Genomic DNA, 115,343 nt, shown 5'->3' on the forward strand with positions numbered 1-115,343 from the left:
CTGGTTGGTCATCTGGAAGCAGCCGTCACCGTCGATCGCCCAGACGACGCGGTCGGGCTGCGCGACCTTTGCACCCATCGCGGCCGGGACCGAGTAGCCCATCGTGCCGGCACCGCCGGAGTTGAGCCAGGCGTTCGGGCGCTCGTACTGGATGAACTGCGCCGACCACATCTGGTGCTGGCCGACACCCGAGGCGAAGACGCCCTCGGGTCCGGTCATCTCGCCGATGCGCTTGATGATCGCCTGCGGGGCGAGCAGCCCGTCGGTCGGCTCGGTGTACCCGAGTGGGAAGTCCTCGAGCAGCTGGTTGAGGTGCGCCCACCAGTCGGCCGTGGAGGCCCGCTGGTCGACCGGCACGTCGGCCCACGCCGCCACCAGGTCGACGAGCACCTCTTTGGCGTCGCCGACGATCGGCACGTCGGCGTAGCGGATCTTCGAGATCTCGGCCGGGTCGATGTCGACGTGCACGACCTTGGCGTCCGGGGCGAAGTCGTCGACCTTGCCGGTCACGCGGTCGTCGAAGCGGGCGCCGAGCGCGATGATGAGGTCGCTCTCCTGCAGCCCGAGGACCGCGGGCACCGTGCCGTGCATGCCGGGCATGCCGAGGTGCTGCGCGTGCGAGTCGGGGAAGGCCCCGCGGGCCATCAGCGTCGTGACGACCGGGGCGCCGGTGGCCTCGGCGAACGCCAGGAGCTCGGCGGAGGCACCGGAGCGGATCACGCCGCCGCCGACGTAGAGCACCGGGCGCGACGACTCGGCCAGGAGCTGCGCCGCCGCGGTGATCTGCTTGCCGTGCGCCTTCGTCACCGGGCGGTAGCCCGGCAGGTCGAGCTTCGGCGGCCAGATGTAGGGCGCCGACTTCTGCTGTGCGTCCTTCGTGATGTCCACCAGCACCGGGCCGGGTCGTCCGGTCGTCGCGATGAGGTGCGCCGCCGCGAGGGTCGCCGGGACGTCCTCGGGCTTCGTGACCAGGAAGGAGTGCTTCGTGATCGGCATCGTGATGCCGACGATGTCGGCTTCCTGGAACGCGTCGGTGCCCATCAGCGTCGAGAACACCTGGCCGGTGATCGCGATGAACGGCACCGAGTCCATGTAGGCGTCGGCGATGGCGGTGACGAGGTTCGTCGCACCGGGACCGGACGTGGCGATCGCGACACCGACCTTGCCGGACGAGGACGCGTAGCCCTCGGCGGCGTGACCGGCGCCCTGCTCGTGACGGACCAGGATGTGGCGGATCGTCGTCGACGCCATGAGCTCGTCGTAGAACGGGATGATCGCGCCGCCGGGCAGACCGAAGACGTCGGTGATCCCGAGGTGCTCGAGCGTGCGGAGCACGGCGCCCGAGCCGGTCAGGACCTCGGGCGATCGACGGGCTCCGGCAGCGGAGCGCGGTGTGGCTTCCGTGGGCATGAAGGGTTCCTTGCCTGGAGGGATGGCGATGGTGCGGGTGTCGACGTCAGCCCGTGACCGCGCCGAGGGCAGCGGACTGGACGAGCTTGGCGTACTTCGCGAGGACTCCGCGGGTGTAGCGCGGGGGCAGCGGGGCCCAGCCGTCACGGCGGGCTTCCAACTCGGCGGGGTCGACCAGTAGGTCGAGCGAGCGAGCGGGGATGTCGACACGGATGCGGTCGCCATCGCGCACGAACGCCACTGGACCTGCGTCCACGGCTTCCGGTGCGATGTGGCCGATGCAGAGGCCGGTTGTGCCGCCTGAGAATCGACCGTCGGTCAAGAGTAGTACATCCTTGCCGAGGCCCGCGCCCTTGATGGCTGCGGTGATGGCGAGCATCTCGCGCATGCCCGGGCCGCCCTTGGGGCCCTCGTAGCGGATGACGATGACGTCGCCCTTCTGGATGCGTCCCTCGGTGAGGGCGTCCATCGCGGCGCGTTCGCGGTCGAACACCCGGGCCGGGCCCTCGAACACGTCGGCGTCGAAGCCGGCGGTCTTCACGACGGCGCCCTCGGGAGCGAACGAGCCCTGCAGGATCGTCAGGCCACCGGTCGCGTGGATCGGGTTGTCGATCTTCCGGAAGACCTCGCCGTCGAGCTCCGGCGGGTCGATCTCGGCCAGGTTCTCGGCGACGGTCTTGCCGGTGACGGTCATGCACTCGCCGTGCAGCAGGCCCGCGTCGAGCAGCGCCTTCATGACCACCGGGATGCCACCCTGCTGGTCGATGTCCTTCATCACGAAGCGTCCGAAGGGCTTCATGTCGGCCAGGTGCGGGACCTTCGAGCCGATGCGGTTGAAGTCGTCGAGGGACAGTTCGACCTCGGCCTCGTGCGCGATCGCGAGCAGGTGCAGCACCGCGTTCGTCGAGCCACCGAGCGCCATGAGCACGGTGATCGCGTTCTCGAACGCCTCGCGGGTCAGGACGTCGCGGGCGGTCAGGCCCAGGCGGAGCATGTTCACGACGGCTTCGCCGGACCGGTGCGCGTAGTAATCGCGCCGACGGTCGGCGCTGGGCGGCGCGGCGGACCCGGGCAGCGACATGCCCAGCGCCTCGGCCAGGCTCGCCATGGTGTTCGCGGTGTACATCCCGCCACAGGCGCCTTCGCCGGGGACGATCGCACACTCGATCTTCTTGAGCTCGGCCTCGCTCATGGTGCCGGCCTTGCAGGCGCCGACGCCCTCGAAGGAGTCGATGATCGTGACTTCCTTCATCGAGCCGTCGGCCTGCTTCACGTAGCCCGGCATGACCGAGCCCGCGTACAGGAAGACGCTCGCCAGGTCGAGGCGCGCGGCGGCCATCAGCATGCCGGGGAGCGACTTGTCGCAGCCGGCGAGCAGGACAGTGCCGTCGAGGCGCTCGGCGTTGACGACCGTCTCGACGCTGTCCGCGATGACCTCGCGCGAGACGAGGGAGAAGTGCATGCCCTCGTGGCCCATCGAGATGCCGTCGGACACCGAGATGGTGCCGAACTGCAGCGGGTAGCCGCCGCCGCCGTGCACGCCTTCCTTGGCGCCCTGGGCGAGCCGGTCGAGGGACAGGTTGCAGGGGGTGATCTCGTTCCAGGACGAGGCGATGCCGATCTGCGGCTTCTCCCAGTCCTCGTCGCCCATCCCGACGGCCCGCAGCATGCCACGCGAAGTGGTTGCTTCGATCCCGTCGGTGACGACCCTGCTGCGCGGCTTCACGTCGATGTCAGGCATGTCCAGAGTCTAGGACCGTTTGGGATACCAATGGCGCAACACCATGCGTCCGCATGCTGTTCTGCCTGATGGTCCTCCAAGACACCGGTGTTCGTCGATCACACCGCGCGATCACGCGGCGCATCCGACGAACACCGGTTTCTTGCGGGTCAGGCCGAGCGGAGGGCCCGCGGACGGGCCCGACGGGAGGCCCGTGGCCGGGTCAGCGGGTCGCCCGCGCCCGCGCCAGCTGCTTCAGGACGTCGGTCAGGGCCGCCGGGTCGGCGACCCGGTGGGCGGCCAGGGTCTCGCCCTCCCCCACCTTCACGCCGACGTCGCCGTCGTGGAGCACCCGGAAGGCGTCCTCGTCCGTGACGTCGTCACCCGCGAAGAACACCGCGTCCGCACCGCGGAGGGCACGCAGTCGCTCGATCGCGTCGCCCTTCGTGACGTGGCGCACGGCGAACTCGAGGATGTCCTTGCCACCGCGCTCGAGCACGTCGGCGTCGGCGTCGTGCGCCGCCCGGCTGGCCTCGGCGTTCGTGGCCGCCGCCTCGTCGGCACTGACCCGTCGGGTGTGCACGCCGTGGCCGGCGGGCTTGTGCTCGATGACGACACCCGGGTGCCGGGCACCGACCTCGTCGAGCGCCGCACCGATGCGGGCCACCCGGGCCGTCTCCTCCGGCGTGAGGGCGTCCTCGTCGTGGCCGTCGACCCGCCACTCGACGCCGTGCGAGCCGATCAGCGCCATGCCCTCGGGCGCGTGCGACACCGCGGCCAGACTGCCGAGCGGTCGCCCGGAGACGAGCACGACCTCGGTGTCGCGGGCCCGCTGCAGGGTCAGGACCGCCGCCCAACTGCCGGGCAGCGCGCCGACCTGGGACGGGTCGTCGGCGAAGGGCGCGAGCGTGCCGTCGAAGTCGAGCGCCACGAGCAGTCGCGGCGCAGCCGCGAGCGTCTCGAGAGCCGGCACGAGACCGCTGTCCGTCGTCTGGTCAGGCATCACGGTCCTCCCGGGTGTCCTCGGCGGCGCGCGCCTTCTGCGCGTCCTGGTCGAAGATCGACGTGCCGTCGGTCTGGGCCTCGCGGTGCGGCTCGCCCTGTTCGACCGATTCCGGGTCGATCTGGGCGCCCTTCGGGGCGTGCCGGTCCAGGGCTTCGAGGAACGAGCGCGACCACCGGGCCACGTCGTTGTCCTTCACGCGCTTGCGGAGCGCACGCATCCGGGTCGAGCGCTCGCGGCGCGGCATCTCGATGGCGCGCTGGATCGAGTCCTTGAGCGCCCCGATGTCGTGCGGGTTGACGATCACGGCCTGCTTGAGCTCGTCGGCGGCACCGGCGAACTCGGACAGGATCAGGACGCCGTCGTTGTCGTGGCGGGAGGCGACGTACTCCTTCGCGACGAGGTTCATGCCGTCGCGGAGGGCGGTGACGAGCATGATGTCGGCCGCCAGGTACAGCGCGACCATCTCTTCTCTCGGGTACCCGTGGTGCAGGTACGAGATCGGCTGGTGGCCGATCACGCCGAGGTCGCCGTTGATGCGACCGACGCTGAGCTCGATCTCGTCGCGGAGCATCCGGTACGTGTCGACCCGTTCGCGGCTCGGGCTGGCGACCTGGATGAGCGCGGCATCCTCCACCGCAAGGCGGCCGTCCTCCACCAGTTCACCGAACGCCTTGATGCGGTGCCGGATCCCCTTGGTGTAGTCGAGTCGGTCGACACCGAGCAGGACGGTCTTCGGGTTGCCCAGACCGTCACGGATCTCCTTGGCGCGCTGCTGCACCTCGGGCCGGCGGGCGATCTCCTCGAAGCTCTCGGCGTCGATCGAGATCGGGAAATGGCGGGCCTCGACGTGGCGGACCGTGATGCCCTTGCGGCTGCGCGGCGCCTTCGGGTCGTCGACGGGCACGTCCACCGTGGAGCCCTTGGTCGTGTAGCCCTTGATGTGCCGGACCGCGCGGAGGAAGTCGCTGGCGTCGTCCTGGCGCTGGAACCCGATCACGTCGGCGCCGAGCAGGCCGTCGAGGATCTGGGCGCGCCACGGCAGCTGCGCGTAGATGCCGACCGGCGGGAACGGGATGTGGTTGAAGAAGCCGATGGTCAGGTCGGGACGGAGCGCACGGAGCAGCGCCGGCACGAGCTGCAGCTGGTAGTCCTGCACCCAGACGATGCCGTCCTGCTCGACGATCTCGGCGATCTGCTCCGCGAAGCGCTGGTTCACGCGCTTGTAGGCGTTCCACCAGTCACGGTGGTAGCTCGGGTGCTCGATGACGTCGTGGTACAGCGGCCAGAGCGTGTCGTTGCTGAAGCCCTCGTAGTACTCCTGCACGTCGTCGGCGCTGAGCGGCACCGGGACGATGTGGATGCCCTCGTTGTCGAACGGCTCGACGGTGACGTCCGGCTGCCCGACCCATCCGACCCAGGCTCCGTCGTTCGCCCGCATCACCGGCTCGAGTGCGGTGACGAGGCCGCCCGGCGAGTGCCGCCAGCCCTCGGTTCCGTCGTCCTCGACGACGCGGTCCACGGGGAGGCGGTTGGAGGCGACGACGAAGGCGTAGCGCGTGCTGTCGGTGCGGTCTGCGGGCATGGGTGGCGGGTGCTCCGTTCCTGCCCGGCGGCCTGCCGGGGCGTCGGCACCGAAACTACCAGCGCGCGGGTGGCCGGGCTGAGGGGACGTTCACCCGTGCCCGACCGGGAGGCCCGGGGCCGGGTCCGGCACGCAGCGCACCGTCACTAGGCTCGCCCCATGGTGAGCACGCGCTGCTGGCAGGACGGTTCGTCGGCGGAGCGGGACTTCCCCGTGGAGCAGGTCTCGGACCTCGTCGCCCGCGACGGTGCCTTCGTCTGGATCGACTTCACCGATCCGCAGGCCTCGGACCTCGAACAGGTCCAGGAAGAACTCGGCATCCACGTCCTCGCAGTGGAGGACGCGGTGGAGAGCGGGCAGCGGCCGAAGCTCGACCGGTACCGGGACAGCCTGTTCCTGGTGGTCTACGACGCCCACGGTCCGGGGGAGGACGGCGCGATCGTCACCCACGAGGTGAAGGCCTTCGTCACGAAGCACGCCCTCGTCACGATCCACGGCGCCGACTTCGACACCGCGGCCGTCCAGCGCCGGTGGGACGCGAACAGCGACCTGGCCGACCACGGCGTGCCCTGGTTGCTCTGGGGACTGCTCGACGCGGTGGTCGACCACGCCACGAGCGTCCTCGAGACCATCGAGCGGGACATCGACGCGCTCGAGGACGACCTGTTCGAGACCGGCGACCCGCGCGAGCAGCAGATCCAGCGCCGCTCGTTCCGCCTGCGCAAGGCGCTCGGGGTGCTCCGCCGGCTGGTCGTGCCGACCCGGGACAGCGTCGGTTCACTGCTGCACGGCGACGCCGAGACGATCATCGACGGTGTCCGTCCGTACTTCCGGGACGTCGAGGACCACCTGGTGTCGATCGCCGACTCGGTCGACCAGCAGCGGGACGCGGTGTCGAGCGTCCTCGACACGAACCTCAACCTGGCGTCGAACCGGCAGAACACCGTGATGAAGAAGGTGACGAGCTGGGCGGCGATCATCGCGATCCCGACCGGCATCACGAGCTTCTTCGGGCAGAACGTGGAGTTCCCCGGTGAGGGGGCCTGGAGCGGGCTGTGGGCGTCGATCGCGCTCACCGTGGCGTCGTCGCTGCTGCTCTACCGGTCGTTCAAGCACCGCGACTGGCTGTGAGCACCAGCCCGGCCCGGGGGCTGTGAGGCCCGGCCCGGCCGGGATCAGATCGCGAGCGCGAACACGCCGGCGACGACGGTGAGCGGCGCCACGATGCAGCCGAGCGCGATGTAGCGACCCCACGACAGGTGGATGCCCTCGGCCGTCAGTCGCGCGTGCCACAGCAGCGTCGCGAGCGAGGCCCACGGAGTGATCAGGCAGCCCGCGTTGACGCCGACGAGCAGCGCCGCGTACCGCAGGGCCTCGTGCCCCGCCGCCGGCTCGAGCACCAGGTAGGCGGGCAGGTTGTCGATCGCGTTCGCGGCGACCGCGCCCGCACCGCCGAGGAGCAGCAGGGAGCCGCTGCCCGTGCCGCCACCGAGGGCGTGCACGATCGGGTCGGTGACGCCGGTGGCGTGCAGGGTCTCGACGACGACGAAGAGCCCGGCGGCGAAGACGAGCGTCGACCACGGCACCCGGGACGGCTTGAGCTCGGACGGCGCCCGGAACGCGGCGACGACGACGAGCAGGACCGCGGCGGCGACCGCGGCCACCCAGACCTCGACCCCGGCGGTCAGCGCGACGACGAGGGCCACGAGCACCGCGGACGCCGCCCAGAAGAACACCGGGTCGGACGCCTTCCGCAGCCCGACCGGCGTGTACCGGCCGAAGAGCGACCGGCGGAACACGACGAGCAGCACCGCGCACGGCACGACGACCCCGGCGAGGGCGGCCCACACCATCAGGCCGGCGAACGGCAGCGGCCCGTCGAGCCCGATCTTGTCGACGGCGAGCAGGTTCGTGAGGTTCGACACCGGCAGCAGCAGGGACGCGGTGTTCGCGAGCCACACGGTGGTCAGCGCGAACGGCATCGGTGGCAACCCCACCCGGCGCGCGAGCGTGATGACGATCGGGGTGAGCAGCACCGCGGTGGTGTCGATCGACAGGAAGACCGTGCACACCACGGCGAGGACGACGACCGCGCCCCACAGCCCGATGGTCCGGCCGCCACCGACCCGGGCGGCGACGTCGGCCAGCCGGTCGAAGACGCCGGCGTCCGCGGCGAGTTCGGAGACGATGGTCAGGCCGAGGACGAAGCCCAGGACCGGCAGCACGCGGGCGGCGAGGGCCCCGAGTTCCGGCAGCGGCAACAGGCCGAGGGCGACGCACACCGCCCCGACGGCGAGCAGGACGGCTCCGATGACTGCTTGGCGCACGATGTGGCTCCTCGTTCGTTGCCGGAGGTCCCTGTGCGCCCGGCGGCGCTCCAATGTAGCGCCCGGTAACGTGGCGAGGACGACCAAGAGGAGGAACCCGTGCGGAAGTTCATGTTCAGTGGTGCGGTGTGGGGCTCGCTCATCAGCGGCTACAGCGTGCTGCAGACGTCCAGGCGCGGACCGCGCGACTGGCGGCTCGCCCTGACCTGGGTGGCCTGGCTCGCGACGACGATCGTGGCGGTCGGGACGGTCGTCGAGGACGACCGTGCGGTGAAGTCGAAGCAGCGCTAGTCCCCCACCGTGGTCGCGACGCGACCACGGACGGGGACGGGAGGCCCGGTACCAGCTGGTACCGGGCCTCCCGTCCGTCTGCGGCACGGGTCGGCGTGCCTACCGGGCTCGGGGATCGGGCGGGACCTCGTCGGCGTGGATGCCGGACGTCTGGATCGGCCCGGTGAAGAGGGCGGAGCGTTCGTCGCCCTCGCCGAAGAGCTGCGAGTCCGACTCGTTCCGAGCACTGCGCTTGGTCGGCGGCGTGCGGGTCGGCTCCGTGAGCTGCACGCGCTGCAGCGGGAGCGCGTCGGGGTGGTGGCGCTGCACCCACTCGACCATCTCCTCGCGGACGTAGCAGCGCAGGTCGAAGAGCCCGCCGGCGTCGGGGGCGGTGACGAGGATGCGCACCCGGACGAACCCACCGACCGCGTCTGTGACCTGCAGGACCTTGGTGCGGCCGTCCCAGATCGTGCTCGTCGCGAGGATCCGGTCGAGTTCCTCGCGCATGTCGGACGGGCTGACCCGCCAGTCCAGGTCGAACTCGACGGCACCGAGGAGCTCACTGCTCGTCCGCGTCCAGTTCTCGAACGGCGTGCTCGTGAAGTACGTCGACGGCAGCACGAACCGTCGGTCGTCCCACAGGTGCACCACGACGTACGTGAGGGTGATCTCCTCGATCCGTCCCCACTGCGCCTCGACCACCACCACGTCGTCGACGCGGATCGACCCGGAGAAGGCGAGCTGCATGCCCGCGAAGACGTTGCCGAGCATCGACTGCGCGGCGAGACCGGCGATCACCGACAGCAGACCGGCGCTGGCGAGGACGCTGGCGCCCGCGGCCTCCACCCCGGGGAAGGTGAGCAGGATCGCGCCGACGGCGATGATGACGAGGACGGCCACCGTCAGCCGGCGGATGATGAGCACCTGCGTGCGCACCCGACGGGCGACACGGTTGTCCGGGACGTCGACCCGGTACCGGTGCAGGCCGAGGCTCTCGAGGAAGATCGCCAGCTCGCACGCCAGCCAGCAACCGACGCCGATCATCACGATGAGGAAGACGTGCGAGACGTCGTCGCGCCACGGGAACCGGTCGAGGTCGTTCGGCACGCTCGTCGTGAACGCCGTCCAGAGCAGGGCGACGAGCAGGGTGCTGCGGGTCGGGTGTTTCGTCCGCCGGGAGAGCGCGAGCGCCCAGCGTTCACGCCGACCGAGGGCGCGGAACACCAGGTGCAGGACCAGGGCCGCCACCGCCGTGAGGAGCAGCGCGAACCCGATCGCGACGAGCAGTCTGAGGAGGATGTCCATCCCCCCATGGTGTCGCAGCGTGCCCCCGACGTGCGTCCAGCGGTAGCGTTCTCGCCATGACAGCGAAGAACGACACGGGCGTGGACCGCGCTCCGGCGAACGACTTCTCGCACGAGCAAGAGGGCTACCAGCACGGGTTGAAGCCCCGCCAGCTGCAGATGATCGCCATCGGTGGCGCCATCGGCACGGGGCTCTTCCTCGGCGCCGGGGAACGGTTGCACAACGCCGGACCAGCACTCGCGATCACCTACCTGATCGCGGGCGTGTTCGCCTTCTTCATCCTCCGGGCACTCGGCGAACTCGTGCTGCACCGGCCGTCCTCGGGCTCGTTCATCTCGTACGCGCGGGAGTTCTACGGCGAGAAGTTCGCCTACGCCGCCGGCTGGATGTACTTCCTCAACTGGGCGATGACGTCGATCGTGGACACCACGGCCGTCGCGGTCTACCTGAAGTACTGGTCGGCGTTCACCGCCGCACCGCAGTGGCTGCTCGCACTCATCGCCCTGGTCGTCGTCCTGGCGGCGAACATGGTCGCGGTGAAGGTGTTCGGCGAGCTCGAGTTCTGGTTCGCACTCATCAAGGTCGCCGCCCTGGTCGCGTTCCTCGTGGTCGCGATCATCTGGCTGGTCTTCGCGTTCCCGGTGGAGACCGGCGGCGAAGCGGTCCGCACCGGCTTCTCGATCTGGGGCGACAACGGCGGCATCCTGCCGAACGGCGTCCTGCCGGCCGTCCTCGTCATCCAGGGCGTCGTGTTCGCCTACGCCGCGATCGAGCTCGTCGGCACCGCGTCCGGTGAGACGCAGGACACCGAGAAGGTCATCCCCCGCGCCATCAACTCCGTCGTCTTCCGCATCGCGGTGTTCTACGTCGGCTCGATCGTGCTGCTCTCGATCCTGCTGCCCTACACGGCGTACAAGAAGGGCGAGAGCCCGTTCGTGACGTTCTTCTCGTCGCTCGGCAACCCGCACGTCGGCGTCATCGTCGGGTCGATCATGAACTTCGTCGTGCTCACCGCCGCACTGTCCTCGCTGAACGCCGGGCTCTACTCGACCGGGCGTGCGCTGCACTCGATGGGCATGAACGGCTCCGCGCCGAAGTGGACCACGAAGATGTCGAAGGGCGGGGTGCCGTACGCCGGCATCCTGCTGACCGCCGCGTTCACCGTCGCCGGCGTCGCGCTGAACTACTTCGTCCCCGGGCAGGCGTTCGAGATCGCCCTGAACATCGCGAGCCTCGGCATCATCACCGCGTGGGGCACGATCATCCTCTGTCAGATGAAACTGCGGCAGTGGGCAAAGCAGGGGCTCGCGAAGGAACCGACGTTCCGGCTGCCGGGCGCTCCGGTCACGGCCTGGCTGACGCTGGCCTTCCTCGCCGCGGTGATCGTGCTCATGGCGATCGACTACCCGATCGGGACCTACACGATCGCGTCGCTCGTGATCGTCATCCCGCTGCTCATCGTCGGCTGGTTCCTGCAGCGTGACCGCATCCTGCGCATCGCCTCGCTGCGGCAGGGCGTCACCGGGCCCTACCCGGTGAACGGCCGCGACCCGGCTGCCCAGGTCCGCCGACGCGACGGGGACGACGGCACCGCCTGACCCCTGTCCACTCAGGAACCGCCCGGCCCCGACGGGGTCGACCGAGTCCGGCACCCGCGGGTACGATCAGCGGGTGCCGGACTCTCCTGTTCTCCCGACGCTCGACCTGCAGCACACCTGGCGTGGTGCGCTCTGCCGGGTCCGCGTGTTCCGCGACCGCGTGACGGCCGAGACCAGCTACGAGCGCGAGACGCTGCTGCCCGTGCCGATGGAGGCCGTCCTGGGCTGGCGGATCGAGGAGTGCGACTTCGACGCGGTGTGCGTCGAGTTCGTCACGCTGGCGGACGTCTGGCGTGTCCTGCTCTCCCCCGCGGACGAGTCGCTCGCGGACATGGCGCTGCGCTCGGCGCTCGGCGCGCCGATGCCGGCGGCGTCGTAGCGCGGCTGTCCTCGTGCCGGCGGCCTCGTGCCGGCGGCCTCGGAGCGCGGCTGGCCTCGTGCCCCGGCGGCACGGGTCCACCGGTGCGGTTGACGGACGGGAGGCCCGTGGCGGTGCCGCCACGGGCCTCCCGTCCGTCAGATCTGGGTGCGGTGCCGTCGTCAGACGAGCAGCAGCACCGCGGCCACGACCGAGGCGGCGGCGATCGCGAGCCCGATGAGCATCAGGATGAAGTGCACGCGCCAGAACGTCGTCGGACGGCCGGCGGCGTCGCGGGCACGGGTGTCCTTCGCGACGCGCTGGAAGAAGCGCGGCCAGGCGATCACGTTGAAGACGGCACCGATGAACAGGACCACTGCGGCGAAGACGAGCACCCGACGATTGTACGTCCGGGCCTCGGCCGCCCCCCACGACCGGCCGAGACCCGCGACCACACCAGGTGTAGCACGTGCTACAGAGCCTACACGAGGGGCGTGCCGGCCCCGACGGGCCGCGACGGATCCGCCCCGGATGTCCACCGGGACGGGTCCGGGACGGGTTCCGGGCCGGGTTCAGTGCCCGGTTCCGGGCCCGGTCCCGAGCCGTGCACGCGCTCGCGCGCGGGCTCCGTTCAGGCGGTCGCGAGGACCGCTTCAGCCTCGGCGAGGGCCGCTCGGTCCGCGGCGTCGAGCGGTCGGCGGCTGCGACGTGCGCCGTCGTTCACCTCGACGATCAAGCGGCTCAACCGGGTCGCCGGGTCGTCCGAGTCGGGGTACTCGTTGTCGGTGCCGAGCCGCGCGTGGACGGGTTCGAGGCGCCGAAGGGCCCGCGACAGGGCGGCGCTCCGCCGGCCCTGCCCGACCCGGTGACCGACGACGAGCAGGAGCATGCCGGAGGCGACGAGCAGGACGGCTCCGGGGGTCGTGACGTCGTACGGCAGGCTCAGTGCGTGCGTGACGTCGATCCGGCCGGCGACGTGCGCCAGGTCCATCACGGCGACGACGACCATCCGGACGGCACCGAACACCCCGCCGGCCACGAGCACCCAGAGTCCGACGCGGTCGAGGCCGGTGCGGGCCTCCCGGACGCGCAGGACGCAGATGACGCCCGTCGCACCGAGCGCCAGGCCGAGGTAGGTCGTCTGCGCGATCGAGTACACGGCCGCCGTCGGCTGGTGTCCGACCGCGAGCATGAAGGTGGTGGTCGTCGGGACCGGGTCGAGCGTGGCGAAGGCCAGGACGATCAGCACGAGGACGACCGAGCACGAGCCGACGACGACGTTCCGCATCCAGGTGCGCGCTGCCCCGACGGCCTTCGCGACACCCCAGAGCAGCGTGCTGGTCCCCAGGACCATGAGCACGTCACAGACGAGCGTCAGGACGTTCCGACCACCGAGCAACGGGTCCACGGCGCGGTACAGCGGACCGACGCCGGCCACGATCGTCGCCGAGAACAGCAGGAACGTCATGGTCAGCGTCCGGTCCTGGCCGCGCTGCAGGAACGCCAGCACGACCGTGCCGACGACCAGCAGGACCGCCTGGACCAGCGCGAGGATCACCCGAAGACCCCGCGGAACGCGCTGGGACGCTCGCGGTGACCCCGGATGAGCTGCGCGAGACGGTCCGCGAAGAGCTCCGCCTGCCGTTCGTACTCGTTCTCGAACAGGCCCCGGGCCAGTGCCCGCTCGACCTTGTACTGCGGCAGGTCCGGGATCAGCGCGCGGATCGCCGCAGCCTGGGGAGCGGACTCCTGGTGCCCGTGCAGGACGTGGCCGAGTTCGTGCCCGATCACGAACGCGCGGAACGTCGGGGACGGCGTCGGCGAGATCATCACCAGGTGCTGGTGCTCGAGGGTCGCCACGAAGCCGCACACCGGCTCGTCGGCGAGGAACGACTCTTCACGGACCCGGATCGGCTTGCCGACGAGCTGCTCGGCAGCGGCGACGGCGTCCTCGATCCCCGTCCAGCCCGCGTCGGCACCCATCTCCCAGAAGCGTTCGAGGACGCGGGGGTCGCTCATGCGGCACCGCCGCGACGTGACTCCTGCTCGATGACCTCGGCGATGCGCCGGAGGGCGTCCGGGGAGAGTTCCCCAGGGAACGTCCGCGCCGCGAAGCCACTGACCCGTGCCGACCGGATCGACCGGACGAGGGCGAGCTGCGCGCCGATGCGTTCGGGCAGGTCGCTGTCCTCGAGCAGGAAGGCGTCGTCGACCTCGAAGAAGCCGGCCAGCAGTCGGAGCAGCTGGGTGTCGCTGTTGCGTCGGCCGTCCCCGGACACCATGTAGGTCCACTTCGCCCGGGAGAGCGACCCGCCGCGCGCGTCGACGTACTGCTCGATCTCGGCGAAGGACACGGGGGCACCGCGCTGCGACTCCTCGAAGTCGAGCAGCAGGTTGAGCCGACGCGCGAGTTCACCCGCGTCGAGCACGCCGCCCTTCGGCAGTGATGCCGTCATCGTCGTCCCCCTTCGATCCCCGTGCTCCGCCATGCTACCGCCCGACTACCCTCGGAAGGGTGTCGCGCCGGTACCCCTCGACCATCGCCGGCCCGGTCGAGCACGAGTTCGTCGTCTCCCGCTCCCGGTTCGTCACGACCGCACACCCCGCGCAGGACCCGGCAGCCGCCGAGGCAGTGATCGCCGACGTCCGCCGATGGTCCTGGGACGCGCGGCACCACTGCAGCGCGATGGTGACGGGCATCCTGGGTGACCAGGCGCGCTCCTCCGACGACGGCGAACCCTCCGGCACCGCCGGGGTGCCGATGCTCGAGGTGCTCCGACGCCGCGACCTGACCGACGTGGTGGTGGTCGTCAGCCGGTGGTTCGGTGGGGTGAAGCTCGGCGCCGGCGGCCTCGTCCGCGCCTACTCGACCTCCGTGTCCGAGGCGCTGGACCGGGCGACAGTGGTCCGACGCGCCGCCCGCACCAGGGTGCGCGTCGTGGTGCCGCATGCCGACGCCGGGCGGGTCGACAACGCCCTGCGGGCCTGGGTGGCACGTCACGACGCCACCTCGGGAGACACCGCGTACGGCGAACAGGCGGTGTTCGAGCTCTGGGTGCCGGCGGACGGGATCGCGGCCCTCGAAGCGGAGCTGGCGAGCGTGTCGGCAGGCGCGCTCGTGCCGGTGCTCGGGGAGGAGCGGGTCGTCGATCTCGAGTGACCCACGAGTCCGAGACCGGGTCAGTATTTCGTGTTCATGTGGGGCGTATCACCTGATCATGTCGGCATATCATCGCCGGAGTCATCGACCTGCGATGCCTGAACCGACCAACAGACGGAGTCCTCATGCAACCACGCGCCATGACGCGTGCTGCTCTCGCGCTGGGTGTCACGCTCGCCGTGACCCTTCCGACCGCAGCCGCAGCCGCAGCGGCCACTTCGACCGCCCCACCGTCGATCGCCGCCACCGGGGCGGTCATCGGGTTGGCCCTCGAGATCGCGAAGGACGGCAACGGCCCCTTCACTCCGGAGGACGGTCCGGGTGCCGACACGGGTGCCACCAACGGCGTCGTCCGCACCCTCGATGCCGTCACCTACCGCGTCACCATGAACTCGACGGGGGGCACGAGCACGAACGAACGGTTCACTCTCACGGCGCCTGGGGGCACCTCGTGGGCCGGCGTCCCCGGCCCCTGCCGCGGAGTGGGGTCCTCGATCACGGGTGCCGATCTCGTCTGCAACCTCGGCGACGTCGCCGAGGGACAGGCGGTCGCTGTCCCCGCCGTCCTCGACCTCTCCGGCGACCTCCGGAACGGCGACCGGCTCGACGTCGTGGCGACCGGAACGGCGGATGATGCCGAGAACGGCGTGATCACTGCAGCCGCACCGCCGGTGACGGTCTCAGCCGCGGCGCGGTACAACCTCAGCAAGAACATCGCCGCCTCACGCCTGAACACGGAGGTCCTCGGTCCGGACGGCACGACCCGCGGCATCCAGCTGGTCTACCCCATCACCGTCGACTGGGAGCCGGTCGTCCCGGGACAGGGCCTGTTGGGCTTCGAGCGGAGCGCCGGACCGATGACCTTCACCGACGACCTCTCGGAGATCCTCGGCGATCTCCCCTCAGGAGCCGTGCTCTGGAACGGTGGGCACCCCGTCTGCGGTGTGAACGAGGTCACCGACTGGCGCTTCGGCAACCTCCCCGGTGGTCGCGGTGGCACGGGGAACAGCGTCACAGACTCCGGCAGGATCGCCTGCGTGCAGGACGGTGCCGGTCAGCCCGTGTCGGTGACGATCACCGGCACCGACACCGACCCGACCCACCTCCCCACGGCAGGACTGACCGGGTCGCTGACGCAGCCGAACCGCGCCTACTTCGTCTCCGGCTACCTGTCCGTCTGGATGCCCATGCCGCCGACCGGCACGAGCGTGGACTCGGTGAACACCTACTCGCCGCTGCAGACCACCTCGATCAGCGGAGCCACGAACTTCCCGGGAGCATCCGAGCCGGCCGCCGACAACCGCGCAACTCGCAACATCGTCGAGTTCGGGGCCGGCAACGGGTACAAGCACCTCTACCGAGTGGACGAGGGCGCCAAGATATCGTTCGGCTCGGCGCGGCAGGGTGATCCGTGGGTGACGCCCGGCACGAGGCTCCGCAGCGACGTCGGCGCGTCGAACCCCGGCCTCCGGCCCTACCAGGGCGTGGTGCTCTGCGACACCTACGACCGTGCGACCCAGCGACTCACACGGCTCGGTGCCCAACGGATCGCGGCGTGGAGCACGGGACTCACCGGCGGGACCGTCCAGTACGCCGCCTACGACATGGCCAGCCCAGTCGAAGGCCAGCGGCAGGCGACGTGCGACGACAGCGCCGGCCCCTGGTACGACCAGCCCGAGGACGTCCCGGGCGGCATCGACGCGGTGGGAGCGATCCGTGCCACCGGCGACCTCGCGGGCGGGAGGACCGCAGCCCTGTACTCCTTCGTCGAGACGAAGGACGTCGCCGACGGCACCCGGGCTCGTGACTTCGGCCACCTGCGGTTCGGCACGGACGAGCCCTGGTTCCACGACGTCACCTCCGACCCTGGACTCGCTGCCGGCGGGCTCTCGGACAGCGTCCTCGTCACCGAGAACCTCGCACGGGTCACGAAGAAGGTCGTCGATGCCGGGTACGACGCCGCAGACACCCCGGACACGACCAGTTTCACCGTCGCGGGCAACACCCTCGACTACGCCCTCTACCCGTCCCTGACGAACGGCAACACGACCGGCAAGCCGTCCGACCTCACCGTCCGGGACGTCCTGCCGCCGCACGTCAGCTACGTCGCCGGCAGTGGATCGCTCGCTCCGGAGACGGACACGATCACGGACGCCGACGGCCAGCAGCGTCAGCGTCTGAGCTGGACCCTCCACGACGTCACCCCCAACACCGAGGTGGCCCCGATCACCTACACCGCCGAAGTGTCGAAGACCGCGCCCGCGGCAGCCGTCGTCAACGAGGTCGTCGTCGCCTCGCCGAGCGACCGTTCGGACGAGCGGTACCGCGGGGCTGAGCGCGCCGTGCAGATCGTCGCCACCGGCGGAGTGGGGGTCCAGGAGACCGCCGTCGAACCGGTCATCGTCACGGGCGACCACCTCGAGTGGCAGCTCGACTACACGAACACGGACGCCAGTCCGATCCAGGACGCCGACCTGATCGACGTCCTGCCGTTCGACCGGGACGCCCTGAACTCGTCCTTCAACGGCTCCGTCCGCCTCGCCGCAGCGGTCGTACCCGAGGCAGCGGCCGACGAGTCCGTCATGTACACCGCGGCACCGGCGGGCGACGTGGACCTCGACGGGACGCACCCGTCGAACCAGCCCGGCGGGTCGACCACCTGGTGCGCCGAGGTGGACTTCGGTACCGCAGGGTGTCCGGACTCCCTCGCCGACGTGACGGCCTTCCGCCTCCTCCGCGGTGCCCCCGTCGCCGTCGGCCAGACAGTCACCCACCGGATCACCGTGCAGACCGAGGGGCAGCACGACGGCGACCGGTACACGAACCGGTTCGGCCTGCGCGCCTCGAACCTGTCGCTGGGCGTGCTGTCGAACCCGGCGAGCATCCGCATCGTCGCCGGCGCCCTGGGCGACCACGTGTGGAGTGACGAGGACGGCAACGGCATCCAGGACCCTGGCGAGCCGGGCATCGCGGGTGTCGACGTCCGCCTGACCGGGACGGACGACCACGGCGGAACCGTGGATCGTGCCACCGTGACCGACGGCGCCGGCGACTACCGCTTCGGAGCGCTCCGGCCCGGCGAGTACAAGGTCGTCTTCCGCGCCCCCGAGGGCCGCTCGTTCACCCGTGCGCTGGTGGGGACGGACCGGACGGTGGACTCCGACGCGGGTCCGGACGGCCGGACTGCGGAGACCACGGTCGCACGGGTCACGGACGCTGACGACGAGTTGGTCGGCGTGCAGCGGATCGACACGATCGACGCCGGGATCCTGCCCGGGAACGACGTCGTCGATCCGCCCGGCACCGTCGATCCGGGCTTCGGCGTCGTCCCGGTCGAACCAGACCTCCCCGGCGACTCCGGGGAGTCCGGCGACGCCACCGCCTCCCCCACGCCAGCCCCGGCGTCCGGGGACAGCAGCGCCGGCGCGACGAGAACGGCGGGCGCGCTCGCGTTCACCGGGAGCACGGGCCTGCTGGCCGCCAGCACGGCGGCACTGCTCCTGACGGCCGCGGGCGGGGTCCTCGTCGGGCTCCGACGGGTGCGGCGGCACTGACCCCCGGCAGGCGGGTGCTCCGGTCCGGAGCACCCGCCTGCCGTGTTGCACAGGTACGCCGGCCAGCACGTTGGGGGCCGTCCGCGCCTCGGGCGTGGCGCGGACCAGTCGGTGCTCCAGCGGCGATCGACCTGCAACGCAGAAGACCCCGACCGGATCGGTCGGGGTCTTCGTGTGGTGCACCCCCTCGGACTTGAACCGAGAACCCACTGATTAAGAGTCAGTTGCTCTGCCAATTGAGCTAGAGGTGCGAGTGTTGAGTTGTCTGGCCGCTTGGGCGTGCGCCCCGCGACGGGAATCAACAATAGCATGACTTCTGCGCGCCCCTGACCACTCGGGGCGCCCAACGAACAGGAGCCCCCTTGAGCGACCGTCTCGCCGCCGGCGACACCGCACCCGACTTCACCCTCCCCGACCAGGACGGCACCGAGCACGCGCTCGCCGACCTCCGGGGGCGGAAGGTCATCGTGTACTTCTACCCCGCCGCGTCCACCCCGGGGTGCACGACCGAGGCGTGTGACTTCCGCGACAACATGTCGTCCCTGCAGGCCGCCGGGTACGAGGTCCTCGGCGTCTCCAAGGACGACCTGCCGGCCCTGCAGCGGTTCCACCACGAGCAGGCCCTGAGCTTCCCGCTGCTCAGCGACCCGGACCTCGCCGTGCACCGGGCGTACGGCGCCTGGGGAGAGAAGAACAACTACGGCAAGATCGTCACCGGCACGATCCGGTCGACGGTCGTCGTGGACGAGGACGGCTCGGTCCAGCTGCCGCTCTACAACGTGAAGGCCACCGGCCACGTCGCGAGCCTGCGGAAGAAGCTCGGGCTGGTCTGACGGCCTCCCGCCGCCGTCCTCGTGCGGCGCTGCTGCGGCAGTTCCCTCAGTCGCGTCGTGCGAGGACCGCGGTCACCGACTTCGAGAGCACCAGGGTGATCGCGAGCAGCGCGGGGATGAGCAGCGCCCAGCCGACGGCCGGGACGCGGAACACGCCCTGGAACGCACCGATCGCGAGCGCCCCCTGCAGGACCTGCCAGACGACGACCCCACTCCGCACCCACGCCCGACCGCGACGCAGGCCGACGACCATGGCGCCGAGCCAGAGGGTCGCGAGGACGGCCAGCACGAGCAGTGCGACCGCTGAGGCCACGCTCGCCGCGGGGGCCGTGAGGAGCTCGACGAGCAGGAAGACGGTCACCGCTGCCATCGCCAGGAACTCGAGTCCGACGACGACGACGAGCACGAGGAGCGCAGCAGGCCGCCCCCGGGGGACGACCTGGTCGTCCGGGATGGTGTCAGGCACAGCGATCCTCCAGCAGTGAAACCCTTGATTTGGCCATACCAGTATGGAACGATGTTCGAGGTCGTTTGGACGGCACGATGTGGTGTGCGTCTCCCGTGGTTCGACGCTCCTCCCCCGAGCGTTCTGCGGGCGTCGAACTCTCCCCGAGCGGGCTCCTCCCCACAGGAAGCCTCCCGTACATCACATGAGCATGTGCAGAGTCCCGATCCCCCGAGTCACGGCCCCGGCCTGCCGTTCGAGCATCTAACGCAAGGAGCACCACCACATGGATTGGCGTGACCAGGCAGCCTGCCTCACCGCGGACCCCGAGCTCTTCTTCCCCGTCGGGAACACCGGCCCGGCCGTCGACCAGATCGAGAAGGCCAAGTCGGTCTGTGCTCGATGCACCGTGACCGAGATGTGCCTCCAGTACGCACTCGAGAACAACCAGGACTCCGGCGTCTGGGGTGGCCTCAGCGAGGACGAGCGTCGCGCGCTCAAGCGCCGCGCTGCCCGCGCCCGCCGCGCCTCCTGACACCGCAGGGCCACAAGACCGTCTGACGCCCGCCGTGCCCCTCAAGGCCGGCGGGCGTCGTCGCGCCCGGCGCCGAGGTGCCATCAGGGTCGCTACGCAGCCGTCCCGGCGGTGAGCCAGCGGAACGGGATCGAGATCGTGACCTCGGTACCGCTGCCCGTGAGCGTGTGCCAGTCGATGGTGCCGCCCAGCTCGCCCTGGATGAGGGTGCGGACGATCTGGGTACCGAGACCCGAGCCGACCTTGCCCTCGGGCAGGCCCACACCGTTGTCGCGCACCTGGATCTCGAGGTGGTCGTCGTGACGGTTCGCGACGATCTCAACCTCGCCGTCGCGTCCGTCGAGCCCGTGCTCCACGGCGTTCGTGACGAGTTCGGTGAGCCCGAGGGCGAGCGGGGTGGCCGCCTCGGACGGCAGGACGCCGAACTCCCCCGTCTTCTTCGGGTGGACCGTCGTGTTGTGCGACGCGGCGACCTCGGTCACGAGCTTGAGGACGGAGTCGAACACCTCGTCGAAGTCGACCGTCTGGCTGAGGCCCGTGGACAGGGTGTCGTGCACGACGGCGATCGCGGCGACACGGCGCATCGCGTTCTGCAGGGACGTCCGAGCCTCGTCCGAGTGCGTCCGGCGGGCCTGGATGCGGAGCAGGGACGCGACGGTCTGCAGGTTGTTCTTGACGCGGTGGTGGATCTCACGGATCGTCGCGTCCTTCGTGATCAGCTCGCGCTCCTGGTGACGCATCTCGGTGACGTCGCGGCAGAGCACGACCGCCCCGATCCGCTCACCGTGGTCACGCAGCGGGATCGACCGGAGCGTCACGGTGACGCCCTTCGCCTCGATGTCGGCACGCCAGGGAGCGCGCCCGGTCACGACGAGCGGCAGGGACTCGTCGACGTCCAGCTGCGCACCGAGGAGCTCGGTCGTCACCTCGGCCAGGGACTTGCGCTCGAGTTCGCCGTCGAAGCCCATCCGGTTGAAGGCGCTGAGGCCGTTCGGGCTGGCGAACGTGACGACGCCGTCGGTGTCCAGTCGGAGCAGACCGTCGCTGGCCCGCGGCGCCCCACGACGGGGACCGGCCGGGGCGCCGAGGTCCGGGAAGTCGCCGGTCGCGATCATCCCGAACAGGTCGTTCGCGCTGGCGGTGAAGTTGAGTTCCTGACGGCTCGGCGTGCGCGACTCGTCCTGGTTGGAGTGCCGCGTCACGACGGCGATCGGCCGGTCGGTGGTCTGTGCGCTCTTGGCGGTGAGCCGGCGGAGGACCGGGATCGCGCGGACCCGCGTCGGGGTGTCCTCGTACCAGTCCGGCTCGGCCGAGTCCACGACCCGGCTGCCCGTGAAGCTCTGGGTGACCTGGTCACGCCACTCCTCGCGGATCTCCTGTCCGACGATGTCGCGGTAGAACAGCGTCGCCGCGGACGACGGACGAGCGTGGGCGACGGCGACGAAGGTCGAGTCGTCGCGGGTCGGCACCCACAGCACCATGTCGGCGAAGGACAGGTCGGCGAGCAACTGCCAGTCACCGACGAGCAGGTGCAGCCACTCGACGTCGGCTTCGGAGGAACGGCCTTGTGCGAGGACGAGGTCACTGAGGGTCGACACCCGACCAGTCTAGGTGTGGCTCCCGAAGCCGACCACGCGCCGCTGTGGACGAGAACGGTCTGTCCACAGGTCGGTCCGATCGACCGTATGTGATGTTCCACGAACCCTACGCTCGGCCTGATGAAAGGGGCCGGAGTGGCGGAGAACGCACGACGGATCGAAGACGAGCCGGACACGCACGGAACGGACGCGGGGCTGGAAGGCCGCCACGACGACCACGTGGAGCACGAGGGACACGATGAACAGCACGAGAAGGGACCGCCGGCACCGGCGGCGGAACTGCCCGACCCCGGCGAGACAGCACGGTCGCTGGCGCTCTGCGTGGCGGAGATCCTGACCGGGGCGCGCGAGGTCGAGACGATCTCGCGCTGGATCACCGAGGAGGTCCAACGACACCTGCAACACCGCGCCGCACTGGCGGCCCGCGCACGCTCCGCCGCCCGTCGGCGCCGACACCGCCCGGTGATCCGGGTCGGTAGCGTCGTCGTCAGCGTGCCGCGTGACGGTGTCGCCGAGGCCGCCGTCGTGGTGCACACGCGCAGCCACGCCCGCGCGGTCGCCATCCGGCTCGAGGAACGTAAGGGACGGTGGCGGGCCACGGCGGTCGGCGTGCTCTGACGGTCACGGCGACCGGTGGTCGGGTACCACCGACGGACGGGAGGCCCGGTACCAGCTGGTACCGGGCCTCCCGTCACGATGGGGCTGTGTGTCAGCCCTTCTTGGCTGCCGCGCGGCGCTCGGCGCGGTTGCTCGCGTCGGCCTGCCCGGAAGCGGTCGCCGCCGAACCGAAGGCGGAACCCTTCTCGGCGCCAGCGGCCTCTTCCTGCTCGGCCTGCGCACGCTGTGCACGGGCGGTCGCGGCCTGCTCGAGGCGCCCGGCCTCGTCGCGGACCTCGACCTCGCCGTCGATCGACGGCGCGGAGTACTCGAGTCCGGCGTTCTCGCCTTCCTCGTTGAGCCCCTTCGCCTCGATGACCGCGCTCTCGCCGTCTGACTGCACCTGGACCTCGAGGTTGAAGAGGAAGCCGACCGACTCTTCGCGGATCTGCCCCATCATCGTCTGGAACAGGGCGTAGCCCTCGCGCTGGTACTCGACCAGCGGGTCGCGCTGCGCCATCGCCCGGAGCCCGATGCCGTCCTTGAGGTAGTCCATCTCGTAGAGGTGGTCGCGCCAGCGGCGGTCGATCACCGAGAGGACGACGCGACGCTCGAGCTCACGCATGGCCTCGTCGCCGAGGGCCTCTTCGCGGTTCTTGTAGGCGAGCTGCGCGTCGGACAGGATCTCGCGAGCCAGGAACTCCCGCGTCGCCTTGCCCTTCGAGCCGGCCTCAGTGATGACCTCGTCGATGGTGATCGAGATCGGGTACAGCGTCCCGAGCTCGGTCCACATGGCGTCGAGGTCCCAGTCGTCCGGGGACCCTTCGCCGGTGTGGGTGTCGATGACGTCGTCGATGACGCTCTTGAGGAACGACTGCGCGCGCTCGTGCAGGTCGTCGCCCTCGAGGATGTGCCGGCGGTCGCTGTAGATCGCTTCGCGCTGGCGGTTCAGGACGTCGTCGTACTTCAGGACGTTCTTGCGGATCTCGGCGTTGCGGCCCTCGACCTGCGACTGGGCGGAACGGATCGCGCGGCCGACGAGCTTGTTCTCGATCGCCAGGTCATCCGGCACGTTGCCGCGGCCCATCAGGCTCTCGGCGGCACCGGAGTTGAACAGACGCATCAGGTCGTCGGTGAGCGACAGGTAGAACCGGCTCTCGCCCGGGTCACCCTGACGACCGGAGCGTCCACGGAGCTGGTTGTCGATGCGACGGGACTCGTGGCGCTCGGTGCCGAGGACGTAGAGGCCGCCGGCGTCGCGGACCTTCTCGCTCTCCTGCTCGACCGCGGCCTTCATCGCGGTGAAGACCTTGTCCCACTCGGCTTCGTACTCGTCCGGGGTCTCGGTCGGCGACAGGCCCTTGGCGTGCATCTCCTGCACGGCGAGGAACTCCGCGTTGCCGCCGAGCATGATGTCGGTACCACGACCGGCCATGTTCGTGGCGACCGTCACGGCACCGGCACGACCGGCCTGGGCGACGATCGCGGCTTCCCGCGCGTGGTTCTTCGCGTTGAGGACCTCGTGCTTGACGCCCTTCTTGGCGAGCAGCTTCGACAGGTACTCGGACTTCTCGACGCTCGTGGTGCCGACGAGGACCGGCTGGCCCTTGTGGTGGCGCTCTTCGATGTCGTTCGCGACCTGCTCGAACTTGGCCTGCTCGTTCTTGTAGACGAGGTCGGTCTGGTCGATGCGCTGCATCGGCCGGTTCGTCGGGATCGGGACCACGCCGAGCTTGTAGGTCGACATGAACTCGGCCGCTTCGGTCTCCGCGGTACCGGTCATGCCCGAGAGCTTCTGGTACAGGCGGAAGTAGTTCTGCAGCGTGACGGTGGCGAGGGTCTGGTTCTCGGCCTTGACCTCGACGCCTTCCTTCGCCTCGATCGCCTGGTGGATGCCCTCGTTGTAGCGACGGCCCATCAGGATGCGGCCGGTGTGCTCGTCGACGATGAGCACCTCGCCGTTCATCACGACGTAGTCCTTGTCGCGCTTGAACAGGGCGGACGCCTTGATCGAGTTGTTGAGGAACGAGATCAGCGGGGTGTTCGCGGACTCGTAGAGGTTGTCGATGCCGAGGTAGTCCTCGACCTTCTCGATGCCGGGCTCGAGGACACCGACGGTGCGCTTCTTCTCGTCGACCTCGTAGTCTTCGCCCGGGGTGAGCCGGGTCGCGATGGACGCGAACTCGGTGAACCAGCGGTTCGCCTCACCCGAGGAGGGGCCGGAGATGATGAGCGGCGTGCGGGCCTCGTCGATGAGGATCGAGTCGACCTCGTCCACCACGGCGAAGAAGTGGCCGCGCTGGACCATGTCGGAGGCCTGCCACGCCATGTTGTCGCGCAGGTAGTCGAAGCCGAACTCGTTGTTCGTGCCGTACGTGATGTCGGCGGCGTACTGCTCGCGGCGCTCGATCGGCGACTGCCCGGCGATGATGCAGCCGGTGGTCATGCCGAGGGCACGGAACACGCGGCCCATGAGCTCGGACTGGTACGACGCGAGGAAGTCGTTGACCGTGATGACGTGCACGCCGCGCGACGGGATCGCGTTGAGGTAGGCGGCGGTCGTCGCCACGAGGGTCTTGCCCTCACCGGTCTTCATCTCGGCGATGTTGCCGAGGTGCAGCGCCGCGCCACCCATGAGCTGCACGTCGAAGTGCCGCATGCCCAGGGTTCGCTTCGAGGCTTCACGGACGGCGGCGAACGCCTCCGGCAGGAGGTCGTCGAGGGTCTCGCCGTTGGCGTACCGCTCGCGGAGCTCCGTCGTCTCCTCCTGGAGTTCCTCGTCGGTGAGGCTCGCGAAGTCGTCCTCGAGGTCGTTGATCGCCGAGGCGTACGCCTTCAGCCGACGGAGGGTCCGCCCTTCACCGATGCGGAGGACCTTCTCCAACACGTTTGCCACGTGAGCTCCTTACGAAGTCGTCGTGCGCGGTCGACGCGCTCGATCAGCCAGTCATGCTAGCAACCCGCCGGGGTCCGGCGCTGGGAGCAGCGCGAGTGCGCACGACCCCGGACGGGACCGTGCGCACTCGGAGGTGGTGCGTCGCGTCGACTACGCGGTGGCGGACACGGACTCCTCGACGAGGACGTGTTCGCTCCCCCGGGCGTCGGCGCCCGGGTTCTCGTCGATGCCGATGACGCCGTAGTCCCAGCCCTTGCGGCGGTACACGACACTCGGGCGGTGGGTCTCGGAGTCGACGAAGAGGTAGAAGTCGTGCCCGACGAGCTCCATGTGGTACAGCGCGTCGTCGACCGTCATCGGTGCGGCCTCGAAGACCTTCTGACGGATGACGACCGGCGAGTACGCGGCGTCTTCCTCGTCGCGCCCGGCTTCCTGGTCGGCGTCGACCACGGGGACGGCACCGGTGGCGACGGTCTCGATGAGCCTGCCGTCGGCGGGCTCGACGCCCATGCCCTCGAACCCCGCACCCGAGGCCTCGGCCACCGAGGTCGGACGGTGACGCCCGCGGTGCACCTTCTTGCGGTCACGTGCCCGGCGCAGGCGCTCGGCGATGCGCGCGAACGCCAGGTCGAAGGCGGCGTACTTGTCCGACGCGGCGGACTCGGCCCGGACGAGCGGTCCGGGTCCGATGAGGGTGAGTTCGACGCGGTCCTCGCCCTGCGCCCCGCTGCTCTTCTCGTGGTGCCGGCTCACCCGCACCTCGAAGGCGAGGGCCCGGTCGGCGAGCACGTCGATCTTCTCGGACTTCTGCTCCACGTAGGCCCGGAATCGGTCGGTGACCCCGACGTTGCGGCCCGTGATCGTCACGTCCATGGCGGCTCCCATCCACATTCGGCGGTTCGCCTGCGTCCGGCGAACACCAACGCCTTGCCGCGAGGCTAGACCCTGCGGGCTCGACCCGTGCCGGTGCGGGCCCGCGTGCCGGAGACCTCCACCGGATGCCCAGGCGACGTCCATGTCCGTCGTCGGGTGCTCGTGCTCGTGCTCGGCGCGCACGCTCACACCTCCACCGTGGCGACGGCCACGCAGCGGACGACCCGGCCACCGGCGGCCCGGACGGCCCGGATCGCCTCGGCCATCGTCACGCCGGTGGTGACGACGTCGTCCACGAGCACGACGTCCTGGCCGTCCACCCCGTCCGCGACGAGGGTGCCGACGGTGGCCGCCACGCGCTCGATCGCGGTCCGTTCCTTCTGCCCGCGGCCGGCTGCCACGGCCGCGTGCGGTCCGTCACCGCGCACTGGATCCGGCAGCGGGACGCGCCGCAGTGCCCGGGCGCGTCGGACGCCCGCACGCCGCAGCACCGTCACCACCGGGTCGAAGCCGCGTCGCCGGTGCCCACGTTGCGAGGGCGGGACGCGGAGGACCACCGTGCCCGCAGGCGCTGCGGCGAGCGCCGACCGGACGAGGTCCGCGGTCCGTCGGGTGAGCCCACGGACGACGTCCACCCGCCCCCGGAGTTTCCACTCGAGCACGAGGGTGCGGACGAGACCGTCGTACTCGTGGGCGGCGTCGAGCCGGACCCCGGCGACGAGCCGGGTCCGCGTGGGGAGGGCGTCGAGTGCTGACCGGCAGGCGCGGCACAGGGCACGGTCCGCGGCGCCGCAGCCGACGCAGACGACGGGCAGGACGAGGGCGAGGACCGTGGCGGCGGCATCGGACCAGGGCCGGGCCGCGCAGCGCGGCGGTGTCGGCGGTCGCGGCGAGCGCGCCGATGAGGGGACGGCGGCTGGCGGGACGGCGGGTGGCGGGACGGCGGGCGTCTGGAGCGTCGGCATGACCCGAGGGTGCCGGGCGGGGAGCACCGGGCGTGGGCCGGCGGGACGGACTGTGGACGGGCCTCCCGGCCGGGCCGGATGTGCAGGACGAGGCGACCAGCCGGCACCGACCGGAGCAGCACCGACCCGACCAGCGCCGACCCGGCGGTCAGCGCTGCACGCCGACCAGCACCGACCGGACCAACACCGACCCGACGGTCAGCGCTGCACGCCGAGCACCGACGCCTCGACGCCGGTGGTGTCCCACGCGCCCCCGGTGGACTGCAGCACCGACCCGTCCGACATCCGGAGCAGCATCGCGCTGCCGCTCCCCCCGACGATCCCCGTGGCCCGCCCGTCCGGCTTGGCGAGCGTGTCCCACTGGCCGCCGACGGTGGTGCGGACGACGCTCGAACCGGCGCTGTTGCGTCCGACCGAGGCGACGTCGAGCTCGTCGACCCAGGCGGCTCCGACGGGGTCGCCCTCGGCGGCCTGCACCCGGACCGGCGGTCCGAGCGAGGTCGGTGCCCGGTCGGACCCCCGGGTGATCGCGACGACGTAGAGCGCTGCCCCGTCGTCGGTGTCGAGCAGGGCCAGGGCGCGCGTCGAGTCGCGGGACACCTGGAACGACACGAGTTTCCCGTCCGGCAGGGTCGAGGTGACGGTGTGCGGGTCGCCGCCGAGGCCGTAGGCGGTGATCGACCGGGTGTCCGACCGCTGGGCGACCCAGACGAAGCCCTGGTCGTCGATGCTCGGGGCGACCAGGTCCTCCCGGGTGTCGATGCGGAGGGGGGCCTTGCCGGACCGGACGACGAACACGCCGTCGTCGTTGCCGACGGCGGCGACCGTGCCGGAGGCGGAGAGCGCGAGGGACTGCGGTCGGAGTCCGGCGATGCGGTCGCTGAGGCCGCCGCCGAGCGCGGTGACGTCCCCGGTGCCGGCCGTCGCGTACCCGGTGACCCGGTCCTGCACGACGAGGGGACGGGCGTCGACGTCGGGGTTGCGCTGCGCGCTCGTGCCGCTGGAGTCGGGCAACGGGACGGGGACGCCCTCGACCGTGAGGTCGACCGAGGAGATCGTGGCGACGGAGGAGAGCGAGTCGGTGAGCTGTTCGCGCATCCGGACCTTCTCGACCGTGTTCGCCCGGAGCGCCTCGCTCGACAGGTCGACCTGCGCGCTGCCGCTCTCGATCGTGACGGCGTTCAGCGAGAGCTGCGTGCCCTCGGGGAACGAGGACACGACCGAGCCCTCGAGCCACTCGGCGGGTCCGGCGAGCAGGGCGCTGACGATGCGGGTGCTCGTCGAGGACCGGGCCAGGAACCACCGCTCGTCGGGGACGAGGAACCGGTAGGTCGGGTCGTAGAAGTACAGGGCGTGCGGCTGGAACACCGAGGTGAAGTTGACCGGCGACAGGATGATCCCGTCGGGGGCGTAGCTGATGCGCCACTGGCCGTCCTCGCGGACGAACTGGAACGTCAGCGTCGAGGACGTCGGCCGGACGGCCTGGGTGTACTCGCCGTCGGCGTCGACCGAGGCACTCGCCGTCAGCGTGTAGGTGAGTTCCTCGTCCCCGACCCGTTCGACGTCGCCGTCGCCCTGCCGGATGGTGACGCCCTGGCGCGGGTTCCACTTCTGCGAGAACCCGCTGCTGAGGAACTCGCGCGCGACCGCGTAGTCGTTCTGGGCACCGGTGGCGGCATCGATGAACTGCGTGAGCAGGTCAGTCTGGTTCGCACCGTCCTCCGGTCCGGTGGGGCGGTAGTCGACTCCGCCGGTGGGCGACTCGTTCGTGATCGACTGCCCGGAGCGGACCGGGCCGCCGGTCGGGATCGCGGCACAGGCGGTGGCGCCGAGCAGCGTCACGGCGGCGAGCGCGGCCGTGAGCACGAGCCGGAGGCGCGTGGTGCGGGTCCGTCGGTCGGTCCGGGTCGTGCCGGTTCCTCCGTGGCGGTCGGTCCGGGTCATGCCGGCTCCTCCGTTCCGGTCGGTCCCTCGTAGGACTCGTCGAGTGCGGGCAGCGGGATCGCGGAGGTCGGCGGGGCCTCACTGCTCCGGCGGGGCAGGGTGAGCACGAACGCGGACCCCTCGCCCGGACGGGACCACACGTCGATGCGGCCGCCGTGCAGCTGGGCGTCGCCGAGGCTGATGGCGAGCCCGAGTCCGGTGCCGCCGATGGTGCGCTTTCGGCTCGGGTCGGCGCGCCAGAAGCGGTCGAACACGCGGGCGGTGTCCTCGGCCGGCATCCCGACTCCTCGGTCGCGCACCGCGATGGCGACGGACCGGGAGTCGCTGTCGACCACGACGTCGACCGGGCGGCCGTCGCCGTGCTCGATGGCGTTGCCGACGAGGTTCCGGAGCACCCGGCGGATCCGGCGGGCGTCGAGCTGCATGGTGGTGTGTCCGCCCGGGGTGGCCAGACGCAGTTCGATCTCGGCACGGTCGGCGAGCGGGCGGAACTCCTCGACGATGTCGGCGGCGAGTGCGGCGGGGACGACCGGTTCGGTCTCGAGCTCGACGGCCTGCGCGTCGTACCGGGAGATCTCGAGCAGGTCGGCGAGCAGCAGTTCGAACCGGTCGACCTGGGCGTGCAGCAGTTCCGCGGAGCGGGCGACGGACGGCTCGAAGGCGTGGCGGGCGTCGAACAGCAGGTCTCCGGCCAGGCGGATCGTCGTCAGCGGGGTGCGGAGCTCGTGCGAGACGTCGGACACGAAGCGCTGCTGGACGCGCGAGAGTTCGGCCAGCTGGGTGATCTGTCGACTGACGGCGTCGGCCATGTCGTTGAAGCTCCGGGCCAGCGTGGCGATGTCGTCCTCGCCCCGGACCGGGATGCGTTCGTCCAGGCGGCCGGCGGCGATCTTGCGGCTGGTCTCGGCAGCGCCGCGGATGGGGACGACGACCAGGCGCACCACGAGCGAGGTGACGAGGGCGATGAGCACGATGAGGGCGACACCGCCGATCGACAGGGTCTGCGACACGAAGTCGAGCGTCTGCTGCGCATCGGACAGGTCGTACACGATGTACAGCTCGTACTGCCCGGCGCTCGGGATCTGCAGGGTGGAGCCGACGGCGAGTCCCGGTCCCCGACCGCCCGGCCCGTCGAGCCGCACGGGCTGCAGGCTGAGCTCGCCGGTGTCGGCGGCGACCCGTTTCCGCAGGTCGTCGGTGATCACGGAGTCGGGGAACCCGGTGCTGGCGACGTTCTGCAGGATCTGCGGGGTCCGGGCTCCCGGTGTCCGTTCGATCGCGATGCTCGTCCCACCCGGACTGGTCGTGTTCGAGAGGATCGCGTTCTGCGCCTCGCTCTGCAGCGACTCGAGTTCGGTCTGGTTGTTGTCCTCGGCCGCGGTGGCCGCGTCGAAGATGTTCTGCGCGACGATCGTCGCGCGCGCCGACTCGGCCTCGATCTGGTCACGGCGCTGCGAGTAGACGTTGTTCGAGATGCTCACCATGACCGCGGTGCCGATCACGGCGACGGCGAGCCCGGTGGTCGCGACGGTGATCGCGGCGGACCGGACCATCAGCGAGCGACGCCAGAGGTACGCGATCCCGCGCCAGATCCGGCGGAGCCAGGTGCGGACCCGCCGGCGCACGCGGCGGAACGGCGCCGGGGCCGACGACGACGGCACGGACGTCAGCTCTGCGCGCCGGCCCGGTACCCGACCCCGCGGACGGTGGTCACGATGCGCGGGTTGTCCGGGTCGTGCTCGATCTTGGCGCGGAGGCGCTGCACGTGCACGTTCACCAGGCGGGTGTCCGCCTTGTAGTGGTAGCCCCAGACCTGCTCGAGGAGCATCTCGCGCGTGAACACCTGGCTGGGCTTCTCGGCGAGCGCCCGGAGCAGGTCGAACTCCAGCGGGGTGAGGGCGATGGCGGCGTCGCCCCGGCGGACCTCGTGGCCGGGGACGTCGACGACCAGGTCACCGACGTGCAGGACGGTCGCGTCGGTCGCGGTCGGCCGCAGGCGGGTCCGGATCCGGGCGACGAGCTCCTTCGGGTTGAACGGCTTCACGACGTAGTCGTCGGCACCGTTCTCGAGCCCGGCGACGACGTCGGCGGTGTCGCCCTTGGCGGTGAGCATGATGATCGGGGTGCCGCTCTCGGCCCGGATCCGTCGGCACACCTCGATGCCGTCGATACCGGGCAGCATGACGTCGAGCAGCACGAGGTCGGGCTTCGTCGCGTGGAACGCCTCGACGGCGTCGTTGCCGTCGGCACTGAAGTCGGGCTCGTAACCCTCCGACCGGAGGACGATGCCGATCATCTCGGCGAGGGCCTGGTCGTCGTCGACGACGAGGATGCGCGGTGTCATGGGATGCGGACTCCGGAGGGCAGGGTGGGCACCCAGGGACGGGTGCTCTCCGCTCACGATAGCCGAGGCCCCGTCATCGGAGGTTTTCCGACAGGATGGACACGGTCGCGCTGTTCCGGCAGCGACCAGGCGAGGGGGCAGTTCGATGGTCGACGACGGATGGCAGGTCCCGGGGGCGAACGGGCCGCAGCACGGTGGCGGTGGGCAGCCGCCGCTGACGCCGCAACCGCAGGCACCGCAGTACCCGACGGCCTCGCCGTACCCGACGGCCTCGCCGCACCCGACGGCCTGGGGCCCGGTCGGACAGCCGGGAGGCACGCCCACCCCCGGCTTCCCCGTCCCGCCCATCGGTGGGCCGGCCCCACTGCCGCCCGCGTCCCGCCCGGTGGTCCCACTCCGGCCGCTGGGTCTCGCGGACGTGCTGGCCGGCGCCTTCACGGTCTTCCGCCGCAACGCCCGCGTGCTGCTCCTCTGGGCCGTCCTGCTCTCCGGTGTCCTCGGGCTGCTGGCCACCCTCGGCACCACGGCCGGCCAGCGGATCCTGCAGAGCCGTGTGCTCTCGGCCGTCGACGGCGGTGCCCGTGGGGAGACGGACAGCATCATCGCCGGCACGGTGACCCTGTACGCGGTGCTGTCGATCGGCCTGCCCTTCCTGACCTACCTGGCGCGCGGGTTCCTCGTCGCCCCGGTCGCGGTCGACACCGGGCAGCGCGTGCTCGGCCGGCGCGGCACGTTCCGTGGCCTGTGGTCGCTGCTCGCCGGGCGCCGGGGTGCCGTGATCGGCTGGATCGTCCTGCAGCTCGTCGCCGGGATCGCGGTCGCCGTCGTCTTCGTCGTGGTCGTGATCGCGTTCGTGGCCGCCCTCGCCGCGGGCCGGAGTTCGGCCGGCTGGTACGTGTTGGCGATCGTCGTCATGGCCCTCGGGTTCACGGTGCTCCTGGCGTTCCTGGTCACCCGGTTCGCCTTCACGGTGCCGACGATCGCGCTCGAGGGACGCGGGGTCTTCTCGGCGGCCGGACAGTCGTGGCGGCTCACCCGCGGCGCGTTCTGGCGCACGTTCGGCATCCTGCTCCTCGTGCAGGTCGTGCTCGGGATCGCGGGCAGCATCGCCAGCATCCCGCTCACCCTCGGGCTGAGCCTGTTCTCCGGCGTGTTCGACCCGCTCGGGCAGACCGCGTCCACGAGCGGCAGCCCGTCGGTCGGCGGCGTCATCGCCCTCGTCATCGGCAGCCTGCTCGTGATCGCGGTGCAGTCCGTGACGGACGTGCTGAGCGCCTCCGTCGTGACCTTCCTGGCGATCGACCGCCGCATCCGCACCGAGGCGCTCGACCAGCGCATCGCGTCGCACCTGGACACCGGGCAGCCCGCGGACCCGTTCGCCCCGCACGCCCCGGTGGCGCGTCCGCCGTGGACGCCGGGCGCGCCGTGGTCGCCGCAGCAGCCGTGGCCACCGCAGCAGTGGCAGCCCCAGCAGCAGCAGCAGCAGTGGCAGCCGCAGCAGGGCTGGCCGCAGCAGCCGCAGCAGCCGTGGAGCCCGCAGCAGCCGTGGCAACCGCAGCAGGGCTGGCAGCCCCAGCAGCCCGAGCAACCACAGCAGCCGCCACAGCCCTGGACCCCGCAGCCGCCGGACACCCGCGGATGAGCACCCCTGGGCCCGACGAGGCGCGCCGACTGCTCGAGCAGGAACTCGCCCACCGGGAGTACCGCGGCGCGCAGGAGACGTGGTGGGACCGGGCCTCGCGGTCGTTCTTGGACTGGCTCGGCTCCTTGGCCCCGGACGGTGTCGGTTCGCCCGGCGTCGGCCGCACCCTGCTCGTCATCGCCGTCCTCGTGCTCGTCGCCGTGGTCGTCCTGGTCGTCGTCACACGAGGCCTCCCCCGCCGCCGTGCCCGCCTCCGGCCGACGGCACCCGGCGGCGTCTTCGACGACGACGACCTCCGCTCGGCACAGGTCGTGTCCGCCGCCGCCTCGGCCGCGTTCCGCGCCGGGGACTGGGCGACCGCCGTCCTGGAGGGGTACCGCGCCCTCGCCCGCGGGCTCGGCGAACGCGACCTGGTCCTCGTCGTGCCGGGTGCCACCGCGCGCGCGATCGCCGACCGCGCCACCGTCCCGTTCCCGCAGTTCGGCGACGTGCTCCGCGGTGCCTCCGACACGTTCGACGCCGTCCGCTACCTGGGCGCCGAAGCCGACGAGTCCGCCGCACGTCGCGTCCTCGAGACCGAGCGCGCCGTCCGGGAGGCCCGCCCCACTCCCACGGACCGGCCGGCGGTCCCCGCATGAGCGCCCCGACCGCACCCGCACCGGCACCGGCGCCGACCGGGGTTCCCGCTCCCGCCGCCGCCGGCGAGGACCGGAGGCCGCGCTCGGACCGCGTCCTCCGCATCGGCGGCTGGATCGCGGTCGTCGTCGTCGGGTTGCTGCTCGCCGCCCTGACCGCCGCGGTGGGCCAGGGTGACCCGCTGCGACCCGTCCCGCTCGACCCGACCTCGACGGCGACCAGCGGCTCCCGGGCCGTGGTCCGGGTCCTCGAACAGCAGGGCACCCGGGTCGACGTGGTGCACGACGCCGACGCGCTCGACGTCGGCACGGGCGACACGGTCCTGGTCGACGACTCCGCCGGGGTGCTCGACCGTGGCGTGGCCCGACGCATCGCCCGGACGGCTCCGGACGTGGTGCTCGTCACGAACGACCCGGGCGTCCTGGAGTCCTTCGACGTTGACGCCCGTCCGGCTGGCAGCACGTCGTCGACCCGCGTGGCCTCGACCGCGTCCTGCCCGATCCCGGCGGCGCGGACCGCGGGCTCCGTCACCGTCGTCGGTGCCACCTACGACACCGACGACCCGACGGTGGAACGCTGTGCGCCGTCCGGCACGGGCGCGGACACCCGCTGGGGGTTGCTGCGGACCACCACGGTGGACGGTCGGGTCACCCTCCTCGGCACCACCGGTGTCCTCCGCAACGACACCGTCACCCGTGCGGGCAACGCGGCCCTCGCGCTCGGCCTGCTCGGCAGCGGCGACCGCCTGGTCTGGTACGTCCCCACCGCCGCAGGCAGCGACGCGGCCCCGTCCCTCGGTGACCTCGCCCCGCCGTGGGTGCCGAGCGCCATCGCCGTCCTCGGGCTCGTCGCGGTCGCCGCCGCACTCTGGCGCGGCCGCCGGCTCGGGCCCCTGGTCGTCGAACGCCTGCCCGTCGTCGTCCGCGCCGCCGAGACCACCGAGGGACGCGCCCGCCTCTACGCCCGGGTCCGCGACCGCACCCACGCCCTCGACACCCTCCGGCTCGCGGCCGTCCGGCGGATCGGACGCAGCCTCGGGCTCCCCCGGTCGGCCCACGTCGACGAGGTCGTCCGACGCACCGCCGCCGTGACCGGGCGGTCCGCCGACCGCGTCGGCGCCGTGCTCGTCGGCGGCAGCACCGACGACGACCGCGCGCTCGTCGACGGGGCAGCCGCCCTGGACGAACTCGAGCACGCGGTCCGCCGAGCCCGCTCCGGGGACGCTGGACGGGCCTCCCGGTCGGCGCCCACCGGGACACCCGCGGAACCGACACCACCGACCACGCCCGAACGACCAGGAGGACGATCGTGACCGACCTGCCCACCACCCCGCCCTCCGGCAAGGCCTCCTGGCCTGACGCCGTGCCTGCCGCCGCGACTGCCTCCGGGCCCACCTCCGGGCCGACCCCGGGCGGCGATGCGCTCCGCGAGGTGCTCGGCCGTGTCCGCACCGAGGTCGGAAAGGCCGTCGTCGGACAGGAGGGCGCCGTCTCCGGCATGATCGTCGGGCTGCTCGCCCAGGGCCACGTGCTGCTCGAGGGCGTCCCCGGTGTCGCGAAGACCCTGCTGGTCCGCAGCCTGGCCGCGGCGATGTCGCTCGACACCAAGCGGATCCAGTTCACGCCCGACCTGATGCCCGGCGACGTCACCGGCTCGCTGGTGTACGACGCGTCGACCGGTACCTTCCCGTTCCGCGAGGGACCGGTGTTCACGAACGTCCTGCTGGCCGACGAGGTGAACCGGACCCCGCCGAAGACACAGTCCGCCCTGCTCGAGGCGATGGAGGAACGGCAGGTCAGTGTCGACGGCGCAGCACGGATGCTGCCCGACCCGTTCTTCGTCGCCGCCACGATGAACCCGATCGAGTTCGAGGGCACCTACACGCTCCCCGAGGCACAACTCGACCGGTTCCTCATGAAGCTGACGCTCGACCTGCCGCCGCGCGAGGTCGAGTGGCAGGTCCTCCGCCGCCACGCCGACGGGTTCGTGCCGCGCGACGTCCGCTCGGCGGGGATCGTCCCCGTGGTCGGCGTCGACGAGGTCCGGGCCGCGCAGCGCGCGGTGCGTGCCGTCGGTGCCCGGGACGACGTGCTCGCCTACGTCGTGGACCTGGCCCGCGCCACCCGCCAGGCCCCGTCCGTCCGGATCGGCGTGAGCCCGCGCGGGTCCACCGCGCTGCTGGCCGCCGCGAAGGCGTGGGCGTGGCTGACCGGCTACGACGCGATCACCCCCGACCACGTCCAGGCGATGCTGCTGCCCGTGTGGCGGCACCGACTGCGGATCGCCGCCGACGCCGAGCTCGAGGGCGTCGACGCGGACGGTGTGCTGCAGCAGGTCCTCGAACAGGTCCGGGTGCCGATCTAGTGGCGGTCTCGGGTCGGTTCGTCGCGCTGCTGGTGGTCGCCGTCGTCCCCACCGTGCTGCTCGGCAGCGGGTGGGGCGCGCTGGCGTGGATCGGCCTGCTGCTCCTGGCGAGCGCCGTCGACCTGCTGCTCGCCGCGGACCTCACCCGCGTCCGGGTCGACCGCCGGATGCCGCGACTCGCGCGTCGGGACACCGCGGCGGAGGGCACGCTCGTCCTGACCAACGACGGCAGCCGCGTCCTCCGCGCCCTCGTCCGGGACATGTGGGAGCCGTCGGCCGGCCAGGAACCGCGTCGCGTCCGTCTGACGGTGCCGTCCGGCGAACGCCGCACCGCCCGGATGCGCTTCACCCCGTTCCGGCGCGGACGACGGACCACCACCGGGATCGCGGTCCGGGCCTCGGGTCCACTCGGCCTCGTCGCCCGCCAGCGGGTCGTCCCAGCCCCCGGCGAACTCGTCGTCACGCCGCCGTTCCGGTCCCGGCGCCACCTGCCGTCGCGACTTGCCCGGCTCCGCGAACTCGACGGCGAGACCACGCTACAGCTGCGTGGGCACGGCACCGAGTTCGACTCCCTCCGCGACTACGTCCGCGGTGACGACGTCCGGTCCATCGACTGGCGGGCCACGGCGCGCCGTCAGGACCTGGTCGTCCGCACCTGGCGCCCCGAGCGCGACCGCCGCGTCGTCGTCATCGTCGACGCCGGACGCGCGGGCGCCGGCCGGGTCGACGACGAACCCCGCCTGGACACCGCCATCGAGACGGCGCTCCTCGTCGGTGCCCTCGCGGCGGCCGCCGGTGACCGGGTCGACCTCGTGGTGCTCGACGACGCCGTGCGCGGCCGGGTGCACAGCGCGACCCGCTCGGACGTGGTCCAGCGGTTCGGCGAGGCCCTCGCGCTGGCCGAGCCGGAACTCCGGCCGACCGACTGGGCCGCGGTCCCCGGGATCGTCGACGCCGTGACCACGCAGCGCGCCCTCGTGGTGCTCGCGACCAGCCTGGACTCGGTCGGCGCCTCCGGCGACCTGCTGACGGTCCTTCCCCTGCTCGCTCGGCGGCACGCCGTCGTCGTGACGTCCGTCGAGGACCCGGCCGTGGCGCGGATGGCGGCGACCGGCGAGGGTGACCGGCGGGGCGGGAGCGAGGCGGGCCTCCCGACCGGGACCGCTGCGACCCACGGGTCGGTCGACGTGTACCGGCGGGCGGCCGCGGAACGGTCGCTGCTCGATGCCGACGGCGTCGCGGACGTCGCCCGTCGCGCCGGCGCGGAGGTCATCCGTGGTCTGCCCGAGGAGGTCCCGCCGCGGACCGCCGACGCGTACCTGCGGGCGAAGGCGGCCGGGCGGCTCTGATCTGATCGGGAGGCGCCGGCCGGGAGGCGCTGGTCGGCACTGTCAGCCGGCGACGATCTCGGTGGCTCCCCGGTCGAACTCGTCGACGTCGCCGCGCTCCCCGGCACGGTGCGCGCGCCCGCCGACCACCCACTGGTAGGTCAGGACCAGCGCGAGCGCCACCGTGCCGATGCCGATCTTGACCGGCCACGGCCAGTCCTGCCGGGTCACCGTCCCCTCGACGATCCCGGAGAGCAGCAGGGTGAGCACGAGGCCGATCGCGACCGTGATGAGCGCGCGGCCGTCCTCGGCGAGGGCCTGCGCGCGGGTCCGGTGTCCCGGGGCGATCCACGACCACGCGATCATCAGGCCGGCCCCACCCGCCAGGAAGATCGAGTACAGCTCGAGCTGTCCGTGCGGAGCGATGTAGAGGAAGAAGTCCCCGAGCCGCCCCTGCGAGTGCATGATCGACGCCGACACGCCGAGGCTCACCGCGTTCTGCACGATCGAGTACGGCACGAAGAGCCCGGTGATGCCGAACGCCACCATGCTCGCGGCGATGTACGCGTTGTTCGTCCACACCTGCGCGGTGAAGGCGCCGAGCCCGTGGTCGGAGTAGTAGTCCACGAAGTCCTGCGTGGCGTACCGGCGGAGCGCCGAGTCCGAGCCGAACGTCGCGACGGCACCGGGCGTCGAGCTGATCCAGACGGCCGTCACGGCGGCGATCAGGGCGGTCGCGACGGCGACCCAGATCGTCACCCAGCGGATCCGGTACAGCGCAGCCGGCAGCTGCAGGGCGAAGAAGCCGACGACGGCGGTCACCGGGTCGACCGGCGTGCCCGTGAAGCGGAGCCGCGCACGGTGCAGGGTCAGCGACAGCCGGTCCCCGGTCGCCGAGCGTGGGGACACCTGCCGGATGCGGGCGAGGTCCGTCGCGGCCGACTGGTAGTCCGCGAGCATCCGGTCGACGTCGTCACCGGAGGTCGGACGACGCCGTGCCAGCCGGTCGAGTTCGTCCCACCGCGCACGATGTGTCTCCGCGTAGGCGTCCAGGTCCATGCGCTCCCCCTCGTGCTGGTCGGAGCCGCGCTCCGGGTCCCCGACCGCTCGTGGTCGTCTTCCGACAGAATGATCCCATGCCGAAGCGCGCCACGCCCCGGGACCTCGCGGACCGCCGCTTCGTCCGCGCCCTCGACGACACCGACGACGCACTCGTCGTCGGTGAGGCGGTCGCGCTCGACGTCGTCCCCGCGAGCATCGTGTTGCGGGGCGCGGCGGCCCTGCTCGACGCGCTGTGCCTCGTCGCGCTCCTCGTGATGCTGCTGCTCGGGCTGTCGCGCGTCATGCCGGCCGACATCGACTCCGGCTGGGCCGCCGCGACCCAGATCGTCGTGATGGTCGTCGTCTTCGTGCTCGTACCGGCGGCCGTCGAGACCGTGACGCGTGGCCGGAGCGTCGGCCGGTACGCCCTCGGCACCCGGGTGGTGCGGGTCGACGGCGGCGCGGTGTCGTTCCGGCACGCGTTCACCCGGGCGCTCGTCGGGCTCCTCGAACTCTGGCTCACCGTGGGGTCGCTGGCGCTGCTCGTCGCCCTGTTCGGGTCCCGCCCTCGGCGTCTCGGCGACCTGCTGGCCGGCACCGTCGTGCAGCACGAGCGCCTGCGTCGGTCGGTCGACCCGGTCGTGACGCTGCCGCCGTCGCTCGTCGGGTGGGCCGGCGTCGCGGACGTCCGCCGGCTGCCGCAGCGGCTGGAGAACCGGATCGCCGCGTTCTTCCGGGGTGCGGGGTCGGTTCAGCCCGGCCTGCGCGCCGAGGTGGCCCGGGCCCTGGCGGCGGAGGTCGCCGACTACGCCCAGCCGGTGCCGACGGTGCCGGCCGAGGAGTTCCTCGCCGGGGTGGTCGCCCTGCGCCGTGCCCGTGACCTGCGGGCGTTCACCGGGCGGGCGCGCACCCTCGAGCGGGCGAGCGTCGCGGCGAGCGCGCGTCCGCCGGGCTTCCCGCGCTGACGCCCGGACGCCCGGACGCTCGAACGACGCTGCGCACCGGTCCGGGTTCAGTAGCGGTACTGCTCCGACTTGTACGGGCCGTCGACCGGGACACCGATGTACGCGGCCTGCTCCGGCCGGAGTTCGGTGAGCCGGACCCCGAGGGCGTCGAGGTGCAGCCGCGCGACCTTCTCGTCCAGGTGCTTCGGCAGCACGTACACGCCGATCGGGTACTGGTCGAGCCGGGTGTGCAGCTCGATCTGCGCCAGCACCTGGTTCGTGAAGGAGTTGCTCATCACGAAGGACGGGTGCCCGGTCGCGTTGCCGAGGTTCATCAGGCGGCCTTCGCTGAGCACCAGGATCGAGCGGCCGTTCGGCAGGCGCCACTCGTGCACCTGCGGCTTGATCTCGACCTTCTCGGCACCGGCCATCGACTCGAGGCCGGTCATGTCGATCTCGTTGTCGAAGTGCCCGACGTTCGCCACGATCGCCAGGTGCTTCAGGGCGAGCATGTCGTCCACCCCGACGACGCCGAGGTTGCCGGTGCACGTCACGACGATGTCCACCTGGTCGGCGACGTCCTGCAGCCGGGCGACCTGGTAGCCGTCCATCGCTGCCTGGAGCGCGCAGATCGGGTCGACCTCGCTGACGATGACGCGGGCACCCTGGCCGCGGAGGGCCTCGGCCGCCCCCTTGCCGACGTCGCCGTAGCCGACGACGAAGGCGACCTTGCCGCCGATGAGGACGTCGGTGGCCCGGTTCAGGCCGTCCGGCAGCGAGTGTCGGATGCCGTACTTGTTGTCGAACTTCGACTTGGTGACCGAGTCGTTGACGTTGATCGCCGGGAACTTCAGCTCGCCGGTGCGCGCCAGTTCGTACAGGCGGTGCACGCCCGTGGTGGTCTCCTCGGTCACGCCTTCGATGTCGGCGGCGATCCGGGTCCAGCGGTCGGCGGACTGCTCGAGCGAGGACGCGACCGTGGCCAGCACGATCTTCCACTCGGCGCTGGCGTCCGGCTCGGCGTCCGGCACGCGACCGGCCGCTTCGGCGTCCACACCGGTGTGCACGAGCATCGTGGCGTCACCGCCGTCGTCGAGGATCAGGTTCGGGCCGGTCCAGTCGGCGCCGGACGCGGCGGCCTCGGCGCTCCAGTCGAAGACCTGGTTCGTGCACCACCAGTACTCGTCGAGGGTCTCGCCCTTCCAGGCGAACACCGGGACGCCGGCGGGGGCGTCCGGGGTGCCGGTCGGCCCGACGGCGACAGCGGCCGCGGCTTCGTCCTGCGTGGAGAAGATGTTGCAGCTGGCCCAGCGGACCTGCGCCCCGAGGGCGACCAGCGTCTCGATGAGGACCGCGGTCTGGACGGTCATGTGCAGCGAGCCGGCGATGCGCGCCCCGGCGAGCGGCTGCGCGGTGCCGAACTCGTCGCGGAGGGCCATCAGGCCGGGCATCTCGTTCTCGGCGAGACGGATCTGGTGGCGTCCGGCCTCGGCGAGCGAGAGGTCGGCGACGCGGAACGGGACGGCGGCGCGGGTGTCGGTCGGCATGATCGTCAGTCTTCCACGCGCTGCCGACGACGGTGGGGTCTCGTGACGTCCGTGGACAGCACCACGGGAACGGCCGCGGGTGCAGGAGAGCGCTGGACGGGCCTCCCGTCAGGAGGGGTGACGCTCCGGCGTCCGCGGCGGCGGGTCGCGGCGGATCACCCGCCAGCCCTGCGGGACCCGCAGCGTCGCGGCGTGCCGGGCACAGAGGTCGTACCCGTGCGGTTCGACGCGACCGGAGAGCGGCCCGACGACGACCATCGAGTCGGCGTAGTCGTACGTCAGGGTCGCCGAGGCGCCCGCGCCACAGGCGACCTTGCTGCAGATCCGTACGTCCATACCGGAGACGACCCTACCGGCCGTGTCCCGGGGACCCTGCCCGGGGTGCGGCCGCGTACGATGGCCGGATGCGCCGCAAGCCCAGGATCGTCACCCCGGTCGACCGTGCACGCGGACGCTCCCGCCACGGCCGCGGCCACCGGTCGAGCGTGACCGGACCCGAGCTCGCGCCGGTGATCACCCGTGCCGAGACCTTCGACCGCATCGTCGGCGACACCGCCCACTACCTGGTCGGACTCTGGCCGGGAGAACTGGCGGGCGTGGTGTTCCAGGTCGCGGACATGCCGACGGACACCGGCCTGCCGGACGAACTGCCCCGGTGGCGCATCGAGCGCGACGACCGTCGGGTGACCGTCTTCCGGATCCCGGTCGAGCGGGTCACCCACAGCCCCGAGAAGGACGACGTGGACCGGCGGATCGTCGTCGAGACCGCGGTGTTCCGCGCCGTGGCGGAGCTGCTCGACAAGGACCCGTGGGACCTGGCACCGGACCGCTACCGCCACTGGTGACGGACCGGACCGGGCCGAGCCCTAGGGGTAGATGCGCACCGGACTCGAGACCTCGGTCTCCGGCCGCACCGGGAACCCGGCGATGCCGTCGTCCCCCTGGTACGTGACCCCGGCGACCAGCCCGTCCGCGCCGCTGATCGTGACCTGCTGTGCGGTCGGCACCTTCACCGTGGCGGTCGAACCGGAGGTGACCTGCACCTCCTGCGAGTCGTCGCCCGAGCGCACGGTGACGGTCGCGTCCTGCCGGGTCGGGTTGACGAGGTTCAGCCGCGCCCCGGAGCCGGCGGCGACCGCGGTGACCGTGGTGCCCGAGAGCGGCTCGGCCGAGGCGAACCAGCCCAGGTCGGTCCGGTCGTCGTCGGTGGGGGTCGTGGTGCGGGCGCCCGCGACGATCGGCACCGACGAGTCGATCGTGAACGAGTAGCGCCCGTCCGGGAAGTCGTCGAGCGGCACGTCGGTGACGACGCCCGGCTCGGCGGTGGCGTCGACCGTGGTGCCGCCGCCGTCCGCCGTCGTGATGCCGAGGGTGACGCGTGCGACCTCGGTGCCCGGCACGTAGAGGCGGAGGACCGGGCCCGCGTCGGCGGTGTCCTCACCGCGCTGCGCCCCCTCGGCGTCGTCGAGGACGACCGCGGGGATGACCTGGCTGCGCGACGGCGCCGCCCCGCCGGAGACGATGTCGAACCCGCCGGGGGTGAGCGTCCGGACGACGGTCTCCTGCATGTGGGCGACGATCTGGCCACCGGACGAGGTGACGTGCACGACGGTCGAGCCCTGGTCGGTGACGAAACCGGAGAGCGGCACGACCTTCTGCGAGTTCGGGGCGACCACGATGCCGGTGGTGCCCGGGGCGCTGACGGTGCCGGTGGCGTCCGCGATGGTCAGGTCGACGGTCGCGTTGACGTCGGTCGGGTTGCTGAGCGTGACGAGGCTGGTGCGGCCGGTCTCGGTCGAGCCGCCGACCAACCAGGTCGACTGCGACGGGTCGTCACAGGAGGCTGCGCCCACGCCGACGACGTCGCCGTCGGACACGCTCTGGTAGCTGCTGCCCGCCACCTGCGGCGCGGTCTTCCCCGCCGGTGCGGTGAGGAGGGTCGGTGCGCTGCTGCCGGTGCTCGCGCTGCCGAGCTCACTGCGGTCGACCCGGTCGCCGGTGGTGGCGGTGGCGATCTGGGGCGACCCGATGGTGCTCGCGCGGGTGGCGTCGTTTCCGGCGTCGTCGGACAGACGCAGGGCGCTGCCGGCGCAGACGCGCTCCGCGGCGGCCGGCACCGGGATGACGGTCCGACCGGCGGGGTGTCCCGGGTCCTCGGTGGTGCCGATCGTGTGTGCGGCGGCGATCGTGCCGGCCGCGACGATCACGGCGACGGCGGTGGCGGTGCCGCGGAGGGCCCAGCGGCGCGCGGTGCTCGTGCTCATTCGTCGCGCTCCTCGTCGAAGGTGGTGGCGGGTTCGTCGGCCTCGAGGACGTTCGACGTCGCACGGCGGCGGCGCGGCGCGGTCGGCACGGCGAGCAGTGCGGCGGCGCCGAACACCACGCCGATCACCACGAGGTAGAGCACGTGGGTGGCCTTCGCGGCGGCCGAGCCCGTGCTGGTCCGGTCGACGTCGCCCTCGTAGTGGAACAGCGACCCGTTGGTGGTCTCGCCGATGCTCGTGAAGCGCGCGTCCTGGCCGATCGCGCCGGCGGCACGGTCGTGCACGGCGCGGGCCTCCGGGTCGGCGGGGGCGTCGTCGAGCAGGACGAAGCTGACGCCGAGGTCACGGAGGGCCGGTTCGGGGTCGTAGCCGCTGCGGCTCGCGAGGTTGCCGGCCAGGGTCGCCAGGCGGCTGCCCGACCGGCTCAGCGAGAGCGCGGTGGCGTCGAGGGTGGACTGGTCGTCGAGCGTCGAGCCCTGACCGCGCTCGAGGGCGACCGCGAGCGAGCCGTCGGTCTGCGGCTGGACGACGAGCGTGCCGACGTCGGGGTTGGCCTGCGCCTCGGCGTTGACGTAGGCGCTGAGCACCCGGCCCGAGGTCGGCTGGATGGCCGCACGGTCGAGGTAGAAGGCGGCGAAGGCCGGGGCGACCGCGACGGCGGCGAACACCGTCGCGACGAGTCCGACCACCGGTGCGGCCCGGGGGACGGTGTCGACACCGATGCAGGCGGCGACGACGATCGCGAGGGCGAACACCGACAGCGCGCTGCCCGGCCAGACGATCGTGGTGGTGGACCCGACGCCGGTGACGGCCAGGTGCGTGGCGCCGAACGCGGTGGCGTAGCCGAGGAGTGCGGCGACCAGCGCGGTGCCGGCGAGCGACCAGCGGTGACCGAGGACGGCTCCGACGGCGCTGGCGGCGACCGGCAGGGCCAGCACCGCCATCACGATCGGCAGCACCGCGTCACCGAGACCGAGCGGCGCGACCGCGGACAGCCAGCCGTTCCAGTCCGGCAGCGGCTGCCCGATCGCGAGCTGCAGGGCGCTCGGCGCAGGAGTGGCGGAGGGGACGCCCGGGTCGGCGAAGACCGCGAGCGGGTTGCCCCGGGCGATCTGCGCGAGCACGAGCGGGACGAAGAGCACCGCGGCCGGCACCGGCACGAAGACGCGTCGGTGGGCGTGCCGCCAGCCGACGGCGAGGGCGACGAGCCAGCCGATGAGCAGCACCGGCAGGAGCGACGGTGTCGAGGCGGCGATGACGGCGAAGAGCAGGGCGGCGCCCGAGGCCGACGCCCAGGAGCGGTGCGCCTCGACGAGGGTCAGGAACAGCCAGGGCAGCAGCACGTGGGCGATCACGGCGCCGAGGTGACCGGTGGTGACTGCACCGACGAGCGCGGGAGCGACCGTGTAGAGGACGGCGCCGATGACCGGCACCCAGGTGCGCGTCGTCACCTTGCGCACCGCGGCCCAGGCACCGAGGGCGGCGAGCGGGAAGGACAGCAGCATGACCACGACGACCGAGGTGGACGGCGACCAGAACGTGATCGAACCGAGCACCGCGACGACCGCGGCGAAGGGGTCCGACGGGCCGGTGAACCCGGTCCCGAGGGAGTGCCAGCCGAACCCGACGTTCCGCCAGAGGTCGCCGACGTCGGTGCTCAGCGGCAGCAGTCCGCCGCCGGTGAGCGCGGGCGACCCGAGCAGCGGGAAGAGCGTGACGACGCTGAGCACGGCCGCCGCGAGGACGACCCAGATGCCGCCGTCGGCCAGGAACGAGGCCCGGGCGATCGGTGCGTCCTCGACCCGCGCGAGCTCGACGTCGCGGGAGGTCGTGCGGTGCTCGTGCACCCGCCGCCAGCTGATCCGGAGCGGTTCGACCGCGGCCCAGCCGAGCTTCCGGTTCGCCGCGAGGGCCTTCCGGGCACGACCGACGCCACCGCCGAACGCGACCGCGAACGCCGCGGCGAGTTCGCCACCGACGGCGGCCGGGTGCTTCGCGACGAGGTGGCCGATCGCGCGGCCGAGGGCGAACGGCACGAGGGTCAGCCAGTGGATCCAGAGGACCCCGGCGGACGAGTAGGTCAGGCGGCGGTGCAGCTGCGCCTGGCGGTGCATCCGCACGCGGCGACGCTCGGAGACCTTGGCGCGGCCGAACTCCTCGATCGGCCCGGCGCTGGTCGCGCGGGCCTCCGGGACGACGGCGACACGGTGGCCGGCCAGGCGTGCGCGCACCGAGAAGTCGAGCGCGGCGTCGACGTCCGGCAGGGCCGGGTCGAACCCGCCCAGGCTGTTCCACACCGAACGGCGGACGAGCATGCCGCCGGCGGAGACGCCGAGCACGTCGGTGTGCCGGTCGTGCTGGCCCTGGTCGAGTTCGTCCTGGACGAGGGTGATCGAGCGGCCCATCCGGGTCATGCTCTCGCCGAAGGCGGCGATGCGGGCGGGGTCGTCGACGTTGACGAGCTTCGGGCCGGCGATCGCGACGGAGGGGGCGATCTCGACGGCGCCGAGGAGGGCGGCGAGCGTGCCGGGCGTGGGGCTGTTGTCGTGGCCCAGGAGCCACAGCCACTCGTCGACGCCGTCTCCGGCCTCGGCGCGCGGTGCGACCTGTTCGCCGTGGCGGACGGCCTCGCCGAAGGGGCGACCGGCCGCGATGCGGGAGAGCTGGGCGCTGCCGCCGAAGGACAGTTCCGAGGTGGATCCGTCGGTCGAGCCGACGTCGACCACCACGAGCCCCTCCGGCGGGCGGGTCTGCGCCGCCAGGGCGTTCAGGGTGCGGTCGAGATGGTCCGACCCGTTGGCTGCGACGAGGATCGCGGTGACGCGGGGCGTGGAGGCACTGGGCTGCATGACGGGAGCGACTCTACGGGCCGGGAGGCACGGTGCCGGCCGCCGACGGCGGCGCGGCGTGAACCTGTGGGAGCCTCAGGCGCGCTTCCGGAGCTTGCGACGCTCGCGTTCGGAGAGGCCGCCCCAGATGCCGAACCGCTCGTCGTTCTCGAGTGCGTACTCGAGGCACTGGGAGCGGACCTCGCACGAGGTGCAGATCTTCTTCGCCTCGCGGGTGGAGCCGCCCTTCTCGGGGAAGAACGCCTCGGGGTCGGTCTGGGCGCAGAGCGAGTCGACCTGCCACGAGAGCGGGTTCTCCTCGTCGGCCTCGGTCGACCGTCGGACCCCCGGGACGCCGAGGGCGACGGGATCGACGTGCCAGTCGTCCGGCACTCCGGCTTCGAAGTCGGATGCGCTCACCCTGATCACCCCTTGACGTCTCGGTTCGGGTCCCTGACGACGGTGTCGTCGGTGTAATTACATCGGTGTGATTCCCCGGAGTCAAGTCGCGGATCATAGAAGCCGCTCCGGCTTCTGCCGTGGCATGTCCCCCATTCGGGCGTGTCGCGGCGTGTCTGCGGGCCTTTCGGGGGACAGCGACGCCCCGCGTCCGGGGTGGAGGCGGGGCGTGGCGGTCCGACGCTGTCTACGCGGCGCGCTGCCGGGCCTCCCAGGCGCTCGTCACCATGTCGTCGAGCGTGTGCCGCATCGCCCACTCGAGGTCCCGACCGGCCGCCTCGCCGGTCGCGACGATGCGGGCCGGGTCCCCGGCGCGACGCGGGGCGACCTCGGGCCGGAAGTCGATGCCGGTCCCCCGGGCCATCGCGTCCATGATCTGGCGGACGCTCACGCCGTCACCGCTGCCGAGGTTGTACGCGCGCTGCAGCGGCTCCCCCGCCTCGAGCTTGCGGGCGGCGACCGCGTGCGAGTGCGCCAGGTCGGCGACGTGCACGTAGTCGCGGACGCACGTGCCGTCCGGCGTGGCGTAGTCGTCGCCGTTGATCCGCGGCGTCCGACCCGCCAGCAGGGCGTCGAAGACGAGCGGGAAGAGGTTGTGCGGGCTGGCGTCGTACAGGTCCGGCTCCCCCGACCCGACGACGTTGAAGTAGCGGAGCGACGTCGTCGTGAAGCCCGCCGCGACCTCCATGTCCCGGAGCAGCCACTCACCGATGAGCTTCGACTCGCCGTACGGGGACTCCGGGGCCTTCGGGGTCTCCTCGACCACCACGTCGACGTCCGGCGTGCCGTAGACCGCGGCGCTCGAGGAGAACACGACCTTGTCGACACCGGCGTCGGCGGCGGCACGGAGCAGGGTCGCCATGCCGGTCACGTTCTGCTCGTAGGTGTGCAGCGGCCGTTCGACCGAGACACCCGCGTACTTGAAGCCCGCGACGTGGACGACACCCGTGACCTCGTGCTCACGGAGCGTGCGGGCGAGGAGCTCGCCGTCCAGGATCGTGCCCTCGACGAAGGGCACGCTCTCCGGCACGAACGCGCGGAAGCCGCTCGAGAGGTCGTCCAACGCGACCGTGTCGAGACCCGCCGCGACCAGCGCTCGGACGACGTGGGACCCGATGTACCCGGCACCGCCGGTGACCAACCAACTCATGCCGCCACGCTAGCGGACCGGCCGGCCGCCCCGGGCGTCCGGTGCGCTCCCCTACGCGCCGGTCGCGATGAAGACCGTCGCGGTGCGGCCGCTGCCGGCGTCCGCCTCGACCGACACGTCGCCCTCGTCCGGCGTGATGTAGCAGGACTCCCCCTGGCGGAGCAGCGTCGCGGAGTGCGCCCCGACGAGCGTGACGACCCCCTCGGTGCAGATCGCGATCGACGGACCCGACAGCGGCGCGGTCCCGCCGGTCGTGAGTCCGACCGGGCGACCGTCGCTCGTGACGCGCACCAGGGCGAACCCGACGCCCTCGGGAGCGAAGCGGTCGACGACCGGGCTGAGGTGCTCCGGTTCGAGCAGCGGTGCCGGGTACGCCGTGAAGTCGAGGACACGCAGCAGTTCGGGGACGTCCACGTGCTTCGGGGTGAGGCCGCCGCGGAGCACGTTGTCGGACGGGGCCATCAGCTCGATGCCCAGTCCGTCGAGGTACGCGTGGATGTTGCCGGCGGGCAGGTACATCGCCTCGCCGCGGGTCAGCGTCACGCGGTGCATGAGGAGCGAGACGACGACGCCGGGGTCGTCCGGGTAGGCCCGGGCGAGGTCGGCGGCGGTCGCGGTGTTCGGCGAGACGGTGGTGTCGGCCGTGGTGGCGGCGTCCACGGCCGCTGCGGTCAGGTGTCCGACCGCACCGATCACGGCGCGGGCGGAGTCGTCGGTCTCCTCGAGCCAGCGCACGGTGTCCTCGAGCCCCTGCTGCAGGTGCACGACGAGCGGTCCGAGTCGACCGGACCCGGCGTCGAGCGTCTCGACCTCGGCGAGCGCGTCGGCCACGGGGCGGAAGCCGCTGAGGGCCTCGAACCGGTCGCTCAGTGCCACGACGAGCTCGGGCTTCGGGAACGGGTCCTTGTAGTTGCGGGCCGGGTCGTCGACCGGGACGCCCGCGGCTTCTTCACGGTCGAAGCCCTCGCGTGCCTGCTCGGGCGTCGGGTGTGCCTGCAGGGAGAGCGGGGCGGCGGCGGCCAGGACCTTGAGCAGGAAGGGCAGGCCGGTCCGGTCGTCGCCGAGGGCGGTCTGCGGTTCGGCGTCGATCCAGTCGAGGACGGTGTCCGCGCCGCCGACCATGGCGGGGTTCACCACGACGCTCGGGCTGCCGGGGTGGGCGCCGAGCCAGAGTTCGGCCTGCGGGACGCCGGTGACGGTCCGTCCGAGCAGTTCGGGGATCGCGGAGACGGACCCCCAGGCGTAGTCGCGCGGGGTGTTCGTGATGCCGAGGAACATGGGTCGAGCGTATCCGGCGATGCGCGGCACTAACCTGTCCTCCGTGACGAACACCTGGCCACTGGCGCGCGGCTCCGTGCCCGAACGAGAGGCCTTCGCCCTCGCCGCCACGGTCCTGCTGACGCTGTCGGCGGGCGACGCCGTCCCGAACACGATCACCTGGTGGGGTGCCGCGGCGGTCTGGGCACTCGAGGGTGCCTGGGGCGTCAGCGTCGTGGTCCGGGCGCGTCCGCCGTTGACGCGCACCCCGCGCGCGCTCTGGCTCTTCCTGGCCTGGTGCCTGGTGTCCGTGCTCTGGTCGCACTGGCGGCCGGCGACGCTGGCGAGCACCGTGGCGCAGGTGCTGTGCGCGCTGGTCGCCTTCGCGATCGCCTCGACCCTGACCTGGCGGCGGATCCTCGACGCGATGAGCCTGGCGTTCCGCTGGGTGCTCGGGCTGTCCCTGCTGTTCGAGGCCGTCGTCGCCGTCGTCGTCCGGCACCCGATCGCTCCGATCTGGACGGACTACGGCGACCGGGACATCCCGGACGCGTTCTACTTCTCGCGGGCCGAGCTCTTCACCGGCGGTCGCATCCAGGGGCTGCCGGGCAACGCGAACCTGCTGGCGATGGTCGCCCTGCTCGCGGCGATCGTCGTGGCCGTGCAGCTCGCCGAGGGTCGGATGCGCCGGATGCGGGCGATCGGCTGGCTCGTCGTCGCCGTGCTGGTGACCGCGCTGACCCGCTCGAGCACCGTGCTCGTCGCCGCGTTCGTCGTGCTCGTGGTCCTGGCGCTCGCGCTCGGGATGCGTCGGGTCCCGACCGAGCGCCGGGCGCCGCGGTACGGGGCGATCGTCCTCGGTCTGGTGGTCGTTTTCGTCGGGGTGGTGCTCGCGAAGGACTCCCTGGTCGCCGTGCTGGGTCGGTCCTCGGACCTCACGGGGCGCGGGACGATCTGGAAGGCCGTGTGGGGCCTCATCGAGCAGCACCCGGTCCTCGGGTTCGGCTGGATCGGCTACTGGTGGCCGGACATCCCCCTGCTCGCGCACCTCGCTCCGCGCAACGGCGTCACCTACCTGCAGGCGCACGACGCGGCGCTCGACGTGTGGATGCAGACCGGGCTCGTCGGTCTCGTGCTCTTCGCCGTCTACGTCGTGACGACGCTCAGCCGTTCCTGGGCGGGCGCCACCCGCGTCGGCTTCGGCCCCGACCTGGCGCCACGGCCGTTCGACGCGGTCGGGCTGTTCCCGCTGCTGGTCGTCGTCGCCCTGCTGGTACAGGCGATCGCGGAGTCTCGGCTGCTCTACCAGGGCAACTGGGTGCTGTTCGCCCTGCTCGCGATCAAGTCACGCATCGTCCTGGTCACCGAGGAGCCCCCGTCGGTCGGCGACGGCCCACGTACGCCGATCGCGAAACGCGCGTTCCGGTGGGCGGCGAACCCCTGAGCCGCCGGACCACCCGCCCGATCGGCTGACCCGACAACCCGACGAGCGACGTCGCGACCGGGCGCCGGACTCACCGGTCGCGGAGCACGAGGCTGCACGGCACACCTGCGGTCCACGGGGCCGTGCGGACCTCGACCACGGCTCGCGGGTCCGCCCGGCAGGTCGCGACCGCGTCGCGGAACTGGGGCTGCCACTCGGGCCCGCCGTCCCGGCGCGTGACGGTGGACGCGTTCGCCACCCACGTCGTCACCAGGACCGCGACCACGCACCAGCCGACGGCCGACCGGACGACGTGCGCCGCGCCTCCAGACCGGGAGGCCCGACCCACCACGCGACGTCCGCTGCGGCCCGACGTGACCACACGCTCGACCAGGACGGCGGCGGCGACCACGACGGCCGCGGTGAGGAGCATGCCGGCGGCGGCCGCGTACCGGGAGGGCGTGGCGGTGACCAGCGCCGCCGGCGGGGCCGTCGACCACCGGCCGTCGGCCGAACGGTTCGCCAGGAGCGCCGCGGTCCAGACCACGCCGGCTCCGACCAGGAGCGACACGGCGAGCACCGCGGCCCGCCAGCGGCCGCTGCGCAGCGCGACGACGCTGCCGAGGAGGACGACGACGAGCACGAGGACGGCGGGCACCACGAGCACCCACCACCCGTGGTCGAGGACGGTACCGGCCACGGCCGTCAGGTCCGCGTCCCAGAGCCCGCCGAAGGTCTGCAGCAGCCAGCCCGCGACGACGTCGGCGGCGGTGGGGTCACCGGGGCGGGCGACGCGGGTGGTCGTCAGCGCCGTCACGACCTGCGCGGTCCCCGCGGCGAGGGCCGCCAGGGTCACGGGCAGGGGCACGAGGCGGTGGGGCTGCGCTCCGGCCAGCCAGCCCGAGGGGGACGGCCTCCGCGTCGGCAGCCAGGCCAGCGCGAGGAGCGGGAGGAAGAGGACGGCCTGCACCTCGGTGCCGAGGGCGAGGACGGTGACCACGGCGAGACCCGCGGCACCCCACCAGGTCCGGCTCCGGTAGGCGAGCAGCCAGGGCGTGAGGAACAGCGCGAAGGTGTGCAGGTTCGCCGCGTTGCCGGAGACCTCCCACGGCGCGGTGGGCAGGACGACCGGGACCACGGCGAGCACGAGCCGGAGCGGCCACGACGGCACGACGTCGCGCGCCAGCAGGAACACCGCCGCACAGACCGCACCGGCGAGCAGGCACGAGGTCGCGGAGACCACGAGGGCGTAGTCCGCGACCGGGAACGACAGCGCCAGGTCCACGACCAGCCGCGGGACCAGGTGCAGGTACCCGGCGTACGGGTGGACCAGGCTCGCGACCGGTCCGAGCGCCAGGTGCTCACGGAGGAAGACCCCGCCGTCCTCGGCCCAGACGGTGCCGCGGGCGACCGGTCCGAGCCGCAGCCACGCGGTCGCGGCGGCGAGCGCACCCACCAGCAGCGCCGTGACCGTCGCGGCGAGTGCGGTCTCCCGGCCCCGCCGCGTGTGTCCCATCGCGCTCGACGGTAGTGCGATGACGACGATCCGCGATATCGACGCACCGCGATGCGTCGGACCCTCCCCGCGGGTTGCGTCATCATGGACGGATGACGGATGCCCGGACGACGCGACTCACCCTCGCGCGCCGGTACCTGTCCGCGTGGATCGGGTTCTCGGCCGGCGGACGGTTCAGTCAGGCGCTGGCGACCGCGATCGTCCTCTTCGCCTTCGGTGAGCCGACGGTGCGGGTGCTCGTCGGGACCGCAGGCACCTGGGCCGTCCTGGTCACGCTCGTCGTCCTCGCCGGGCTCAGCCTGCTCGGGCAGCGCTACCGGATCGAGTGGCACGGCGTGCTGCCGCTGTCCCTGCTCGCCTTCATCGGGTACTGCGGGCTCAGCGTGCTGTGGAGCGAGTACTCCTGGGTCGCCCTCCGCGGGTTCGCCGAGACCCTCGGCTTCGTCGGGCTCGGGCTCTACCTGGCACTCGGCCGCGACCTCGTGCAGGTCATCCGGGCGTGCGGCGACGCGTTCCGGATCCTGCTGGTGGTCGCGCTCGCCCTGGAGGTCCTCTCCGGCCTGGTCATCGACGTCCCGTTCCCCGCGTTCGGCATCCACGGCGACATCGCGTACGGCGGCCCGATCCAGGGCATCGGCGGGACCCGCAACGTGATGGGCTTCATCGCCGCGACGGCACTCGTGACCTTCGTCGTCGAGTACCTCACCCGATCCGTGCCGCACTGGCGCGCGATCGGCTCCACCGCCCTGGCCGTGGTCACGCTGATGCTCGTGCAGTCCCCCATCACCGGGCTCGCGATGATCGCCCTCACCGTCGCCGCCCTGGCGATGTGGTCCCTCCGGCGGGCGCCGGCCACGTCCCGCCCGGTCATCAACACCGTCCTGGGGGTGTTCGTCCTCGCCATCGGGACGGTCCTGGTGGTCGCCCGGAACCGGGTCCTGCCCGAGATCGGGGCGGCCGGTGGGACGTCCACGCGGCTGGCGCTCTGGTCGCAGATCCGCGACTTCATCGAGCAGCACCCGGTGCAGGGCTGGGGGTGGGTCGGGTCGTGGCCGAGCGAACCCGTCGTCCCCTACGTCACCTTCGTGGACCCGGCCGGCGCCCGCTTCACGTCGGGCCTCGACGTCGTCGTGGACGCCTGGCTGCAGGTCGGGTTGGCGGGCATGCTGCTGCTGGTCGCGGCCGCCCTGCTCGCGTTCGCCCGCGCCTGGGTGACCGCCACGACGTACCCGGGCGTGGCCTACGTCTGGCCCGCCGCGGTCCTCGTGCTGCTCGGGGTGACCAGCGCCGCCGAGAGCACCCTGCTGCACGGCGCCGGACTGATGGTGTTCGTGACCGTGCTCGTCGTGTCGGCGCGTCGACGGTCCTGGCGGCGACGCCTCGAGCTCCCTCGCCCGTGAGCTGCGTCTGACCGGTCGACGTCGGGTGCCTCAGCGCTCGGTGGTCGGGAACGCACCCCGCCGGACGGTGGCGCACCCGAGCGTCACGTTCCACCCCTGCGGTGCCTGGTCGAAGCGGTACTCCGTCGCTCCCTCGACGCAGTGCCGACGGGCGGCGCGGTACTCGGCCGACCAGCTCGGCGCTCCCGTGCGAGCACTCTCGCCCGGCAGGGCGCGCCATCCGAGCAGCCCGACGAGCAGTGCCAGGACCACCACACCGGCGGTCGTCGCGGCACGGCTCCGCACCCGCAAGAGGCGCTCGGCAGCGAGGACGACGATGCCCAGGACGAACATCGACGGCACGGCCGCGTACCGCAGGTAGCCGGCGGCCGCGAGCAGCTCGACGCCGTGGTGCGTGAAGTCGATCCGTGACGTGGGGTTCACCGCGAGGGCGACGCACCACACCAGCGGTGAGGCGACCACGAGGGCGACGGTCAGGGTCCGGAGCGTGCCGAGTCCGTCGTCACGCCGCCACCGGCCCCACAGCGCGACCACCACGGCGGCGACGACGGCGAGGGCCAGGACGACCAGCAGCACCGGCCCGACCTGCACGAGCCGGGTCACCGCGGGCCCGACCCGCGGCCAGACGATGCTGAGCAGCGGTTCGAGGAACCACCCGCGGACGACGTCGAGGGGCTGCTGTGCCACCGGGACGCGGACGCGCGGCACCAGCACCGCGGTGGACAGCTGTACCGTGAGTCCGAGGAGCAGCGCCCCGCCGATCGTCCACGACCGCCGGTGCCGGACCCCGAGCAGCAGCATCGGGACGAAGAACAGCGCCTGGATCTCACTCATCGCGACGACGAACGCGACGAGCGCCGGCAGCAGCGCGCCGCGGGTGCTGCTCGGCCGGACGAGCAGCAGCACCGGCACGAGGAACAGCAGGAACGAGTGCAGGTTCGCGGTGTTGCCGAGGACCTCGAAGGCGACGACGGGGGTCAGCACCGGCACCAGGGCGAACAGGACCCGCGTGGCGGGGTGCTGCAGCGCCTCCCGGGTCCAGACGACCGCACCCGCCGCGGCGAGGCCCACGACGAGGCAGCAGAGCAGCGTGAGGGTCCGGGCGTAGTCCGCGACCGGGGCGGCGGTCGCGACGTCGGTCAGGAGGCGCGGGACCAGCTGCTGGTAGCCGTCGTACGGCAGCACCAGCGACACGAGCGGCCCGGAGTGCAAGCGCTGGGTGAGGAACACTGCGGCGTCCTCGGCCCACAGCGTGTTCCGCGCGCCGGGCAGGAGTCGGAACCAGGCGAGCCCGGACGCGACGACCCCGACGAGCAGCGGGAGCAGCGGGAGCAGGGTGCCTCGAGGGCGCCGGGCGACGCGCGAGACCGCGGCGATGCCACCGGCGGGCCGGGCGGGACCGGCGACGAGGGAGCTCATGGCGACATGATGTCGGAGCACCACCCGGGTGAGCGAACCCGCAGGCTCGCGCAGTGCAGGCCAGAGCGGGTCAGAGCAGGTCAGCGACGACGGGACCCGCGCCCGAACCGGCGCTGCAGGCCCCACTGCGTCGTGCGGAGCATCGCCTCGACCACGATCGCCTGGCTCATCTTCGACACCCCGTGCACCCGGTCACGGAACCGGATCGGGACCTCCACGATCGTGCCGCCCAGGTCGTGCACCCGCAGCGTCATGTCGACCTGGAAGCAGTAGCCCTTCGAGTCGATCTCGTCCAGCGCCATCCGCGCGATCGCGTCGGCGCGGTACACGCGGAAGCCCGCGGTGATGTCGTGCACGTCCAACCCGAGCATGATCCGCGCGTAGGCGTTGCCGCCACGGCTCAGCAGTTCACGGTGCTTCGGCCAGTCGACCACCGACCCACCGGCGGTCCACCGCGATCCGATCGACAGCATGACCCCGTCGGCCGGGTCCGCGTCCGCCACGGCCGCGATCAGCGCCGGCAACCGGTCCGCCGGGTGCGACCCGTCCGCGTCCATCTCGACGAGGAACTCGTACCCGCGCTCCAGTCCCCAGCGGAACCCCGCGACGTAGGCGGTGCCGAGACCGAGCTTGCCGGACCGGCGCAGCAGGTGCACGCGGTCGTCGTCCGTCGCACGTGCGGCGACCAGGTCGCCGGTGCCGTCCGGGCTGCCGTCGTCCACCACGAGCACGTGCGCCTCCGGCACCACGCCGAGCACGCGGTCCAGGATGTCCGTCACGTTCTCGGCCTCGTTGTAGGTCGGGACGATGACGAGCGTGCGGGGGGAAACGGATTCAGCCATGGTTCTCTCTACGGTCTCGGACGAGCACGGACGTCACCCGCCCGGATGCCGGGCCCCTCATCGGTCCGGCGCACCGGACGCTGCCGTCCGACCTCGCGACATCGTACGGTGTCGCGGCCCGGTTGCCGTCCCGAGGGGCCGGGGTGTCTGATCGGAGACACAGCGTCCGGATCGCCGGACACAGCGCGGTCGCCAGACTCGGTCCGATCGCCAGACACGATGTCCGGTCGCGACTCACGGTGGTCGGAGGAACAGCCGTGCCCGCCCGCAGGAGCGGACGGGCACGGTGACACGGAGCGTCGGACGACTCAGCGGACGACGACCGACTTGCAGCCGAGCGCGGTGCCCGACGACCCGGAGGCGTCCACCGCGGTGGCGCACACCTGGTGCGTCCCGGCGGTGGCCGTGATCGTCGTCGTCCACCCACGCTGGCGTCCGGCGGTCGGGTGGGCGCGCGCCACGTCGGCGCGGACGGCGCCGGTCTGGACGCGGGTGGCCTTGCCGTCGACGGTCACGTCGACCGGGATGAGCGCCGTGGTGTCGGCGTCCCAGGCCCAGCCGGACACGGCGATGCCGCCGCTGACCGCCGTGGCGCTGTCGAAGGCGCCCACCGGGGCGGAGCCGACCTGGATCGTCGCGCACTTGAGCGCCGGGTTCGTCGTGCCCGCGCCGGCGTTGATCGCGTAGACGCACACCTTGTGGGAGCCGGGCTTCGCGGCGACGGTGGTCGAGAACCCGTGCGCTGCGCCGTAGACCGGGAACACCTTCGCGATGTCCGAGCGGCTCTGGTTCGCGCTGATCCGGCGTCCGACACCGTCGACGTAGACGTCCACGGAGATCGGGCTGGTGACGTCACCGTCGACCGTCCACCCACGGATCGCGATGCCCGCGGCGGTCGGGGTCATCGAGTCGACGGAGCCGGTCGGGGTCGAGCCCGGCACGCGCACCGAGCGGCACGCGGCGAGGAGCTTGTCCGCACCGGGTCCGACGTTCACACCGGTGACACAGACCGAGCGCGTCCCACCGGCCGCAGGGACCGTGACGTCGAAGCCGTGCTTCGCCCCGGCACCCGGGTAGGCGCGGGAGACGTCGGACCGCGACGCCGACGCGGTCACCGTGGTGGCCTTGCCGTCGACCGCGATGCGGGCCTTGATCGACGTCGCCTTCTTGTCCGGGTCGATCGTCCAGCCGTTGACCCGCAGGCCGCCGGGGACCGCGGTGACCCCGTTGACGGCACCGAACGGGGCCGCCTTGATGACGGTGACGGTCTTGCAGCCGAGGCTCTGGCTGCGCAGGCCGTCGGTCCCGAGCGCCGTGACGCACACCTTCCGGGAGCCCGGCGCCGCCGCGATGCTGGACTTGAAGCCGTGCGCGTTGCCGAAGCCGGGGTGCGCCCGTCCGATGTCCGGGCGGGACGCCGATGCGGTGATCCGGGTGACGGTGGAGTCCACGGTCACGTCGACCTTGGTCGAGGCCTTGTCGGTCGGGTCGATCGCCCAACCGTTGACGGTGACGCTCTCGGCGCCACCGGTGACGCCGTCCAGGCGCCCCTGGGGCTGGGCGTTCGAGGTCGGCGAGCCGAACCAGTCCGTGTACATCCGCCAGAAGTTGCGGTTGCCGTACGCCGAGCACGAGTCACCCGTGCCGTAGAGGTTGTTCAGCGCGGCCGTGTTCGGGGTGTACGGCGTGTAGTAGTACAGCGCGGCGGTCGCCTTGTTCTGGACCGAGACCGACTTGGTGCCGCAGGAGGTCGGCACGTTGTACTGGATCTGGCGCACGCCCGGGTTGAACCAGGTGAAGTAGTTGCTGGTGCCGGCGGGGTTGCCGTAGCGCTTCCACTGCCACGCGGACCAGTAGACCTGGTTGCCGACGCCGGCGTAGGCCGGGTCGCAGTGGCCGCCGACGTTGTCGGGGCAGGCGTAGCCCATCGCGCGCTCGAGCCGGGAGGCGGAGGGGTTCCGCGCGGTGGCGCCGCTGACCAGGGTCTGCTCCTTCTGGAGCGTCACGAGGATGACCTTCGGGCTGATCGAGCAGGCGGCGGCGACGCGGGAGATCATCACCGCGGCCGAGAGGTTCGACCCCCCGGTGACGGCGCGGCACATCGGGTCGCTGCCGCGGGAGTTCATGCTGAACCTCCCGTTGCTGAGGCAGGAACTCGACGCACAGGTGCCGACTTGGGTGCTGAGGAACGACTGGATCTGCGCGGCGCTCATCGAGGCGCCGTCGTAGAAGTTGGCGTCCGAGATGATGTTGCCCGCCGAGAACGACGAACCCGTCACCGCGGACGCGGAGTCCTGGGAGGTGTTCGGACCGGACAGCTGGAAACCGACCAGCACACTCGCGAGCGCGAGCATGCTCGCGATGATGGCGACGACCTTCTTCACGTCGTGGGGCCTTCCGTTGGCGTCGACGGGGTTGGGTGGCGTGCGCGATGCGCTCTGCGCAGTCGGTCGACCCCTGACGAACGGCCGGTGCACACGGGTCACATCAGGTTACCTGGATCACAGTGATCACACAGCCCCCAGTCCTGCCCCCGAACGGGAGGCCCGGCTCGTCCCCGTCGCGCCCGCTCCGGACCGCGGTCACCCGCGTCCCGCACGCCTGAGCATCGGTTCAGGAGTTCGGGTCGAGTGACGCCTCGACCCGGCGACGGACCGCCGCACCCACGCCGTCGCCGCGCCGGGCGCGACGGGCGTGGCGGAGGACGGCAGGAGCCTCCCGGCAGAGCCGCCACCACGCGGCCGGCGTGAGCTGCGCCGACGACGGCCGCAGCAGGTCCCTGACCAGGCGACCCGCGGTCCGGACCACGACCCGCAGGGCGAACCCGGCCGAGGCGTTCCGCAGCACGACGGCCAGACGGTTCCGCATGCTCTGCGAGCGGACCAGGGGTGAGTCACTGCCGGAGCTGGCCGCGTGCCGGTGCACGACGACCGCGTCGGGGGCGTGCCGGACCTCGTAGCCGGCGAGGCGGAGGCGCCACGCGACGTCGAGGTCCTCGTAGTACATGAAGAGGGACGGGTCGAAACCGCCGACCGCGTCGAGGGGCTCGCGACGGAGGAACGCCGCTCCCCCGGAGAAGCCGAACAGCGGCGCGGCCTCGGGCCCGTCGTCGAGCGGGCGGAGCCAGTCGCGGTCGCGTCCGTTGCCGGAGCGGTCCAGCACGACGCCCGTGCCGTTCACCAGGGTCTGACCGACCTCCGCGCGTCGCCAGCGTCGACCGTCCGGTGCGACGAGGTCGTCCGCGGACCGCGGGTCACCGGCGGGGACCGGGGCGAACCGTCCTTCGAGGACCACCGTGGCGGCGACGGCCGCGACCCGTGGGCCGCCCGCCGCGAGGACGGCGAGTCCGCGGTCGAGGAACCCGTGGTCGGCCACCGCGTCGTTGTTGAGGAGCACGACGACCTCGCCCGAGGCGGCGGCGATCCCCCGCACGACGCCACCGGCGAACCCGGAGTTGGTGGGCTCCGGCACCACGACGACGTCCGGCAGGTCCGCGCGGTACGCGGCGACCGTGGCGTCGTCGGCCTCGTTGACGACGAGCACCACCTCGACCGACGCGTCGACCCGCTGGGAGAGCACGGACTCGACGGCCCGGCGGGTGAGCTCGGGCTGGTGCCAGTCGATGATGACCACGGAGACGTCCACGGCGTCAGTCTCCCAGGTCCCGGGTGTCCGGAGATCGCGTCGGTATAGTCGTACCCGCCTTCCGCAGGCACCTTCGCCAGCCGACGTATGGAGTCCGTTCCGTGTCCACCTCCGCGCCCCGCGTGTCCGTCGTCGTCATCAACTTCCGAGGGACGGACGACACGCTCGAGTGCATCGCCCGCCTCAGCGAAGTCGACTGGCCGGCGGACCGCCTCGAGATCGTCGTCGTCGAGAACGGCTCCGGCGACGACAGCGAACAGCGGCTCCGGGCCGCGCTCGGTGCCCAGTCGAACGTGAAGATCATCGTGTCGGCCGAGAACCTCGGCTTCACCGGCGGCAGCAACCTCGGTGCACGTGAGGCGAGCGGTGACGTCGTCGCCTTCCTCAACAACGACGCCAAGCCGGACGTCAACTGGGTGAAGGAGGGCATCGCCGGGTTCGCCCCGAGCCCCCGCGTCGCAGCCGTCGCCAGCAAGGTCCTCGACTGGGAGGGCCAGACGATCGACTTCGTCGAGTCCGGCCTCAGCTGGTTCGGCATGGGCTACAAGAACCACATCGCCGAGCTCGACGACGGCCGCTTCGACGAGCCGCAGGACCTGCTGTTCGGCACCGGCTCGGCGCTGTTCGTCCGCCGCGACGTCTTCCTCGAGGTCGGTGGCTTCGACGAGGGCCTGTTCATGTTCTACGACGACGTGGACCTCGGCTGGCGCCTCAACCTGCTCGGCTACCGCGTCCGGTTCGCACCGCGGTCCGTCGTCTACCACAAGCACCACGGCTCGATGAAGTCGTTCGGCGACCACCGCGAGATGTACCTGCTCGAGCGGAACGCCCTGCACCTGCTCTACAAGAACCTGTCCGACGAGAACCTCGGCGTCTTCCTGCCCGCCGCCCTCGCCCTGCTCGCCCGTCGCGCGGTGGCGAAGAGCGGCCGGGACTCGGAGGAGTTCGACATCCGTCGCTTCACCGGCGCCCCGGACGAGTTCGACCCGACCACCCCGATGTCGAAGGAGGCGGTGGCCGGGCTGTACGCGCTCGACCAGTTCGTCTCAGACCTCCCCCGCCTGTCGGAGGAACGGCGACGCATCCAGGGGCAGCGCGTCAAGACCGACAAAGAGGTCTTCCGCCTGTTCGGCGACGCCTTCAAGCCGCTGTTCGAGGACGGCTACTTCCTCGAGGGCTACCAGGCCATCATCGAGGCGTTCGACGTCGAGCAGCCGATGCACCGCACCCGCGTGCTCGTCATCACCGGTGACGCCCTGGGTGCCAAGATGGCCGGCCCGGGCATGCGTGCGTGGAAGATCGCCGAGGCCCTCAGCGAGCACAACGACGTCCGCCTGGTGACCTGGAACGTCGCGAACCGCAAGACCGACCGCTTCGAGGTGTCCCGCGTCCCGCTCCAGCACGAGCGCGCCATGCGGGAGCACGAGGAGTGGGCCGACGTCATCTTCTTCCAGGGCTACGCGCTCCACCACTTCCAGACCCTGCAGAACTCGAACAAGGTCATGGTCGTCGACCTGTACGACCCGATGCACCTCGAGCAGCTCGAGCAGGCGCGCGACAACGGCGACGTCGGCTGGCGCAACCAGGTGACCAGCACGACCGAGGTGATCAACCGCCAGCTCGAGCGCGGCGACTTCTTCCTCTGCGCCTCCGAGCGGCAGCGCCTGTTCTGGCTCGGACAGCTCGCCGGGGTCGGTCGGGTCAACCCGGACAACTACCTGGCCGACGACAACCTGAAGAAGCTCATCGCCATCGCACCGTTCGGCATGGACTTCACCCCGCCGGCGCACGAGCGCAAGGCCATCCGCGGCGTCACGCCCGGCATCGGCGAGGACGACAAGGTCGTCATCTGGGGCGGCGGCATCTACAACTGGTTCGACACCCCGTCGCTGGTGCGCGCGATCGCCAAGGTCGCCGAGACGCACGACGACATCCGCCTGTTCTTCCTCGGCGTCGCGCACCCGAACCCGGACGTGCCGGAGATGGCGATCGTGTCCGAGACCCGTCGCCTCAGCGACCAGCTCGGTCTGACGAACAAGCACGTGTTCTTCAACGAGCAGTGGGTCGCACTCGACGACCGTCAGAACTACCTGCTCGAGGCCGATGCAGGCGTCTCGACGCACTTCGCGCACATCGAGACGACGTTCTCGTTCCGCACCCGCATCCTCGACTACATGTGGGCGAACCTGCCGATCGTCACCACCGACGGCGACAGCTTCGGCGACCTGGTGGCGGCCGAGGGCATGGGCGTCGCGGTCAAGGAGCGCGACGTCGACGGACTCGCCGCTGCGCTCGAGTCGATGCTGTACGACCCCGAGGCCGCCCAGGCTGCCCGCGATGCCGTGAGCCGCGTCCGGTCCGACTTCACCTGGGAGCGGGCGCTCGAACCCCTCGTCGAGTTCTGCAAGGACCCGCACGTCGCCGCCGACCGCGCCCACGAAGCAGCGGTCCCGGCTGGCTCCGTCGCCGCAGCCGGACGCCCGCGCGTGCAGCTGAGCCCGGCCCGGCAGCGCGAGCTCCAGTTCCACCAGATCGCGAACAGCCGGCACGGCATCTCGCGTGACGTGCGCCTGGCCACCTGGTACCTCCGCGAGAACGGCGTGACCGGGCTCCGGGACAAGGTCCAGAACCGTGTGCGCATCATGCGGGAGAGCAAGAACGGGCGCTGACGTCCGGCGGCCCCCTGTGGCCGCCGATGTACAGTTGTCCGTCGCCCGCGTCGAATGTGAGGAAACACCTTGAGCAACATCGTCACCGAGCGGTTCGATCGGCTCCGCCAGGAGCGGATGATCCCGGCCGGTCGCCCGGCCACCGCCGTCATCGGGTCGATCCGAGAGGTCTTCGCGCACCGGCAGCTGCTCGACCTGCTGATCCGTCGTGACCTGAAGTCCCGGTACAAGGACAGCGCGCTCGGGTTCGCGTGGACGCTGATCCGTCCGCTCGTGCAGCTGGCGATCTACTACTTCGTCCTGGGCGAGATCCTCGGCGCGTCCCGCAACATCCCCGAGTTCGCGATCTACGTGTTCTCGGGTCTGACGCTCTACGGCCTGTTCAGCGAGATCGTCGCGGCGGGGACGGCGTCGATCGTCTCGAACGGCGGGCTGATCAAGAAGATCTACCTGCCGCGTGAGATCTACCCGCTGGCGAGCGTGGGCGCGGCGCTGTTCAACTTCGGCGTCCAGCTCGTCGTGCTCCTCGCCGCCGCGATCCTGCAGAGCGGCTTCGCCTGGGTGCGGCTCGACCTGCTCTACTTCTTCCCCGCGACCCTGGTGATCCTGATCTGGGCCACCGCGTTCGCACTGCTGCTCGCCGCGGCGAACGTGTACCTGCGCGACATGCAGTACCTGGTCGAGGTCCTGGTGCTCCTGCTCATGTGGGGCTCCCCCATCGTCTACGCCTGGCAGATGGTCGCGACGCGGGCACCGGAGTGGCTCCTCACCCTCTACACGTCCAACCCCATCACGCTGGCCGTGCTCGGCATCCACCGGGCCTTCTGGACCGCGGGCCCCGACTCGGAGTACCCGGCACACCTGCTGCTGCGCCTGTGCGTCGCCGGGCTCGTCGGCCTCGTCGCGCTGCTGCTGTGCCAGCGCGTGTTCGCCAAGCTGCAGGGCAACTTCGCCCAGGAGATCTGATCCGATGACCATCGACGCCAACCTGACGCAGGAGACCCGCTCCCCGTTCTCGGACGCCCCCGCCGTGGTCACGGTGAAGAACGTCTCGAAGCGCTTCACGATCCGCAAGGACAACTCCCTCAAGGAGCGCATCGTCACGCTCGGTCGCGCCGGACGCCGCCACAGCGAGGACTTCTGGGCACTCAAGGACATCAGCCTGGACATCCCCGCCGGCACGACGATCGGCCTGCTCGGCCCGAACGGCTCCGGCAAGTCGACGCTGCTGAAGACCATCGGCGGCATCCTCGAACCGACCACCGGGTCCGTCGAGCGTCGCGGTCGCCTGGCCGCGCTCATCGAGCTCGGCGCCGGCTTCCACCCCGACCTGACCGGTCGCGAGAACGTCTACCTGAACGCCGCGATCCTCGGCCAGACGCAGGAGGAGACCGAGGCACGCTTCGACGACATCCTGCAGTTCTCCGGCATCGGCGACTTCATCGACACCCAGGTGAAGTTCTACTCATCCGGCATGTACGTCCGACTCGCCTTCGCGGTCGCGATCAACACCGACCCGGACGTCCTGCTCGTGGACGAGGTCCTGGCCGTCGGTGACGAGCAGTTCCAGAAGAAGTGCCTCGACAAGATCCGCGAGTTCCAGGCGCAGGGCCGCACGATCATCCTGGTGTCGCACTCCCTGGGACAGGTCCAGGAACTCTGCGACTCCGCCGTCGTGCTGCACCACGGCGAGGTGAAGTTCCAGGGCTCCGCGCGCCTGGCGGTGAAGAACTTCCGCGAGATCCTCGAGGGCCGCCGCATCGCCGAGGCTGAGGCCGCGCACCCGGAAGCGGACGCGAACCCCGGCAAGGTCGAGCACGTCGAGCTCTCGATCCCGGGCCGTGCCCGCGGCGCCGAGCACCACCACGGCGACGACCTCGTCATCCGCGCGACGTTCTCGCACAAGGACGTCCTGCCCGAGTGGCGTGCCGGCATCAAGATCGAGAACCACCTCGGCAACCCGGCCTTCGGCATCGACAGCCGCCAGACCCAGGTCCGGCACGACCCGCTCCGTGGGACGGCGACGGTCGAGTGGCACCTCAGCGACCTGCGCCTGGGCGGTGGGCAGTACTTCGTCCACGTGTTCCTGGCGAAGACGAACGGCGAGCACATCGTCATGGAGCGCGAGGCCGCCCGCTTCGTCGTGGTCGACGAGGACACGCAGTCGGGGATCGCCTGGACGAAGACCACCGAGCGCCAGGTCAAGGGCTGACGTTGGGCGGACTCCCGGTGCTGGTCGACGCCACGTCGATCCCACCGAACCGCGGCGGCGTGGCCCGGTACATCTCCGGGCTCCTGGCCGGGCTCGACGAACTCGGCGAGCACGTCGACGTGGTGGCGAAGCCGGACGACGTCGCGTGGCTCCGCGGGCTGGCGCCGGGGCACCGGTACCACGCGGCTCCGGAGTGGACCGCCTCCCGGCCGCTGCGCCTCGTGTGGGAGCAGACCGGACTGGTCGCCCTGACCCGGCGGGTGGGAGCCGCGGTCCTGCACAGCCCGCACTACACGTTCCCGGTGATCCGGGCCTCCCGGACCGTCGTCACCCTGCACGACGCGACCTTCTTCAGCGACCCGGCAGCGCACTCGACGCTCAAGGTGCGGTTCTTCCGCGCGTGGACGCGACTGGCCCGCCGTCTCGCCCGGGCGACCGTCGCGCCCAGCGCGGCGACCGTCCGCGAACTCGACCGGTTCGCCGGCCGACCGCGTCGCGCGACCGTCGTCGCGCACCTCGGCGTCGACCGCTCGCTGTTCCACCCGCCGACCGACGCCGACCTCGCCGCCTTCCGCGCGGCGCACGAGCTGGCGGCGGACGCCGAGTGGATCGCCTTCCTCGGCACCGTCGAACCGCGCAAGCGCGTGCCGGAACTCATCGCTGCACACCGGGCGCTCGGCGCCGAGCGGTCCGACGTCCCCGCGCTGCTCGTCGCCGGCGGGCTCGGCTGGGACGAAGCTGCCGAACGCGAGCTGACGGCTGCTGGTGACCGTCCGGGAGCACCGCTGCGCCACCTCGGGTACCTGCCCGTCGACGAGCTGCGGGCGCTGCTCGGCGGGTCGCGCGTCGTGGCCTACCCGAGCATCGCGGAGGGCTTCGGCCTGCCGGTGCTCGAGGCGATGGCCTCCGGGGCCGACGTCCTGACCACCGACCGCCTGGCGATCCCCGAGGTCGGCGGCGACACCGTCACGTACACCGAGCCCGACGCCGGCCCCATCCGCACCGCGCTTGCCGGCCTGCTCGACGGCGACCCCGCCGACCGGGCCGACCGGATCGCCCGCGCACGCCGACGAGCCGACGGGTTCACCTGGGCCGCCTGTGCCCGCGCGCACCTCGGGGTGTACCGGTGAGCGGCGAGGCCGCGGCACGCGCGGCGATCGTCACCGTCTCCTACAACTCCGGCGACGTCCTGCCGGCGTTCCTCGCTTCCGTGCCAGCGGCGAGCACGGACGTCGTCCCGGTGGTCGTCGCCGACAACGACTCGGCCGACGCCGACGCGCTCCGTGCCGTGACCGAGGCCGCCGGCGCACGGTTCCTGGCACTCGGCGAGAACCGCGGCTACGGCGGCGCCGTGAACCGGGCCGTCGCCACGCTCGACCCGGCGGTGCGGTGGGTCCTCGTGTCGAACCCCGACGTCGTCCTCGAGCCGGGCGCGCTCGACCGGCTCGTCGCGACCGCCGAGAGCGACCCGGGCATCGGTGCGACCGGTCCCCGGCTGCTCGAACCCACCGGCGAGGTCTACCCGTCCGCCCGCCTCGTGCCCTCCCTCCGGACCGGGCTCGGACACGCGGTCTTCGCGAACGTCTGGCCCGGCAACCCGTGGACCCGGCGGTACCGGCAGGACGGCGAACACGACGGGCAGCGCGACGCCGGGTGGCTCTCCGGTGCCTGCGTCCTGGTTCGCCGTGACGTCCTCGACCGGCTCGGTGGCTTCGACGAGGGCTACTTCATGTACTTCGAGGACGTCGACCTCGGCTGGCGCATCGGGCGTCTCGGACTCCGGAACGTGTACGAGCCCGCCGCGACCGCGACCCACATCGGCGGGACCGCGACGCAGGGGTCCTCCGAGCGGATGCGCCGCGCACACCATGAGAGCGCGTACCGCTTCCTGGCACGGAAGTACCCGGCCTGGTGGCTGTGGCCGCTCCGGCTCGTGCTGCGTGCTGCCCTCGCTGTGCGCGCCCACGCCACGAAGACCCGCTGACACGGTATCGTCGCTCGATCCGACCGCCTCCCCCGGCGACCCTGAACCCGGAAGACCCCCACCCATGACCCTCGCTGTCACCCTGATGGTCCGCGACGAAGCGGATGTCGTCCCGGCCTGGCTGGACCACCACGTGGCCCAGGGCTTCGACGTCTTCGTCATCACCGACAACGGCTCGGTCGACGGGACCACCGAACTCCTCACCGCGTTCGCCGCGCGCACCGACGTCACCGTGGACCTCCGCCACGACCCGGTGCACCGGAAGCAGCAGGGCACCGTCGTCACCGGGATGGCCCGCGACGCCGCACGCACGCACCACGCCGACTGGGTCGTGAACGCCGACGCCGACGAGTTCATCCTGCCGGTCGACCGTTCCCTGACGGTGCGCCAGGTGTTCGAGCGTCTGGACCCGGCGGTCGGTGCGTTCACGGTGCCGGTGGTCAACATGACCGGGATGCTCGCCGAGTCCGGCGACGGCATCGAGCGGCTGCACTGGCGGGACGAGCGATCGGTGCCCGAGCTGCAGGCGATCGGGCTGATCGGCCCCCCGACCACCAACGCCGTGCACGTCGGGGACCCCGACGTGACGGTCGTGCAGGGCAACCACCAGGTCAGCGTCGCGAACGGCGCCCCGGTGCCCGACGGGCTCCGGCTCGAGGTCCTGCACCTGCCCTGGCGGTCCTGGGCCCAGTACGAGCACCGGGTCGACGTCAGCGGCCGGGCGTACGAGGCGAACCCCGACCTGACCCCGAGCCCTCGCCACCACGGCATGCGGGACCTCCACCGCCTGCGGGAGGGCGTGCTGCAGGCGACCTTCGCGCTGCGCTTCGTCACCGACGAGGACGCTGCTGCCGGGGCCTTCACCCGTGACGACGGCATCGCCGAGGTGCTGCGCTCGGTCGGGTCGACCGCCCTGGACGCCGCGCCGGACCCGGTCGTGCCGGAGGGCGAGCTGCGCCGTCTGCAGGCCGTCGGGCACGCGGTCGTCGGCCGCGACCACCGGATCGAGACGCTCGAGGATGCCCTCCAGACGAGCGAGGCCACCGCCGAGATGCTGCGGGCCACCGTGCAGTTCGAGCGGGACCGTGCCGAGGCCGCGCTGCACCGGGTAGCGGAACTGGAGTCGGAGCTCGCCGCGATGCGCGGGCGCCGAGCCGTGCGCTACGCCGACAAGGCCCAGGCGATGGCGCGCCGCCTCCGCGGGCACTGAGCCGTCCTCGCCGCCGGTATCGTCATCGGGTGCAGTTGACTCTCGAGGCCCGTTCCCGTCGCGTCCTGACCCCGGCCGCCGCCGCCGCCATCGCGGTCGTCGTCGCCCTCGTGACGTTCGTCCGGATCCCCGAGACGGCACGCAACACGATGTGGGCCGACGATGCCACCCGCTTCGTCGGCGAGAACATCCGGGTCGGTCTGCTCGAGTCGCTGACGATCCCCTACGGCGGGTACCTGCAGTTCGTCCCGCGCATCGGCGGGTGGCTGGCGCTCCGCGCGGGCGACTTCTCGGGGCTGGCCCGGGACGTCACCATCGTCTCCTGCGGCATCGCCGGGCTCTTCGCTGCTCTGGTGTTCGTGCTCTCATCGCAGTTCGTCCGCCACACCTGGGTCCGGGTGCTGATCGGCCTGGTGCCGGCGTTCGTCCCGACGATCCCGATGGAGACCGCCGGCAACCTGGCGAACCTGCACTGGTACGTCCTGGTGGCCACGCCGTTCCTGTTCGCGTTCGTCCCGCGCCACTGGGTCTCCGGCGGCCTGCTCGGGGTCGCGGCGCTGCTCATGACGCTGTCCGAGACGCAGACCCTGCTGTTCGTGCCGCTGCTGCTCATCGGCGTCAACCGGGTCCGGAAGTCGCCGGTCGTGGTCGGTGCCGTCCTCGGGCTCGCGACGCAGCTGATCTCCCTGAACCTGGCGCCCCGGACCGGGCGCAACGACGTCGACCTCGGGCTCTCCGACATCGCGGCCGGCTACCTCGTGCAGCCGTTCGCCAGCACGTGGACGACCGACGCGGCCCGCGTCGGCTCGATCGTCTTCCGGCACGGCTGGTGGGTCCTCGCGGTGCCCTTCGCGGTGGTGCTCCTGGTGGTCGCCGTCGGGTTCTGGCGGGGCGTCGCGCCGCAGCGCATCATCCTCGGCTCGTTGGTCGTCGGATCGGCGGCGTCGTGGGCGGCGCCGCTCATCATCACCCCGTCGACCGGGTTCCTCTTCGCGCACTACACGCTCGAGCAGTTCGGCGTGTTCCACGTCGTCCGCTACACGGCGGTCGCGTCGATGTTCATCATGATGGCGCTGCTGGTCGTCGTCGACGTCGTCGCCGGTACGCGGTGGTCTCGGCTGCCGCGCTGGGCCGGACCGACGCTCGGAGCCGTCGTGACGGCGACGCTCGTCGTCAGTGCGGTCGTCAACTTCACCGTGCCGTGGTCGACCCGCGACGGCGGCCCGCTGTTCAGTGACGGCGTGGTGACGGCGACCGAGCAGTGCATCGGCAAGCCAGCCGACACCACGATCATGGTCCCGGTCGCCCCCAGCGCGAACTGGAACCTCTCGGCATCGTGCGCGTACGTGCAGCGCTGACGCCCCGCGGAGCACGCACGCGCTGACACCATGCGCAGCGCTGCGGGTCAGACGCCCCGGTGCCGGCGCACCGCGTCGAGGAGCGCCTCGGCCCGGCGGACGAACGCGTGCTCCGCACCGACCCGCGCCCCGCGTGCGGCCCGGTCTGCGGCCGACGTGGTCTCCCCCTGCCGGACCAGCTCCCGGAGTTCGTCCACGCCCCGGTAGCTCCGGACGGCGCCGTGGAACAACTCGTCGACGCCCGGTACCGGGTCGGTGAGCACGAGCGCCCCCGTGGCGGCGGCGTCGAACAGCCGGTTGGACACGAACCCGTCGCGGGCCATGTCGTCCCAGTGGTCGTTGAGCACCACCCTGGCACTTCGGTACAGCGCCGGAAGCGCGTCGTTCGCGACGAAGACCCCGCGGTGCACTCCTTCCGGCAGCAGCCCCTCCCACCCCTCGCCCCAGACGGCGAGGTCGAGTCCAGCGGCCACCGCGTCGCGCACCACCGGGCGGAAGACCTCGCGGGTCTTGCCGACGAACGCGGTGTCGAGGTCGGCGTACTCCGGTGCGGCGGCCCCCGGGTGGAACCGGGCCGGGTCCGTCGCCTGCAGGAGCGGTGCCACCTCGAGGCCGGTCTCCGCCGAGACCCGGTCCGCCCACACCGGCCCGGCGGCGAAACGCAGGTCGTAGCGGGCCAGTTCGTCCGCCGACACGAGGTCGGGGTGCGAGATGACCCAGAGCACGTTCGTCGCCGCGGGGTGCACCGGGGTGTCGTCGAGGCCGCGGAGCGTCAGCGCGACGTCGTCGAGGTGCTCGGACGCCGGCCGGACGTGCGACTCGCGATGGTCCACGACGACCTCCTGCCCGAGCGACCGCAACGCCGTCGCCAGGTCGCGCGCGAAGAAGGTGTCGCCCCAGTCGTCGCCACCGGGTCCCGGGTGGGCCGCGATCCGGATCGACCAGCGCAGCCGGACACCGCGGTCACGCAGCGCCAGCCGCTCGGGGCCGCGTTCGGCGCGGACGACGGGCTCGCGGAGGGCGACGGGGGCGCCTGCCGGGTCGGCGGTGGGGACGCCCGGCACGAGTCCGGCGCGGGCGAGGGCCACAGCCGCGGTGTCGTCGGTCCGCGTCCGCCAGTGCACGAGCGCCGATGCCGCATCCGTGTCGTAGCGTCGCTCTCGGAGCACGCTCGTCCGGTACACCCGTCCCAGTGCGACGGCGACGCAGGGACCGTCGGCAGCGTCCGCGCTGTCCCGCGTGAGTCGCGCGATGGCGGTCCGGGTGTCGACGGTCGGGACCGGCAGCGCCAGGTCCCGGGTGCGGACGGCGAAGCAGGGCTCGTCGGCGGCGAACACCTCGGCGCCGTCGAGCAGGTCCGCGTCCTCGGCGGGGTGGCCGCGCAGCAGGGAGGCGACCGGGGCGGTGCCGCGCACCAGCATGGCTCCGGCGCTGGCGACGAGGTCGTCACCGGTGCGGACGACGCCCACCGCGACGGCCGCACGGTCGAGTGCCGCCGTCAGCGTCGCGTACCCGCCGACGGGCATCGCGACGGACGCGTCCTGCACGACGACGACGGCGCTGCCGAGGAGCGGTCGTGCGGCAGCGACGGCACCGCCCCAGGTCGCCGCGACGCTCGCGCGGGCGACGACGTGGTCCGCCCCGGCGACGACCGGCGGGTAGACGCTCGTGGGACCCGCGTGCACGTCGTACACGCTGACGACGACGGTCGCGGCACCGGCGTCCCGCGCGGCCCGGACGGCCGGCAGGTGGGCGCCGTCACGGAACGCCGGTTCCGCCACCGTGACGACGACGTCGACGCCGTGGTCGCCCGCTCGTGCAGGCTCGGCGACCAGCGACGTGTCGACCGGGAGGCGCGGCTCGTCCGGGTACGTCGGCACCGGTCCCGACGGGGTCGCGTCGGGTGTCGACGAGGCACCGTCAGCCGCCGACGGACTCGCGCCAGTTGCCGACGGGCTCGCGCCAGGGCCGTCGGACCGGCCGAGGAGCCGACGCCACCCGGACCGGGCCACCGTCAGCCGCGCAGCAGGTTCTGCAGGTAGACGCCGTAGCCGCCCTTGACGAGCGGTGCGGCGAGGTCGGCGAGCTGCGTGTCGTCGATCCAGCCGTTGCGCCAGGCGATCTCCTCGATGCAGCCGATCTTGAAGCCCTGCCGGTCCTCGATCACCTTCACGTACTCGGACGCCTGCATCATCGACTCGAACGTGCCGGTGTCGAGCCAGGCGGTGCCACGGTCGAGGACCTGCACGCCGAGCTCCCCCGCCTCGAGGTAGCGCTCGTTGACGGTCGAGATCTCGAGCTCGCCGCGGGCGCTCGGCTCGATGGTCTTGGCGATCTCGATGACCTTGTTGTCGTAGAAGTACAGACCGGGGACGGCGTAGTTCGACTTCGGCTCCGCCGGCTTCTCCTCGATGGAGACGGCGGTGAAGTCGTCGTCGAACTCCACGACGCCGTACGCCTTCGGGTCGGCCACGTGGTACGCGAAGATCGTCGCGCCCTGCACCTCGGTGTTCTTGCGGAGGTTCGTGCCGAGCCCGGTGCCGTGGAAGATGTTGTCGCCGAGGACCAGGGCCACGCTGTCGTCACCGATGAAGTCCTCACCGATGACGAACGCCTGGGCCAGACCGTCCGGGGACGGCTGCACCGCGTACTGGATGTCCATGCCGAGGGCCGAGCCGTCACCGAGCAGCGCCTTGAACTGGTCGTTGTACTCCGGCGTCGTGATGATCAGCACCTCGCGGATGCCGGACATCATCAGCGTCGACAGCGGGTAGTAGACCATCGGCTTGTCGTAGATCGGCATGAGCTGCTTGCTGATGCCCTTGGTGATCGGCCAGAGGCGCGTGCCGGAACCACCGGCCAGGATGATGCCCTTCATGGGGGTGCGTCCTTACTTCGTCGTGGTCCGGAGGGACTCGGTGTAGGCGAGGCACTCCTCGAACGTGGGGAGCAGCCCCTGCTCGGCGGCCTGCTCGAGGGTCGGCGCGCTGGTGTCCTTCTCGGACAGCACCGGCTCGCCGATGCCGTCGGGCAGTTCGAGCCCGACGGTGGGGTCGAGGATGCTGATCCCCTTCTCGCGCTGGGGGTCGTAGTGCGCACTGACCAGGTAGTTCACCGTCGACTGGTCCTCGAGCGCGACGATGGCGTGACCGAGCCCCTCGGACAGGTACACGGCACGGCGGTCGACGTCGTCGATCCGGACGGAGTCCCACTGGCCGAACGTCGGCGAACCGACGCGGATGTCGATGATGTAGTCGATGAAGGCTCCGCGGACGGCCGTGACGTACTTGGCCTGGCTCGGTGCGACCAGGGCGTAGTGGATCCCCCGTGCGACGCCGCGCGACGAGATCGACATGTTCACCTGACGGAGGTCGAGCGGGTGGCCGACGGTCTCCTCGAGCACGTCCGCGCGGTAGGCCTCGAGGAACGCGCCCCGGGCGTCACCGTGCTGGACGGGGGTGAACTCCCACGCGCCTTGGATCTTCAGTTCTCGGATCTGCACCGGGGCAGCCTAGCAAGACTGCTGCGCTCAGAGGCCGAGGGCTCCTCGCCAGTCGCCGTCGGCCGTCACGAGCCGCTCGGCACGCACGTACGACCGGGCCTGCGCCACCCGGTCGTCGGCCTCCCGGAAGGCGGTCCGCAGTGCCTGCTGCCACGCGGCCGGCTCGTTCGTGGCGAGCAGACCACCGTGCGCGTCGATGCCCGCGTAGGAGGGCCGGTCCGAAGCGACGAACGGCAGCCCGAGCATGCTGACCTCGAGGAACTTGAGGTCGCTCTTGGCGTCGTTGAACGGGTCGTCGGTGAGCGGTGCGACCCCCGCCGACCAACGGTGCGCACAGTCCCGGAGGAACGCCACGAACTCGGGGTAGTGCGTCGCCCCCTCGGGCAGGTCCAGGCGGTCGAACCAGTCGGCGTCGGAGTCCGTCACGCCGACCACCTCGAGGCGGACCGCACGCCCGTCGTCGTCCACGAACCCGTCGAATGCCGGCCGGAGGAGCGCCAGGTCGTCGCCGTGCGTCGCGGACCCCATGTAGAGGATCCGGCGGGGGCCGGTCGGGTCCGGGCGGGACGGGCCGGTCCCCCACAGCCCCGGCTGGACGGCGTTCGGCACCACCACCGCCGGCATGCCCGCCGCCGCGAGCACCGCGCGCAGCGGCTCCGTCGACGTGACGACCACGTCGGCGGCCGCCACCAGGCGCTCGACGGACGCGAGTCGGTCGGGGTCGTACTCGGCGCGGACGAGCCGGGCACGGGCCTCCCGGCTGAAGAAGTCGTCGTCCACCTCCGCGACGATGCGGGTGCCCTCGCGGTGTGCGCGCTCGATCGCGGCGTCGAGCGAGGCGAGCGGGAAGGCGTCGCGCTGCACGAGGAGCACGTCGAGGTGGGCCGTGTCCGTCCCGTCGGCCCAGCGGATCGGCTCGACCTGGGCGACGCGGGCCGCTCCGGAGGCGGCGAGCGCCGACATCCGACCGGTGACGCGGATGTGCGCGGAGGCCGGGTGCACGCCGCCGGCGCCGTGCACGACGAAGCCGACCAGAGGCGGTTCCGGTGCCGTACCGGCCGCTGGGTCGCGCTGGTCGGGACGGCGGGTGATGAACCGCGCGAGTCGGGAGCGCAACGACGTCACGCTGTCATCCTGTCACGCCGGGACGGGAGTCTCGTCGGCGTCGGCATCGGTGGGCGCCGCGACGGTGGCTGGACGGCGGAGCGCCGCGGTCCAGACGAACGCGAGCACCGCAGCGAGCGCCACGAACGCGACGACGACCGCGATCCGGCTGATCGTCAACGTCGCCGGCACCTGGAACGCCGGAGCCGAGAGGTCGACGATGGCGAACCAGTCGTACCCGGCGGCGGCGACCCACACCGTGACGACCAGCGGCGAGAGGAACCGACCCAACCCGGCGAGGCCGATCGCCATCACGACGGCGAGCACCGGGACGACCGGCAGGCCGTACCGGGCCTGGGAGGCGCCGCCCTGCATGGTGAACCGGATCTGGAGGAAGACGACGAGCACGACGACCGCGGCGAGCATGAGGGCGACCAGCACGTCGGCGAGACGGTCGGAGGCGACGCGACCCCGACCGGCCACCACGGCGGGCGTTCCGGACGCGACACGCCCGCTCCGCCGCAGTGCGGGCACGACCGCGACGACGACCGCGAGCAGGAGCGGTCCGACGAGGAGCCACCAGGTCCAGTGCACGTCCGGCGCGAAGTGCCCTCGGAAGACCGAGAAGACGCCGGTCCAGAAGCCGGGATCGGTGACCGTCTCGACGAACCCGTGCTGTTGCCGGTGCAGGTGCGCCGCAGCCCACGCCGGTTGGCTGCCGGCGATGTTGCCGGTCAGCCGCTCGTTGCGGAGGAAGAACCAGCCCGCGGCCGAGGCGGGGGCGGCGGCGGCGATCACGACCGCGACCACGCGGCCGGCCACGCTGTTCCACCAACCGTTCCCACGGGCACAGAGGACGGCGACGAGGACAGCCAGCACGAACACCGCGAAGGTGAGGCGGCTGAGCATGCCGGCAGCCGTCACGACCGCGGCCAGGACGACCAGCCGGGTGGAGAGACCGCGACGGAGCGCCGTGGCCGCGACGCCGACCGCGAGTGCGCCGAACGCCATGTTCGGCAGGTCGTTGTAGACGGCACCGCCGACCAGCAGGAACATCGACGTCATCGACACGACCACGGCGGCGACGCTCGCGGCCAGCGGTCGGGTCGGCAGTACCCGCCGCGCCGCCCAGCCCGCTGCCAGGACGGTGAGACCGGCGAGCAGGGCGTTCACCGCTCGTCCGGCCAAGACCGCCTGGTACTGGTGGCCGCCGTCCCAGAGCGGCCCGACGACGGGCGCGAGGATCGCGTAGAACAGGGGCGGGTGCTGCGAGACCCACTGCACCGGCGGCGACGTCCCGAAGGACGCCTTGATCGTGAGTCCGTCCTCGAACACGGGCAGGTGACCATGCCACACGGACACCGCGTAGTCGAAGTGCGCGGCCTCGTCGCCCGAGTTGAAGGGCGGGGCGCTGAACCCGATCGCGATCGCGGCGAAGACGGCGAACACGGCCGCCGCCAGGACGATGCCGGCGTGGAGGGTCAGGGTCGGGCGGCGCACGATGAGCGATCCTCCCACAGCGTGTTCCGAACCGGGCCATCCGCGCCGGCCCGCGTGCCCGTGCCTCCGGTGAGTGCATGACATCACGTAGGGTGAACGCGGCCTGAAACGCATCCGCGCGCCATCACCTCGAGCATGCGCGCCCTACGACCAGATCGAGACGCCCGAACGCAGTGAAGCTCTTCATCCAGATCCCGTGCCTCAACGAGGAGCAGACGCTCCCCGCAGTCCTCGAGACGATCCCGCGGTCGATCCCCGGCATCGACGAGATCGAGATCCTCGTGATCGACGACGGTTCCACCGACCGCACCGTGGAGGTCGCACAGGCCCACGGCGTGACCCACTTCGTCCGCCACGCGCAGAACATGGGCCTCGCCCGCTCGTTCCGCGACGGCGTCGACTACGCGCTGCTCCACGGTGCGGACATCGTCGTGAACACCGACGGTGACAACCAGTACCCGCAGGCGCAGATCGCGGACCTGGTGCAGCCGATCCTCGAGAAGCGGGCCGAGATCGTCATCGGCGACCGGCAGACACGCACCATCGAGCACTTCTCCGGCTTCAAGAAGCTCATGCAACGGTTCGGCTCCTGGGTCGCCAGCCGCGCCGCCGGTCTCGACCTGCCCGACGCCGCGAGCGGGTTCCGCGCGTACTCCAAGTACTCGCTGATCCGGCTCAACATCGTCACGCGGTTCAGCTACTGCATGGAGACGATCGTGCAGGCCGGCTACAAGCGCATCGCGATCGCCAGTGTGCCGATCACGACGAACGCGAAGACGCGTGAGTCGCGACTGTTCAGCAACATCTGGCAGCACATGTTCGAGTCCGGGTCCGCGATCGCCCGCGTCTACCTGATGTACCGACCGATGGCGCTGTTCGCCTGGGTCAGCGCAGTGCTGGCCGCCTGCGGGCTCATCCCGTTCATCCGGTACCTGGTGCTGCTCGCCACGGACTCGGGCGGGAACCACCTGCAGTCGCTCCTGCTCGGGCTCGTCCTCGTCATCACCGCGGTGCTCGCGATGACTATCGGCGTCGTCGCCGACCTGACGCGACTGAACCGGACCCTGGCAGAGGAACAGCTCGACCTGCAGAAGCTCGCGCGGTACGGTGACTGACCCCGTCCCTCCGGTGCGGCGTCGCGAGTGGGTCGTGATCGCCGCCGTGACGGCGACGTTCGGCCTGCTGCTGGTGCTGTGGGCCGCGCTCGTCCCGACCTTCCAGGCGCCCGATGAGCGCGCGCACTTCGACGCGGCCGTGCACGTCGCGATCGGTGACGGTTGGCCCGACCCCGGCGATCTCCGGATCCTCGAGGCCGTCCAACAGGCGACGAGCACGTCACACGCCGACAGCGCTCCGACGATGGGCGACCTGCTGCGGTCGACCGGCGCAGCGCCGTCGGACGCCGTCGACCAGATGACGCAGCACCCGCCGGCGTACTACGTCGTCGCAGCGGGTGTCCTGCACCTGGTGCACTTCGAGTCCCTCCAGCCCCACGCCGCCCTGCTCGCGGTCCGGCTGCTCGGTGCGCTCTTCGTCCTGCCGCTCCCGGCGCTCGCGTGGGCCACGGTCCGTCGGGTGACCCGGTCCCCGCGCGCAGCACTGGTCGGGGCGTTCGCCGTCCTCGCCGTGCCCGAGCTCGCCTCGATCGGCGCCTCGGCGTCCAACGACGCCCCGGTCGTGCTCTTCGCCGCGACCACGGTGTGGTTGGCCGTCCGGGTGATGACCGGCGACGACCGGGTGCGGACGGCACTCGCGCTCGCCCTGTCCCTCGGCGTGGCGATCCTGTGGAAGGGCACCGCGCTGCCACTGATCCCCTTCGTGGCGGTCGCCGTGCTCGTCGCACCGCTGCGCCGTGCCGGGGTCCTGCCACGTGCCGTCCGGGCCCTCTGGGTCCTCGCCCTGGCCGCCGTCGTCGGTGCGTGGTGGTGGGTCCGGAACCTCCTCGTCTTCCACACGCTGCAGCCCAGCGGCTTCTCGGCGATCCGCCCACCGAAGCCGTTCCCCGCCGGCACCGGTCCGGACCCGGCCGCCTTCGTCGACGTGTCCTGGTCGACCATCGCCCGGACGTTCTGGGGGAGCTTCGGCGGCCGCGCGCAGTGGATCCTCTCCCCCGTGGTCTTCGAGACCGCCACCGTCCTGGGACTCGGAGCCGTGCTCGTCTGGGCCTTCCGTCGCGCGCCAGGGCTCCGCGTCGCGATCACACTCGCGGTGCTGCCGGCCACGGTCTTCGTCCTGCAGACCTCGAACGCATGGGGCAGCTACGAAGCGACGACGTTCATCGGTGCGACCCAGGGCCGCTACTACTTCCCGGCGCTGCTCGCCTTCATCGCGCTCAGCGCGATCGCCTGGCGCCGAGCCGTCCAGACCGACCGCGGGCACCGCCGATTCGCGGTCGTGGTCTCGGCGCTGTCGGCAGGGCTGGCGGTGTACGGGCTGCTGTTCACGTACGGGAGCGTCGCCGAGCACTCCCGGATCCGGGTCACCCCACGCGGACTCGACGTGCTGGCCGCGTCGTCCCCGGTGCCGGTGACGGTGATCGTCGTCGGGTGGGTCGTCGCGGTCGTGGTGCTCGCCGCCACGGTGGTGCTCGCCGCCACAGTCCGGACGGGCGATGGCGGTGGCGGCCAGACGGTCCCGCTCGACACAGGCCGCCGTGGAGGGACGACAGCATGAGCACACCGCGAACACGAACCCACGCGGAGGCCGTCCGTCCCGCGGTCGTCCGCCGACGTGTCGGACCGCCAGTCGGTCGCCGTGAACTCGCCACGGTCATCGGCATCACCGTCGTGTTCGGGCTCGTCCTGATGCTCTGGGCGTACCTCAACCCGGCGCTCCACGGCCCCGACGAACTCGCGAACGTCGACGCCGCGATCCACCTCGCCATGGGACAGGGGTGGCCGCCGGCCGGGGACCTGCACTACCTGCAGGGTCTGCTCGGCCAGAACGTCCCGGTGCACCTCCCGCCGGCGCTCGACCGGCCGGACTTCGCGACGATCGTCGGTGACGGCTCGGAGAACGCGCTCGTCAACCCGATGTCACAGCACCCGCCGACGTGGTTCCTGGTGCAGGCCGTGGTCGCACACCTGCTCGACTTCGCCGGGCGCAGGTGGGACATCGTCGTGCTGGGCATGCGACTGGTCGACGTCGCGGTCATGCTCCCCGTCCCGGCGCTCGTCTGGGCCAGCGTCCGACGCGCCACCCGTTCACCACGCACCGCCCTGGCCGCGACCGCGACCCTCCTGGCCGTGCCGCAGCTCGCACAACTCGGTTCGTCGGTCTCGGTGTGGGTGCCGGTGATCACCGCCGGCGTGCTCGCCACGTGGCTCGCGGTGCGGGTGCTCACCGGGGACCGCTCCTGGTGGACGGCTCTCGCCCTCGGCGGCGCACTGGCCGTGGGGACCGCGATGATGGCCGGCGGCGCGATCGCCGTGCCGTTCGCGCTCCTGGCCGTGGTCCTGGCGCGGAACGGGTCCGGTCCGCTCGGCCGCCTGCTGCGCGCGCTCGTGGTGCTCGCGGTCCCCGCCGTCACCACCGGATGGTGGTACATCGCGTTGGCCGTCCAGACCGGAACCCCCCAGCCGGACCCGTTCCCGGCCGTGTCGTCGACCTGGCCCGCGAACGAGTCCCCTGCCCCCACGCAGTTCGCCGGCGCGTTCTGGAACGGCATGTCCAACTCGTTCTGGGGCCTCCTCGGCCGGTACGAGTGGCCGCTCTCGGCCGTGCTCGTCGACTCCTTGACCGTGATCGCCCTGGCCGCGGTCGTCTGGGGCCTCACCCGCCAGAGCGCGGACCGCCGCACCATGCTCGTCGCGGCTGCCTTCCCCGCCACGGCGCTCGTCGTCGTGCTCGTGCGCGACTGGGCCACGTACGCCAGTCATCTCGGGGTGACCGTCAACCAGGGCCGGTTCCTCTTCCCGTCGCTCGCCGCGTTGCTCGTGGTCCAGGCCTGCGCGTGGCGAGCACTCGTCGACAGCGAGACCGTCCGGATCCGTCTGGCACGCGCGGCGATCGTCGTCCCGCCGCTGGTCGCCGCCGCAGCACTCGCGCTGCTCTACTCCGGGTCCTACGAAGAGCTCGTGTTCCGGATCTCGGTCGCGGGACGCCAGACGCTCATCGGCTCCCTGCCCTACGGTCTCCGTCCGCTCGTCGCCATCGCCGTCGCCGTCGCCGTGGTCGGGCTGGCGACGGCCGTGCTGGCATGGGGTGCCGTCGGACGCAGCGGACCACGCAGCGGAACGCCCGCCGCGATTGTCGGAGCGGATGACGCCACCGGGACACGCGAGACGGTGGACACCCTTCCCGCGCCGCGTCCCCCGGGCTCGTCGCCCGCTGCGCTGCCGGACCCGGACCCCGGCCCCGGCCCCGGCCCCGACCACGGCGACCGCTAGACTCACCGCCGACCGACCGCTCACCGATCAATGAAGGAACAACGCGTGAAGATCCTCGTCACCGGAGGGGCCGGCTTCATCGGCTCGAACTTCGTCCGTCGTACGCTGCAGGACGCCTACCCCGGCCTCGAGGGTGCCGACGTCGTCGTCTACGACGCGCTCACCTACTCGGGCAACCTCGAGAACCTCGCACCGGTCGCGGACTCCCCGCGGTACACCTTCGTGCAGGGCGACATCACCGACGCCGCGAAGCTCGACGAGGTCGTCCCGGGCATCGACGCGATCGTGCACTTCGCCGCCGAGTCCCACGTCGACCGTTCGGTCCGCGACTCCGGCATCTTCGTCGAGACGAACGTGGTCGGCACCCAGCGCCTGCTCGACGCCGCGCTCCGCCACGGCACCGAGCGCTTCGTGCACGTCTCCACCGACGAGGTCTACGGCTCGATCAGCGAGGGCTCGTGGGACGAAGAGCGTCCGCTCGAGCCGAACTCGCCGTACTCGGCGTCGAAGGCCGGCAGCGACCTGCTCGCTCGCAGCTACCACCGCACGCACGGGCTGAACCTCTCGATCACGCGCTGCTCGAACAACTACGGGCCGTACCACTTCCCGGAGAAGGTCATCCCGCTCTTCGTCACGAACCTCATCGACGACCGGCACGTGCCGCTCTACGGCGAGGGCAACAACATCCGCGACTGGCTGCACGTCGACGACCACACCCGCGGCATCGCGATGGTCCTCACCAAGGGCCGCGCGGGCGAGATCTACAACATCGGCGGTGGCACCGAGCTCACCAACAAGGAGCTCACCCAGCTGCTCCTCGACGCCACCGGCAAGGACTGGTCGTACGTCGACCGCGTCCAGGACCGCCTCGGCCACGACCTCCGCTACTCGGTCGACATCTCGAAGATCCAGGCCGAGCTCGGCTACGAACCGCAGGTGCCGTTCGAGCAGGGCCTCGCCGACGTCGTCCAGTGGTACCGCGACAACCGCACCTGGTGGGAGCCCCTCAAGGAGCGCGCGGCGCTCAGCTGAGCCCGGCGACGACGATGACACGCACCCTCATCACCGGCGCCGCCGGCATGCTCGGTCGCGACCTGCAGCTCGCGCTGCAGGGTCGTGACGTGACCGCCCTCGGCCGCGCCGACCTCGACATCACCGACCCGGACGCGGTCGACGCCGCGGTCGCCGGCCACGACGTCGTGATCAACTCCGCGGCGTACACGAAGGTCGACGACGCGGAGACCCACGAGGACGAGGCCGGCGCGGTGAACGCCACCGGCCCGAAGCTCCTGGCCGAGGCGGCGGTCCGCCACGGCGCCAAGCTCGTGACGATCTCGACGGACTACGTGTTCGACGGCAACGGCACCGCGCCCTACGCCGAGGACGCCCCGACCGACCCGCTGAACGCCTACGGGCGGACCAAGGCGGCCGGCGAGGCGTTCGTGCGGCAGATCGCGCCGGACTCGTCGTACATCGTCCGCACCGCGTGGATCTACGGCGAGCACGGGCCGAACTTCGCCGCGACGATGCTGCGGCTCGCCGCCACGCACGACACGGTGTCGGTCGTCACGGACCAGGTCGGACAGCCCACCTGGACCGGGGACCTGGCTGCTCGCATCGTCGAACTGGTCGACACGGACGCCCCGGCCGGCACCTACCACGGCACGAACTCGGGCCAGGGCTCCTGGTACGACTTCACCCGCGCGATCTTCTCGGAGAACGGGCTGGACCCGGAGCGCGTGCTGCCGACCGACAGTGCGTCCTTCGTCCGTCCGGCACCGCGTCCGGCGTACAGCGTGCTCGGGCACGACGCGTGGTCCCGTGCGGGCCTCGCGCCGATGCGCGACTGGCGCGAGGCGCTGCACGCGGCGGTCGAGGCCGGCGCGCTCCGGCGCTGAGCCGCCAGCCACACACGAGACGGGAGGCGCGGTGCCAGCTGGCACCGCGCCTCCCGTCCGTCGTCGGTCCGGGACGTCGCGACAGCGGACGTGTCGCGTCAGCGGACGTGTCGCGTCAGCGGACGACCGCGCGCAGCCGTTCGTCGAGCGGTCCGACGGCGGCCGCCGGACGGAACCGTTCAGCGGCCGCAGCAGCAGCGGAGCGACGTCCGGCGAGCAGCGACCGGTCCGCGGCGAGTGATCGGAGCGTGTCGGCGAGCGCGGCAGCGTCCCCCGGCGGGACACCGATGACGGCATCGCCGAACGCGCGACGCTGCGGGGCGGTGTCGCTCGTCACCACCGCGAGACCGGCGGCGGCGCACTGGTAGACCTTGTTCGGCACGACCTTCTGCGCCTTCGGCGTCGTCCCGAGGATGCCGATGCCGACGTCGTGGCCGGCGACGAGTGCCGGGAGGTCCTCGGACGTGACCCACGGGATCCACTCGGTCCTGGCGCCGCCCCGAGCCGCGGCCTGCGCGACGTCGAGGTCCTGACCGGAGCCGATCATGGTGACGTGCACCGGCTCCTCCGGTCGGAGCAGGCCGATCGCGGCACCGATCGTCGCCGCGCCCTGCAGCGGGGTGAAGAGCCCGTAGAACACCACGCGCAGCGGCCCGCCGGTCGTGTCGACGGGCGACACGGGCTGGGCGGCGTCGTACCACTGCGCCGTGGCACCCACGGGGACGACGACCGCCTTCGCCCGCAGCCGCTCGGGCACCAGGTCCCGGTGCTCGTCGGTGTCCAGGACGACCACGTCGGCGATCCGCAGGGCTGCCGCGTCGATCGCGCGGAGCAGCCGCTGCTTGAGCCCGGTGCCGCCGACACCGCGGTCCTGTGCGGTCGTCGCGGCGAACACCAGGTGGTCGAGCACGATCGTGGTCCGCGGGAACAGCAGCCGTGCGAGCCAGACGTCGAAGTGCCCCATGTAGCCGACGAGTACCGCATCGGGTCGTCCGGCGGCCCGCGCGCGCAGGGCCTTCCCGGTCAGTCGTGACCAACTGCGCACGAGTCGCACGGCCATCTGCACGGCTCCGGACCGAGCGCCGAGCATCGCCACGCGCTCCCGCGTCGACAGGCCGAGCGGGACGTTCGCCTCGGCCACCCGGTGTCCTCGTGCGCGGAGGCCGTCGGCGAGCACGCGCACCCGTGGGTGGTCCGCTGCCTGGTATGTTCCGAAGGCCAAGATCCGCACGTGGGCCGTCCTCTCCGATGCTCGCGTGCGCCGCATCCGAGCCGGCGCCCGATCAACCCTAGGTGAGAATGACCGAACCCCAGCAGCCCGCCGGACGCTCCCGGACGAAGACGATCGTCCGGGTCGTCGGCCTGGTCGTCGCCCTCGTGCTGTGCGTGGCCTTCCTCGTCCCGCGCGCCGGGGACATCGTGGACGCGTTCGGTCGGCAGGACCCCCTGACCCTCGTCGCCGCCTTCGTCACCGGCGGTGCAGCGACCTACGTCACGTTCCTGTCCTGGCGGGCGCTGATGTCCGGGGCCGGTCACCGCATCCCCCTCGGCGCCGCCCAGCGCGTGTTCTTCCTGTCGCAGATCGGCAAGTACATCCCCGGGTCCGTCTGGCCGATCGTGGCGCAGGCCGACCTCGGCCGCGAGCACCGGGTGCCGGCGGCGCGCAGCGTCGCGGTGGGGATGCTCACGCTCCTCATCAGCTGTGGCGCGGGTGTCTCGATCGCGGCGGTCACGATCCCGTTCGTCCAACCCGACGCGTTCTCGCGGTACTGGTTCGTGGTGCTGCTCGTGCCCGTGGTCCTCGCCGCGCTGCACCCCGCCGTGCTCCGCTTCGGCCTGCGGCTCGCCTCGAGGGTCACTCGGCGCGACCTCGGCACGCTCGAGATCAGTACCGGCGCGGTCGTCCGGGCGTTCGGCTGGGCGCTGTTGGCATGGGTCGTGTTCGGCCTGCACATCGTGCTGGTGCTCATGCCGCTCGGACACGTCGACCTCCGCGTGACGACCTTGACCGTCGGTGCCTACGCCCTCGCCTGGCTCGTCGGCTTCCTGGTCTTCTTCCTGCCGGCCGGACTCGGCGGCCGTGAAGCGGTCCTCACCGCCCTGCTCACCGCGGGGGTACCGCTCGGCGCTTCCGCCGCGGTCAGCGTCGCCGTGACCTCGCGGGTGCTGCTGACGGTCGTCGACCTCGTGTTCGCCGGTGCCGCGGTCCTCGGAGAACGCCGACGTCGGCGTTCTCCGGCTGAGGACGCCACCAGCGACCTCCCCGGTTCTGCCGAACGCCACTGGTAGCCTCGTCAGTCGTCCCCCGCACCACCCGGACCGCACCACCGAGGAGCCCTGCCAGATGACCACTCTCCGCGTGATCGTCGACCAGGTGCTCGCACCGGTACCCGGCGGCATCGGCCGTTACGCGGAGGAACTCACCCGGCAGCTGATCGCGACCGCCCCGGACGGCTGTGACGTCGAAGCGGTCGTCTCGGCGTCCTCGGCCGCCGAACTCGAACGGCTCCGGATCCTGCTGCCCGGGCTCGCCGGCCTCGACCGACTGGCACTCCCCCGGCGGGAGCTGTCCCTCGCGTGGCAGGGCGGTCTGGCCCGCGGTGCCTCGCACGGCATGGTGCACGCCCCGAGCGTCCTCGCCCCGCTGGTCAAGCACGACCGGGTGCAGGAGCCGGGCCGGCAGACGGTCGTCACGGTGCACGACACCGTGCCGTGGACGAACCCGGAGACCCTGACCCCGCGCGGCGTGCACTTCCACAAGGCGATGGTGAAGCGTGCGTACAAGTACGCCGACGCCGTCGTCGTGCCGACCCACGCCGTCGCCGCGCAGCTCAACGAGATCCACCGGTTCGACGACCGGTTGCGGGTCATCGGCGGCGCCCCGAGCGGACGCCTGCGCGTGCCGGTCGACGCCGACCTCCGCGCCGAGCGGCTCGGACTGCCCGAACGCTACGTCCTGGCCGTCGGCACGCTCGAACCGCGCAAGGGCCTGACCGCCCTCATCGAGGCCATGGCCCACCCCGAGGCGCCGGACGACGTCCCGCTCGTCATCTCCGGGCCGGACGGCTGGGGCGACGTCGACGTGCACGGCACCGCCGAGCGCGCCGGACTCGACCCGTCCCGGGTGAAGGTGCTCGGCCGCGTCGACGACGCCGACCTCGCCGTGGCCTACGACCGTGCCACCGTCTTCGTGTTCCCGAGCCTCGCCGAGGGCTTCGGGCTCCCGGTGATCGAGGCGATGAGCTTCGGCGTGCCCGTCATCCACTCCGACGACGACGCCGTCACCGAGGTCGCCTCCGACGCCGGCATCAGCGTCGCCCGCAACCCGCGTGCGTCCTACCCGGAGCGGCTGGCCCAGGCGATGTACCAGGTCGTCAACGACCCGCACCTCGCCGGGCAGCTCGCGATCGCCGGGCCGGACCGTGCGCGGATGTTCGACTGGCGCGACTCCGCCCTCGAGACCTGGCAGCTGCACGCGGACCTCTGACCCGCGGGATCCGCGGGTCCGGACGGGTTCCGGTGGGGCGGCGTCCGCCGGAACCAGCGGATCCCCTCGGGTGCGTCACGGCTCGGCATCGATCGTCGGCTCCGCCGTGTCCCTGGCCGGGAGGCTCGTCCCTGCCTGCCAGGATCGGCTCATGACCCGTCGTCACCCGTCCACGGCCCTCACCGCCGCCATCACCGTCGGCGTCGGTGCGGCCCTGTTCCTCACCGCCTGCTCGGGCGGCGACACCCCGGCACCGACCCGGAGCGCGACGGCCACCGCGACGACGACCCCGAAGCCGACCCGGACCCCCTCGCCGACCCCGACGGCGACCACCCCGGCCGTCCCGTCCACCCCCGCGAGCGCCACGGCAGCACCGGCTCCCGGTGACGGCGGCGACTCTGACGGCGGCGACGCCGACGGGTCCGGACAGGGCACCGGGAACGGCGGCGGCGTCACGAACCCCGTCAGCGTCGACTTCGGCACCGTCACCCAGCAGGGCATCGCGGCGGCCGGCGGCGGCAAGGTCGTCTCCCTCGCGGGCTCGGGTGACCTCTGGACCGTGGTCGTCGCCGGACCGGACGGGTCGCTCACGCAGTCCGTCGTGTCCGCCACGCTCGGCCGGGTCACGTCCGGGCCGTTCCCGAAGGACTCCGACGCCGCGACGAAGACGGCGAACGCAGCACGCGCTGCCGGCCTGCGGGTCGACGCGAACGCGGCCGCGGCGAAGGCGACCGCGGCGGTCCCGGGCAGCTCACTCCGCGGCCTGCAGCTCGGTGGCAGCGGTTCCGCACCGGTGTGGACCGCGACGGTCGCCACGGGTGGAGCCACCCGTACCGTGACCGTGGACGGCGTGACGGGCGCGGCCCGGGCCTCCTGACCGACAGGTCGTCCTGCTGACCGGTGGCCGCCCCGCCCACCGGCTGGGGCGCTGTTGCCTGCCGTCGCTCGTGGCGGCGCGTCGGGCCGGACGACCTCAGCGTGCGTCGCGGAGCGCCTGCGCCTTCCGCTCGACGGCTTGCTCGAGCTCGGCCGCGTACTCGGCCAGGCGGGTCGCGACCGTGGGCTCCGAGCTGCCGATGATGCGGGCCGCGAGCAGTCCGGCGTTCGCTGCCCCGTTGATCGCCATCGTCGCGACCGGGATGCCCGCGGGCATCTGGACGATCGACAGCAGTGAGTCGAGGCCGTCGAGGCGGGCGAGCTGCACCGGCACCCCGATGACGGGCAGGGTCGTCACCGAAGCGACCATGCCGGGCAGGTGGGCGGCCCCACCGGCGCCGGCGATGACGACGCGGATGCCGCGGCCGGCAGCCTCACGGCCGAAGCGCATCATCTTGTCCGGGGTGCGGTGCGCCGACACGACGTCCGCCTCGTAGGGGATGCCGAGTTCGTCGAGGACGTCGGCGGCGGCGCGCATGGTGGGCCAGTCCGAGTCGGAACCCATGATGACGGAGACGAGGGGGGCGGGAGCGGAGCTGTCGGTCACCCTGTCGAGCCTAGCGGCGGGCGGCAGCAGTGCGTCTGGTCAGCGGACCGTGACCGTGCGGCAGCCGAGCGAGGAGTCCCCGCCCCGCCCGAGCCCGGTCGCCGTGACGCACACCGTGTGCCGGCCCGGAGCCACCGCGAGGGTCCGTGCGTACCCGTGTGCCGCCCCGCCGCCGTAGGCGCGGCCGATGTCGGGCCGGGAACCCGATGCCGCGATGCCCGTGGCACCCCGACCGTCGACCCGCACGGTGACGGTGACGGGGGTCGCGACGGCGTCCCGGTCGAAGGCCCACCCGGAGACGGCCACGCGACGCTTCGCCGGCGACGTCACAGCGTCCACCCGCCCGACCGGGGCACTGGCGGCGATCGTCAGGGTCCGGCACACCGACGTCGGTGCGACGGTGCCCGCCGTGCCGCCGGGCGCGACGTCGGACACGACCGCACACACCCGGTGGGTGCCCGCCGGACCGGGGACGACGGCCTGGAACCCGTGCGCCGCGCCGGCACCCGTGGTCCGTGCGACGTCCGGCCGGTCGAGGCCCGCGGTCGGCGAGGCGACGACTCGACCGTCGACGGTCACGTCCACCCGGAGGGCACGCGCGGGCACGTCGGTGTCGACCGCCCAGCCGCGGACCGCGATGCCCGCCGGCGCTGCGGTGGCCGACTCGAGCGTCACGCGGGGGGCGGCCGACTGCTGGCGCTTCGGCGCCGCGGTCTGCGCGGGCGCCGGGGTCTGCGGCGCCGGGGTGCCGAGCGCGGCGTTCGCGACGAGGCTCTGCGCGTACGCGGAGTACCAGTTCCCGGCCCGCGGTCCCCCGTTGCAGGTGCCGTCGCTCGCGCCGGGCGTCTTCACCCAGAGCAGGGCGTCGAGCGCGGTGCCGTCGGTGGCGACCCGGGGCGTGGTGCCGAGACCGGCGCCCGGGGCGTTGCACCAGGTGCCGCGCCAGCCGGTGCCGTTCCGGGAGGTGTCGATCACGTAGTGCGAGCCTCCGGTCAGCGCGGAGACCCGCTCGGCGTACGCCTGCTCGGCGGCGACCGGGTAGTAGTTCGCGACGTTGGTGGAGAACCCGCGGGCGGACTGCACGCCGGCCTTCGTCAGACGCTCGGCCATCGTGGCGGCCGGGACCCAGTTGGAGTTCCCGGCGTCGAGGTACGCGGGGACGCCGGCAGCGGTGAAGGCGGCGACCTCGCGCGAGAGGATCCGGTAGCGCTGCTGGTCGAGCGAGCCGGTGCAGGCGCTGTTGCTGAGCATCGCGAGCGAGTCCGGTTCGACGACGACCACCGCACGCTTGCCGGCGACGAGTGACACGACCTGTTCCACCCAGCGGTCGTAGGCGCTCTCGTCGAACCCGCCCGCCGAGTAGCCGCCGCAGTCGCGCTGCGGGATCGCGTACGTGACGAACACCGCGGTCGTGCCGGTGGCGGCCGCACCGTCCGTGGCGGCGGTCACGGTCTTGGTCAGGGTCGCGCCCTGCGTCCACTCACCGAGCCACGTCGCGACCGGGTAGCGGGCGATCGTGCTGGCGGCAGCGGCTCCGGCCGGGTCACTCGTCGCCAGGGCCGCGGCGGCCTTCGCGGCCTCGCTCGTCGGCGGGTTGTACTGACCGCGGCCGTAGACCTGTGCCGCCGTCCGTGCGCGGAGCTCGGTCGGCGTCGCGGCGGAGGCCGGGGTCGCGTCGATCCCGGACACGACGAGTCCGGCCGTCACGACGGTGGCGACGAGCCCGACGGCGAGCGCCCTCGTCGCGCGGAGTGCGGCGGCGCGCAGTGCAGTTGCACGCAGTGCCGTCGTGCGCCGTGCCGTCGTCGAGGGCCGTGCCGTCGTCGAGCGCAGTGCCCTGGTCGTGCGCATGTGTGGTCCCCCGGGAGTCAGCGTGGTCAGCCTCCCCATGGCACCACGCGCACCCGCAGCGCACCACCCGCCAGTCCGGGTGCCACCCGACGAGGTGGCACCCGGACCTGGTGACGTCAGTCGTCGAAGTGCGCTGCCGCAGCCCGGGCGCGGTACACCACGTCGTCCACGTCGTCGCCGGTCACGGTGACGTGGCCGATCTTCCGACCGGGGCGCGGCGCCTTGCCGTAGAAGTGGTACTTCGCTTCCGGGAACGCCGCGAGCGCTGCCGGGTAGCGCCCGGCCAGGTCGCCGTCGGCCGGTCCGCCGAGCACGTTCACCATCACCGCGACCGGGGCCGTCGCACCCGTCGCGCCGAGCGGCAGGTCGAGCACGGCACGCAGGTGCTGCTCGAACTGGCTCGTGGTCGAGCCGTCGATGGACCAGTGCCCGGTGTTGTGCGGTCGCATCGCCAGTTCGTTGATGAGGATGCGCTCGTCGTCGGTCTGGAAGAGCTCCACCGCCAGCACCCCGGTGACGCCGAGCTCCTCGGCGACGCGGACGGCGATCGCCTCGGCCAGGTCGGCGATCCGACCGGCGCTCGAGGGTGCGGGGGCGATGACCTCGGCACACACCCCGTCACGCTGGGTGGTCTCGACGAGCGGCCAGGCGACGATCTCCCCGGAGGGCCGGCGCGCAACGGACTGCGCGAGTTCGCGGGTGAAGGCGACGAGCTCCTCGACCAGGAGGGCCTGGTCGCCGCCGACCTCGGCCACCGCGGTGAACCAGTCCTCGACGTCGGCCGGGTCGGTGACGACGCGGACGCCCTTGCCGTCGTAGCCGCCCCGTGGGGTCTTCACGACCGCGCGTCCGCCGTGTTCGGCGAGGAACGCACGGAGTTCGTCCGCGTCGTGCACGGCAGCCCAGTCCGGCACCGGCAGTCCGAGGTCGCTGAGCCGACGGCGCATCGTGATCTTGTCCTGCGCGACCGCGAGCGGCTCCGGACCCGGGCGGACCGCGACGCCGGCGTCGACCAGCGCGGCCAGGACGTCCTGCGGCACGTGCTCGTGGTCGAAGGTCACGACGTCGACGTCCCGTGCGAACGCCAGGACGGTCTCGGCGTCGTGGTAGTCACCCTCGGCCGTCGCGGCGATCGCCGCCGACATGCCCGGCCCCTCGGCGAGGACCCGGATGTCGAGGCCGAGTTCCACCGCCGCGGGCACCATCATCCGTGCGAGCTGGCCGCCGCCGATGACCCCGACACGCAGCGCCATGGTCAGCGCCCCATGCCGTGGTACGCGAAGCCCGCGGCACGCCAGGCGTCGCGGTCCAGGCAGTTGCGACCGTCGATGACGACCGGGTTCGCGACGGCAGCGGCGACGGTGGTGGCGTCGAGTTCGCGGAACTCGTTCCACTCGGTGAGGACGAGCACGATGTCCGCGCCGGTGACGGCCTCGGTCGCGGACTCGACGTAGTCCAGCTCGGGGTGCAGTCGGCGTGCGGTGCCGATCGCCTCGGGGTCGTACGCGGCGACCTCGGCTCCGAGCTCACGCAGGCGTGCGGCGATGTCGAGCGACGGGGAGTCACGGACGTCGTCGGAGTTCGGCTTGAACGCGAGCCCGAGGACCGCGACGCGCTTGCCGGTGACGTCCCCGCCGAGGGCCTGGGTGGCGAGCTCGACGACGTGGGCCCGACGACGGAGGTTGATCGCGTCGATGTCCGCGAGGAACGCGAGCGACTCCCCCACGCCGAGCTCGTCGGCACGGGCCTGGAACGCGCGGATGTCCTTCGGCAGGCAGCCACCGCCGAACCCGAGGCCGGCGTTGAGGAACTTCCGCCCGATGCGGGCGTCGTGACCGATGGCGTCGGCGAGCGCGGTGACGTCGGCACCGACGACCTCCGCGATCTCGGCCATCGCGTTGATGAAGGAGATCTTGGTCGCCAGGAAGGCGTTCGCGCTGACCTTGACGAGTTCGGCGGTGGCCAGGTCGACGACGAGCCGGGGGGTGTCGTCGGCGAGCGCAACGGCGTAGACCTCGTCGAGGGCCGCGACGGCCGCTTCGCCCTCGGGTCCGGTGGGCACGCCGTAGACCAGGCGGTCCGGCGCGATGGTGTCCTGCACGGCGAAGCCCTCGCGGAGGAACTCGGGGTTCCAGACCAGCGTGGCACCGGGGACGGCCGCGCTGACGTCGGCGGCCAGGCGGGCCGCGGTGCCCACCGGCACGGTCGACTTGCCGACGACGAAGTCACCGGCGGACAGGTGCTCGGTGAGCGAGGCGACGGCCGCGTCGACGTACTTCAGGTCGGCCGCACCGGTCGGGCCCTGGGGCGTGCCCACCGCGACGAAGTGGACGCGGGCGCCGGCGACCTCGGCCATGTCGGTCGTGAACCGGATCCGGCCGGAGGCCAGGGCCTCGGTCAGGATCTCGGGCAGACCGGGCTCGAAGAACGGCGCTTCGCCCGCCGCGAGTCGTTCGATCTTCCCCGGGTCGACGTCCACCGCGACGACGTCGTGTCCGAGCTTGGCCATGGAGGCGGCGTGGACGGCACCGAGGTAACCGCAGCCGATGACAGAGATACGCACGGGACGACGGTACCGGGTCGTCGCCGGGTCCACGAGACGGTGAACCGCAAGAACCGCGGCGGTTCTCCGCAGTGTGGCCGGAGCGGCGGCCGCCCGAGCCGTCAGCGGTCGTGTCGTGCGGTGCCCCGGACGATGTCGTCCCAGTCGGGTTCGCGGTGTCGACGTCGGGCCTCGTGCGCCTCGACCAGGTCGTGCAGCACGGCGACGACGAGGTCCGCGTGCGGCACGTCGGCGAGCACGAGCGCCGGGTCGTCGCCGGGGAACACGAGCACGTCACCGGACCGGAACAGCCCCTGGGCACCCTGCCGTCGCACGGTGACGTCGTACCCGCGGGAGTGCAGGAGCTCGCGCCGGGTCCGGGTGCCGAGTCCGTGCGAGACGACGAGTCGCCGGGTGGTCACGACGTACCGCTCGGACATCCACCGCAGCAGCGGTACCAGCCCGCCGACGAGCACGAGCACGACGACGAGGACCGCGACGACGACGTTGAGCCAGGCGAGTTCCGCGCGGAACACCCCGAAGCCGAACCCGCCCGCGGCCGCGACGAGGACGACGAAGACCGCGGGCCGGACGAGACGTCGGGCGTGGGGCCGGAGCCGGGCGACGACGAGCTCGGGGGCAGGCTCGTCGGTCATGGGCTCATGCATAGCGCAGGTGGGTGACGTCCCCCACCGCGACGCCCCTGGAGGCACCGGTCCGGTCCCGGATCGTGATGCGACCGTCGTCGTCGACGCCGGTCGCGTCGGCCTCGACGGTGGACCCGTCCGGCAGTTCGAGGCGCACCCGCTGGCCGACGGTCCCGCACACGGCACGCACGTGGGAGCGGACCGCGTCGGCAGCCGCACCACCGGCGACCAGCCCGGCCACGGCCTCCTGGAGGCCCGTCCAGAAGCCCGCCAGGACGGCGTCGGCGAGTGCCGTGGCCGGTCCGGTCGCCCCGGCGACGAGCAGGGAGGTCGCGGTCGGGGTCGGCAGGTCCGTGGCGGGGATGGTGAGGTTCACACCGACCCCGACGACGACCGACCCGTCGGCGGCGACCTGGCAGAGCACGCCGCTGACCTTCCGGCCGTCGACGAGCACGTCGTTCGGCCACTTCACGAGCACGCGGTCGTGGGCGGTGTCGAGCGCGCCGGCGACGGCGTCGCGGACCGCAGCGCCGGCGACGAGCGGCAGCCAACCCCGGTCGCGCGGGTCGAGGTCCGCCCGCACCAGCACGCTGGCCGCCAGGGTCTGGCCGGCCGGGGCCACCCAGGAGCGGTCGAGGCGTCCGCGACCGGCGGTCTGCTCGAGCGTCACGACGACGCTGCCGGAGGCGCGGTCCGAGGCGTCGCGGAGCAGGTCAGCGTTCGTCGACCCGGTCGTCGGGAGCACCGTCATCGTCGCTCCGGCGCCCTCGACGGCGGCGCGGGCGGAGGCGAAGTCGGGCGTGACCGGTGTGGACATGCACGCAAACCTACGGCCCGGAACCGTGGGGGTCCTCCAACGGGGCCGTCCTGCACCGCCGGTAGGGTGATCGGGTGACCACAGGAGACACCCCCGATCTCTCGACGACCGCCGGCCGGCTCGACGACCTCCGCGTGCGCTACCACGAAGCCGTGACCGCCGCAGGCGAGACCGCGATCGCGAAGCAGCACGCCAAGGGCAAGACGACGGCACGCGAGCGGATCGAGCAGCTGCTCGACCCGAACTCCTTCGTCGAGCTCGACGAGTTCGTCCGGCACCGCACCCACGCCTTCGGCATGGACGCCAAGCGGCCCTACGGTGACGCGGTCGTCACCGGCTTCGGCACGATCCACGGCCGCCAGGTCGCCGTCTACGCGCAGGACTTCACCGTCTTCGGCGGCTCCCTCGGCGAGGTCGCCGGCGAGAAGATCATCAAGGTGATGGAGCACGCGCTGAAGACGGGTGTCCCGATCATCGGCATCCTCGACTCCGGTGGCGCCCGCATCCAGGAGGGCGTGGTCGCCCTCGGCAAGTACGGCGAGATCTTCCGGCTCAACACCGCGGCCTCCGGGGTCATCCCGCAGATCTCGATCGTGATGGGCCCGGCCGCCGGCGGCGCGGTGTACTCCCCCGCCCTCACCGACTTCGTGATCATGGTCGACAAGACCAGCCACATGTTCGTCACCGGGCCGGACGTCATCAAGACCGTCACCGGCGAGGACGTCGGCTTCGAGGAGCTCGGCGGTGCCCACACGCACAACGCCGTCTCCGGTGTCGCGCACTGGTTGGCCGAGGACGAGTCCGACGCGCTCGACTACGCCCGGTCGCTGATCGGGTTCCTGCCGGACAACAACCTGTCCGACGCCCCGGCCTACGACGTCGCCCCCGAGCTCGAGACGACCGACGCCGACCGTGAGCTCGACGTCGTGATCCCGGACTCCACGAACCAGCCCTACGACGTCACGCAGGTCATCGAACACGTCGTCGACGACGGCGAGTTCCTCGAGGTGCAGCCGCTCTTCGCGCCGAACATCATGATCGGCTTCGGTCGGGTCGAGGGCCGGACGGTCGGCATCATCGCGAACCAGCCGCAGGCGATGGCCGGAACGCTGAACATCGACGCCGGCGAGAAGGCCGCACGCTTCGTCCGGTTCTGCGACGCGTTCGGCATCCCGATCCTGACCCTGGTCGACGTCCCGGGCTACCTGCCCGGCACCGACCAGGAGTGGACCGGCGTCATCCGCCGTGGCGCGAAGCTCCTCTACGCCTACGCCGAGGCCACCGTGCCCCTCGTCACCGTCATCACCCGCAAGGCCTACGGCGGCGCGTACATCGTGATGGGCTCGAAGCAGCTCGGTGCCGACATCAACCTGGCCTGGCCGACGGCGGAGATCGCGGTCATGGGAGGCCAGGGCGCGGTCAACATCCTGTACCGCAGCGAGATCAAGCGTGCCGAAGAGGCCGGTGAGGACGTCGCCGCGGTCCGCACGAAGCTCGCGAACGAGTACACCTACAACGTCGCGTCGCCGTACCTGGCGGCCGAGCGCGGGGAGCTCGACGGGATCATCCAGCCGCACGCCACCCGCGTGTCGGTCATCAAGGCCCTCCGGGCGCTCCGCGGCAAGCGCGCCAGCCTGCCGCCGAAGAAGCACGGGAACATCCCGCTGTGAGCCCCCGTCACGCTGCCGCCGTCCCGGCCGACGCCCCCGCGTCGGTCGCGGACGTCCGGGTCGTCGGCGGCCACCCGTCGCCGGAGGAACTGGCAGCCGTCGTCGCGGTGCTCCAGCGCCAGGCCGACGAGGCCGCAGCGGCCGGACGGGCCCAGGCGGAGACGTCACCCCGGGACGGTTGGACCCGGTCGGCACGGGGCATGCGCGAGCCGCTCCAGCAGGGCGCCTGGAGCCGGTCACTCCGCTGACCTGAGCTGCTCCCGGCGCGTCGTTCCGGTACCGCCTCGGTACCCGCTCGGGCATGTCAGGCCGCTGTACCCCGTTCGATACCGACCGGTGTCGACGTCATCATCGGGCGGACGCACCGTTCGGTCTCCCCTCGCTCGGGGGTCGTGCAGCCGGAGAACTGTCGCAGATCCGTGGAATTGTCCCCCGAAATGACGACTGACACCCCCCGGTGCTGTTGGCATCATTGTCTGTGTTCGGTGTTCTTCGTTGAAGTGCATCGCCGGTCGGTGGCCGACTAGGGTACGAAGCCACCACCGTGACGAGTCAGGGCGATATTCGGGTTGTCGCTCTGACTCGGGTTGAGAACGGGCCGGTCGGTAGCTCCGACCGGCCCGTTCCCCGTTTCCGGGGCTGTACTCGTCTCGGGCTGTGCCTGTCTCGGGCCGTGCCTGTCTCGGGCCGTGCTCCCGACCGCGCTCAGGCGCGAGCCGCGTGCCGGTCGATCTCGAGCCACAGCGCGACGGAGTCGTCCTCGCCGTCATCGTCGTCCTCGTCCGCCGTCCCGAGTGCCGCGGACTCGCTCTCGGCCGCGTCCAGCCGCAGTCCCACCACGGTGACCGCGGCGTCGGCGTTGTCCGGCACCGTCCGGACGATCACGTTGTCGGCGTCCGCCTCGTACGCACGACGAAGCGCCTCGGCGAGTTCGGCGTGCACGCGCTCCTGCTCCACCGTCTCCAGGTCGTCCAGCCCGCCGTCGTCGTGCAGCTGGACGACCGCGCCCCGACGACGGAGGCGCATCACCTCGGCGCGGACGTCGTCGGACAGCAGGGAGCGGCCGCGGATCTCGTCGCGGATCGCCTGCTCCAGGTGCAGGCTCTCGGCACGCTCGTCGTCGCTCAGACCGCCGCAGGTGTCGATGATGCGCTGGAGCATCGGCCGCGCCATCCTGGTCGTCTGTCCGAGCCGGACCTGCCGCTCGGACACATGCGCGTCCTGCGCCGCCTGCCAGTCCACGGTCTCCTGCTCGGCCCGGACGAAGTCGCGGGTGATCCGGGTGGCGTGGCTCATCGCGATCGCGAACCCGGTGGCGACCGACAACCAGATCACGTTGCCGAGCGCACCCAACTCGCCCAGTGCCTCCAGGCCGGCCCAGCTCACCGAGTGGACCGTGCAGAAGGCGACGCCCACCCAGGCGAAGCGTCCGCGTTGGCGGACGGCCAGCACGACCATCAGCGTGCCGACGGCGGCGATCCACCACGTGGCGTAGGTCGGCGCGACCGCGAGGTCGACGACGGTCGAGCAGACGATGGGCATCACGACGGCCGTGGCGAGCGCGAACCAGGCGACCCACACGGGCAGCACCGGACCGCGCACGAACAGCGCGAGGGCGGTCGCCGCGGCGTAGAGGACCATGCAGGCGATGACCGGCGCGGCCTTCGACGGCGCGCCGGGCAGCGTGGTGACCGCGAGGACCAGGTGCAGCAGGGAGAAGAGCGCGGCGAGTCCGGTCGCGACGCCCGCGGGGATCGAGGCCCTCATGCGTGTGCCTCGGGCTCTCCGGAGCCGGTCCCGATCTCGGGCCGGACGACGTCGCGGTCCTCGGAGCCGAGTGCCGGCCAGCGGAGCACGATGCGGGTCCCGGAGCCGGGGGCGGTCCGCAGGTCGGCTTCGCCCTCGGCGGCGGCCATCCGCTCGATGATCGAGCGGCGGACCCCGAGGCGCTCGGCCGGCACCGCGTGCGCGTCGAACCCGGCGCCGTCGTCGGCGACCTCGACCTGGACGCTCGATCCGTCCACGATGATCGTGAGCCACCGCGAGACGTCGTCGCCGGCGTGCTGCACGCTGTTCACGGCGGCCTGGAGCGCGGCCGAGGCGATGGCGTCCGCAGCCGAGAACGGCAGCCCCGGGCCCGTCACGGGGGCGCTCCGGACCTCGACGGGCGCGCCGAGGGACGTGACGGAGGCGACGATCCGGTCCCGCAGGACGTCGAACGGCACGACCTGGTCCTCCCCCGGGCCGTCAGCGGCCGCGGCGGCGAGGTGGTCGATGGCGTTCCGTGCCATCCGCGCGGCGAGGGTCTTCGCGTCCGGGGTGTCCGCACGGGCGGCTGACAGCAGCGTCGTCAACACGCTGTCGTGCACGATGGCGTCCACCTGGACCCGCTCGACCTCGGTCGCGTGCTCGCGGATGGCCCGCGAGTACCGGCGGACCGCGGTGGCCTGGGCGGCGTCCACCGCAGCTGCGGCCCGGCGGAGCACCACGATGAGGACCAGCGCCGCGATGCCGAGCACCGCCGTGTAGGCACCGTCGAGGAACGCCCGCTGCAGGCTCACCCCGCCGCCGGCAGGCGAGAGCCGCAGCACGACGTAGATGATCGGCACGAGGGCGTTGTAGACCGCGGCGCGCCACGTGGCGAAGCTCAGCGAGGCGGCGATCGTCCCGACGTTGCAGAGCCACCACGGCCATGGGACCTGGTCACCCGGCAGTCCGTGGTGGACCGTCAGCGGGAAGGTCAGCAGTGCGACGAGGAACAGCAGCGCGCAGACGGCCTGTGCCACCTGCGACCACCGCTGTGCGATCGCCGAGATCCCCACCGCGACGAGCGAGAGCGCCATGGTGATCGCCGCTGCCGGAGCCCAGAACGCGTCGAGGTACGGCAGCTGCTTGAGGAGCCCAGGGACGTTCACCGCGCCGAATCCGATCGCGGCGATCGCCATCAGGATCGTGAAGGCCCGGTCGAGCGACGCCTGCGTGATCGTGGCGCGGACCGACCGCGACGGGTCGGCCCAGCCGGTGCCCCGGGTGTGGCCTGCGCCACCGGCCGACACGGGGCCGGTCGGCGCGGGGCCGGTCGGCACGGCGCCGATGGCAGCTGCGCCGCCCGGGGACGACGGACGCCGGGCCGCTGCGGGCCCGGCGTCCGGCGCTGCGTCAGTGGTCACGAGGACCGTCCGACGCGCAGTTCCTCAGCGACCATCGCCGTCGGGGTCGATGCCGGAATCGAGCCCCGGCAGGATCCCGTCCTCGACGGCGCGCCGGAGCAGGTCGACCTTGGTCGGGGCGGGGCGACCCACCTCGACGTACTTCACGCGGATGCGGTCCAGGTACTCACGAGCGGTCGAGTACCCGATGCCGAGCTGCTGGGCCGCGAGCTTCAGCGGCAGCCCCGATGCGTACAGGTGCAGGATCTCGCGTTCGCGGCGCCCGAGCTGGGCCTTCGCGAAGTCCCGGTCGGCGTCGATGGCGCTCGCCCACTCGAGGTTGTTGAGCACGTCGCCCCGCGCCACCGTCGCGACGGCGGCCATCACGGTCTTCGTCGCGGACGACTTCGGGATGACGCCGGCAGCCCCCGCCGCCAGTGCCTCTCGGACGTTCGCGACCCGGTCGGCGATGCTGTGCACGAGGACAGCCGAGCCGGTGCCCTGCACGCCCTTGACGTTCTCGGTCACGGTCGAGCCGTCGCCCAACGACAGGTCGAGGACTACCACGTCGACCTCACGCCCACCGAGCTGCGCGATGTACTCCGGGACGCTCGCGGCGGTGAGGACCACCTCGAACCCCTCGTTCTGACAGGCGGCCTGGATCCCCAGTCGGACGGACTCGTGGTCGTCGACGATGGCGACCCGGACCGGCCGGGTCTCGAGACCGGCAGTCCCTGTCGTGCCGGTCGATGTGCTGGTGGTGTCTCCCACGGTTGCCTCTCGTTCCGACGACGCGCCGGGCCCTGATCCCGGTTGCCGTCGTCACCCAGGATACCCAGGTCAGCCTCAGCTTCGTACCCCGCTGCGGAACCCGACGGGGGCGACCACCCGCCGGAGCTCAGCCGACCGGCACCAGCCGTGCCACAGCCTCCAGGTGGTGCGTGTGCGGGAACAGATCGAAGGCGCGGAGGGCCTCCAGGCGGTACCCGAGGTCGGCGAACGTCGCGACGTCGCGGGCCAGGGCGACGGGGTCGCAGGCCACGTAGACGACCTGCGCCGGCTGCAGTGCCGCGATCGACACGACGACCTCGCGCCCGGCCCCGGACCGCGGCGGGTCGAGCACGATCGTGCCGGCCCGGAAGCGGTCGCGCTCCGGACGGGAGGCCGACTCGACCGTGCGGGACAGCCACCGGTCGACACGGCCCGTCTCGGCACGCGCGCCGATCCACTCGGACAGGTTCTCGAGTGCGTGCTCGGTCGCGCGGGTCGCGCTCTCGACGCTCGTCACGCGGGCGCGGGGTCCGACGACGTCGGCGAGGGCGGCGGCGAGCAGACCGACGCCACCGTAGAGGTCCAGGTGCTGGCCCTCCGGGTCGAGCCGGTCGCGGTCGACCAGGTCCTGCACGGCCGCGGTGAGGACGGCCGGCGCCTGGCGGTGGACCTGCCAGAAGCCGTCGTCGTCGACCGCGAACGTCCGCTCGCCGACGACCTCCTGCACGACGGTGGGGCGCTGCGCGTCGATGACCAGTCGGGCGCCGCCGGAGCCGCTCGGGCTGAGGACGTCGACGACCTCGGCACCGGGCATCGAGCCGCGGCCGAGCGGTGCCGAGCCCTGCACGGTCGCGGTGGCCAGTGGCAGCGACGTGACCGGGACGACGGTGTGCGACCGCGCGGCGAACGGTCCGGGCGTGCCGTCGGCGTCGACGTGCAGGCGGATCCGGGTGCGCCAGCCGAGGCCGTTCGCCTCGTCGTCGCCGGGCGCGGCCTCGACCACGACCGGCGCGCCGAGCACGGCGTCCAGGTCGATCTTGCCGAAGCGGGAGAACGAGTCGACCAGCACGTCGCGCTTGAGGGTCCGCTGGTGGGCCAGGGCGATGTGCCCGAACTCGGCGCCACCCGGACGGACCGCGGGGTCCCGGTCGAGGCCGGCCTCGGGCCAGACGTGGTCCACCCGGTGTTCGCTCGGTTCGAGGACCTGCACGGTGTCGGCACGCCAGAACGACTTCTTCCGGTCCTCCGTCACCCGGGCCACGACCCGCTCTCCGGGGATCGCGTCCGTGACGAACACCACGCGCCCCTCGTGCCGTGCCACCGAGATGCCGCCGTGGGCGATCCCGGTGACGTCGAGTTCGAGCAGTGTGCCGACGGATTCACCCATGGTTCGATGTTCCCATGCGTCTGTACCTCGCGAGCACCTCCCCCGCCCGTCGCGCCCTGTTGTCGCAGTCCGGGATCGAGCCGGTGCTCGTCTCGCCGGGGGTCGACGAGGACGCCGCGGCCGCCGCCGAGCGGGACCGTCTGGGTCGCGAGCTGACCGGTCCGGAGCTCGTGGCGCTGCTGGCGGTGGCGAAGGCGACGGCGGTCGCGGACGGCCTCGTCGGGCTCGCTGACGAGTCCGGCCTCGACGGCATCGTCTTCGGCGGCGACTCGGCCTTCGAGGTCGACGGCGTCCTCTACGGCAAGCCCCACGACCCCGAGGTCGCCCGGCAGCGGTGGCGGCAGATGCTCGCCGCCGGCGGCGGCACGCTGTGGAGCGGACACTGCGTCATCGACCGGCGCGTCATCGACGGTCGCGCAGGCGTCCGCTCCGTCGCCCGCTCCGTCGACGAGACGACCGCCCCGGGGACGGGAGGCGCGGTGCGGGCCGGAGACGAGCCTCCCGTCCGTCCCGTGGGTGCGCTCGCACTCGGCCCCGTCGCGCCCGGTGGGTCGGCGCTCGTCGTGGACGGCGACCGGGTGGTCGCGGTGGACAGCGCGGTGCTGACGTTCGCCGACGACATGACGCCAGCGGAGATCGACGCGTACGTCGCGACCGGTGAGCCGCTCGAGGTGGCCGGCGCGTTCACGATCGACGGGCGCGCCGCGGCCTTCATCACGCGCATCGACGGTGCCCCCTCGGCCGTCGTCGGCCTGTCGCTGCCGGTCCTGCGTTCGATGCTGCTGCGGGGGTTCGGCATCGCCTGGCACGACCTCTGGGCGCAGTAGTCGGATCCGCTCGCTGTAGACATCCACCTGCTGCCCACGGTGTTTCTTGTGGACGGCGGTCAAAACAGGACCTCGGCACACGAATACGCTGATGTTCCATGCCCCGCATCAGCAAGGTCCTCATCGCGAACCGCGGCGAGATCGCCGTCCGCATCATCCGAGCGGCCCGCGACGCGGGCAAGGCCTCGGTGGCGGTCTACGCCGACCAGGACCGTGACGCCCAGCACGCCCGCCTCGCCGACGAGGCCTACGCGCTGAACGGCACCACGAGCGCCGACACCTACCTGGTCATCGAGAAGATCATCTCCGTCGCCCGACGGTCCGGCGCCGACGCCGTGCACCCCGGGTACGGCTTCCTCGCCGAGAACGCCGACTTCGCCCGCGCCGTGATCGACGCCGGGCTGACCTGGATCGGCCCGTCGCCCGACTCGATCGAGCGCCTCGGCGACAAGGTCTCCGCGCGGCACGTGGCCGAGAAGGTCGGCGCGCCGCTCGCCCCCGGCACCATCGAGCCCGTGCAGGACGTGTCCGAGGTCATCGACTTCGTCGACCAGGTCGGACTGCCCGTCGCGATCAAGGCCGCCTTCGGTGGCGGTGGTCGTGGGCTCAAGGTCGTTCGCTCGCGCGAGCAGGTCGAGGAGCTGTTCGAGTCCGCCACGCGCGAGGCCATCGCCGCGTTCGGGCGTGGCGAGTGCTTCGTCGAGAAGTACCTGGACAAGCCGCGGCACGTCGAGACCCAGTGCCTCGCCGACGAGCACGGCAACGTCGTCGTCGTCTCGACGCGTGACTGCTCGCTGCAGCGCCGCCACCAGAAGCTCGTCGAAGAGGCACCCGCGCCGTACCTGACCGAGGCGCAGCAGACGCTGCTCTACGAGTCGTCCAAGGCGATCCTCCGCGAGGTCGGCTACGTCGGTGCCGGCACCTGCGAGTTCCTCATCGGCGCCGACGGCACGGTCTCGTTCCTCGAGGTCAACACGCGTCTGCAGGTCGAGCACTGTGTCTCCGAAGAGGTCACCGGCATCGACCTGGTGCGCGAGCAGTTCCGCATCGCCGAGGGCGGCACGCTCGACTACGCGGACCCGACCCCGCGCGGCCACTCGTTCGAGTTCCGCATCAACGGCGAGGACCCGGGCCGCAACTTCTTCCCCGCACCGGGCCCCGTGCACGTCTTCAACGCGCCGTCCGGTCCGGGCGTCCGCGTCGACTCCGGTGTGGTCTCCGGCGACGTCGTCTCCGGCTCGTTCGACTCGATGCTCGCGAAGCTCATCGTCACCGGCTCGACCCGTGCAGAGGCACTCGAGCGCTCGCGCCGTGCCCTCGCCGAGTTCGAGGTCGCCGGCCTGCCGACCGTCATCCCGTTCCACCGCGCGGTCGTCGCGGACCCGGCGTTCGCCACGTCCGACGACGAGCCGTTCAGCATCTACACGCAGTGGATCGAGACCGACTTCGTCAACGACATCCCGGCGTGGAGCGGCTCCCCCGAGGAACTGCCGGCCCCGGCGTCCCGCGACACGGTCGTCGTCGAGGTCCAGGGCAAGCGCATCGAGGTGACCATGCCCGCCGTCGTCGGTGGCGGTGCCGCGGGTGCCCGCCGCCCGGCCGGGCCGTCTGCTCCGCCGAAGCGTCGGTCCTCCGGCGTCAAGGGCGGCCGTGCTGCCTCGGGCTCCTCGGTCGCGTCGCCCATGCAGGCCACCGTGGTGAAGCTCGCGGTCGCCGAGGGTGACACCGTCGTGAAGGGCGACCTGCTCGTCGTCCTCGAGGCCATGAAGATGGAGCAGCCCGTCCAGGCGCACAAGGACGGCGTCGTCACGGGGCTGAACGCCCCCGTCGGCCAGACCGTCTCGTCCGGCCACGTCCTGCTCGAGCTCGCGTAGGGCGGCCGGCGCGCCTGGCCGCCGCGCCCGCCGCCCGGCGCCGATCGGCTCCGCACAACAGCAACCGCCCCGAACCACGGCTTCCCGTGGTTCGGGGCGGTTTCCGTTGTGCGACGCCAGCTGACGCCGGCCGGTGTCAGCGGATCCGGCGGAAGCGCCGGGCCTCGAGCGGGAGGCCCGTCCCCAGCAGCAGCGCACGGAGCCGAGCCGGGTCCTGCGTCTCGGGCCAGCCGAAGCGGCCGACCTGACGGACGTCCGGCACCCGGCGGAGTCGGTCCTCGCGGCGCTTCTCCTGGAGGAGGACGTCCTCGGCGGTGAGGCCGGCCGCGCGCATCGCCGGGTCCCGGTACTTGGCCGCACCGTCGAACTCGAGGACGATGCCGTGGTCGGGGAACCAGAAGTCGACCCGCGCCACGAAGCCGGCGGCATCGCGGAACTCCGCCTGCAGTTCCGGCCGCGGCGCTCCGAGTTCGTCGAGCGCCACCCGGGCGACCGACTCCCCCACCGATCCACTGCGGGCGTCGGCGAAGTCGATCGCGAACCGCGCCCGATCACGGCCGTGCACGGCGCTCGAGGCATCGAGTCGTGCGCGGAGTGCCGCTCGGTCGACACCGCGGTGGAGCGCGACGTCGAGGACGGGCACGGAGCGCCGGAGCTCCTGCGTCAGCGCGATGTCGACGACGGTGCTGGACAGGTCCGACACCGCCCGCCCCGAGAGCGTCCGGGCGAGGCGCATCGGGCGGTTCTTACCGGGGTGCTTCCGCAGCAGCCGGAGGGACTGGGACGTCTCGCGCTCGGGGTCGATCACGTCGACGACCTCGGGGAACTCGCCGCTCCAGGGCAGCCCGTGCAGTGCGAGGGCGGACACGTGCGAGAGGACCAGACGCGGAGCGACCAGCTCGTCGATCGCGTCGATCCGCGCGAGGTGTCGGACCCGCGCGTCCGCCGCCCGCCAGCGATCGGCGTCGACGAACCGGCCGGGTGCGAGCCGGACGAGGGCACCCCGGTCGGCCGCTGCCGCGAGGTCCCGGCCCCGCCGGCCGGTGGGGTCGGCACTCCCGCCCCTGATGATCTCCAGTCGTTGCATGTCGGCAGCTTCCGGCAGGACCACGGTGCCTGCGCGGCTCTTCCTGCCTGCTGTGGACAGCCTCCCGGCCGACCCCAGTCGTGCAGGAGTGCCGGTTCCGACGGGCGCAGCACAACGAGAACCCGCTCGAACCGCGGCATGCAGCGGTTCGAGCGGGTTCCTGTTGTGCGCAGCCGGTCGGCGCCGGCGGGCGGCGGCGGCGCCGGCGACGGCCGCGGCCGCGGGCGCGCCCTACGAGACCAAGGGGCGGACGGCGGCGGCCAGGCGGTCGGCCAGGGCCGACGCCTCGGCGGGCGTGGCCGCCACGGTGTCGATGTAGACCTTCACCTTCGGCTCGGTGCCGCTCGGGCGGACGATGACCCGGGCACCGCCCTCGAGGTCGAAGCGCAGGATGTCCGACGGCGGGAACCCCTCCACCCCGTCGAGGAAGTCCGTCACGGACGCGATCGCGACACCGCCGAGCTCCGTCGGCGTGGCGGTCCGGAGCGAGGCCATGATCTCGCCGATGCGCGACAGGTCGTCCACCCGCGTCGCGACCTGCCCGGACGCGAACGCCCCGAACCGCTCGGCGAAGGCGTCGAGCTGGTCCGCGATGGTCTTGCCCTCGGCCGCCAGCTCGGTCGCGAGCGACAGCAGCTCGAGTGCGGCGGAGATGCCGTCCTTGTCGCGGATCACCTGCGGGTCGACCAGGTAGCCGAGCGCCTCTTCGTACCCGAACAGCAGGTCCGGCACGCGCGACACCCACTTGAACCCGGTCAGCGTGTCCCGGTGCCCGAGCCCGTACTGCTCGGCGACCCGGGCGAGGGCCGGCGAGCTGACGATCGACGCGGCGAGCACCCCGGTCACGCCGGCGTCGGCTGCACGAGCGGCGGCGCGCCAGCCGAGGAGCCAGCCGACCTCGTTGCCGGCGAGACGTCGGTACGAGCCGGAGCCGTCCGGGATCGCGAGAGCCAGACGGTCGGCGTCGGGGTCGTTGGCGATCACCAGGTCGGCGCCGACCGCGACACCGCGGGCGATCGCCAGGTCCATCGCGCCCGGCTCCTCCGGGTTCGGGAACGAGACCGTCGGGAACGCGCCGTCCGGCTCGATCTGCTCCGGCACGACGGCCGGCTCACGGAACCCGGCCTGCGCGAAGACCGCGCGGGCGGTCTCCCACCCGACGCCGTGCATGGCCGTGTAGACGACGGACGGCTGCGCGTCGGCCGGGAGGGCCGGGGCCGGCACCGTCGCGGCCGTCGCGTCCACGTACGCCTGGACGAGCGACGCGTCGGCGACGGTGTAGTCCGTCGCCCGTTCGAGCGAGCGGATGTCGCCCGCTGCGACGTCGTCGATGGCCGCAGCGATCTCGCCGTCGACCGGCGGCACGATCTGCGAGCCCTCGTCGTCGCCGCCGAGGTAGACCTTGTACCCGTTGTCCCGCGGCGGGTTGTGGCTGGCGGTCACCATGACGCCCGCGCCGACGCCGAGGTGCCGGACGGCGAACGCGACGAGCGGTGTCGGCAGCGCCGAGGGCAGCAGCGTGACGTCGAGGCCGAGGCCCCGCATGACCTCGGCGGAGTCGCGAGCGAAGACGTCCGAGTTGACCCGTCCGTCGTACCCGATGACGACGCTGCGGTCACGCCCGGAGTCGATGAGGAAGCGGGCCAGCCCCGCGGCGGCCTGCGTCACGACGACCCGGTTCATCCGCAGGGGGCCGGCGCCGAGTTCGGCACGGAGCCCGGCGGTGCCGAACTGCAGCCGGCCGGCGAACCGGGCGTCGAGTTCCTCGGTGTCCCCCGCGTCGACGAGCCGCTGCAGCTCGGCGCGGGTCTCGTCGTCGGGGTCCTGCTCGATCCAGGCCAGGGCGGTGTCGACGACGCTCACAGTGCCGCCACCACGCGGGCGAGCAGGTCGGCGATGACCGGCTCGGCCTGCTTGCCGGCCTCGAGCACCTCGGTGTGGGACAGCGGCGTCTTCTGGATGCCCGCAGCCAGGTTCGTGATGAGCGAGAAGCCCAGGATCTCCATGCCGGCCTGCCGGGCGGCGATCGCCTCGAGCGCGGTGGACATGCCGACGATGTGCCCGCCGATCGCCTTCGCCATCTGGACCTCGGCCGGGGTCTCGTAGTGCGGGCCGCGGAACTGCGTGTAGACGCCTTCGTCGAGGGACGGGTCGACCGACTTCGCGACCGCACGGAGACGGGCCGAGTACAGGTCGGTCAGGTCGATGAACGTCGCGCCCTCCAGCGGGCTGTCGGCGGTCAGGTTGATGTGGTCGCTGATCAGGACCGGCGTGCCGGGCGTCCAGGTCTCCTTGATGCCACCGGCGCCGTTGGTGAGGACCATGACCGAGGCTCCGGTCGCGGCAGCCGTTCGGACGCTGTGCACGACGCGACGCACGCCGTGGTTCTCGTAGTAGTGCGTGCGCGCGCCGATGACCAGCGCGTGCCGACCGTCGGCGAGACGGATCGACCGGACGGTGCCGGAGTGCCCGGGGACGGCCGAGGCGCTGAACCCGGGGACGTCCGCAGCGGGGATCTCGGAGACGGTCTCCCCGAGCAGGTCGGCGGCCTTGCCCCAGCCGGAGCCGAGCGTCAGGGCGATGTCGTGCCGCTCGATGCCGGACCGCTCCGCGATGACTGCGGCGGCGTCACGGGCCACGTCGAAGGGGTCGACGGCGGGGTCGTTCAGGGGGTTCTCGGTGCTGAGCATGCGCCGATCGTACCGGGCGGCAGGTCAGCCGAGTGCCTTCTCCACAGCCGCCGTGATCTCGCTCTGGTCGAAGTGGTTCCGGATCACGATGACCTCGGCGTAGGTGGTCCCGATGGCCTCGACGAACTCCTGGCTTGTGAGGATCACGTTGGCGTCGTCGGAGACGTCCCGCACCGAGGCGACGTCGGCGGCGACGACCTCCGCCGTCAGCCCGAGCGCCGCCAGGGCCTTCTCGGCGTTCACCTTGAGGATCGCGCTGGCACCGATGCCGGCGCCGCAGATGGTCACGATCTTCACGCGGTGCTCACTCCCATGATGCTCCGGATCTGGTCCGCGCTGGTGGCCTCCGCCAGTCGCCTGGTGACGGTCGGGTCGTTGAACAGGTTCGCGATCGCACCGATCGACTCGAGGTGCGTGCCGACCTCGGCCACGGCCAGGCCGAGGACGACCGAGACGGGGTCGTTGTGCGGGTGCCCGAAGACGACCGGTTCGGCCAGGGTGACGACCGCCAGCCCGTCACGGAGCACGCTCGACCCCGGCCGGGCGTGCGCGAACGCCAACCCGGGCGAGATCACGATGTACGCGCCGTGCTCCTCGACCATCGCGATCATGGCGTCGGTGTAGGCGTCGGTGGTCGAACCGGAGGCCACGAGGGCGTCGCCGGCGCTCCGGAGCGCGTCGCGCCACGACGACGCGGACGCCCCGAGGACGACGGCCGGGTCCGGCAGCGGCGGCAGGCCCATCGGCTCAGGCCTCCGCGTACCCGGCGGTGATCGCGGCGATGATCTCCTCGCGGTCCTCCAGCGGCAGGAAGGTACCGAGGGCGGCGTTGATCTGGAACGCGGCGAGGTCGTCGAGGTCGTAGCCGAAGGTGCCGGCCAGGAGCGCGAGCTCCTTCGACAGCGTCGTGTTGCTCATCAGGCGGTTGTCGGTGTTCACGGTCACCCGGAAGCCGAGCTGGTACAGGACGTCGAACGGGTGGTCGGCCAGGTCGTCGCCCCACGCGGCGATGGCGCCGGTCTGCAGGTTCGAGGACGGCGAGACCTCGAGCGGGATCTCGCGGTCGCGGACCCAGGAGGCCACCTCGCCCAGGGTGGCGAGCATCGAGCCGTCGCCGCCGTCGGTCAGGGCGACGTCCTCGAACACCCGGACGCCGTGGCCGAGGCGCAGCGCGCGGCCGTCGACGAGCGCCGACCGGATCGAAGCCAGGCCGTCCGCTTCGCCGGCGTGCACGGTGACGGGGAACAGCTCGGAGGCCAGGTAGTCGAACGCCGCCTTGTGGTTCGACGCGGGGAACCCGGCTTCGGCGCCGGCGATGTCGAAGCCGACGACGCCGTGGTCGCGGTGGCGCACCGCGAGCTGGGCGATCTCCAGCGAGCGGTCGGCGTGGCGCATCGCGGTGACGAGCTGGCCGATGCGGATCGACCCACCGGCGGCGTCGACCGCGGCTTCGATGCCGGCCTGGACGGCTTCCACCGTCTGGTCGAGCGTCAGCCCGCGCTGCAGGTGCTGCTCCGGGGCCCAGCGGATCTCGCCGTAGACGACACCGTCCGCGACGAGGTCCTCGACGAACTCCTTCGCGACGCGGGTCAGCCCGGCTTCGGTCTGCATCACGGCGGTGGTGACGTCGAACGTCTTGAGGTACTCCACCAGGGAGCCGGAGTTCGACTGGTCGGCGAACCACGCGGCCAGCTCGGTCGGGTCGGTGGTCGGCAGCTCGACGCCGTCGGTCGCGGCGAGCTCGATGATCGTCGCGGGACGGAGGCCGCCGTCCAGGTGGTCGTGCAGCGAGACCTTGGGCAGGTCGTTGATGACCGCTCCGGCGTCGGGCAGGCGGTGGATGGTGGCGGCGTCGCTCATGCGCCCAAGGCTATCGGTGGTCACCGACCCCCGCAGGGCGGGGTCGACAAACCCGTGGAGGACGGACTGGAGGCTCCCCACAGGACGTGTGGGGAGCCTCCGGTTCCGAGCGTGCGACGGACGCCGCTACTGGATCCGCTCTCGCACGATCGGGCCGCGCTCCGGCGCGGACTCGCCGATCGACCAGGCACCCTCGAGCGACTCGAGGGCCCGCTCGAAGCGCTCCGGCTCGTCCGTGTGGAGCGTCCAGAGCGGCTGACCGGCGGTGACCGTGTCGCCTGGCTTGACGTGCAGTTCGATGCCGGCGCCGGCCTGCACCGGGTCCTGCGCCCGCGCGCGACCGGCACCGAGCCGCCAGGCCGCGATGCCGAACGGCAGCGCCTGCTGCGTCGCGAGCACACCGGACTCGGTCGCGGTGACGACGTGCGTCTCGGCCGCGACCGGCAGCGCGGCCGACGCGTCGCCGCCCTGCGCCTCGATCATCCGGCGCCAGGTGTCCATCGCGCGGCCGTCGGCGAGGGCGGCGGCCGGGTCGGCGTCGGTGACCCCGGCGAGGCGCAGCATCTCCTCGGCGAGCGACACGGTCAGCGAGACGACGTCGGCGGGCCCGCCACCGGCGAGCACCTCGACGGACTCGCGCACCTCGAGGGCGTTGCCGATCGTCAGACCGAGCGGGACCTCCATGTCGGTGAGGAGCGCCGAGGTCGCGACCCCGGCGTCCTTGCCGAGGTCGACCATCGTCTGCGCCAGGAGCTTCGACTGCGCGAAGTCCGCCATGAACGCGCCCGAGCCGAACTTCACGTCGAGGACGAGCGCTGCCGTGCCCTCGGCGATCTTCTTCGACATGATGCTGGACGCGATGAGCGGGATGCACTCGACCGTCCCGGTGATGTCGCGGAGGGCGTAGAGCTTCTTGTCGGCGGGTGCCAGACCGGACCCGGCCGCGCAGATGACCGCACCGACGTCGGCGAGGATCTCGGACATGCGCTCGTTCGAGATCGCGGCCTGCCAGCCCGGGATCGACTCGAGCTTGTCGAGCGTGCCGCCGGTGTGGCCGAGTCCGCGACCGGACAGCTGCGGCACCGCGACGCCGAACGTGGCGACCAGCGGTGCGAGCGGCAGGGTGATCTTGTCGCCGACGCCGCCGGTGGAGTGCTTGTCGACCGTGGTCTTGCCGAGCGAACCGAACGACATCCGCTCCCCCGACGCGATCATCGCGAGCGTCAGGTCACGGATCTCACGACGTTCCATGCCGTTGAGGAAGATCGCCATCGCGAGCGCGGCCATCTGCTCGTCCCCGACGTAGCCGCGCGTGTACGCGTCGACGAGCCAGTCGATCTCGGCGGTGGAGAGCGTCCCGCTGGAGCGCTTCGTGCGGATGAGGTCGACGGTGTCGAACGGCTCGACGGCCATGGTCAGTGCTCCTGCTGGTAGGTCATGAGGGTGCGCGGCCCGAAGGCGTCGGGCAGGACCTCGTCGATGGTGCGGATGCCCGAGACCGTCTCGAGGAGCATGCCCTCGGTCGAGTGCTCGAACAGCAGCTGCCGGCAGCGCCCGCACGGCATCAGGGTCGCCCCGTCGCCGTCGACGCAGGTGAACGCGACGAGCTTGCCGCCGCCGGTCATGAACAGCTGCGACACGAGCGAGCACTCGGCGCACAGGGTCACCCCGTACGAGGCGTTCTCGACGTTGCAGCCCGAGACGATCCGGCCGTCGTCGGTGAGCGCCGCAGCCCCCACCGGGAAGGACGAGTACGGCACGTAGGCGCGGCCCATCGCGGTGGTCGCAGCCTCCCGCAGGGCGGTCCAGTCCACGTCGACGGTCCCGTCGATCGCGGTGTCCGGATCGGACGGGAGGCTCTGGGCCGGGTCCGTCCAGGACGGCTCGCCGGTCGTCGGGTCGAGGGTGACCCCCTGGTCACCCGCAGCGTTCGTGTCGGTCATGTGGCGGGCCTCCCGGCTAGTTCTTGATGTACGGCTTGCCGGACGCAGCCGGGCCTCGCGACTGGCCCACCAGACCGGCCACCGCGAAGATCGTGACGACGTAGGGCAGCATCAGCAGGAACTCGCTCGGCACCGGCGAGTTGATCGCCCCGAGGGTGTTCTGCAGGTTCGACGCGAAGCCGAACAGCAGCGCGGCGAGCGTCGCCTTGATCGGGTCCCAGCGGCCGAAGATGACCGCGGCCAGCGCGATGTAGCCCGCGCCCGCCGTCATGTCCTTCGTGAACGGACCGACCGCGTCGAGCGTGAAGTACGCACCACCGAGGCCGGCGATCGCACCGGCGAGCGAGACGTTCCAGAAGCGCGTGCCGGTGACGTTGATGCCGACGGTGTCCGCGGCCTCCGGGTGCTCGCCCACCGCGCGGAGGCGCAGGCCCCAGCGGGTCTTGAACAGCGCGAAGGTGACGACGGCGACCGCGATGTAGGCCAGGTAGACGATGACGGTCTGCTCGAAGAACACCGGGCCGATCACCGGGATCTGGTGCAGGACCGGGATCTCGATCTTCGGGAAGCGGATGCCGACGTTGAGCGTCGTCTCGGACGGCGAGAGCACCTGCGAGTACAGGAACCCGGTGAGCCCGGAGATGAACGCGTTGATGACCACACCGACGATGACCTGGTCGACGAGGTACTTGATGCTGAACGCCGCGAGGACGAACGACACGAGCACACCGGCGATGAGCGCACCGATCAGACCGACCCAGGCGGACCCGGTCAGCGAGGCGATGAGGGCCGAGGTGAACGCACCGGCGAGGAACTGTCCCTCGATGGCGATGTTCACGACGCCGACCCGCTCCGAGATGACGCCACCGAGGGCACCGAACACCAGCGGGACGCTGAGGCCGATCGCACCGACCAGCAGGCCGGGCAGCGGGATCGTCTTGCCGGCGGCGGCCCAGGTGAGGAAGCCGACGACGAACACGACCGCGAAGACGCTCGTCAGCCACAGCGGCACCGGACGGAACCGGCCGACCAGGAAGAACGCGACGGCGGTGCCGAGCGACAGCAGGACGACGACGACCACGCCGGTCGCCAACGACGGCAGCCCGACGTTCGGCAGCTGCACGAAGTCGCCGGCGTTGGCCAGACGGAACGTGGTCGTGCCGCCACGACGGACGCCGAGGAACAGCACGGCGGCGAGCACCGAGAACACGGCGAACGCGATCGGTGCCTTCCAGCTACGGGTGGTCTCGACCGCTCGGTCCGCGACGGGTGCGGCCGGGGCCGCGGTGGGGCTGAGGGTGCTCACGCGGCGACCGCCTTCCGCTTGGAGTTCTTGCCGGTGCGACGACGTGCGCCCGGCTGCGGGATCCGGAAGACCGCGCGGACGAGCGGCGGGGCCGCGATGAACAGGACGATGAGGGCCTGGATGACGCCGACGATGTCGATCGGGATGCCGTTGGCGGCCTGCATGGCGTAGCCACCGTTCTTCAGCACGCCGAACAGGATCGCGGCCCAGAAGGTGCCCCAGGGCTTGGAGCGGCCGAGCAGCGCGACGGTGATCGCGTCGAACCCGATGCCGGCGTCGATGCCCGAGGTGAAGCCCGTCGTGACGGCACCCTCGACCTGGTAAGCACCGGCGATCCCGATGAGGGCACCGGAGATCACCATCACCCAGACGGTCAGTGCCGGGACGCTCATGCCGGCGACGCGGGCCGCGCGGGGGTTCTCGCCCACCGTGCGGAAGCGGAAGCCGAGCGACGACTTGTTCATCAGCCACCACACGACGACCACCGCGACCAGGGCGACGAGGAACCCGACGTCGATGCCGAACCGGGAGCCGAACAGCGACGGCAGGACCGCCGAGTCGCGGGTCGCGGGCGAGATCGGGTTCGGGCTGCCGCCGGCCTGCAGGAGGCCCGGGGTGCGGAGCATGAAGCTCACCAGGTACAGGGCGACGTAGTTGAGCATGATCGTCAGGACGACCTCGTTGGCACCGGTCCGGGCCTTGAGGAGTCCGACGATGCCCGCCCAGACCGCACCGCCGACGATGCCGGCCAGGATCGTCAGCGGGATGTGCACGATCGCGGGCAGGTCGAACGAGAACCCGACCCAGCCGGCGGCCGCGGCGGCCATCAGGACCTGTCCCTGCCCGCCGATGTTGAACAGACCGGTGCGGAACGCGACCGCGACGCCGAGGCCGGCGGCGATGAGCGGCACCGCGTAGTCGACCGAGCGCGTGATCGGGGCGATCGCGGTCGCGAACGACGGCGCGCCGAAGTTGACGACCGAACCCTGGAACAGCGACGAGTACGAGCCGCCGACGGCCGTCCCGACCGCACGGAGCGTGTCGAGCGGGCGGGCGAAGAAGTACCCCGCCGCGGCCTGGACGTCCTTGTCGGTCAGGGCGATGAGGACACCGCTGGCGATGAGGGCCAGGACCACCGCGAGGACGGTGGTCAGGACCGAGCCGTTCACGATGCTGCGGAGGGCGTCGCTCCAGCGGCCCTCGCGGCGCTCGCTGTCGGTCGCGGAGTCGGTCATCAGGTGCGGGGCGCCGGTGACCTCCTGCAGACGGTCGTCGACGGCGGGGGTCGCGGCGTCGTGCGTCGTGTCGGCGGTCGTCGCGGCAGCGCTCGTCGCGTCGGCGGTCGTCGCGGCGGCGCTCGTCGCGGCAGCGCTCGTCGCGTCGGCGGTCGTCGCGGCGGCGCTCGTCGCGTCGGCGCTCGTCGCGTCGGCCGGGAGGCCCGTGGTCGCGTCGGTCTGTGCGGTGCGGTCCGACGGCGTGGTGCCGTCGTGCTGCGGCGTGGGGTCGCTCACGCGGCGAGCTCCGTTCCTGCGGGCAGTTCGCCCGCCATCATGAGTCCGAGGACGTCCCGGGGTGTGGACGCGGGGACGATGCCGACGATCGCGCCGCGGTACATCACGGCGATCCGGTCGGCGAGCGCGACGACTTCGTCGAGCTCGGTGGAGACGACGATCACCGGGACGCCGCTGTCGCGGGTCTCGACGATGCGCTTGTGGACGAACTCGATCGAGCCGACGTCGATGCCGCGCGTGGGCTGCGCGGCGACGAAGAGCCGCAGCGGGCGGCTGAGTTCGCGGGCCAGGACGATCTTCTGCTGGTTGCCGCCGGAGAGCCGACCGGCCGCGGTGGTGCGCCCGGGCGTGCGGATGTCGAACTCGGCGATCTTCTCGTCGGCGAAGGCGTCCCGCTCGGCGGCGCGGATGGTGCCGGCACGGACGAAGTCGGCGGAGTCGGCGCGGTCGAGCATGAGGTTCTCGGCGATCGTGAACTCCCCGACCAGCCCGTCTTCCTTGCGGTCCTCGGGGACGAACCCGACGCCGGCGTCCAGGATCTGCTTGACGCTGCGGCCGGTGACCTCGCGGCCGTCCAGGGTGATCCGACCGGAGCGGACCGGCTCGAGGCCCATGATCGCCTCGGTCAGTTCGGTCTGGCCGTTGCCCTGAACGCCCGCGATGGCGAGGACCTCGCCCCGGCGGACCGTGAACGAGACGTCGTCGACCAGCACCAGGCCGGTCGGGTCGGTGACGGTGAGCCCCTCGACGACCAGGGCGGCGTCGCCCGGGGTGGCCGGTGCCTTGTCGACGACCAGTTCGACGCTGCGGCCGACCATGAGTGCCGCGAGCTCGCTGTTCGACGCGGTCGGGGACGCTTCGCCGACGACCTTGCCCAGGCGGATCACGGTGATGCGGTCGGCGACCTCGCGGACCTCGCGGAGCTTGTGGGTGATGAAGACGATGGCGGTGCCGGCTTCGCGGAGCTGGCGCATGATGCCCATCAGCTCGTCGGTCTCCTGCGGGGTGAGGACGGCCGTCGGCTCGTCGAACACCAGCACGGAGGCGTCGCGGGACAGCGCCTTGATGATCTCCACGCGCTGCTGCACGCCGACCGGCAGGTCCTCGACGCGGGCGTCGGGGTCCACGTCGAACCCGAAGCGCTCGGAGATCTCGCGGACGCGCTTGCGAGCGCCGGCCAGGTCGAGGCGGCCGCCGAACGCGGTCTCCTCCTGCCCGAGCATCACGTTCTCGGCCACGGTGAAGACGGGGACGAGCATGAAGTGCTGGTGCACCATGCCGATGCCGGAGCGCATGGCGTCGCCCGGTCCGTCGAAGGCCTGGACGACGTCGTCGAGCAGGATCTCGCCCTCGTCGGCCTGGTACATGCCGTAGAGGACGTTCATCAGGGTCGACTTGCCTGCACCGTTCTCGCCGAGGAGACAGTGCACCTCGCCCGGTTCGACGGTGATCGAGATGTGGTCGTTGGCGACCAGGCTGCCGAACCGCTTCGTGATGCCGCGGAGTTCGAGCTTCATGTCGGTGAGTCTATTTCTGTCTCGGGCGTGCACGGGTCCCCGTGCGCGCGAGAACGCGGGCGGAGGAGTGCTCCCCCGCCCGCGTTCGTCGGACTACTTGACGGATGCCTCGGTGTCGACCTTGACCGAGCCGTCGATGATGCCGGCCTTGATCTTGTCGAGCTCGCCCTGCAGACCCGAGTCGACCTTGGACTCGTAGTCGTGGAACGGCGCGATGCCGACGCCGTCGTTCTTCAGCGTGCCGACGTACGGGGTCTTCGAGAAGTCGCCCTTGGCGGCCTGCTCGACGACGTCCTTCGTGGCGGGCTTCATGCCCTTCTCGATGGAGGTGAAGGCGATGTCCTTGTAGCGGGGGTCGGCCTCGTAGAGGTCGCTGTCCGCGCCGATGAGGACGGAGCCGTTGTCGGCGTCCTTGATCGCTTCTGCGGCCGACTGGTAGATCGGGCCACCGACGGGCAGGATCACGTCGGCGTCCTGGTCGAGCAGCGACTGCGCGACCGACTTCGCCTGGGTGCCGGCCTCGAAGCCACCGGTGAAGGAGCCCTTCTGGCTCTTGACGTCCCAGCCGACGACCTTGACGTCCTTCTTCTTCTGCTCGTTGTAGTACGCGACGCCGTCCGCGAAGCCGTCCATGAAGATGGTGACGGTCGGGATCTGCATGCCGCCGAAGGTGCCGACGGTGCCGGACTTCGAGTAGGACGCCGCCGCGTAGCCGGCGAGGAACGCCGCCTGCGAGGTGTCGAACGTGATCGGCTTGACGTTCTTGGCGTCGATCGAGTTGTCGTCGATGATCGCGAAGTCGGTGTCGGGGTTCGCCGCGGCCTGCTTCTTCGTCGAGGCGGCGAGGTTGAAGCCGACCGTGACGATGAGGTTGCAGTTCTGGTTGACGAGCTGCTGGATGTTCGAGTCGTAGACGGTCGCGTCCTTCGACTCGGCGTCCTTGTACTGGGCGCCCAGGTCGGAGGCGGCGTCCTTCATGCCCTCGAAGCCGAGCTGGTTGAACGACTTGTCGTCGAAGCCACCGGCGTCGGAGACCATGCAGGGCAGGAAGTCGGACTTCTTGGACGAGGTCGAGCTGGACGGTGCGGATGCGCAGCCGGCGAGCACGGCGACGGTGCCGACGAGCGCGAGACCGCTCATGGCGACGCGACGGGTACGAGATGACACGGGGGTTCCTCCGGGGAGATCGGGAGTCGACCCGGAGTCACTGCGCACCGGGCGATCGTCAGGACAGTACACGACCGGCCGGGCGGTACAGGACCGGTCCGGAGGCCCTCCGACATCGGTTACGCGATCGCGACCGCGCCGTAACGCGCCGGAAACGCGATGGTCGGTTCGTGCCCCCAGTTCGCGGGGTTTCGTGATGGAGCGCTACAGCCGGGCTCCGGTCTGGAGGATCGTGCAGGCATCCCCCACATCCGCCGGTCCGCAGGGCGGTTCAGAAGTCGTCGTCCGCGTCGCCGGGGAAGCACAGCGAGAGAGCCTGGACCGCGTACTGTCCGTCCGACACCGTCAACCGGACGGAGTCGGTCCGCCCGCCACCACGACCCACGATGGTCGGGCGGTCCGCCGTCCCCCAGTGGTCGATCGTCATGCCCTGCTCCGTCCACCGGTCCTCGGTGGTGGTGACGTCCTGCGTCACGTCGCCGCTGGACGAGCGGGTGACGAGGTACCGCCACTTCGCACCCTGGTCGCCGTCGGGGAGCCGGCAGTCCTCCAGGTAGTCGGGGCCGGTCCGCGGCTGCCACGTCCCACCGAGTCGACCGGTGACCGCCTCGACGGCGTCGACCATCTGCTGCTGCGCGACGTCCCGGTGGACGGCCGGGGCAGCGTGCTCGGACGTCGGTGCCGGTGCGGGGGCCGGGCCAGCCGCGGAGCAGCCGACGAGCGCGGCGACGACGAGCACACCGGTGCCGAGGACCCCGACGGGTCGGCGCAGCCTGTGCTCAGAGCGCATCAGCGTCTCCGGGGAAGCACAGCGAGACGGCCTCGACGCCGTACAGGTCCGGGGCGACCGAGAGACTGATCGACCTCGTCGTCCCACCGCCACGGCCCGTGATGGTGGGCTCGT

General features: G+C 72.0%; 98 protein-coding genes and 1 tRNA gene (2 of these 99 only partly in view). 37 read left to right on the top strand and 62 right to left on the bottom strand.

Annotation, left to right across the window (positions count from 1 at the left end; translation table 11 throughout):
• From DEI97_RS10785 to otsA, 4 genes are all read right to left on the bottom strand, one after another.
• A protein-coding gene (locus DEI97_RS10785; RefSeq protein WP_111076319.1) for an acetolactate synthase large subunit crosses the window boundary here: on the bottom strand, nucleotides 1-1,410 show its 5' portion. 411 nt of this gene lie to the left of the window's left edge; only the first 1,410 of its 1,821 coding nucleotides appear in the window; the start codon lies at nucleotides 1,408-1,410; the stop codon falls past the left edge of the window.
• Nucleotides 1,411-1,456: 46 nt separating this feature from the next.
• Complete coding sequence (ilvD, locus tag DEI97_RS10790; RefSeq protein WP_111076320.1) at nucleotides 1,457-3,151, bottom strand: dihydroxy-acid dehydratase; 1,695 nt, start codon at nucleotides 3,149-3,151, stop codon at nucleotides 1,457-1,459.
• Nucleotides 3,152-3,353: 202 nt separating this feature from the next.
• Entirely contained in the window at nucleotides 3,354-4,133 is a 780-nt protein-coding gene (gene otsB / locus DEI97_RS10795; protein ID WP_111076321.1) for a trehalose-phosphatase, read from the bottom strand.
• The gene (gene otsA / locus DEI97_RS10800) at nucleotides 4,126-5,718 is read right to left on the bottom strand and encodes an alpha,alpha-trehalose-phosphate synthase (UDP-forming) (protein ID WP_111076322.1); all 1,593 of its coding nucleotides are present in this window, start codon (nucleotides 5,716-5,718) and stop codon (nucleotides 4,126-4,128) included. The genes otsB and otsA overlap by 8 nt, the downstream gene beginning before the upstream one ends.
• A 159-nt stretch (nucleotides 5,719-5,877) precedes the next feature.
• On the opposite strand from otsA, the gene DEI97_RS10805 reads away from it, so the two are divergent.
• Nucleotides 5,878-6,849 (top strand): magnesium transporter CorA family protein, encoded by a 972-nt coding sequence (locus tag DEI97_RS10805; RefSeq protein WP_111076323.1) that lies wholly within the window; start codon nucleotides 5,878-5,880, stop codon nucleotides 6,847-6,849.
• 44 nt (nucleotides 6,850-6,893) lie between these two features.
• On the opposite strand, the gene DEI97_RS10810 is transcribed toward DEI97_RS10805, so the two are convergent.
• Nucleotides 6,894-8,045, bottom strand: a complete 1,152-nt coding sequence (locus DEI97_RS10810) for an SLC13 family permease (RefSeq protein ID WP_111076324.1) — start codon at nucleotides 8,043-8,045, stop codon at nucleotides 6,894-6,896.
• Between the two features lie 99 nt (nucleotides 8,046-8,144).
• Between DEI97_RS10810 and DEI97_RS10815 the strand changes: the two genes are divergently transcribed.
• Nucleotides 8,145-8,336: a hypothetical protein gene (locus tag DEI97_RS10815; protein WP_110904698.1), complete on the top strand. Its 192-nt coding sequence runs from the start codon at nucleotides 8,145-8,147 to the stop codon at nucleotides 8,334-8,336.
• Nucleotides 8,337-8,435: 99 nt separating this feature from the next.
• On the opposite strand, the gene DEI97_RS10820 is transcribed toward DEI97_RS10815, so the two are convergent.
• A complete protein-coding gene (locus DEI97_RS10820) occupies nucleotides 8,436-9,623 on the bottom strand; it encodes a mechanosensitive ion channel family protein (protein ID WP_111076325.1) in 1,188 nt (395 codons plus the stop codon).
• Between the two features lie 56 nt (nucleotides 9,624-9,679).
• Here DEI97_RS10820 and DEI97_RS10825 point away from each other — a divergent pair, with 56 nt between their 5' ends.
• Entirely contained in the window at nucleotides 9,680-11,221 is a 1,542-nt protein-coding gene (locus DEI97_RS10825; protein ID WP_111076326.1) for an amino acid permease, read from the top strand.
• A gap of 73 nt (nucleotides 11,222-11,294) precedes the next feature.
• The gene (locus DEI97_RS10830) at nucleotides 11,295-11,600 is read left to right on the top strand and encodes a hypothetical protein (protein ID WP_111076327.1); all 306 of its coding nucleotides are present in this window, start codon (nucleotides 11,295-11,297) and stop codon (nucleotides 11,598-11,600) included.
• 161 nt (nucleotides 11,601-11,761) lie between these two features.
• On the opposite strand, the gene DEI97_RS10835 is transcribed toward DEI97_RS10830, so the two are convergent.
• The 4 genes from DEI97_RS10835 to DEI97_RS10850 all read right to left on the bottom strand — a co-directional run bounded on the left by DEI97_RS10835 (nucleotide 11,762) and on the right by DEI97_RS10850 (nucleotide 14,035).
• Complete coding sequence (locus tag DEI97_RS10835) at nucleotides 11,762-11,974, bottom strand: SCO4848 family membrane protein (protein WP_111076340.1); 213 nt, start codon at nucleotides 11,972-11,974, stop codon at nucleotides 11,762-11,764.
• 236 nt (nucleotides 11,975-12,210) lie between these two features.
• Nucleotides 12,211-13,137 carry a hypothetical protein gene (locus DEI97_RS10840; protein ID WP_111076328.1) on the bottom strand — a complete coding sequence of 309 codons (927 nt, stop codon included), beginning with the start codon at nucleotides 13,135-13,137 and terminating at the stop codon, nucleotides 12,211-12,213.
• Nucleotides 13,134-13,598, bottom strand: coding sequence for an ImmA/IrrE family metallo-endopeptidase (locus DEI97_RS10845; RefSeq protein WP_111076329.1), 465 nt, complete (start codon nucleotides 13,596-13,598; stop codon nucleotides 13,134-13,136). The genes DEI97_RS10840 and DEI97_RS10845 overlap by 4 nt, the downstream gene beginning before the upstream one ends.
• Nucleotides 13,595-14,035 (bottom strand): hypothetical protein, encoded by a 441-nt coding sequence (locus tag DEI97_RS10850; protein ID WP_111076330.1) that lies wholly within the window; start codon nucleotides 14,033-14,035, stop codon nucleotides 13,595-13,597. The genes DEI97_RS10845 and DEI97_RS10850 overlap by 4 nt, the downstream gene beginning before the upstream one ends.
• Before the next feature lie 59 nt (nucleotides 14,036-14,094).
• Between DEI97_RS10850 and DEI97_RS10855 the strand changes: the two genes are divergently transcribed.
• Complete coding sequence (locus DEI97_RS10855) at nucleotides 14,095-14,739, top strand: IMPACT family protein (RefSeq protein ID WP_258376802.1); 645 nt, start codon at nucleotides 14,095-14,097, stop codon at nucleotides 14,737-14,739.
• Between the two features lie 140 nt (nucleotides 14,740-14,879).
• Entirely contained in the window at nucleotides 14,880-18,293 is a 3,414-nt protein-coding gene (locus DEI97_RS10860; RefSeq protein WP_111076332.1) for an SdrD B-like domain-containing protein, read from the top strand.
• A 175-nt stretch (nucleotides 18,294-18,468) separates the two neighbouring features.
• Here DEI97_RS10860 and DEI97_RS10865 read toward each other — a convergent pair.
• Nucleotides 18,469-18,544 (bottom strand) — tRNA-Lys (locus DEI97_RS10865).
• Nucleotides 18,545-18,655: 111 nt separating this feature from the next.
• Between DEI97_RS10865 and bcp the strand changes: the two genes are divergently transcribed.
• Complete coding sequence (bcp, locus tag DEI97_RS10870; protein ID WP_111076333.1) at nucleotides 18,656-19,126, top strand: thioredoxin-dependent thiol peroxidase; 471 nt, start codon at nucleotides 18,656-18,658, stop codon at nucleotides 19,124-19,126.
• A gap of 46 nt (nucleotides 19,127-19,172) precedes the next feature.
• Here bcp and DEI97_RS10875 read toward each other — a convergent pair whose 3' ends face one another.
• The gene (locus DEI97_RS10875) at nucleotides 19,173-19,592 is read right to left on the bottom strand and encodes a hypothetical protein (RefSeq protein ID WP_111076334.1); all 420 of its coding nucleotides are present in this window, start codon (nucleotides 19,590-19,592) and stop codon (nucleotides 19,173-19,175) included.
• Between the two features lie 265 nt (nucleotides 19,593-19,857).
• On the opposite strand from DEI97_RS10875, the gene DEI97_RS10880 reads away from it, so the two are divergent.
• On the top strand, nucleotides 19,858-20,106 hold the full coding sequence (locus tag DEI97_RS10880) for a WhiB family transcriptional regulator (RefSeq protein ID WP_022904217.1): 249 nt from the start codon (nucleotides 19,858-19,860) through the stop codon (nucleotides 20,104-20,106).
• A gap of 92 nt (nucleotides 20,107-20,198) precedes the next feature.
• On the opposite strand, the gene DEI97_RS10885 is transcribed toward DEI97_RS10880, so the two are convergent.
• Complete coding sequence (locus DEI97_RS10885) at nucleotides 20,199-21,704, bottom strand: sensor histidine kinase (protein WP_111076335.1); 1,506 nt, start codon at nucleotides 21,702-21,704, stop codon at nucleotides 20,199-20,201.
• Between the two features lie 120 nt (nucleotides 21,705-21,824).
• Between DEI97_RS10885 and DEI97_RS10890 the strand changes: the two genes are divergently transcribed.
• A complete protein-coding gene (locus tag DEI97_RS10890) occupies nucleotides 21,825-22,322 on the top strand; it encodes an Rv3235 family protein (protein WP_146248251.1) in 498 nt (165 codons plus the stop codon).
• Nucleotides 22,323-22,413: 91 nt separating this feature from the next.
• On the opposite strand, the gene secA is transcribed toward DEI97_RS10890, so the two are convergent.
• The 6 genes from secA to mtrA all read right to left on the bottom strand — a co-directional run bounded on the left by secA (nucleotide 22,414) and on the right by mtrA (nucleotide 31,323).
• On the bottom strand, nucleotides 22,414-25,197 hold the full coding sequence (gene secA / locus DEI97_RS10895) for a preprotein translocase subunit SecA (protein WP_111076337.1): 2,784 nt from the start codon (nucleotides 25,195-25,197) through the stop codon (nucleotides 22,414-22,416).
• Between the two features lie 150 nt (nucleotides 25,198-25,347).
• Nucleotides 25,348-26,070: a ribosome hibernation-promoting factor, HPF/YfiA family gene (gene hpf, locus DEI97_RS10900; RefSeq protein ID WP_111076338.1), complete on the bottom strand. Its 723-nt coding sequence runs from the start codon at nucleotides 26,068-26,070 to the stop codon at nucleotides 25,348-25,350.
• Nucleotides 26,071-26,255: 185 nt separating this feature from the next.
• Nucleotides 26,256-27,035 carry a ComF family protein gene (locus tag DEI97_RS10905; RefSeq protein WP_284158270.1) on the bottom strand — a complete coding sequence of 260 codons (780 nt, stop codon included), beginning with the start codon at nucleotides 27,033-27,035 and terminating at the stop codon, nucleotides 26,256-26,258.
• A gap of 198 nt (nucleotides 27,036-27,233) precedes the next feature.
• Nucleotides 27,234-28,979 (bottom strand): LpqB family beta-propeller domain-containing protein, encoded by a 1,746-nt coding sequence (locus tag DEI97_RS10910; protein ID WP_111074212.1) that lies wholly within the window; start codon nucleotides 28,977-28,979, stop codon nucleotides 27,234-27,236.
• The gene (gene mtrB / locus DEI97_RS10915; RefSeq protein ID WP_258376655.1) at nucleotides 28,976-30,640 is read right to left on the bottom strand and encodes an MtrAB system histidine kinase MtrB; all 1,665 of its coding nucleotides are present in this window, start codon (nucleotides 30,638-30,640) and stop codon (nucleotides 28,976-28,978) included. Before mtrB ends, DEI97_RS10910 begins: the two co-directional genes overlap by 4 nt.
• A gap of 5 nt (nucleotides 30,641-30,645) precedes the next feature.
• On the bottom strand, nucleotides 30,646-31,323 hold the full coding sequence (mtrA, locus tag DEI97_RS10920) for an MtrAB system response regulator MtrA (protein WP_110904734.1): 678 nt from the start codon (nucleotides 31,321-31,323) through the stop codon (nucleotides 30,646-30,648).
• Between the two features lie 145 nt (nucleotides 31,324-31,468).
• Between mtrA and DEI97_RS10925 the strand changes: the two genes are divergently transcribed.
• From DEI97_RS10925 to DEI97_RS10945, 5 genes are read left to right on the top strand one after another with little or no spacing between them, the layout of a single operon-like run.
• On the top strand, nucleotides 31,469-32,965 hold the full coding sequence (locus tag DEI97_RS10925; RefSeq protein WP_146248086.1) for a glycerophosphoryl diester phosphodiesterase membrane domain-containing protein: 1,497 nt from the start codon (nucleotides 31,469-31,471) through the stop codon (nucleotides 32,963-32,965).
• A complete protein-coding gene (locus DEI97_RS10930; RefSeq protein ID WP_111074215.1) occupies nucleotides 32,962-33,603 on the top strand; it encodes a DUF4129 domain-containing protein in 642 nt (213 codons plus the stop codon). The genes DEI97_RS10925 and DEI97_RS10930 overlap by 4 nt, the downstream gene beginning before the upstream one ends.
• Nucleotides 33,600-34,913, top strand: coding sequence for a DUF4350 domain-containing protein (locus tag DEI97_RS10935; RefSeq protein WP_111074216.1), 1,314 nt, complete (start codon nucleotides 33,600-33,602; stop codon nucleotides 34,911-34,913). The genes DEI97_RS10930 and DEI97_RS10935 overlap by 4 nt, the downstream gene beginning before the upstream one ends.
• Nucleotides 34,914-34,963: 50 nt before the next feature.
• Nucleotides 34,964-35,965, top strand: coding sequence for an AAA family ATPase (locus DEI97_RS10940; RefSeq protein ID WP_374107136.1), 1,002 nt, complete (start codon nucleotides 34,964-34,966; stop codon nucleotides 35,963-35,965).
• Nucleotides 35,965-37,314 (top strand): DUF58 domain-containing protein, encoded by a 1,350-nt coding sequence (locus DEI97_RS10945; RefSeq protein WP_111074217.1) that lies wholly within the window; start codon nucleotides 35,965-35,967, stop codon nucleotides 37,312-37,314. The genes DEI97_RS10940 and DEI97_RS10945 overlap by 1 nt, the downstream gene beginning before the upstream one ends.
• Before the next feature lie 42 nt (nucleotides 37,315-37,356).
• Here DEI97_RS10945 and DEI97_RS10950 read toward each other — a convergent pair whose 3' ends face one another.
• The gene (locus DEI97_RS10950; RefSeq protein ID WP_111074218.1) at nucleotides 37,357-38,352 is read right to left on the bottom strand and encodes a stage II sporulation protein M; all 996 of its coding nucleotides are present in this window, start codon (nucleotides 38,350-38,352) and stop codon (nucleotides 37,357-37,359) included.
• 77 nt (nucleotides 38,353-38,429) lie between these two features.
• On the opposite strand from DEI97_RS10950, the gene DEI97_RS10955 reads away from it, so the two are divergent.
• Nucleotides 38,430-39,299 carry an RDD family protein gene (locus DEI97_RS10955; RefSeq protein ID WP_111074219.1) on the top strand — a complete coding sequence of 290 codons (870 nt, stop codon included), beginning with the start codon at nucleotides 38,430-38,432 and terminating at the stop codon, nucleotides 39,297-39,299.
• A 47-nt stretch (nucleotides 39,300-39,346) separates the two neighbouring features.
• On the opposite strand, the gene ahcY is transcribed toward DEI97_RS10955, so the two are convergent.
• Both ahcY and DEI97_RS10965 read right to left on the bottom strand, forming a co-directional pair.
• Nucleotides 39,347-40,825, bottom strand: a complete 1,479-nt coding sequence (ahcY, locus tag DEI97_RS10960; protein ID WP_111074220.1) for an adenosylhomocysteinase — start codon at nucleotides 40,823-40,825, stop codon at nucleotides 39,347-39,349.
• 108 nt (nucleotides 40,826-40,933) lie between these two features.
• Entirely contained in the window at nucleotides 40,934-41,161 is a 228-nt protein-coding gene (locus DEI97_RS10965; RefSeq protein ID WP_110904719.1) for a DUF3499 family protein, read from the bottom strand.
• 68 nt (nucleotides 41,162-41,229) lie between these two features.
• Between DEI97_RS10965 and DEI97_RS10970 the strand changes: the two genes are divergently transcribed.
• Nucleotides 41,230-41,670: a metallopeptidase family protein gene (locus DEI97_RS10970; RefSeq protein ID WP_111074221.1), complete on the top strand. Its 441-nt coding sequence runs from the start codon at nucleotides 41,230-41,232 to the stop codon at nucleotides 41,668-41,670.
• A 21-nt stretch (nucleotides 41,671-41,691) separates the two neighbouring features.
• Here DEI97_RS10970 and DEI97_RS10975 read toward each other — a convergent pair whose 3' ends face one another.
• From DEI97_RS10975 to manA, 5 genes are all read right to left on the bottom strand, one after another.
• Complete coding sequence (locus tag DEI97_RS10975; protein WP_111074222.1) at nucleotides 41,692-43,089, bottom strand: DUF5719 family protein; 1,398 nt, start codon at nucleotides 43,087-43,089, stop codon at nucleotides 41,692-41,694.
• The gene (locus DEI97_RS10980) at nucleotides 43,086-45,938 is read right to left on the bottom strand and encodes a glycosyltransferase family 2 protein (RefSeq protein WP_111074223.1); all 2,853 of its coding nucleotides are present in this window, start codon (nucleotides 45,936-45,938) and stop codon (nucleotides 43,086-43,088) included. Before DEI97_RS10980 ends, DEI97_RS10975 begins: the two co-directional genes overlap by 4 nt.
• 75 nt (nucleotides 45,939-46,013) lie before the next feature.
• Complete coding sequence (locus DEI97_RS10985) at nucleotides 46,014-46,346, bottom strand: WhiB family transcriptional regulator (RefSeq protein WP_374107134.1); 333 nt, start codon at nucleotides 46,344-46,346, stop codon at nucleotides 46,014-46,016.
• 217 nt (nucleotides 46,347-46,563) lie between these two features.
• Entirely contained in the window at nucleotides 46,564-47,526 is a 963-nt protein-coding gene (gene galE, locus DEI97_RS10990) for a UDP-glucose 4-epimerase GalE (RefSeq protein ID WP_111074225.1), read from the bottom strand.
• A 51-nt stretch (nucleotides 47,527-47,577) separates the two neighbouring features.
• Nucleotides 47,578-48,804, bottom strand: a complete 1,227-nt coding sequence (gene manA / locus DEI97_RS10995; protein ID WP_111074406.1) for a mannose-6-phosphate isomerase, class I — start codon at nucleotides 48,802-48,804, stop codon at nucleotides 47,578-47,580.
• A gap of 43 nt (nucleotides 48,805-48,847) precedes the next feature.
• Between manA and DEI97_RS11000 the strand changes: the two genes are divergently transcribed.
• Complete coding sequence (locus DEI97_RS11000) at nucleotides 48,848-50,227, top strand: O-antigen ligase family protein (RefSeq protein ID WP_181439174.1); 1,380 nt, start codon at nucleotides 48,848-48,850, stop codon at nucleotides 50,225-50,227.
• 70 nt (nucleotides 50,228-50,297) lie between these two features.
• Here the strand turns inward: DEI97_RS11000 and DEI97_RS11005 are convergent, their stop codons facing one another.
• Nucleotides 50,298-51,722, bottom strand: a complete 1,425-nt coding sequence (locus DEI97_RS11005) for a hypothetical protein (RefSeq protein WP_111074227.1) — start codon at nucleotides 51,720-51,722, stop codon at nucleotides 50,298-50,300.
• 92 nt (nucleotides 51,723-51,814) lie between these two features.
• On the opposite strand from DEI97_RS11005, the gene DEI97_RS11010 reads away from it, so the two are divergent.
• Nucleotides 51,815-53,122: an O-antigen ligase family protein gene (locus DEI97_RS11010; protein WP_111074228.1), complete on the top strand. Its 1,308-nt coding sequence runs from the start codon at nucleotides 51,815-51,817 to the stop codon at nucleotides 53,120-53,122.
• Between the two features lie 30 nt (nucleotides 53,123-53,152).
• On the opposite strand, the gene DEI97_RS11015 is transcribed toward DEI97_RS11010, so the two are convergent.
• The 4 genes from DEI97_RS11015 to DEI97_RS11030 form a co-directional block, all read right to left on the bottom strand.
• On the bottom strand, nucleotides 53,153-54,541 hold the full coding sequence (locus DEI97_RS11015) for a hypothetical protein (protein WP_111074229.1): 1,389 nt from the start codon (nucleotides 54,539-54,541) through the stop codon (nucleotides 53,153-53,155).
• 80 nt (nucleotides 54,542-54,621) lie between these two features.
• Nucleotides 54,622-55,383 (bottom strand): polyprenol monophosphomannose synthase, encoded by a 762-nt coding sequence (locus tag DEI97_RS11020; protein ID WP_111074230.1) that lies wholly within the window; start codon nucleotides 55,381-55,383, stop codon nucleotides 54,622-54,624.
• A gap of 308 nt (nucleotides 55,384-55,691) precedes the next feature.
• Nucleotides 55,692-57,767 (bottom strand): LasA N-terminal domain-containing protein, encoded by a 2,076-nt coding sequence (locus DEI97_RS11025; RefSeq protein WP_111074231.1) that lies wholly within the window; start codon nucleotides 57,765-57,767, stop codon nucleotides 55,692-55,694.
• A 229-nt stretch (nucleotides 57,768-57,996) separates the two neighbouring features.
• Nucleotides 57,997-59,028, bottom strand: a complete 1,032-nt coding sequence (locus tag DEI97_RS11030; protein WP_181439175.1) for a glycosyltransferase family 2 protein — start codon at nucleotides 59,026-59,028, stop codon at nucleotides 57,997-57,999.
• 101 nt (nucleotides 59,029-59,129) lie between these two features.
• On the opposite strand from DEI97_RS11030, the gene DEI97_RS11035 reads away from it, so the two are divergent.
• The 7 genes from DEI97_RS11035 to DEI97_RS11065 all read left to right on the top strand — a co-directional run bounded on the left by DEI97_RS11035 (nucleotide 59,130) and on the right by DEI97_RS11065 (nucleotide 68,461).
• Nucleotides 59,130-61,697 carry a glycosyltransferase gene (locus DEI97_RS11035; protein WP_111074232.1) on the top strand — a complete coding sequence of 856 codons (2,568 nt, stop codon included), beginning with the start codon at nucleotides 59,130-59,132 and terminating at the stop codon, nucleotides 61,695-61,697.
• Between the two features lie 69 nt (nucleotides 61,698-61,766).
• Nucleotides 61,767-62,663, top strand: a complete 897-nt coding sequence (locus DEI97_RS11040; protein ID WP_258376656.1) for an ABC transporter permease — start codon at nucleotides 61,767-61,769, stop codon at nucleotides 62,661-62,663.
• Nucleotides 62,664-62,667: 4 nt separating this feature from the next.
• On the top strand, nucleotides 62,668-63,909 hold the full coding sequence (locus DEI97_RS11045; RefSeq protein WP_111074233.1) for an ABC transporter ATP-binding protein: 1,242 nt from the start codon (nucleotides 62,668-62,670) through the stop codon (nucleotides 63,907-63,909).
• A 2-nt stretch (nucleotides 63,910-63,911) separates the two neighbouring features.
• Nucleotides 63,912-65,039 carry a glycosyltransferase family 4 protein gene (locus DEI97_RS11050; protein ID WP_220039183.1) on the top strand — a complete coding sequence of 376 codons (1,128 nt, stop codon included), beginning with the start codon at nucleotides 63,912-63,914 and terminating at the stop codon, nucleotides 65,037-65,039.
• Nucleotides 65,036-65,893 (top strand): glycosyltransferase family 2 protein, encoded by an 858-nt coding sequence (locus DEI97_RS11055; protein ID WP_111074234.1) that lies wholly within the window; start codon nucleotides 65,036-65,038, stop codon nucleotides 65,891-65,893. The genes DEI97_RS11050 and DEI97_RS11055 overlap by 4 nt, the downstream gene beginning before the upstream one ends.
• 64 nt (nucleotides 65,894-65,957) lie before the next feature.
• Entirely contained in the window at nucleotides 65,958-67,103 is a 1,146-nt protein-coding gene (locus tag DEI97_RS11060; protein WP_181439176.1) for a glycosyltransferase family 2 protein, read from the top strand.
• Between the two features lie 29 nt (nucleotides 67,104-67,132).
• Complete coding sequence (locus tag DEI97_RS11065) at nucleotides 67,133-68,461, top strand: hypothetical protein (RefSeq protein ID WP_111074236.1); 1,329 nt, start codon at nucleotides 67,133-67,135, stop codon at nucleotides 68,459-68,461.
• A 47-nt stretch (nucleotides 68,462-68,508) separates the two neighbouring features.
• Here the strand turns inward: DEI97_RS11065 and DEI97_RS11070 are convergent, their stop codons facing one another.
• From DEI97_RS11070 to DEI97_RS11090, 5 genes are all read right to left on the bottom strand, one after another.
• Entirely contained in the window at nucleotides 68,509-70,341 is a 1,833-nt protein-coding gene (locus tag DEI97_RS11070) for a glycosyltransferase family protein (RefSeq protein WP_111074237.1), read from the bottom strand.
• Between the two features lie 134 nt (nucleotides 70,342-70,475).
• Nucleotides 70,476-71,339, bottom strand: a complete 864-nt coding sequence (gene rfbA / locus DEI97_RS11075) for a glucose-1-phosphate thymidylyltransferase RfbA (RefSeq protein ID WP_111074238.1) — start codon at nucleotides 71,337-71,339, stop codon at nucleotides 70,476-70,478.
• 12 nt (nucleotides 71,340-71,351) lie between these two features.
• On the bottom strand, nucleotides 71,352-71,963 hold the full coding sequence (locus DEI97_RS11080) for a dTDP-4-dehydrorhamnose 3,5-epimerase family protein (RefSeq protein WP_111074239.1): 612 nt from the start codon (nucleotides 71,961-71,963) through the stop codon (nucleotides 71,352-71,354).
• 27 nt (nucleotides 71,964-71,990) lie between these two features.
• On the bottom strand, nucleotides 71,991-73,088 hold the full coding sequence (locus DEI97_RS11085; RefSeq protein ID WP_111074240.1) for a glycosyltransferase: 1,098 nt from the start codon (nucleotides 73,086-73,088) through the stop codon (nucleotides 71,991-71,993).
• 12 nt (nucleotides 73,089-73,100) lie between these two features.
• On the bottom strand, nucleotides 73,101-74,567 hold the full coding sequence (locus tag DEI97_RS11090) for a DUF2142 domain-containing protein (RefSeq protein WP_181439177.1): 1,467 nt from the start codon (nucleotides 74,565-74,567) through the stop codon (nucleotides 73,101-73,103).
• A gap of 173 nt (nucleotides 74,568-74,740) precedes the next feature.
• On the opposite strand from DEI97_RS11090, the gene DEI97_RS11095 reads away from it, so the two are divergent.
• The 5 genes from DEI97_RS11095 to rfbD are packed head-to-tail and all read left to right on the top strand — an operon-like array spanning nucleotide 74,741 to nucleotide 80,853.
• The gene (locus tag DEI97_RS11095; RefSeq protein WP_111074242.1) at nucleotides 74,741-75,682 is read left to right on the top strand and encodes a glycosyltransferase family 2 protein; all 942 of its coding nucleotides are present in this window, start codon (nucleotides 74,741-74,743) and stop codon (nucleotides 75,680-75,682) included.
• Entirely contained in the window at nucleotides 75,675-77,240 is a 1,566-nt protein-coding gene (locus tag DEI97_RS11100; RefSeq protein WP_111074243.1) for a glycosyltransferase family 39 protein, read from the top strand. The genes DEI97_RS11095 and DEI97_RS11100 overlap by 8 nt, the downstream gene beginning before the upstream one ends.
• Nucleotides 77,237-78,955, top strand: a complete 1,719-nt coding sequence (locus DEI97_RS11105) for a hypothetical protein (protein ID WP_111074244.1) — start codon at nucleotides 77,237-77,239, stop codon at nucleotides 78,953-78,955. Before DEI97_RS11100 ends, DEI97_RS11105 begins: the two co-directional genes overlap by 4 nt.
• A gap of 45 nt (nucleotides 78,956-79,000) precedes the next feature.
• Nucleotides 79,001-79,987 (top strand): dTDP-glucose 4,6-dehydratase, encoded by a 987-nt coding sequence (rfbB, locus tag DEI97_RS11110; protein WP_111074245.1) that lies wholly within the window; start codon nucleotides 79,001-79,003, stop codon nucleotides 79,985-79,987.
• 14 nt (nucleotides 79,988-80,001) lie between these two features.
• Complete coding sequence (gene rfbD, locus DEI97_RS11115) at nucleotides 80,002-80,853, top strand: dTDP-4-dehydrorhamnose reductase (RefSeq protein ID WP_111074246.1); 852 nt, start codon at nucleotides 80,002-80,004, stop codon at nucleotides 80,851-80,853.
• A 115-nt stretch (nucleotides 80,854-80,968) separates the two neighbouring features.
• Here rfbD and DEI97_RS11120 read toward each other — a convergent pair whose 3' ends face one another.
• A complete protein-coding gene (locus DEI97_RS11120; RefSeq protein WP_220039184.1) occupies nucleotides 80,969-82,084 on the bottom strand; it encodes a glycosyltransferase in 1,116 nt (371 codons plus the stop codon).
• A gap of 68 nt (nucleotides 82,085-82,152) precedes the next feature.
• On the opposite strand from DEI97_RS11120, the gene DEI97_RS11125 reads away from it, so the two are divergent.
• The 3 genes from DEI97_RS11125 (at nucleotide 82,153) to DEI97_RS11135 (ending at nucleotide 85,217) form a co-directional block, all read left to right on the top strand.
• Complete coding sequence (locus tag DEI97_RS11125; RefSeq protein ID WP_111074248.1) at nucleotides 82,153-83,142, top strand: lysylphosphatidylglycerol synthase transmembrane domain-containing protein; 990 nt, start codon at nucleotides 82,153-82,155, stop codon at nucleotides 83,140-83,142.
• 55 nt (nucleotides 83,143-83,197) lie between these two features.
• The gene (locus DEI97_RS11130; protein ID WP_111074249.1) at nucleotides 83,198-84,340 is read left to right on the top strand and encodes a glycosyltransferase family 4 protein; all 1,143 of its coding nucleotides are present in this window, start codon (nucleotides 83,198-83,200) and stop codon (nucleotides 84,338-84,340) included.
• 151 nt (nucleotides 84,341-84,491) lie between these two features.
• Nucleotides 84,492-85,217 (top strand): hypothetical protein, encoded by a 726-nt coding sequence (locus DEI97_RS11135; RefSeq protein ID WP_111074250.1) that lies wholly within the window; start codon nucleotides 84,492-84,494, stop codon nucleotides 85,215-85,217.
• Nucleotides 85,218-85,313: 96 nt separating this feature from the next.
• Here the strand turns inward: DEI97_RS11135 and purE are convergent, their stop codons facing one another.
• From purE to DEI97_RS11165, 6 genes are all read right to left on the bottom strand, one after another.
• Nucleotides 85,314-85,823 carry a 5-(carboxyamino)imidazole ribonucleotide mutase gene (gene purE / locus DEI97_RS11140; protein ID WP_253463585.1) on the bottom strand — a complete coding sequence of 170 codons (510 nt, stop codon included), beginning with the start codon at nucleotides 85,821-85,823 and terminating at the stop codon, nucleotides 85,314-85,316.
• A 39-nt stretch (nucleotides 85,824-85,862) separates the two neighbouring features.
• Nucleotides 85,863-87,674 (bottom strand): glycoside hydrolase family 6 protein, encoded by a 1,812-nt coding sequence (locus tag DEI97_RS11145; protein WP_181439178.1) that lies wholly within the window; start codon nucleotides 87,672-87,674, stop codon nucleotides 85,863-85,865.
• 116 nt (nucleotides 87,675-87,790) lie between these two features.
• Nucleotides 87,791-88,927, bottom strand: a complete 1,137-nt coding sequence (locus tag DEI97_RS11150) for a 5-(carboxyamino)imidazole ribonucleotide synthase (RefSeq protein ID WP_111074252.1) — start codon at nucleotides 88,925-88,927, stop codon at nucleotides 87,791-87,793.
• Nucleotides 88,928-88,929: 2 nt separating this feature from the next.
• Nucleotides 88,930-90,237, bottom strand: coding sequence for a UDP-glucose dehydrogenase family protein (locus tag DEI97_RS11155; protein ID WP_111074411.1), 1,308 nt, complete (start codon nucleotides 90,235-90,237; stop codon nucleotides 88,930-88,932).
• A gap of 101 nt (nucleotides 90,238-90,338) precedes the next feature.
• A complete protein-coding gene (locus tag DEI97_RS11160) occupies nucleotides 90,339-90,872 on the bottom strand; it encodes a PH domain-containing protein (protein WP_181439179.1) in 534 nt (177 codons plus the stop codon).
• 4 nt (nucleotides 90,873-90,876) lie between these two features.
• The gene (locus DEI97_RS11165) at nucleotides 90,877-91,680 is read right to left on the bottom strand and encodes a biotin--[acetyl-CoA-carboxylase] ligase (protein WP_258376658.1); all 804 of its coding nucleotides are present in this window, start codon (nucleotides 91,678-91,680) and stop codon (nucleotides 90,877-90,879) included.
• Nucleotides 91,681-91,754: 74 nt separating this feature from the next.
• Between DEI97_RS11165 and DEI97_RS11170 the strand changes: the two genes are divergently transcribed.
• Together DEI97_RS11170 and DEI97_RS11175 are read left to right on the top strand one after the other, a co-directional pair.
• A complete protein-coding gene (locus DEI97_RS11170; RefSeq protein WP_111074254.1) occupies nucleotides 91,755-93,350 on the top strand; it encodes an acyl-CoA carboxylase subunit beta in 1,596 nt (531 codons plus the stop codon).
• Nucleotides 93,347-93,598 carry an acyl-CoA carboxylase subunit epsilon gene (locus DEI97_RS11175; protein ID WP_111074255.1) on the top strand — a complete coding sequence of 84 codons (252 nt, stop codon included), beginning with the start codon at nucleotides 93,347-93,349 and terminating at the stop codon, nucleotides 93,596-93,598. Before DEI97_RS11170 ends, DEI97_RS11175 begins: the two co-directional genes overlap by 4 nt.
• Before the next feature lie 457 nt (nucleotides 93,599-94,055).
• On the opposite strand, the gene DEI97_RS11180 is transcribed toward DEI97_RS11175, so the two are convergent.
• From DEI97_RS11180 to DEI97_RS11195, 4 genes are all read right to left on the bottom strand, one after another.
• Nucleotides 94,056-95,117, bottom strand: a complete 1,062-nt coding sequence (locus tag DEI97_RS11180; protein WP_111074256.1) for a DUF8320 family protein — start codon at nucleotides 95,115-95,117, stop codon at nucleotides 94,056-94,058.
• Nucleotides 95,114-96,520, bottom strand: coding sequence for a sensor histidine kinase (locus DEI97_RS11185; RefSeq protein WP_111074257.1), 1,407 nt, complete (start codon nucleotides 96,518-96,520; stop codon nucleotides 95,114-95,116). Before DEI97_RS11185 ends, DEI97_RS11180 begins: the two co-directional genes overlap by 4 nt.
• Nucleotides 96,521-96,544: 24 nt before the next feature.
• A complete protein-coding gene (locus DEI97_RS11190) occupies nucleotides 96,545-97,270 on the bottom strand; it encodes a response regulator transcription factor (protein ID WP_441005161.1) in 726 nt (241 codons plus the stop codon).
• A gap of 127 nt (nucleotides 97,271-97,397) precedes the next feature.
• Nucleotides 97,398-98,657: a class I SAM-dependent RNA methyltransferase gene (locus tag DEI97_RS11195; protein WP_111074258.1), complete on the bottom strand. Its 1,260-nt coding sequence runs from the start codon at nucleotides 98,655-98,657 to the stop codon at nucleotides 97,398-97,400.
• Nucleotides 98,658-98,671: 14 nt separating this feature from the next.
• Between DEI97_RS11195 and DEI97_RS11200 the strand changes: the two genes are divergently transcribed.
• Both DEI97_RS11200 and DEI97_RS11205 read left to right on the top strand, forming a co-directional pair.
• A complete protein-coding gene (locus tag DEI97_RS11200; protein ID WP_111074259.1) occupies nucleotides 98,672-99,484 on the top strand; it encodes a Maf family protein in 813 nt (270 codons plus the stop codon).
• A 98-nt stretch (nucleotides 99,485-99,582) separates the two neighbouring features.
• Nucleotides 99,583-101,358 (top strand): acetyl/propionyl/methylcrotonyl-CoA carboxylase subunit alpha, encoded by a 1,776-nt coding sequence (locus tag DEI97_RS11205; protein ID WP_111074260.1) that lies wholly within the window; start codon nucleotides 99,583-99,585, stop codon nucleotides 101,356-101,358.
• Between the two features lie 136 nt (nucleotides 101,359-101,494).
• On the opposite strand, the gene DEI97_RS11210 is transcribed toward DEI97_RS11205, so the two are convergent.
• The 14 genes from DEI97_RS11210 to DEI97_RS11275 form a co-directional block, all read right to left on the bottom strand.
• Entirely contained in the window at nucleotides 101,495-102,445 is a 951-nt protein-coding gene (locus tag DEI97_RS11210) for a hypothetical protein (RefSeq protein WP_181439180.1), read from the bottom strand.
• Nucleotides 102,446-102,676: 231 nt separating this feature from the next.
• On the bottom strand, nucleotides 102,677-104,308 hold the full coding sequence (locus tag DEI97_RS11215; RefSeq protein WP_111074262.1) for a phospho-sugar mutase: 1,632 nt from the start codon (nucleotides 104,306-104,308) through the stop codon (nucleotides 102,677-102,679).
• Complete coding sequence (locus DEI97_RS11220) at nucleotides 104,305-105,135, bottom strand: purine-nucleoside phosphorylase (protein ID WP_111074263.1); 831 nt, start codon at nucleotides 105,133-105,135, stop codon at nucleotides 104,305-104,307. Before DEI97_RS11220 ends, DEI97_RS11215 begins: the two co-directional genes overlap by 4 nt.
• A gap of 24 nt (nucleotides 105,136-105,159) precedes the next feature.
• Entirely contained in the window at nucleotides 105,160-105,432 is a 273-nt protein-coding gene (locus DEI97_RS11225; RefSeq protein WP_111074264.1) for a PTS sugar transporter subunit IIB, read from the bottom strand.
• Nucleotides 105,429-105,878: a PTS sugar transporter subunit IIA gene (locus tag DEI97_RS11230; protein WP_111074265.1), complete on the bottom strand. Its 450-nt coding sequence runs from the start codon at nucleotides 105,876-105,878 to the stop codon at nucleotides 105,429-105,431. Before DEI97_RS11230 ends, DEI97_RS11225 begins: the two co-directional genes overlap by 4 nt.
• 4 nt (nucleotides 105,879-105,882) lie before the next feature.
• Nucleotides 105,883-106,995, bottom strand: a complete 1,113-nt coding sequence (locus tag DEI97_RS11235; RefSeq protein WP_111074266.1) for an adenosine deaminase — start codon at nucleotides 106,993-106,995, stop codon at nucleotides 105,883-105,885.
• A gap of 126 nt (nucleotides 106,996-107,121) precedes the next feature.
• Nucleotides 107,122-108,408, bottom strand: a complete 1,287-nt coding sequence (locus DEI97_RS11240) for a thymidine phosphorylase (RefSeq protein WP_111074267.1) — start codon at nucleotides 108,406-108,408, stop codon at nucleotides 107,122-107,124.
• Between the two features lie 2 nt (nucleotides 108,409-108,410).
• Nucleotides 108,411-108,938, bottom strand: a complete 528-nt coding sequence (locus DEI97_RS11245; protein WP_111074268.1) for a cytidine deaminase — start codon at nucleotides 108,936-108,938, stop codon at nucleotides 108,411-108,413.
• A 16-nt stretch (nucleotides 108,939-108,954) separates the two neighbouring features.
• The gene (locus tag DEI97_RS11250) at nucleotides 108,955-110,244 is read right to left on the bottom strand and encodes an ABC transporter permease (RefSeq protein WP_111074269.1); all 1,290 of its coding nucleotides are present in this window, start codon (nucleotides 110,242-110,244) and stop codon (nucleotides 108,955-108,957) included.
• Nucleotides 110,241-111,479: an ABC transporter permease gene (locus tag DEI97_RS11255; protein WP_111074413.1), complete on the bottom strand. Its 1,239-nt coding sequence runs from the start codon at nucleotides 111,477-111,479 to the stop codon at nucleotides 110,241-110,243. The genes DEI97_RS11250 and DEI97_RS11255 overlap by 4 nt, the downstream gene beginning before the upstream one ends.
• A gap of 272 nt (nucleotides 111,480-111,751) precedes the next feature.
• A complete protein-coding gene (locus tag DEI97_RS11260; RefSeq protein WP_111074270.1) occupies nucleotides 111,752-113,272 on the bottom strand; it encodes an ABC transporter ATP-binding protein in 1,521 nt (506 codons plus the stop codon).
• Nucleotides 113,273-113,365: 93 nt separating this feature from the next.
• On the bottom strand, nucleotides 113,366-114,439 hold the full coding sequence (locus tag DEI97_RS11265; protein WP_111074271.1) for a BMP family lipoprotein: 1,074 nt from the start codon (nucleotides 114,437-114,439) through the stop codon (nucleotides 113,366-113,368).
• A 271-nt stretch (nucleotides 114,440-114,710) separates the two neighbouring features.
• The gene (locus tag DEI97_RS11270) at nucleotides 114,711-115,229 is read right to left on the bottom strand and encodes a hypothetical protein (protein WP_111074272.1); all 519 of its coding nucleotides are present in this window, start codon (nucleotides 115,227-115,229) and stop codon (nucleotides 114,711-114,713) included.
• Nucleotides 115,219-115,343, bottom strand: the final stretch of a protein-coding gene (locus tag DEI97_RS11275) for a hypothetical protein (protein WP_146248090.1). It continues 388 nt past the right edge of the window; the window shows 125 of its 513 coding nt (coding positions 389-513); the start codon falls outside the window, past its right edge — the gene reads right to left on this strand; it ends in the stop codon at nucleotides 115,219-115,221. Before DEI97_RS11275 ends, DEI97_RS11270 begins: the two co-directional genes overlap by 11 nt.

Origin of the sequence: Curtobacterium sp. MCLR17_032, from assembly GCF_003234795.2 — a bacterium.
Classification (GTDB): domain Bacteria; phylum Actinomycetota; class Actinomycetes; order Actinomycetales; family Microbacteriaceae; genus Curtobacterium.

Bases quoted from the DNA above. Each gene is read 5' to 3' on its own strand.
- DEI97_RS11240 (WP_111074267.1), bottom strand. From the start codon at position 108,408: ATGGCCGTCGAGCCGTTCGACACCGTCGACCTCATCCGCACGAAGCGC.
- rfbD (WP_111074246.1), top strand. From the start codon at position 80,002: ATGACACGCACCCTCATCACCGGCGCCGCCGGCATGCTCGGTCGCGAC.
- DEI97_RS11235 (WP_111074266.1), bottom strand. From the start codon at position 106,995: ATGAGCGACGCCGCCACCATCCACCGCCTGCCCGACGCCGGAGCGGTC.
- DEI97_RS11130 (WP_111074249.1), top strand. From the start codon at position 83,198: ATGACCACTCTCCGCGTGATCGTCGACCAGGTGCTCGCACCGGTACCC.
- DEI97_RS11210 (WP_181439180.1), bottom strand. From the start codon at position 102,445: ATGCAACGACTGGAGATCATCAGGGGCGGGAGTGCCGACCCCACCGGC.
- rfbA (WP_111074238.1), bottom strand. From the start codon at position 71,339: ATGAAGGGCATCATCCTGGCCGGTGGTTCCGGCACGCGCCTCTGGCCG.
- DEI97_RS11195 (WP_111074258.1), bottom strand. From the start codon at position 98,657: ATGGGTGAATCCGTCGGCACACTGCTCGAACTCGACGTCACCGGGATC.
- DEI97_RS11145 (WP_181439178.1), bottom strand. From the start codon at position 87,674: ATGCGCACGACCAGGGCACTGCGCTCGACGACGGCACGGCCCTCGACG.
- DEI97_RS10930 (WP_111074215.1), top strand. From the start codon at position 32,962: ATGAGCACCCCTGGGCCCGACGAGGCGCGCCGACTGCTCGAGCAGGAA.
- DEI97_RS11205 (WP_111074260.1), top strand. From the start codon at position 99,583: ATGCCCCGCATCAGCAAGGTCCTCATCGCGAACCGCGGCGAGATCGCC.
- DEI97_RS11135 (WP_111074250.1), top strand. From the start codon at position 84,492: ATGACCCGTCGTCACCCGTCCACGGCCCTCACCGCCGCCATCACCGTC.
- DEI97_RS11125 (WP_111074248.1), top strand. From the start codon at position 82,153: ATGACCGAACCCCAGCAGCCCGCCGGACGCTCCCGGACGAAGACGATC.
- DEI97_RS10965 (WP_110904719.1), bottom strand. From the start codon at position 41,161: ATGGACGTACGGATCTGCAGCAAGGTCGCCTGTGGCGCGGGCGCCTCG.
- DEI97_RS10850 (WP_111076330.1), bottom strand. From the start codon at position 14,035: ATGACGGCATCACTGCCGAAGGGCGGCGTGCTCGACGCGGGTGAACTC.
- DEI97_RS11060 (WP_181439176.1), top strand. From the start codon at position 65,958: ATGACCCTCGCTGTCACCCTGATGGTCCGCGACGAAGCGGATGTCGTC.
- DEI97_RS11150 (WP_111074252.1), bottom strand. From the start codon at position 88,927: ATGGCGCTGCGTGTCGGGGTCATCGGCGGCGGCCAGCTCGCACGGATG.
- DEI97_RS10820 (WP_111076325.1), bottom strand. From the start codon at position 9,623: ATGGACATCCTCCTCAGACTGCTCGTCGCGATCGGGTTCGCGCTGCTC.
- ilvD (WP_111076320.1), bottom strand. From the start codon at position 3,151: ATGCCTGACATCGACGTGAAGCCGCGCAGCAGGGTCGTCACCGACGGG.
- hpf (WP_111076338.1), bottom strand. From the start codon at position 26,070: ATGGACGTGACGATCACGGGCCGCAACGTCGGGGTCACCGACCGATTC.
- ahcY (WP_111074220.1), bottom strand. From the start codon at position 40,825: ATGCCGACCGACACCCGCGCCGCCGTCCCGTTCCGCGTCGCCGACCTC.
- DEI97_RS10860 (WP_111076332.1), top strand. From the start codon at position 14,880: ATGACGCGTGCTGCTCTCGCGCTGGGTGTCACGCTCGCCGTGACCCTT.
- DEI97_RS10980 (WP_111074223.1), bottom strand. From the start codon at position 45,938: ATGCAGCCCAGTGCCTCCACGCCCCGCGTCACCGCGATCCTCGTCGCA.
- DEI97_RS10935 (WP_111074216.1), top strand. From the start codon at position 33,600: ATGAGCGCCCCGACCGCACCCGCACCGGCACCGGCGCCGACCGGGGTT.
- DEI97_RS10955 (WP_111074219.1), top strand. From the start codon at position 38,430: ATGCCGAAGCGCGCCACGCCCCGGGACCTCGCGGACCGCCGCTTCGTC.
- DEI97_RS10890 (WP_146248251.1), top strand. From the start codon at position 21,825: ATGAAAGGGGCCGGAGTGGCGGAGAACGCACGACGGATCGAAGACGAG.
- DEI97_RS11015 (WP_111074229.1), bottom strand. From the start codon at position 54,541: ATGAGCTCCCTCGTCGCCGGTCCCGCCCGGCCCGCCGGTGGCATCGCC.
- DEI97_RS10845 (WP_111076329.1), bottom strand. From the start codon at position 13,598: ATGAGCGACCCCCGCGTCCTCGAACGCTTCTGGGAGATGGGTGCCGAC.
- DEI97_RS10880 (WP_022904217.1), top strand. From the start codon at position 19,858: ATGGATTGGCGTGACCAGGCAGCCTGCCTCACCGCGGACCCCGAGCTC.
- DEI97_RS11160 (WP_181439179.1), bottom strand. From the start codon at position 90,872: ATGACCGACGAGCCTGCCCCCGAGCTCGTCGTCGCCCGGCTCCGGCCC.
- DEI97_RS11220 (WP_111074263.1), bottom strand. From the start codon at position 105,135: ATGCTCAGCACCGAGAACCCCCTGAACGACCCCGCCGTCGACCCCTTC.
- DEI97_RS11230 (WP_111074265.1), bottom strand. From the start codon at position 105,878: ATGGGCCTGCCGCCGCTGCCGGACCCGGCCGTCGTCCTCGGGGCGTCC.
- DEI97_RS10825 (WP_111076326.1), top strand. From the start codon at position 9,680: ATGACAGCGAAGAACGACACGGGCGTGGACCGCGCTCCGGCGAACGAC.
- otsB (WP_111076321.1), bottom strand. From the start codon at position 4,133: ATGCCTGACCAGACGACGGACAGCGGTCTCGTGCCGGCTCTCGAGACG.
- DEI97_RS10950 (WP_111074218.1), bottom strand. From the start codon at position 38,352: ATGGACCTGGACGCCTACGCGGAGACACATCGTGCGCGGTGGGACGAA.
- DEI97_RS10910 (WP_111074212.1), bottom strand. From the start codon at position 28,979: ATGACCCGGACCGACCGCCACGGAGGAACCGGCACGACCCGGACCGAC.
- DEI97_RS11270 (WP_111074272.1), bottom strand. From the start codon at position 115,229: ATGCGCTCTGAGCACAGGCTGCGCCGACCCGTCGGGGTCCTCGGCACC.
- DEI97_RS11045 (WP_111074233.1), top strand. From the start codon at position 62,668: ATGACCATCGACGCCAACCTGACGCAGGAGACCCGCTCCCCGTTCTCG.
- DEI97_RS10905 (WP_284158270.1), bottom strand. From the start codon at position 27,035: ATGCCGACGCTCCAGACGCCCGCCGTCCCGCCACCCGCCGTCCCGCCA.
- DEI97_RS11105 (WP_111074244.1), top strand. From the start codon at position 77,237: ATGAGCACACCGCGAACACGAACCCACGCGGAGGCCGTCCGTCCCGCG.
- DEI97_RS11245 (WP_111074268.1), bottom strand. From the start codon at position 108,938: ATGACCGACACGAACGCTGCGGGTGACCAGGGGGTCACCCTCGACCCG.
- DEI97_RS11010 (WP_111074228.1), top strand. From the start codon at position 51,815: ATGACGGATGCCCGGACGACGCGACTCACCCTCGCGCGCCGGTACCTG.
- DEI97_RS11255 (WP_111074413.1), bottom strand. From the start codon at position 111,479: ATGACCGACTCCGCGACCGACAGCGAGCGCCGCGAGGGCCGCTGGAGC.
- DEI97_RS10805 (WP_111076323.1), top strand. From the start codon at position 5,878: ATGGTGAGCACGCGCTGCTGGCAGGACGGTTCGTCGGCGGAGCGGGAC.
- DEI97_RS11180 (WP_111074256.1), bottom strand. From the start codon at position 95,117: ATGAGGGCCTCGATCCCCGCGGGCGTCGCGACCGGACTCGCCGCGCTC.
- otsA (WP_111076322.1), bottom strand. From the start codon at position 5,718: ATGCCCGCAGACCGCACCGACAGCACGCGCTACGCCTTCGTCGTCGCC.
- galE (WP_111074225.1), bottom strand. From the start codon at position 47,526: ATGAGTTGGTTGGTCACCGGCGGTGCCGGGTACATCGGGTCCCACGTC.
- DEI97_RS10970 (WP_111074221.1), top strand. From the start codon at position 41,230: ATGCGCCGCAAGCCCAGGATCGTCACCCCGGTCGACCGTGCACGCGGA.
- DEI97_RS11200 (WP_111074259.1), top strand. From the start codon at position 98,672: ATGCGTCTGTACCTCGCGAGCACCTCCCCCGCCCGTCGCGCCCTGTTG.
- mtrA (WP_110904734.1), bottom strand. From the start codon at position 31,323: ATGACACCGCGCATCCTCGTCGTCGACGACGACCAGGCCCTCGCCGAG.
- DEI97_RS11165 (WP_258376658.1), bottom strand. From the start codon at position 91,680: ATGTCCACACCGGTCACGCCCGACTTCGCCTCCGCCCGCGCCGCCGTC.
- DEI97_RS11005 (WP_111074227.1), bottom strand. From the start codon at position 51,722: ATGGGACACACGCGGCGGGGCCGGGAGACCGCACTCGCCGCGACGGTC.
- DEI97_RS10925 (WP_146248086.1), top strand. From the start codon at position 31,469: ATGGTCGACGACGGATGGCAGGTCCCGGGGGCGAACGGGCCGCAGCAC.
- DEI97_RS10975 (WP_111074222.1), bottom strand. From the start codon at position 43,089: ATGAGCACGAGCACCGCGCGCCGCTGGGCCCTCCGCGGCACCGCCACC.
- DEI97_RS11020 (WP_111074230.1), bottom strand. From the start codon at position 55,383: ATGGCTGAATCCGTTTCCCCCCGCACGCTCGTCATCGTCCCGACCTAC.
- manA (WP_111074406.1), bottom strand. From the start codon at position 48,804: ATGTTCCTCGGCATCACGAACACCCCGCGCGACTACGCCTGGGGGTCC.
- DEI97_RS11260 (WP_111074270.1), bottom strand. From the start codon at position 113,272: ATGAAGCTCGAACTCCGCGGCATCACGAAGCGGTTCGGCAGCCTGGTC.